Source organism: Paenarthrobacter sp. PAE-2 (genome assembly GCF_026013155.1).
GTDB classification, from domain to species: Bacteria; Actinomycetota; Actinomycetes; order Actinomycetales; family Micrococcaceae; genus Arthrobacter; species Arthrobacter ureafaciens.
In genome coordinates, this window is the sequence record NZ_JAPDNV010000002.1 from 1 (window position 1) to 83,860 (window position 83,860).

The window sequence follows — 83,860 nt, forward strand, 5'->3', positions numbered from 1 at the left end:
CACCAGCGGGCCGATTAACTGGCCGTCCGTGGGCAGAAACCAATGGCCATTGACATCCCGTCAAGGTGTCGACGTGCCCGCTAGCCCAGCTGGCACTGCTCCGCCTAGGCTTCTGTCAAGTGGGACATCTATGAGGTGAGAGGCCCTCAACAGGTACGCAGCTGCTGCCTTGACCAGTTCAAAATCCTCCTGAAACAGGCCGAGCCCCCGGTTACAGTTCGGGCAGAGGATCCCACGGATACACTTACCGCAGGAAATGGTCCCAGGGCAGCATCGATGGTCGTGGTCTATCGCAAGCCTACGGCCGTCCGCCACCACCTCAACGGGACAAATTGCGCACCGGCCCCCTTGTATCCGGAGCAACTCCTCAAATTCGTCTAGGCTTATGCCGTATCTAGCCTTCTTCTGCGCTGAACCTTGGCAGCGCCGACACCTATAATCCAGTCCGTCGCTCGACCGCGACGCCCGATTGAACTGATCCTCAGGCTTCCACTGCTCGCATGTGGGGCAAAACTTGTTCCCGCTTTCATCCCTAAGGCGAACCGCGTTACCGCGGTTGGGGTTACCCCTCAGGGCCTTAAGCTCGGAGCCATTCTGGTGCTGCCTCCAGTGGTGGCGGCAGTACCCGCCTGCGTCTGGGGCGTCGTTGTAGCGGCAGCCGGGGAACTTGCATCTCGTGACTTCACCGCTCTTCCTTGTTAGCTTCAACGGCGTGAGGGGCACGTCCCGATTGTGCTGTCCGTAGTGTCCGCCGCAAAGCGAGTGGGTTTTGTTGCTTATTGGCCGACCACACATGGAACCGTCAGGCCCGGGGCCGATACAGGGCCCGTCGGGCGTATTGATCCGTCTGATCGGCTTTAAGACCCCGTCATTCCTTTTGTGTTGCCGATCATGCGGGGAACAAAGCAGTGTTTCACGCCCCTCGGCAGGTCGGTCGCAGCGGTCGTTGCCATCCTGGCCAGGCCCCCAGCACGGTAATTCCGGAATGGGAGGTAGGCGTCGTTCGATGGGGCCCAGGAACCCTCTACGACTCATCTGGTCGTAATGGGTTTTGCATATCCCATCATCCTGCCCGACGGGGCGACTATATACCTGCCGCCCGCACAACTCACCGCCTGCTTGCCCGGGCCCAACGCACGTCGACTTGGATGTCCTCGTCCTGAGCGGCCGTAGCTCGTTGTGCTTCCTGTTCTGCTCATTGTGGGCACGGCACAGTTGGGATGTTTTGCTTTCCGTGGGGTTGCTGCAAAATTCATCCCCATTTCTGCCGGGGCCCGAACATCGCATCGGCAGCCTCCCGCCGACGTTCACGGAGGCGACATCAGGAGACCGTCGCATCAATCCCGTGGGGGCCTGGCCCTCACCGGCGGGGAGGGGCTCCTCCCCAATCACCAAGAGTTCCCCTTCTTCCGAATCACCCTCATCCAGCAACCACATGTCATTCCTCCGAAGTCGCAGCTTGCATGTCTCACTAGTAGAGCAGACAACTCTGACAATCTTCGTTGACATGGATGCATGCCCACACGCCCGTCCCAATCAACCGAAGAGCAGGCTCTTCGGTGGGAGGAGCGACGGCGGAGCGTCGGTGCGCGCATTCGGGAGCTGCGACTGGGCCAGGAGATCTCGCAAGAAGCGCTTGCCTTGGAGTCCGGACTGAGCCGAAACATGATCATTGGGCTGGAATGGGGCAAGAAGAGCGTTGCCTACGAAAGGCTGTGGGATATCGCAGACGCCCTGGAAGTACCTGTCAGCGCCCTGCTGAACGAGCCCACATCGCCTGCTAAGTACGAGGCCTACCGTGGCGGGCGGCGCCCGATGGGTGCCTAAGAACCGCCGATGAGGACGCCAGCTTTCAACCGGCGCTGGCGTGAAATGCCGGTAGCTGGATAGGTGATCTAATGGGTTGGCGGGTGGGATGAACACGGCACCGCCTTCGCCACGCCCAGGACCCCACGGCAATCGTCGGCACCACTTCTGCGAGCTTCTAACCCGTACGCGAAAAAACGAGTTAACCACCACCGGGCTGCAGTGCGGCTGCTTCTGGGTATACCCCCCCACAGGCGATCGCGAGCATTACGTGGAACATGGGCATTGGCTAGTACTGGGATGTAGATCCATCCTCGTCTATAACCTCGAACTTCGGATCGAATACCTGAAAGCTCGTAAGAGTCTCAACTAGGTTAGGTGATTCCAGGAAAGACCAAAGCTGCTCGCGGTTCCACCCTGCTGCTCCGGGGGTATTTGCCATGTACTCCTCGACCTCCTTTAGGAGAGCAAGACGATTGCGCACATTCTCTAACCGCAGCTTGTCGGCCTCCGCAGCCTTGATTCCAGCCTCCGTCCGAGCAACTAGCGCCTGCGCTTCAGCCAGCGTAATCTCTGCCCTAAGTTGCCTAACCTTGTCGGGGCTCTGAAGTTCGGCGAGCCGGGTCGCCTGCTCAAGCTGTGCAGCTTCCCCGAGCACCTTGCGCTTCTGCGCCCGGCCTCCCAAGAAATATGCCAGAAACGTGGCAGCGAAGCTGGGCACGGCCTGGACGGCCGCAATAACCAAGTCGACTTCTACGGGGGATCCGTACCCCATACGCCTGACCGAGATGAGCCACGATGCTGACTCGATCGCGTTAGCTGGTTTCTCGAAAAAAACTTGAACGCTATGCCCCGTAAAGGTGGCCCCATTCGGATACCCCAAAGGGCGGACCTTCTCTTCCGGTTCCAGTTCCCACCAAACATCGATCGGGTGAACAGGCCAGCCGGCCGCTTTTCGTAAGTTAGCCGGGGTCGGAGGAAAGGGCAGCCCATCAATGCCTGGCTTGTCAATGGTTGTACCGCGCCCCGGCAAGAATCCCCCCTCCGGAGAAAGAACTAACGCGAAGGCCAACGCTTCGGTGAGCCCCCTAACCAAGGCCAAAACAGAATTGGCTGGCAGATGCGTAGGCACAGCACGCAATTTTGAGTTGATTACGTGTGTGCCAACTTCGTACTCAACCACGGTTGCCGTCATGAGTGGATCTTACAGTTGTAGCGTATCGAGTCCCTCCAGATTTGGTCGCGCCTATCCAATAATGAGGGCGAAGCAATTGCACGCCGCAGGCGTCATGAGTCCCCAGGAAATCGCCGACGCGCTGGGCATCTCCGTGGCGACCCTGTACCGCTACTTGGCAAAGGCTAGGACCTAAGGGGGCAGCACTCACCGGAACGCAATCCCGGCAGCCTCGAGTCCAGCGCACTCCCGAAGACCCGACGGGCCCCTCAACGCGCAGTCGGGGACACGCTCCCTGCGCGTCCACCGATTTCGCGTCAGCGTCTGGTATATTTTCTGGTATGTTTTCATCGCGAAATGCTGATGACGTTCTCAGCCAGCTCGGGTCCCCCTTCGTCAACTGCTTCCGGCGTGCCGTAGCACTCACCCAAGTCGACTACCAGACACATCGTTCCCAACACCCTGACTGGATGTCCACGTCTTCGGAACGCTACCTCGCGAACTTCATTCACGAGCGCCTGTGGGCCAGGATGAATGAGCAAGTGCTCCACGAAGACCTCCTGGTACAGATCGTGGACAAAGAACCGAAACGGGAGATGGTGGTCCCCTTCGGTAACGCCAACTTCGTCGTACGTTACAAACGTCATCTCCCGGGCGATCGCATCTCCAGCTATCCCACTGACGGTGCCCGGTCGTTCTGGTCAACCGACGACGCCCTCCCGACTATGGAGTTGATCCCACTGGCCATGGGATATATGTGGCACGCCGACGAACGAAAGATGGGGGACGCCCTTATCTCTTACCGAGATCGCATGGATAAGCCAGTCTGGTGTATCCGACTAGGCGAAATCGAAGAGGGCACCACCGAGATCACTTGGACGCCGGTCGAGCCCAACCTACCGGCTCTGGATTTGAGCCAGGTTGTTGCCGCATCAGAACAGCAGCGAGGCTCCTAGTGGATGGCATCGGTGACGTCATACTCGCCGCCCGACAGGCTGCAGGGATCACGCAACAGGAGCTACGGGAGGCGCTTGGCGTAACTCAAGCTGCGCTCTCGCGCTATGAAAACAATCTGCGGACTCCCGACGAGGACACCCTGATGAAGCTGGGCGAGGCTTTGGGCCTCTCGGCAGATTTTCTTAAACACTCATTTCGGCTGCAGGGCGCCATCGCCGCAGATGCCCACATGAGACGTCAGAAATCCACCAAGGCCTCCGATTGGAAGCGAATGGAAGCACGCCTCAACCTCGTGCGGATGCAATCTTCATACCTCTTTGAGCGGTTGCCCATGCAGGCCGAGAACCACGTGCCCACCTTCGACCCGGACAGCGTGGAGCCCGCCCAGGCGGCAGCTCACGTTCGTGCGCAGTGGCGCCTCCCAATTGGGCCTGTGAGGAATTTGATCCGTTGGATCGAGTCTGCTGGCGTACTGGTTATCGAAGAAGATTTCGGCACCCGGCGGATGGACGGGCTCTCCCAATGGGCAAGTGAGTACCCAGTAATACTTCTAAATGCATCTCTGCCGACGGACAGAAAACGCCTCACCTTGGCCCATGAGCTGGGGCACTTGGTCCTGCATTCCAATTACGCTGACCTCGATATGGAAGAGCAAGCAAATCAGTTCGCTGCTGAGTTCCTAATGCCGGAGCGCGTGATCTCGCCCTCTCTGGGTGGTATCTCTCTGGGTAAACTCGTGGATCTCAAACGCGAGTGGGGAGTTTCGATGCAAGCGCTCTTCGAACGGGCGTACAGGCTCGGGAAGGTATCAGCAGAGGACCGGCTCAAATTCTATCGGGCGATGAATGCCCGAGGGTGGAAGACCTCTGAGCCTGGAAGCGACGAATTGGCCCCTGAGCAGGCCTTGCTCGCAACGTCCATTGGGGAAAATCTTCAGGCTAACGGCCTTACTCGGGATGAGATCGCTAAGCTAGTTGGTCAAAACTCCGGCCGGAGCCCGCACGCGTTCGCGCCGATCCAAAGAGGGCTCAGAAGCGTTTCATAGCTGGCTCGGGCAGACGCCTTCTCGCCCCATGACGTAGGAGCCCAACCCGCCAGACCAGAGACATGGCTGTGCTCGCTTGCGACTGAGGCCTCAGTATTGACGGCCACCAAACCTACGTACCCTATATGTAAGTCGCACACCAGAAAGGGCATTCATGTCTAAGCTTGAGTCCAACTTCGACGAGAGACTCTCGACCTTTGAATCGCCGACTTTTAAGGATTTGCGGCCCGGACAACGGCTGGTTCTCCAAAAGTACGCGAAACTGTATCTCGACGAATCGGACTTGGCAATCGAGATGCCCACTGGAGAGGGCAAAACTCTGGTGGCCTTGCTCATTGCTGATTATGCATTAGACCGCGGTTGGTCTGTGGCGTATCTAACTGGGACCAGACAGTTAGCGGAACACGTGGAACAGGAGGCTGCAAAGCTGGGGCTGGATACTGTGCGTTTTGCCTCCAAGAATTACGGCCCGACCGCCCTCGACGACTACCACCAGGCTCAGGCCGTTGGTGTGATGAACTACTGGGTTTACTTTAATAGCAGCCCGGTGCCCCAGCCCGCAGATCTAGTCATTTTCGATGACGCTCATCTGGCTGAACAACCACTCAGCGGACAAAATACACTTCGCATTCCCTACGCCGGCGAGACCTCCAATACCCTCTACAGGGCAATCTGCGACAAGATCCTAGCGCGGGCCGACAACTATCCAGGACTTAGGGCCATGAGGGAAGGAACGGCACTGCCAGGCGCTGCCCCCGAGTTGATCTCCTTTAGCGATTGGGCGGAAGTTTCAGCTTCTGTGGAGTCCCTAATCGCTCAGTCCACGTTCATCGCCAAGGGTGAGCCGAGGTATGTTTGGCGCGACATCCAGGGCCGCCTCAAACGTTGCGGCGTCCTGATAGGTCCTTCCGCCATAGAGATGCGTCCCTACCACCCGCCGACAGCGCTAAATCAGTGGCACAACAAGGCGCAACAACGCCTGTACATGTCAGCAACGCTGGGTTCTATGGACGACCTACAACGTCGTCTTGGGACGGGACCCATTCTGCGGTTGGTGCCGGAGCGTACGCTCCCTGACGGGGAGACCGGAACACGCCGTCTGGTGCTGAATCCGACAGTGGACCTGCCGAATTCCGACTCAGTCATTTCATGGACCTTGGCCCTGAGCCGTGCGGCAAATGACCGTGCCGCATGGTTGTGCGCAAGCAACAGCGAGGCTGACGAAATCGAACGCGCCCTCCTGGAGTCCAACGAGACTACCTACCGCCTACGCGCGGGGAATGACTCAGCACTCGATCATTGGGTTCAAGCGAAAAGTGGACATCTGATAACTGCTGGCCGGTACGACGGCCTCGACTTCCCCGGGGACGTATGCCGGTTGGTGTTCATAGTTGGCATCCCTCAGGCAAGTACAGAGTTCGAACGATTTGTGGCAGCCTATTTGGGGGACGCCACCCACATGCGTCATAGGGTCGGTCAGAGGGTGACCCAAGCCTTGGGCAGGGCCAACCGCACACCGTCCGATAAGTCGCTATACGTTGGGCTTGATCCTAGGTTTGGCCAGGTGCTGGCCGACCGTGCGGTTAGGGGCTCCATCCCAGACAGTGCGCAGACCTATATTCGGGACGCCCTGGAACTCTTCGAGACGGGCTGGGAGCCAACTGTCCAAGCTTCTCTCGCATACCTGAGCGACACGCCAGTCCCGTCCATCTCGACCTCGCAATCGGCCCCTCCCGAGCCAAAGAAGAAACGCCCTGGCCGTGCAAGTGCCGGCGTCGAAGGCTCGAGTGCCAACCACGAGATCACTGCATCAACGGACCTGTGGATAGGAAGCCATACGAGTGCCGCTTCCGCGGCGCAGCAAGCAGCAACGGACCTTGCGAAAGTAGGTGAAGCCGAACACTCTGCGTTCTGGCGATACGTAGAAGCTCACATCCACTTCGATGCCGGAAACGAGGCTGGTAGGTCCGAAGCGAAACGCATCTTGGATGACGTTGTGGAGAATGGGCCACGGACGGCCTGGTTTCGACGTCTTGCCGTGTCCGCGGCGGGATTGAGCGGTGGGCAGCAGGTTGTGGCCGACGAAACCGACCGCCTTTTCTTCGCTTGGGACGAATGGATAAGGGAGACGGGCCATAGGCTGGATTCAGTTCTAGCTAGCGGTCGCCTCCGCCTTGATGGAAGCCACAATGATCAGTGCGAGGGGCTGCGAATTCTAGCTCGACTCTGCGGAGCCTCTAGTGAGCTACCGCCGCAAAAAGAGCAGAGCGCCACCGACTGCAAATGGATGTGGACGACAGTTCGCCACAGTGAACGACGCTTATGGGAGGTCAAAACAGGGAAGTCTCGTGAAGTGCCGCGAGGGGATGTCAACCAACTTCTTGGCCAGCTCGAGGTTGAGGCACGCCGGGCCCCCAAAGCACGAGTCCTAGGCTGTCTATTGACGCCTACGCTGGAGGTTCCCGCCGAATCTGCGGAGGCAGCCCTTAGTAAGATTTCGCTCATACATCAACCGGCGGCCGTGCGGCTTTACGACCTTTTGGCCGACAGGCTACGCCTATACTCATCGCTGGGAAATGCCGGGTCAGCCTCAGCTCGCGGATCAGCACGATCTGAAGTAGAGAAATTGCTGCCCGCCCCAGGAGCGCTGGCTGGGCTTTTCACACCATCAAGCGGCAAAGTGCGCACGTCTGAAGACGTAGCGTCGCTGTTCCCGGGAGGGTGACAAGCGCAGGCCTATCATTCACGCCGGCGTCCAACGTGCTTGTCGCCATCGCGGAATAACCCTCAGAACCACTTTGCTGGACCAGTGGCTTGGCACGCGAGTTTCGTCCGTCTCGACCACGAAGGCACATGCATAGGAGAATATGATCCAAGGCCATCTCCTCAGGTTCACGACCTCTTGCCTTTTCTTCACGTCCGTCTTCGTCGGACCCGGCTGGAGGCCCGTTTGGCGCTTTTAGCAATCACTAAATCGCGCGGCGCGGCGCCGTATGTCGAGAGGCCACAAGGATGTATGACCGCAGACATTACAGCATCTGAAACTAGAGCGTGAATAGCCTTCCGGCCGCGGAATCTGCAGCCGCGAGGACGTTTTTCGGAACGCGGTCCCTGGCGGGGACGGGCAAGACTCCGGCAGCGGTCAGATCGTCAACAGAAATGGTGGGCGCGTCCAGCACACGTTTCAGCAGAGATGCCTGCTCGACTTCCAACTCCACCAGCATCCCAATGACGTTGAGGAGATCGATGAGCTGTGACGTGTATTCTGCGGTCCATCGGTCGCCGTGGATTTTCAGAAGAGGAGAGACAACTCGGTCTCCGATCACCACTTTCTCCCTGTTCTTCTGCCGGGAACTGAACCACTGCTTGATAACCTGATTGCCAGATATCTCGTATGCCCACATTTCCGACGTAACGTTCGAGATTCGGCCTGCACCTACAGTTAGCTCGCCTGCATCGGCATCATAACCAATCGTTTCTGGCATCGCGTCGGGAGTTGTGGGAATCGTCTTACCGGCGGGGACAGCGGGCCGTGTGCTTGCTTGCAGGCGGGGCGCTCCGCTGGGGCGCCCCTCAGACGCGTCGACAAATCGTGTTCCATACGAGTGCAGCCACACTACTTGTCTCCCTGCAGCCGAGACCGCTTTGAACAATTCCGCGGATGCTGTGAGCGGCACTCTGAGGCCGGGCGTCTCAAGGTCTTGCGCGAAAGTGGTCGTATAGGCGTCATGGGACGTCAGCCCGGCTACGTAAGCAAACAAATCTTCGTCCGAAACAGGGTCGCCAAACTTCGCTCCCAACATCGCTGCCAATCCAGGAACGACATTAGACACCGTAGCTTCTTTGTCCAGCCAAAGGGGGAATACGCGGCCCCCTCGGCCCCTGTAGTGGTCGAGGTCGGGGACGAGTCCACTGGCTGTTAATGCCGGACCGTTCAGGGGTGTCTCGCTCCCCGGGGCGGTCAACCAGGCCTGCTTATCGGACCGCGCTGACCACAAGGAAGGATTGGGTCGGTTGATAACGCGCTTGTCGGGGATCATTCTCTGGCGGTCCAGAGATCGGAATGCGATTTGAATGGGCTCCGGACAATCCGCAGTCTCATCATTAAGCGACCGGTTGATAGGCGGAAAGCCCGGCAGGTTGTCCTTAGGGACCGTGTCGATTCGCCTGTCGCTGGAGTGTTCCTGCATCAAGAGACGTTTGGTAGCCAAGTCCTTTTCAGTTATCAACGCCTTCCACCGCTTCTTGAGCGTCGCCGAGTCCGGGTCAATTACCCAGGTGCGGCCTGGCATAGTTCCTGAGCCGTTATACCGGAATATGTCGCTAAGACTTGGGTAGGCAAGCCATTCGTCGCCTCCGGCAGGAAGAAAGGGTGCCCGCCAGTCTGAAGAACAATCTGCCCATCCCCCGTCAGCCAGTCGGACACCTTCTAGCTCAAGGAATTTGTCCGTCCGATGCCCAGGGGCAAGTTCTCGATATCGAACCGTCGCGGGCTTCTCGGACGAAGTCCGGCCGTTCTTGACGGCAAGCACGATGCAGACTTCATGTTTCATGGCTTCAAACACACGGGTATTCACGGGCGGCGTAAAGCCTTCAGGAGAGCAGTTAATCACCCAAATATCGTCAGCCTTTTCCCGCATGCTTCTCCGCATGCCTTGGAAGCCGGGCCCGTGCAGCATCCCTGCCACAGTGATGAAGCAAATTACACCCTTGTCAGCAAGTTTGTGCCGGTCAAACACTTTCCACATGGCCCAGCGCCAGAAGTACACGTACAAGTTATAAAGATGCTTAGTGTGGGTACCTACGCCCCATTCTTTCGGGGGGAAGAAGTCTTCCAGAGGAGGCACGTCATATTGGTCCGAACCACTTTCGATCCATGCGCCTTTCCCTCTGGACTTGTCCTTGTACGGAGGATTACCAATGACAACGAGAATCTCCTCCTCAGCCTTGGCTTTGTTGGCAGCACGTCGTGCTTCCGTTATTGGCTGGTACCAGCTGCCTAGGGATTTCTCTTCAACGAAAGGATCCTCCAAGGTGTTCGTCACATATGTGCGCAGCAGCGAGGGGTCGACGGAGGCGGCCCCATACTCATGGAGCTCCGCCAAGAGCCTCAACTGAGCAACGGCAAAAGGGCCTAACTGTATTTCGAAACCGATGAGCCGTCGCAGTGCCTCTTCCAAAGCCGGTCCAACAGCTCCCACCCCTTGGTCCGCGGTGACAGTCTCGGCAATGCGTCTGAGTATTTCGAGTAAGAAAGTGCCTGTACCCATCGCGGGATCTACGATCGTCACAGTGTCGTCACCGACTCCTGCAGGCAGGCCTAAGTGCGAGACTAACGCTTCATCGACCAAACCTGCCATTGCACGAACGACTTCCACGGGAGTGTAGTATGACCCGGTCTTCTTCCTGAGCTTCTTGTCGTAGGTTTGCAGGAATCCTTCGTAGAAGTAGAGCCAGGCATCGGGATCGTTTTTTGAAATCCTTGCCCAGTCGACCACGGCCAGAACCCGCCCCATGGTGGCAACGGAAGTCTGCAACGCGTCGCGTGAAGCTGAGGTGTCAACGAGCGCCCGGAGTGCCGAACCGATCAGAGTTTGGGTGCTTGCTGACAACTCGCGGGCAGCAGCAGCTACGCCTTGAGTGAGATCAATACCACGGGCGCGTGCCAGTAGGAGCCCGAAGGTGACTGATTGCGCATACCAGTCAGCGAATTGGGCGGGGGTCGCTTCCGGGAAAAGCAGGCCTTTCCAATCATTCATGAGGCCCACCAATTCGGCGTTCTCAAGAGCCAGCTGTTCAGCTGCCTCATCCCTGAGCAGGCGGCACAACTGTGCAGACATCGTGGCAAGCGCGTGAGGCGTCCTTGGCGCTATCGGCCGCCAAGAGAAGAACGCTTCCCAGAGTTGAAGTAAGTTGGGCGGCGGCGCGAGCTTCTCGCCCGCTTCTACTATTCCGCCTCCGAACTTGGCGATCGAGCCGACCAACTGACCGCTTTGCCACAATGACATTTCCTGACCATCGAAGTAGATCAGGTTAGGGAGAGCTTGCAGTTTTGTCCACTGTGTTCGGTCGTGAGGGTCGCGGAAGAGACGGGGGTCAGCACCTTTCCCCGGGGCTTTCACCTCTATGAATCCTATGAGCGTCCCCGCATACTCGACCGCATAGTCGGGCCGGACGGACAACTCGGCAAGGGAAGTCTCCCCAACAAGAGTCAGGTGGTCAACTTTCCTGTCAGTTGCAGAGCACAATGCAGCCCAGAGCTGCTCAATGGGACCACGGAGTTGGTCCTCGGGCTGGCCCGACATAGATAGTGCCGTTAGTTTCGCCTTGGCTGCTTTGCCGAAGTCCGAAACAGCGGAAGCAACTGATTCATTTATCCCCATGCTGGTATTCAACCCCCTCGAAGTCGCACTCGCTAATCGGCGCGCCCCGAAGCTTTCCGGTTCGTTGTAGCCCGCTCGCGCTCCGGCGCTTCCAGGGCCGATCGATCAAGAAAAACTAAGGGGATCAGGGTGGCCTGTACTGCGGGGTACGGACCAGTGATCACGAGACGTCGTGAGCCGGGCCGACCTTCTGACTGATGCAGAGGCCAGCCGCCAGCAAGGAACGGCTACCAAGGCCATACCAGAGGGGCGTCACAGGTCGTGCCTGATTTCGGCTGATTCATGCTGAACCCTCAGTTCGCTCCAGATGCGAAAAAACCCTGTCGTTTCCCTTGTAAATACTGGGAACGGCGGGGTTCTAGCTGGTGGCTCCGACCGGCGTCGATCCGGTGACCCTTCGATTTTCAGTAGGAAGCGCACCACTCGAAGCGTCCTTCCGGAGATGTGTAATCACAAATCTCCAACACGAGTTCGTCGACGATACAGGGCGTACCCTTCCCCGCGACCTCTTCCGACAGCCCCTGAGGGCTGCTGGAGGCGCCAGAAAGCATCTGGAACAGGGTAACCGCCCCGTCGGCCCATCGACGTCGTGCCGGACCGCAGAGCGCCGTCGGCCCGCCGACAATACCGACCCTGTGGCCGACAACTGGACACGCAGCTCGGACGTAGCGCGAACTGACGCCGGCCGACGACACCAGCTCGGCGGCCAGCCCAGGACATCCACAAAACATCCACGACCGAGAGAAAGGTGAAGGTTTAGGGGGAATCGAGTGGAATCTCGCCAGAATCCGGGGCATGCCTTGGGACGGAGGAAACCCCCGGAATCTCGCGGATTCCGGGGGTTATATCTGGTAGCGGTGGGGAGGCTCGATCTCCCGACCTCACGATTATGAGTCGTGCGCTCTAACCAACTGAGCTACACCGCCACGGATGAGAAAAGCCTGCGTCAAGCCGGTCAAACCGCCTTGACGCAGGCCCTCATCCAGAGCCCCCCACCGGAATCGATCCGGTGACCTCGTTCTTACCAAGAACGCGCTCTACCACTGAGCTAGGGGGGCAACGAGTAAATACTCTACCGGAGGTTTTCCGAAGCTCCAAATCGGCGCAAAGACAGGGAAAAGCGGCGTCGACACAATTTGCGGACGCGCGATTTTCCTGCTCTCAATTCACCTTTTTCAGGGCAAGCGAAGGACCTGCCCGGGGTAGATTGCGTCCGGGTTGGGGACCGTATCACTGTTGGTCGCGATCAGTGCTCCGAGGTCCACGCCGAACTGCGCTGCGATCCCCCGCATGGTGTCCCCGGGCTCCACCACAACCTCAGTGACCTGCGGTGCCACCGGCCCTTGTTGTCCCGCCTCCGCTGCGGCCGTAGCAGCCGCTTCCCGGGCCTCCGGGCGGACTTCCGGATCCTGCGGTTCCACGCCCGCCTGATGCGCTTGCTCCGCCGCAGCCCGGTTCGCTGCCTCCTGCTGCTCTGTGGCCTGGGCTGCCGCAGCTTCGGCCGCCTCCCGGTCCGAGGCGGAAACCTCGACGGCGGCACTATCCTCTGCCGCCTGGCTCCGGGCCGATGCCTCCCCGCCGTGATCCTTCCCGCCATGATCTTTCCCGCCCAGGCCGAGGTTCTTTTTCACGTTATCCAGGAATCCCATGGCTCGATCGTAAGCGCGGGGCCTGCCGGCTGTGAACCCGTGTGCGGGCGTTGAAGGATCACGTTAAACGCCCAAGGGCCGGCTCTAAAGCCGACCCTTGGATCATTCAGTAGTGTTTACCACTTGCCCTTGCGGTTGAAGTCGCGGTGGCCGCCTTCGCCGCCGCCGCGGGGCTTGCGGGCGCCGTCACCATGGCCGCCGAAACGGGAGCCGCCGGACTGGCCGCGGTCACGGTCACCGTAGCTACCGGACGTACGCTCGCTGTAGGAGCGTCCGCCGCGGTCAGCGGAGGAACGCTCGCCGTCGTGCCGGCGGAACTCCTTCTTGAAGCCACCGTTGCCCTTGAAGTTGCCGCCACGACCGCCACGGTCTCCGTCACGGTTCGGCTTGCGTCCCGTGTCCAGCTCGAGGTGGATCAGTTCGCCGCCGATGCGGGTGCGGGACAGGGCGCGCAGCTGCTCCGGGCTGAGGTCTGCAGGCAGTTCAACCAGGGAGTGGTCCGAGCGGATGTCGATGCCACCGATCTGCGAGGACGAGATACCGCCCTCGTTGGCAATGGCGCCCACGATGGAACCGGGCATCACGCGCTGACGGCGTCCAACCGCGATCCGGTAGGTCGCGTTGCCCTCGGTGAGGGTGCGGGACGGGCCGCGGGAGTTGAAGCCGTCCTTGGAACGTTCGCGCTTCTGGAATTCCGGTGCAGCGGGAAGGTCCTTGACCAGGAGCGGCTGGCCGCCCTGTGCCATGACTGCGAGCGCTGCAGCGATCTCTGCGGCCGGGACCTTGTGCTCTTCTTCGTAGGAGGCAATCAGGTCGCGGAACAGCGCGACGTCCTCGGATTCGAGGGTCTCCGTGATGCGCTCTGCGAACTTGCCCAAGCGCAGCGAGTTGACCGTCTCGGCCGTGGGCAGGTGCATCTGCTCGACAGGCTGGCGGGTCGCCTTCTCGATGGCACGCAGCAGGTACTTCTCGCGCGGCGTCATGAAGAGGATGGCGTCACCGCTGCGTCCTGCACGACCCGTACGGCCGATGCGGTGGACGTAGGACTCGGTGTCGTGCGGGATGTCGTAGTTCACCACGTGGCTGATGCGCTCCACGTCGAGGCCACGGGCGGCGACGTCGGTAGCCACCAGGATGTCGATGCGGCCCTCACGCAGGGCGTCCACCGTGCGTTCACGCTGCTGCTGGGGAATGTCGCCGTTGATGGCGGCGGCCTGGAAACCGCGGGCCTTCAGTTTGTCGGCGAGGTCCTCGGTAGCCATCTTGGTCCGCACGAAGGCGATAACGCCGTCGAACTCTTCAACCTCGAGGATGCGGGTCATCGCGTCCAGCTTGTGCGGGCCCATGACCTGCAGGTAGCGCTGGCGGATGTTGGAACCCGTGGAGGTCTTGGACTTGACCGAAATTTCCGCCGGGTTGTTCAGGTACTGCTTGGACATGCGGCGGATCTGGCCGGGCATGGTGGCGGAGAACAGCGCCACCTGGCGGGTTTCCGGGGTCTCCTGGAAGATCTGCTCCACGTCATCGGCAAAGCCCATGCGCAGCATCTCGTCCGCTTCATCCAGCACCAGGTACTGGAGTTCGGAAAGGTCCAGGGAACCCTTGGAGATGTGGTCGATCACGCGGCCCGGCGTGCCCACAACAACCTGGGCACCGCGGCGAAGGCCTGCGAGCTGGGGACCGTAGGCCGAACCACCGTAGACGGGCAGCACGGTGAAGTCGTCCATGTGCTTGGCGTAGGAGGTGAAGGCTTCAGCAACCTGGAGGGCGAGTTCACGCGTCGGGGCCAGGACCAGGGCCTGGGTCTTGCGTGAGGGGCCGTTGAGGTCGTGCAGCTCAGCCAGGCGGGAAAGGGCGGGAACAGCGAACGCTGCGGTCTTGCCGGTACCGGTCTGGGCCAGTCCGACGACGTCGCGGCCTTCGAGGAGCAGCGGAATGGTGGCAGCCTGGATCGGCGACGGCTTCTCGTAGCCGACGTCCTGAAGGGCTGCGAGCACGCGACCGTCAAGGCCGAGGTCGGTGAAACGAACGCCCTCTTCCTCTTCTTCTGCTGCGGGAGCGGACTCTGCTGCGGGAGCGGAAGCGGGGGTCTCGACGGCCGGCTGCGTTTCGGCGGTTTCGGCAGCGTCAGCGGTGGTCACTGCTGCTTCGGCAGATTCAGTGGCGGCGTCGAGGTTCTCATTGAGAGTGTCTGGCATTAGGGGGAAATTCCTCATCCATAGGGGCAGTCGGCGCGGCCCGGTTGGGCTTGGCCGCAGTACACGCGAAAGCCAAGCAAGGGTGCCCTGCTCTCGCAGAAGTCCGGCGCTGTCGCAATCCCATGGCAGGACTTCGCGCTGCATCTCTTGGCTGCTATCCCAGCAGTCTGTACAGCGTTTTCTTTAGCCGGCGCTCCCTATGAAAATGCCCGCACACAGTTTGCGGGCCCCAACACTTACCAGTCCTGCCTCAAGAATTGGGCAGGAAAAAGGGAATTCCGGAGTGGGGGATATATCCAGTGTAGGGTACGCGGCAGCCACTCCGCGACCCGTGAAGGGCCTGGGGGCGTGAGAGCTTGCGCACACTCCCCCTCCGGCCTTGCCCGGAGTGGGCTGTCCAGGGGCCCCTAGAGTCCGTTGCGACGCAGGACTTTCGCGAACTCCTTGTGGTAATCGTCCTGCAACCGGATCTCCCCGTCAGCCTCGGCGTCGAGCAGGGCCTGGACCATCTCCGGGGTGGGCTCGCTGAACCACTGGCCCACGGTGATTCCGTGCCGGGGTACAAACGTGCGGTGGATGTAGTCGCCTGCGGACACGCTGCCGGTCTTGATGACCCTCAGGTAGGTGCCCACACGGCCGGCCTCGGTGAACCGCTTCACCCACCCGGGTTCCTTCAGCACGCGTTGGAAGGTGGCGCAAGGGACCCGGGGCGAGGTCACTTCCACTTCCAGGTCCAGGCCGATCTTCCATCGTTCCCCGATGACGGCTCCCGTGGTTTCGATGCCTGCCACGCGCAGGTTTTCGCCGAATGTCCCCGGGGCAATGTCCCGTCCGAGCTCCCCCGACCAGTAGTCGGCGTCGTCCTGGGAGTACGCGTAGAGGGCCTGGTCCTCTCCCCCATGGTGCTTCCGGCTGGCCTGCACGTCCCCGTGGACACCCAGCTTGTGTACTTTGACCGGTCCGGCTATAGGACGTTTGTCGATCGCCGTCACCCCAACGCCGCCTTCGAGGTCCGGCAACAACTGGTGCACGCGGCAAACAGCAAGAACGGAAGCAGTTTTCATGGGGAACAGTCTACGGAAGCCACGCCTTTGGACACCCTGTGCAGCGCCGTCGGGAGCGGGGACTCTTTATCCATGCGTTGTGTGCGCCCTGCCGACGTACCGCCGCGACCCACTTTGAGCGGCGAAACCCGGAGACACGCCGTCCCAGGGGGGCCCGGCAGCCCTCTTCCTCCCAAAGTGGGTCGTGGCGGCACAGCTCCGGGATTGAGCCAAGGCGGTGCGCAGTGAATGACGACGGCGGCTGGCTTGGTTTGGGCCGTTCAGCCACCACCGCGGGTGAAGGGACGGGTAGTTCTACCCACAACCGGATGTCAGGAATGCCAGTGGCGGACGCAGGGACTAGGCTTGCTTTCAGCATTCCGCTCCGGCCCTCGCCGGACACTCCGACGGTCTATCCAGGGGGATACACATGGACCCGCAAGACAGCCCTGACGGCACCGGTGCCAACGCCGGCGACGGGCGCGGTAACGGCGATCCCGGTACGGGCAGGAATCAGCCAAAGCCGCCGCCGTGGCAAGTACCCAAGCCGGAGCTGCATCCCGGCCTGGCGCAGCCCACGCAGGGCACCACCGGCCAAGGACAGCCCCGGCAGGGCAAGTCCCCACAGGGCAAGCCCGGTCAGGGCAAATCCCCACAGGGCAAACCCGGACAGGGCAAGGGCCAGGACCAGGACGCCCCGGCTGGTTTCCTGCCCGTCGTCAACCCGTTCGAGAAGGAACGCGAACGCGAAGCACACCGGGAAGCGGCGAGGAAGAAGCGCTCCCAGCGCCGCACCGTCGTCGTAGGTTTGGGCGTCACCGCGCTCCTTGCAGGCACCATCACGGCAATCGTCGCCAGCAACGAGGCTGAAGCCGATTACGCACAGGTTTGCTTCAACGAGGAAACCGGCGAGCGCGTCAACGACGATCAGTGCAACAACAGCAGCTCGGCAGGACGCAGCTCGGGTGTCTATGCCTGGTACTTCTACTCCCGGGGCGCTTCCGTGCCGGCTGTGGGGCAGAACCGGAGTTCGTACCCGAGCTACACCAAGACAGCCCCGCAGGGAGCCAAAACCTCCAAGGGATACAGCACCAAGGGCGGCACGGTCAGCCGCGGCGGCTTTGGCAGCAGCTCCAAAAGCGGAAGCTCGGGGGGCTAGGCGTGCGGCGGTTGCCCTCAACACCCCGGCCCGGCTGGAAGAACAAGATCGAAGAGCAGGGCCTGGTCTTTTCCACCACCACGATGCCCGATGGCCGGAAGATCGAATACTGGAACGAATCGGCCTACTACGAATTCACCATGGACGAGGTGGAAACCCTCGAGAAGACGGCCGAGGACATGCACGCCATGTGCCTGGAGGCCGCGAAGTACCTGGCCACGGGCGCGATGGGAGACATCGGAATCGGCATGCAGGCCTTGGAGCTTGCGGCCGAATCACTCCAGGCCGGAGACATGGACATCTACGGCCGCTTCGATTTCATCTATGACGGCCAGGGCGGCCCGGCCAAGATGCTGGAGTACAACGCAGACACTCCTACCGGCCTGATCGAAGCATCAGTGGCGCAGTGGTTCTGGTTGCAGGACGCCTTCCCGGACAAGGACCAGTGGAACGGCATCCATGAGGCACTCATCCGGCAGTGGCAGAAGCTGCAGTTCCGCACGGGAATGAGCACCTTGCACGTGGCCCATTCGGAGGCGGAGGAGTCCGGTGAGGACTGGATGACTGCGGCCTATATGCGGGACGTGGCGAGCCAGGGCGGGTGGACCACCATCGGCATCAATATGTCGGACATTGGCTGGGACCCGAACCTCAACCGCTTCGTGGACCTGGACAACTTCATGATCAGCACCATCTTCAAGTTGTATCCGTGGGAACTGATGATGAAGGAACCCTTCGGGCATCGCCTGCTGACCCGCGCCCACAACCCGCGGTGGATCGAGCCGGCCTGGAAGATGCTGCTCTCCAACAAGGCCCTTCTGGCTGCCCTGTGGCATCTCTACCCCGGTCACGAGAACCTCCTTCCGGCCTACCTGGGCGATCCCGGTCCACTCAAGGAGTGGGTGGCAAAGCCCCTGCACGGCCGCGAAGGCGACAACATCAAGATCCATGCGCCCGGCATCGACATTGCGCAGGACGGCGGCTACGGACGCGAGGGCTGGTGCTACCAGCAGTACCACCAACTCCCTGACTTCGACGGAAACCATCCAGTGCTGGGTCTCTGGGTAGTGGACGGCGAGTCAGTGGGCTGCGGTATCCGTGAATCGGACGGACCCATCACGGACTACTTCTGCCGTTTTGTCCCCAACACCATCGACGCACCCGCACCCCAGGGCGCCCCTCCGACTTCCCCTTATGGAGCCGTACTATGAGCACAGAAACCTCGACGCCGGGTGGCAGCACGGGCGGCAACGGCACCGCCGTCGTCCCGTCCAAAGGCCTGCGGGCAGGAATCCTGGACCTGGGCGACTCCGTCATGCTGGGCCTGGCATCCACAGCGCCCGTCTATTCGCTGGCCGCGACCCTGGGCCTGATCGTCGCCGTCAACGGTAACTACACCCCGCTGATCCTGGTCCTGGGATTCATCCCTGTCCTGTTCATCGCCTATGCCTTCCGCGAGCTGAACAGTGCGTTGCCCGACTGCGGCACCACCTTCATTTGGGCGCGAAAGGCATTTGGTCCGTGGGCCGGATGGCTGGGCGGCTGGGGCGTTGCCTTGGCCGGCGTCGTTGTCCTGGCCAACCTTGCCCAAGTAGCGGGGTCCTACCTTTGGATGTTGGTGGGCGACGGTTCCCTGGCCGGCAACAAATGGCTGGTAACCGCCACGGGGGTTCTTTTCATCGCCTTCATGACGTTCGTGAACCACCGCGGCATCCGCCTCGGCGAGCACGTGCAAAGGACCCTGACCTACATCCAGTACATTTCGCTGGGCATTTTCGCGGTGGCGATCATCGTCCGGGTGGCCGGCGGAGCGCCGGAAGGCCAGGCATTCACCTTCGAGTGGTTCAACCCGGTTGGCGCGTTCAATGATCCCGGTGCCGTGGTCCACGGCGTCCTGCTGGCCCTGTTCATCTACTGGGGCTGGGATACGTGCCTGGCTTTGAATGAGGAAACGGAGAATCCGACCAAGACTCCCGGGCGCGGTGCAGTGATCTCGGCCCTGGTCCTGATGGCCATCTACGTCTCCGTGGCGCTGCTGGTGATGATGTACGCGACCATCGGCACGGACGGCATCGGACTGGGCAACGAGGCCAACCAGGATGACGTTTTCCTGGCCATGAAGGACGTTGTGCTGGGGCCGTGGGGTTGGCTGATCGTGCTGGCCGTCCTTGCGTCGGTTCTTTCTTCAACGCAGACCACCATCCTTCCCACGGCCCGCGGAACGCTGTCCATGGGTGTCCACGGCGCCCTCCCCGCCCGGTTCGGCAAAGTGCATGAACGCTTCCAGACCCCCGGCTTCTCCACCTTGGTCATGGGAATCGCGGCCGCGGCCTACTACGTGGCCATGAGTTTCCTGAGCGAAGACCTGCTGGCCGACTCCATCAGTGCCATCAGCCTCTTCATCGCTTTCTACTACGCCCTGACCGGGTTCGCCTGCGTGTGGTTCTTCCGCGCCACCCTGCGGGACTCGGCCCGCAACCTCTGGTTCCGCGGGATCTTCCCGTTCCTTGGCGGCGTAACACTGACGGTTGCGTTCTTCGTCTCCGCCGTCCAGATGTGGGATCCGGCCTACGGGGACACGCAGATCTTCGGCATTGGCGGCGCGTTTGTGAGCGGGGTGCTGCTGTTGGCCCTCGGAGTGGTCCTGGCTGTGGTGTGCCGCTTCGCTCCCTCCACACGCGCCTACTTCACCAAGGAGCACGCCGATATGGGGATTGTCCGCGGGGAGTAAACCCGCGCACCCTCTGTTTCCTGAGTCCGGCGGGCGCTTCAGGCGCTCCTTAGGGCAGCGTCACCAGGTCGAAGAAGCCACGGAGGCTCCGGGCCACGTCAACCTCGTCCGGAGCCAGCAACCACTGCGTTTGCAGGCCGTCCCAGAGACCTACCAGTGACGTGGCTGCCTGCCGCGGATCGACGCCGGGCCGCAGCTTCCCTTCGGACTGGAGTTCCGTAAACCGCCTCGCATAGCTTTGCCGAAGCCGGGCAAAACGGTCAGCGAAGTATTCCCGGCCCGGGTGGCCTTCTGTCAGCGACTCCGCGCACAGCACCGTATAGAGCTCGATGACGCCCGGAATGTCCTCGTTGTACTTGGCGGTCCTGAAGACCACTTCGGCGAGGCCTTCGGCCATGTCCGCCGGGTTGGCTGTCTCCGTAATCTCGTCGCGGCGGGCCAACACGGCCATGAGCAGGTCGCTCTTAGATGGGAAATAGTGCAGCAGACTCGTCTGGCTCATCCCGGCTTGGTCCGCGACGTCCTGCAGTGAGCCTCCCCGGTAACCGCGGGAGGCAAAAACCGCGTGGGCAGCATCCAGAATTGCGCGCCGCCGCGCTTCCGATTTGGCATAGGGACCGCGTCGTCCCGCACGGTTGCCTTCCTTGGTGGTCATGGCTAGCCAGTGTACAGCGGCAAAGTCATACCTTTTGAATTTCGAGTAGATACTCGAAATTTGTGTTAGCGTGGTCACACTCGGCCGTCGGATGAGCTCTCTTGAACGCTCAACGGCCTCAGGAACCGACACAAAGAGGTGAAGGCACATGACCCTTCTCACGCGAAGACAACTGCTGGGCACCGGCCTCGGGGCTGCCGCCATGGGGCTGATGGCAGGCTGCGCTACCCCCGGCACCCAGTCCGTCAACTCAGCGGCCACCATCCCGCCCGCGAACGGACCAGTGAAGCTCACCTACTGGGCCTGGCTCAAGGACTTTCAGAAGGTCGCAGACATTTGGAATGCGCAGAACCCCGGGATACAGGTGGAGGTGGTCTGGATTCCCGGCGGAAACTCGGGTGGATACCAGAAGCTGTACTCAGCGCTTGCCGCAGGCGGCGGCCCCGACCTGGCGCAGGTGGAACTGCGGTCCATTCCTGAGTTCCTCCTGGTGAATGGACTCGTGGATCTGTCCCGCTATGGCGCGCAGGACCACGCGCATCTTTACGACAAGACCCTCTGGAACCAGGTCAGCTATGCCGGCGGCGTCTACGGCATTCCCCAGGACTCCGGCCCCATGGCCTTGTTCTACCAGCCTGCTGTGTTGGAAGCCGCCGGCGGGGCCCTGCCAAGAAGCTGGGACGACTGGGCAGGGATCGGCAAGGAGCTCCGGGCCAAGGATGTCTACATTGACTGCTTCCCGATCAGCGACGCCTCACCGTTCGCTTCCTATGCAGCACAGGCCGGGGCCGTCTGGCTGCGGCCGGAAACAGACGGCTGGGTCATCAACATGACCGATGAGGCCACCCTCAACACTGCCCGCTTTTTCGACAGGGCCATCGACGACGACATCGTCAACACGGCCTACGGCACCTTTTCGCCGGCATGGTTTGCCGCGGCAGCCAAAGGAAACATCGCCTCCACCGTCACCGGAAGCTGGGGAGACGCCCTCATTGAGGGGGTCAGCGGAGCCTCCGGAAAATGGCGGGTGGCCCCCATGCCCACATGGGGCGGCGACGGATACGGGTCGAGCTACCTCGGGGGTTCCACGGCGGCAGTCCTGGCCAACAGCAAGCACCCCAAGGAAGCCCTTGAATTCGCGGTATGGCTCACCACGTCCAAAGAAGGAATCGACGCTGAGATCAAGAACAGCGGCATTGGGTGGTCACCGAACCCGGAGTTCATCGGAACTGATCGACAAAAGCCTTCGGCCTTCTTCGGCGGCCAGCGGTACAACGAGGAAGTCTTCGTACCGGCCACCCGGCAGCAGAACACCGAATGGTCCTGGTGGCCGGTCACCCAGCAGTCCTTCAACATCCTCAGCGACGGATTCCGCAAGAAGGCATTCGGAACCAGCCTGGTGGATTCAGTAGTTGCCGCCGAACAGCAGATCATCACTGTCTTCAAGAACAAAGGCCTCACCATCCGGAAGGAAGCGGCATGACGACCACCCGTACTGCCCCCACAGCCGAACGCAGAGGGACAGACAGGTCCCGGAACGGCCGGAACGGCGCGGCGGCCAGGGCACCTTGGCTCCTGCTGGCTCCCTTCCTGGCTCTCTTTGCCCTGACTTTCGTACTGCCCATCCTGGCGGCCATCGGCTCAAGCTTTACCAAGGTCACCCGCAGCGGCCTCTTCGGCGAAGCCGGTGTCACCAGCGGGTTCGCAGGGTTCTCGAACTATGCCCTGGCATTGGGCGATGGCGCTTTCATAGCCTCAATTGGCCGCATGCTGCTCTTCGGCGTCATCCAGGTGCCGGTGATGATCGTCCTCTGCACCTTCCTGGCTTTGCTGCTCGAATCCGCGTCAGCCCGCTGGCCCGGTTTCTTCCGCGCTGCCTACTTCCTGCCCTATGGCGTTCCCGGCGTCATTGCAACCATCCTCTGGTCCTTCCTCTACGTCCCGGGACTCAGCCCCCTGTTCGATGCCGCAAAGCTCGTTGGCATAACCCCGGATTTCCTCGGTGCCAACAGCGTCCTGTGGTCCATCGCAAACATCGTCACCTGGAGCTACACCGGGTACAACATGCTGATCATCGTGGCCCAATTGAAGGCGATTCCCGGTGAGCTCTACGAGGCGGCAAAAGTGGACGGTGCTTCCAGTTGGCGGGTGGCGCGGAGCATCCAGCTTCCCCTGATCCGCCCCGCGCTGGTCCTGACCACCGTTTTCTCCATCATCGGTACCCTCCAGCTGTTCGCCGAGGCCCAGGTCCTGAAAACAGTCGCGCCGGTGATTGACAGCCAATACACACCCAACTTGAGCGCCTACACCACCGCGTTCGCTTACAACGACTACAACGTCGCCGCAGCGCAGTCCGTCATCATCGCCGTCGCGGCCTTTACCTTGTCCTTCGCCTTCCTCGCATTCACGAACAGGAAGTCCTCATGACCACAGCAACCACCAGCAAAACACCGTCGGCACCGCCACGGCAGGCGGCCAAGCGGCCGGCCACCGGCACGGACCGCACGGTAGGCCGCCGTCGTTCATCCACCATCATCGTCACGGCGATCCTGGTAGTGGCCGCCCTGTACTTCCTGATCCCCGTGTACTGGGTGTTCGTAGCGTCTACCAAGTCCACTGCAGACCTCTTCTCCACCAACGGATTCTGGTTCGCCCCCACCTTCGCGCTGACCGAAAACCTCTCCAAAGTCCTCAGCTATGACGGCGGAATCTTTGGCCGGTGGTTCCTGAACTCGGCCATCTACGCCGGAGTGGGCGCGCTCCTGGCCACCTACTTCGCCGCGGCGGGCGGCTACGCCCTGGCCAAGTACCAATTCCGCGGCCGGAACCTGGTGTTCGGCACCATCCTTGGCGGAGTCCTGGTCCCCGGAACGGCCACTGCCCTGCCGCTGTTCCTGCTCTTCAGCCAAATGGGCCTGGCCAACACGTACTGGAGTGTCCTGCTGCCCTCCCTGGTCTCACCCTTTGGCCTTTTCCTGTGCCGGATCTACGCCGAAGCCACCGTGGACACGGCACTGATCGAGGCGGCCAGGATCGATGGCGCAGGTGAGCTGCGGATCTTCCATACGATCGGCCTCAAAGTACTGACTCCGGCTTTGGTCACTGTCTTCCTGTTCCAGCTGGTAGGCATCTGGAACAACTACTTCCTGCCACTGGTCATGCTGTCCGATTCCGAGCTGTATCCCATCACGCTCGGCCTGAACAACTGGCTCAGCCAGGTGGACCGCCTGCCCGAATTCTACGAACTAACCACCGGCGGGGTGCTGCTGTCCATCATCCCGCTCAGCATCGCAATGGTTGTCCTGCAGCGCTTCTGGCGCGGCGGGCTGACAGAAGGAGCCGTCAAGTAATGACCCATTCCCCAGTAGCCGGCTACGTCACGGATACCGGCCCCGGATCCGGTCGACGATTGCCGGCCCGCTCGTGGCTGCATACGGACGCACCAACACTGTCACTGAACGGGCAGTGGCGTTTCCGCCTTCTGCCCGGGGCTCCGGGTACCCCGGGCGGCAGGGGTGTCCTTCCGCAGGGCGAGGACCAGGAAGGCGTAGCAGCCGAAGAGCTGGACGATTCAACGTGGGACAAGATCGCGGTTCCCGCGCACTGGGTCCTGGAAGGCGACGGCCGGTACGGACGGCCCATCTACACCAACGTGCAGTTCCCCTTCCCCATCGATCCGCCGTTCGTTCCTGATGCGAATCCCACAGGCGACTACCGGAGGTCCTTTGAGATCCCTGAGGACTGGAACGATGCCCAACGCATTGTCCTTCGCTTCGATGGCGTCGAGTCCCGCTACAAAGTGTGGATGAACGGGACGGAGATCGGTGTAGGCACCGGAAGCCGGCTTGCGCAGGAATTCGACGTCACCGATGCCGTGCGCGCGGGGACCAACCTGATCGCTGTCCGGGTCCACCAGTGGTCGGCAGCAAGCTACGTGGAGGACCAGGACCAGTGGTGGATGCCGGGCATTTTCCGGGACGTGACACTCCAGGCGAGGCCCCGCGGCGGCATCGACGACGTCTGGCTCCGCACCGGATACCGGGCGGACATCGGGGGAACAATCGACCCCGAAATCGTCGCTGCCAGTGAGGCTTTCCCGATCCGCCTGAGCGTGCCTGAGCTGGACGTCGATGTCCTGTGGGAGTCCCCGGCCGACGTCGCCCCGGTGGTGATCGCCGCCGTCGAACCCTGGTCGGCAGAAGTGCCGCGGCTCTATTCGGCCACCGTCAGCAGCGTGGCGGAGACGGTTTCCCTCCGTTTGGGTTTCCGTACGGTGGAGATCCGCGGCGACCGCTTCCTGGTCAACGGCCGCCGGGTGGTGTTCCACGGGGTGAACCGCCACGAGACCCACCCGGACAGGGGCCGGGTGTTCGATGAGGCGTTCGCCCGCGAGGACCTGGCCATGATGAAGCGGTTCAACGTCAACGCCATCCGTACCAGCCACTACCCGCCCCATCCGCGCCTCCTGGATCTTGCGGATGAGTTGGGTTTTTGGGTGATCCTGGAGTGCGATCTTGAAACGCACGGCTTTGAAGCGCAGGGCTGGGCAGGCAATCCCAGTGACGATCCCGCGTGGCGCGAAGCCCTTGTGGACAGGATGGAGCGCACGGTTGAGCGGGACAAGAACCACGCCTCGATCATCATGTGGTCCTTGGGGAACGAGTCCGGCACCGGCTCGAACCTCGCAGCCATGTCCGCCTGGACCCATGCCCGGGATACCAGCCGGCCGGTCCACTATGAGGGTGACTACACCGGCGCTTACACGGACGTCTACTCGCGGATGTACTCATCCGTTCCGGAGACCGAATCCATTGGCCGCGACGACGCCGGGTCCCTGTTGCTGGGATGTTCCGCCGCCGAGTCCGCCCGCCAGCGCACCAAGCCTTTCATCCTGTGCGAATACGTCCACGCCATGGGCAACGGCCCCGGCGCGATCGACCAGTACGAGGACCTGGTGGACCGGTATCCGCGTTTGCACGGCGGCTTCGTCTGGGAGTGGCGGGATCATGGAATCCGCACCCGGGCGTCCGACGGAACGGAGTTCTTCGCCTACGGCGGCGATTTCGGCGAGGTGGTCCACGACGGCAACTTCGTGATGGACGGAATGGTCCTGTCCGATTCCACGCCCAGCCCGGGGCTCTTCGAGTACAAGCAGATTGTGGCTCCCCTCCGCTTGGGCTTCTCCACGGAAAAGCACGACGGCGGCGCTGGCCGGGTCCTGACACTCACCAATGTGCGGCACTCGGCTGACGCGTCCGACGTCGTCATCCGGTGGCGGTGTGAGACGGACGGCAAGCTGACCTCCTCGGGCGAGTTCGACGTTGTTTCCGCCACGGGCACCCCGCTGGCACCGGGCGAATCAGCACGCTTTGATCTTCCGGAACCTACCGCCGGAGGAGACGGAGAACAGTGGTTCACGGCCGAGGTGGTACTGCGGAAGGACACCGAATGGGCCGAGGCCGGGCACGTCATCTCGGCTGCCCAGGTGGAACTCGGCGGCACGTTCAAACGTCCGTCCACGCCGCGGCCCCTCCCGGCTGTTTCCCTCTCCTCGGCCGCCGCGGCCGGCAGCTTCTCCGTGGGTCCTGCCCACTTTGACCATGGCAGCCTGGTTGAACTGGCCGGGCTGGCGGTCTCGGGACCCCGCCTCGAGCTGTGGCGCGCCCCGACGGACAACGACGCCGGAGCGGGCCGCGGAAGTTACGACCTCGCAAACCCATGGTCCAACACCGGCAACGGCGTCCCGGCCCCTTCGATGGAGGCCATGTGGCGTGCGGAAGGCCTGGACCGACTGGTAGGCAGGGTTGAGTCTGCAGCATCGGGCAAGGACTGCGTGCGGGTCCGGACCAAGTACGCCGCGGCCAACAGTGCCCATTGGGTTTCCGTTGCCGAAGAGTGGCAACTGGCGGACGACGGTCTCTGGTTGCGCCTCGACATCGAGCCAAGTTCAGGGTGGGATCTGGTGTGGCCCAGGGTGGGAGTCCGGTTCGATCTGCCCGGCACCGTTGACGGTGCCGCCTGGTTCGGGGCAGGACCACGGGAGTCCTACCCTGACAGCCTCCATTCGGCTTTGGTGGGAAGTTACCGTGCGGGCATCGAGGAGTTGTCCGTCGCCTACGCCAAGCCGCAGGAAACAGGCCACCGGTCTGCGGTCCGGCGCCTGGAGCTGCAGCAGTCCGGCTCCCCGTGGCTGGAGCTGGAAGCAGTAGCCGATTCACGCGACCGCCTGCCGGGCTTCACCTTGTCCCGGCACACGGCGCAGCAGGTCTCGGCAGCCGCCCACCCCCACGAGCTGCCGCCCGGCAATGAAAGCTACCTGTATCTGGACGCCGCCCAGCACGGGCTCGGCTCGCGGGCCTGCGGACCTGATGTGTGGCCCGATTTCATGCTGCGGCCGGAGGCGAGGACGCTGGTCTTCCGCATCTCGGAAGCGTCCCGCTAGGCGTTGCGTTGGCCGCCCTGCGTTCTTTGGAGAACGCAGGGCGGCCCCGCAGCCCGGTCAAACAGCCGCGGGTTCTTTCCGCGCAGCATCCTTCCGAATCGTGGCGCTGATCACCGCCGCCACCGTGCACATCGCGGCAGCTCCCAGCCAGGCGTAGTTGTAGTGCCCGGTGGCATCCCGGATGTAGCCGGCCAGCAGTGCCGCCACTGCTGCGCCCAGTTGGTGCGCCGCGAACACCCAACCGAACACCACGGAACCGTCTGCCCCGAACACCTGCCGGCAGATGGCCGCCGTCGGGGGCACGGTGGCCACCCAATCAAGGCCGTAGACCACCACGAAGATGATCATGCTCGGCTCCACCGTTGAGCCCAGCAGGAGCGGCAGCACCAGCAGCCCGATCCCCCGGAACTGGTAGTAGACGGCCAACAGGACCCGCGGGTTGAAACGGTCGGTCAGCCACCCCGACGCGATGGTTCCCACGATGTCGAAGATTCCGACGACGGCCAACAGGCCGGCCGCTGTGGTTTCGGGCATCCCGTGGTCGTGCGCTGACGGAATGAAGTGCGTTCCAATCAAGCCGTTGGTGGTTGCTCCGCAGATGGCGAAGCCGGCAGCCAACGCCCAGAATGTGCGGACTTTGCTGGCCCGCTTGAGGACCTGGAGCGCACGGACGGCAGCATTCGGCGAGTCCACCGGGACCGCAGCGCTCGCCGCGGGGGCGGGGACCGGCGTCGTACTTTCTGCGGACTCTTGCTCAGCCCCGTAAGGCAACACCCCGACGTCGGCGGGTGAGTTCCGCAACCACCGCAGTACCAGCGGCACCACCGCCAGCGCACCTGCGGCAATCAGCAGCGAGGCCCCGCGCCACCCGGGGTCCTGCGCCAGCAAGGCAATGAAGGGCAGGAAGACCAACTGCCCGGCGGCACTGCCCGCAGTCAGGATGCCGATCACCAGGCCCCGGCTCTTGGCAAACCACGTATTGGCGATGGTGGCGGCAAAGACGAGCGCCATGGATCCCGTGCCCAGGCCGATCAGCAGGCCCCAGGTGAGGAGGATCTGCCAGGACTGGTTCACGAAGACTGTCAGCGCGGAGCCCAATCCAATGAGGCACAGCGCGATCGCCGTGACTTTGCGGATTCCGAAGCGTTCCATGAGCGCGGCTGCGAAGGGCGCGGTCAGGCCAAAGAGCACCAGGTTGATGCTCACGGCCAGGGACAGGACCGTGGTGGACCAGCCGAACTCCTGCTGCAGCGGCACCATCAGCACCCCGGGCGCAGCCCGGAAGCCCGCCGCTCCCACCAAGGCAAGGAACGCAACCGCGGCGACGATCCACGCGGGGTGCAGGCGGCGGCGTCTGCCGGTGGGAACGGTCTTGGTGGTGTCGGGAGCGGTCATGCTTGGATCTCTTTCACGTCTTCAGGGGCCGCTTTCGCGTTGTCGGGGGCGACGGCGAGGGATACCGGGCCGTCGCTGCGCTTGAAGCTGTGCCAGCTGGTATTGGCGGCTGTGAGGCGGGCGCCGCACTGGGTGCACGTGTCGGCTGAGGAGGTCGGTTTGCCGCAGCCGGTGTGGATGACGCGCATGTGCGAGACCTCGTCCGGGGCATCCATATGCTTCTCGGCCCAGATGATGATCGCGTTCAGGACCGGGAGGGTGTCCTCGCCTTTGGGCGTGAGGACGTATTCCTGCCTGGTCCGGTTGCCGTCCTTGTAGGGGCGCTGGGCAAGGATGCCGGCCTCCACGAACGAGGCCAGCCGCTTGCTGAGGACGTTGTCCGCTACTTCGAGGCGTTTCTTGATGGCGTCGTACCGGCCGTTTCCGAAGAAGACCTCGCGCAGGACCAGGCTTCCCCAAGGATCGCCGAGCACATCGAGGCCGCGGGCAAGGCTACAGGACCGGGCTGACCAGTCAGAACGCAATGGCATGAGCAGAAATGTAGCTGACTTTTCTAAAGAAAGCTAGGCTACTGCTTTCCGACGGCGGGAGCAGCCGCGTTCTTCAGTCCCGCCCGGGCAGGATGGTAGGCGAAAGCCCAGTAGACCAGCATCGCGATCCCGCAGACCACGCCGAGGCTGGAGACCATCAGCTGCCATTGCGTTTGCGGATCCTTGCCCCATTCAGCAGCGCCGGCCCAGACCGCAAGGTTCTTGGGGGTCATGTAGAAGGCGATCGTGGAGAAGACCACAATGACCCAGCCGGCGATCCTCATGCGACCACTCCTTGACGGGACCCTGTGCATGGCGAAGGCCATGCTCGGCAGCGCCACGGCAACCCAAACCCAGTGGTGCGACCAGGAAACAGGGCTGATCAGGAGCATGAGGATGGCGGTGGTGGAGACGGCAATGAAGTTCTCCTCCACGTCCACTGCCCACTTGATGATCAAGGCGGCGAGGACGGTCAGTGCCAGGGAGAGCGCCAGCCACACCAGGCTGGTCATGGACGAGTCCGGCATGCCGAAGTGAAGGAGGAGGCCTTTCAAGGAGAGGTTGTCCACATAACCCGGTCCCCCGATCCGCCCGGTGTCAGGCAGGATCTTGGTCCAGAAGGCCACTGAAGCCTGCGGCAGGATGGCCCAAGCGAAGGCGATCGAGCCGAAGAACCCGGCCGCCATCCAGGCCAGTGCCTTGAAATCCCTCCGCACCAGGAAGTAGAGCCCGAACGCCAGGGGCGTGAGCTTCACGCCCGCAGCCATGCCGATCAACAAGCCGGCCGGCCACCGGATCAAACCTGCCCGGGCTTTTCCGTGCAAGGCGAAGTCGGTAAGGATGACTCCCATCAGGACGATGTTGATCTGTCCGAAGACGAAAGTGTCCCGCCATGGACCCAGCAGCAGGATAGCTCCCGTTCCCAGCAACGCAGTGGTCCGGAACCGGTAGTCCGCGAACGCCACCCGCCAGGAAGTGAGGCCGAAGAAGTAATGCCGGGCCAGCCATGCTGCCACAATCGCCGCCCCCAGCAATGCCGCGAGGATGAAGACGAGGCTGCCACCGAAGAAGCCCACAGCGGCCAAACCCGTGAATAACAGGGCGGCGAACGGCGGATAGGTGAACGGCAGGCCGTCGCGGACTGCGTAGAGATCGCCGCCCTCAAGGACCTTGCCGCCGCCGTAGTAATAGACCTCGAAGTCATTCAGGAACGGCTCGTAATCGGTGTAGAGGAACCATATGGCGACGGCCAGCGTGAAAGCGGCTGCGCTGGTGAGGATCCAGCCGCGCCGCGTTGAGGAGACCACGGGTTTTGTTGTTGCGGACACGACCCTAGCCGTTGCTGATCTTGGCGAAGGCTTGTTCAAGGTCGGCAATCAGGTCCTCGGCATCCTCGATGCCGCAGGACAGACGCAGGAGGTTCACCGGTACTGCCAGTTCCGTGCCCTTCACTGAGGCGTGGGTCATTTCCGACGGGTAGTTCATGAGGGATTCGATGCCGCCCAGGGATTCGGCCAGAGTGAAGACGGACGTTGATTCAGCCACCTTGCGCGCAGCTGCCTCACCGCCCTTGAACTGCACGGAAACCATGCCGCCGAACTTCTTCATCTGCTTGGCTGCGAGGTCATGGCCCGGGTGGTCCGGGAGCCCCGGGTACAGCACAGCCTCCACCTCGGGACGCTGCAGCAACCACTCGGCCACAGCCTGCCCGTTCTCGCTGTGGCGGTCCATGCGGACACCCAGGGTCTTGAGCCCGCGCGTCGTCAGGAAAGCATCCATCGGCCCGGAGACCGCACCCACAGCGAACTGGATGAAGCCGATCTTCTCCGCCAGGTCAGCATCCTTCACCACGATTGCACCGCCGACGACGTCGGAGTGGCCACCGATGTACTTGGTGGTGGAGTGGACCACGACGTCGGCCCCCAGGGCCAGCGGCGTCTGCAAGTAGGGAGACGCGAAGGTGTTGTCCACTACCAGGAGGGCCCCGGCGTCGTGGGCTACCTCGGCGAGCGCCGCGATGTCGGTGATCTTCATCATCGGGTTGGACGGCGTTTCCACCCACACGATGCGCGTCTTGTTCGCGGCCACGGCGCGGGCTACGGCGTCGAGGTCCGACATATCCACGGGGGTGTTGCCGATCCCCCAGTCGCCGAGCACCCGGTTGATGAGCCGGTACGTCCCGCCGTAGGCATCATTGCCCAGCACGATGTGGTCGCCCGGACGGGCGATGGCGCGGATCAGCGAATCTTCGGCGGCGAGTCCCGAGCCGAAGGAGAAGGCGGCAGTTCCGCCTTCAAGGGCGGCCAGCTGCTCCTGCAGCGCGTCGCGGGTGGGGTTGCCGCCGCGACCGTACTCGTAACCGGAGCGCAGGCCGCCGATGCCGTCCTGGGCGTAGGTGGTGCTGAAGTGCAGCGGCGGCACCACGGCGCCGGTGCGTGGCTCGAATTCCTGCCCGGCGTGGACGGCACGGGTATTGAAACCTGCAGTGTTGTTGGCAGACATGGAAGCTCCTTTGTCAGTGCTGGGATCGGCGTCAGTGCTGGGGATCGGCGTCAGTGCTGGGGATCGGCGCTAGTTGCTCAGGTAGGCCAGGAGGTCGTGGCGGGTGAGGATTCCCACCGGAGCCCCGACGAACGTCACCATCACGGTGTCGACGTCGGACAGCAGCTCGCGCGCGGCGGAAATGGTTTCGAGGGATCCGATGACGGGCAGCCGATCGCCCATGTGCTCGGAGATCTTGTCCGTGAGTTTGGCCTCGCCGCGGAACAGCTTGCTGGTGAGGCTGCGTTCATCCACGGCACCCAGCACTTCGCCCATCACAACGGGTGGTTCCTGTGACAGGACCGGGATATGGGAGACACCGAACTCGTTCATGATGTTGATGACGTCGCGGACGGTCTCGTTCGGGTGGATGTGGACCAGGTCCGGCATCTCCCCCGTCTTTGACTTAAGCACCTCGCCCACTGATGACTCTTCGCCGCCGGAAAGGAAGCCGTAGGAGCGCATCCACTGGTCGTTGAAGATCTTGGCAAGGTATCCGCGGCCGGAGTCAGGAAGGATGACCACTACGACGGCGGACTCATCAAGGTCCTTGGCGGCTTGGAGAGCCGCCACTACCGCCATGCCCGAGGAGCCGCCCACAAGGAGGCCCTCTTCACGGGCCAGGCGCCGGGTCATCGCGAACGAGTCCGCGTCGGAGACGGCAATGACGTGATCCGGAACGGAACGGTCGTAGTTATCCGGCCACATGTCCTCGCCAACACCTTCGACGAAGTACGGACGGCCGGTCCCGCCGGAGTAGACCGAGCCTTCCGGGTCCGCCCCGATGACCTTGACCGGGCCGCCGTCGGACTGCGGTCGGTCCCCCGAAACCTCCTTGAGGTACCGCCCGGTACCGGTGATGGTGCCGCCGGTTCCTGCACCGATGACCACGTGGGTCACGCGGCCGTCGGTGTCCCGCCAGATTTCCGGGCCGGTGGATTCAAAGTGGCTTCCGGGCGCGGCCGGGTTGGAGAACTGGTCCGGCTTGAAAGCGCCCGGGATCTCCCGCACCAGGCGATCGGACACACCGTAGTAGCTCTGCGGGCTGTCAGGGGCGACGGCGGTTGGCGTCACCACTACGTCGGCGCCATAGGCCTGGAGAACGGCACGCTTGTCCTCGCCCACCTTGTCCGGGACGACGAAGATGCATTTGTAGCCCTTCTGCTGGGCTACCAGCGCAAGGCCCACACCGGTGTTCCCGGACGTCGGTTCCACGATGGTGCCGCCCGGCTTCAACCGGCCGTCCTTCTCGGCATCCTCAATCATCTTCACGGCGATGCGGTCCTTGATGGAGCCGCCCGGGTTGATGTATTCAAGCTTCACCAGGACGGTGGCTTTGATGCCTTCCACCACGTGGTTGAGCTTGATGAGGGGCGTATTGCCGATGAGGTCCAACACGGACTGGGCGTACTTCATAGGTACAAAGTTACCGTCTGCCCGCTGCACCACCGGACCGGGCAACGCGCCCATGGAGCCTCCGCCGTCAGCTTCCGGCTGACGCGTCCGTCTGCCACACCCCCAGGATGTTGCCCTCGGTGTCTTTGAAGTATGCGTAGTACCCCATTCCGGGCACGGCGTCTTTGCCTTGGACCACGGAACCGCCGGACTGCTCCACGTGAGCCAGCGCGGCGTCGATGTCATCAACGTCGATGGTAAGAATGGGGTTCTTCAGGGTGTCGGTGCGCGAAAACAGCGCTCCGTTGATGACGCCGGACTCCTTGGGTGCCCCTGTCTGTTCGTCTGACTCGGCAGTAAGGGCGATGGTGTAGTCCATCCCCTGCATGGGGCTCAGGTTCCAGCCGAAAGCACTCGCATAGAACGAGTTCGCCCGTTCCCTGTCCTCCGTGGGAATCTCAAAATGCACAACTCCACCCATGGTCCGCGCTCCTTTGACTTTTCAGGATTTGGGGCGCGGCCCACCCGCGCCACATCACGGAGTCTAGCCTCGGAGGACAACGGCCGTAAGGCCCCGTGGAGCGAAATGTCAGCGGGGCGTGGGACCATGAAAACATGACCATTGCAGAAGCCCCGCCGCTCGTCGCGGCCGCGGCGGACGCATCGCTGAGGTGGCATCCGGGTGCCGCTTACCGCCTCGACCAGACCTTGTTTCCGCTCCAGCGCGGCAACGGAGACCCTTCTTTCGCTGCCCACCCCAGCGGCTTCTGGCTTGCCTTCACCACGGCGTCCGGGCCGGTAACTTTGCGGCTCTCGGCCGGGGGTTTGGGCGCGGATTCGTTCGTCGATGCGCAGGCCTGGGGCCCGGGCGCTGAAGCAGCGATCGCCGGCGTCCCCCGGTTGTTGGGTGGCGAGGACGACTGGTCCGCCTTCGACGAACCCGCTTTCCATTCCACCCTTCCGCGGCTGGTGACTGAATCACGACGCCGGAACCTGGCTGTGCGCCTGCCTTCCACCGGGCGGATGGTTGACTCGCTGGTGCCCACCATCCTCGAACAAAAGGTCACCACCTTGGAGGCCCGGCGCGGCTACAGGTATTTGATGTACCGCTACGGAACCAAGGCCCCCGGTTGCGTAGCACCGCAAGGCCTGCTTGTTCCACCCACCGCGCGGCAATGGTTGGCCGTGCCTTCGTGGGAATGGCACAAAGCGGGAGTCGGCCCGCAGCGCTCGGCAACCGTGATGCGGGCGCTGCAGTCCGCCGTCGCACTTGAACGCCTGGCCGGGCTGGACGCGACGGAAGCCGGAGCCAAACTGCAGACGATTCCCGGCATCGGGATCTGGACGGCAGCCGAAGTGGTGCAACGTACCCATGGCTGCCCGGATTCCATCTCCGTAGGGGACTACCACTTGGCCGCCTACGTCGGATATGCGCTGACCGGCCGCAAGACCGATGACGCCGGAATGCTCCAACTCCTCGAGCCGTGGCGGGGTCACAGGCAACGGCTGGTACGCATGCTGTACCTGAGCGGTTTCCGCAAGCCCACCTTCGGCCCGCGGATGACTGTCCAGGACCACCGCGCCCACTGATCCGTCGCTTCGACTGGTACAAAGCCTGATCCAAGCCCCCGCCGCAACAGAGCCGTAAACAGCGCAAGGTGAGCGCGTCCTCCCGGTAGGGTGGGACGCATGAGTGAACCCATCGACCTGAAAGCCACGTTCATCCCCAACGAAGGCGAATTTTTCCGCGTGAAGCTCGCCCTTGAGATCGCGATTGACGAGGTAGTCAACGAGCCCGGCTGCATCCGTTACGAACTGACCGAAGCAACTGAAGAAAAGCTCGTGCTGACTGAGCGCTGGGAGTCCGAGGACCTGCTGGACAAGCACTCCAAGGGAACTGCCGTCCAGGATTTGAACGAGTCACTGAGCGCGCTGTTGGCCGAGCCGATCCAGCTCGAACGCCTCTGACCCCACTTTCGCTGAAATGCATCGAGGTCGCCGGAAATTTCCGGCGACCTCGATGCATTTCCCGCTGTTCGTGAACGTGGGGCCTAGTTTTCCTCGGCCTGGGCGGCGCGCTGCTTGGCAACGTGGGCGTGGACTTCTTCCATGTCCAGGCCCTTCACGGCTTCGATGACCTGCTCCAGCTGCGGACCGTTGAGGGCGCCCGGCTGCGAGAACACCAGGACCTTTTCACGGAAAGCCATCAGTGTGGGGATGGACGTGATTCCGGCTTCGGCGGCGAGCTGCTGCTCAGCTTCGGTATCCACCTTTGCGAAGAAGACGTCGGAGTGCTTGTCCGACGACGCCTTGTAGACGGGCGCGAACTGGCGGCACGGGCCACACCATTCGGCCCAGAAATCCACCAGGACAATGTCATTGCCCTCAATGGTCGATGCGAACTGTTCTCCAGTGATGTCAACTGTAGCCATGCTTCCACGGTACGCGACCCCGCACGCGATGTCCCGTGGAGCCGGCCCCTGTTCGCTTCCCGCGTCACGGGGAATAAACGGGCCTACTTGCCCAGGACGAGCTTCAAGGCAGAGGCGTAAAGCGGTGCCACCTTGTTGTGGCCCGTTTGGTTCAGGTGCACGCCATCCAGGTAATTGGCGTCAGCGCCTGCGATGGTCGCTGTGCCTGCCATGGAGATGCGCGGCCAACCCCGCAGTGCGGCTTCGCGGGTCAGGAGGCCGTCCACCCATCGGCGCTGGAAGTGGCTGCCGTCGTAACGCGACAGCACCCCGTTGACCAGGATGGTGCTGCGCGGGTACTTGCGGCGGAGTTCGTCCCACAGACGGTTTGCCTGGGAGAGGATGGCGGCATCGGAGGCGAAAATCCTGGCGTCGTTACCGCCCAGCGTCACCACCACCAAGCCGGGATTGCCTTGCGGCAACAGGATCCGGTCCCCGATCAAAGCATCCGTCCCGGAGCCGCCCACCAGTGGGCTGCTGGAAACGTAACCCATTCCCCCGATGCTGCGGACCACCTGCCGGGTGTAGCCCCGGGCGCGCGCACCCTGTTCACCCCAGGAATCCAGGTCCAGTTGGGAGTCCCCCAGGAACACCACCGTGGACGCGTCCACGGCTTCGGCCGAATACAGCTCCCCGGTGGCGTCATTCCAGATGGTTTCCAGGTTCTGGAATGCAACGTGGGCACCACGCGCGTCCGTCCATGTGTCCTTTAACGGCCAGCCGAAATCCCCTGGGTTTACCGACCACACCTTGTAGGTTGGGTGGCCGACGATCCGGGCTCCGGTGGCCGGACCCCACACGAGCCAGCCGTTGACGAACTGCTGGACCAGGCCACCGGCGCGGGGAAGCTTGTCAGTCAAGGGCAGTCCGAGGGTCCCTGCCGCTCCGCCCAGGGAAACGTAGCGGTTATGGATGTCCCCATGGGTAGTGGAATGGGCGCCCGTAGCCGCAGACCAGTACACGGTTCCGCCTTGGAACTGTTGGTACACGAACGTGGACTGCCGGTGTTCCTCGCTGACGGGGTATCCCAGTGCCCCGTTCTGGCCTCCGGTGGCAGACCAGTAGTTCCTGATGGCACCGGTGAGGATCTTGGCGCCTGTGCCGGGCGACCACACGATGGTCCCGCGCTGGTACTGCTGCGCGGCGCCCCCGTTGCGGAGTCCGAGGGATTCATCGGAGGTGGGGTAGCCTAGTTCTCCGCGCTCCAGCCCGGACTGCCGCCAGCGCTCACGGATGGCACCCATGGAAGGATGTGCTCCCGTGCCCGGCGCCCACACGATGAAGCCGCGCTCGAACGCTTGGTACACGCCGCCGTCGGGCAGTCCCGTACGTTCTCCCGTGACGGGGTAGCCCAAGTATCCGTTTTCCGAGCCCGTCCTGAGCCAGGCCATGTGGATGGCGCCCGTAGTGTGCTGGGCACCGAGGCTCGGGGAGGATGTGATGGCACCGCGTTCGAACAGTTGCTTGGAACCACCGTTGCGCAACCCGCTGGCGGTGTCCGTGGTGGGGTATCCGTGGTAACCAGCCGGGCCTGCGCTATCCCACCACGCAGTCCTGACGGGTCCGTTGACCACCACGCGCGCACCCGTCCGGGCCGACCAGGCGATGTCTCCCCCGGCGAACCGCTGGATACATCCGGACGCCGTGCACTCCTCGGCGGATGTGGGGCGAAGGAGGACGCTGCGTGCCCAGGAACTGGTGTTGTAAAGGTGGCCGATCGCTCCGCCGACCGCAGGTGTGGCAAGGGGAACCCGGGCGGGCGCCGCCTGCGCCGCGGATGAAACACCGAACAGGCAGGCCAGCACGAAACACACCATTGCCGCGACGGAGGATGCAGCTCCAAATCCGCCTGGCTGAGACCCTGAAAAACGCATACCGCTACCCCATGAAAAACCCTTGCGGGATGTTTTGTCCCTGCTTCCCTGAACGGAAACAGTCAGGCAAGTATCTTCGACGGCGGATTCGACGCGCCACACGACGCGGCCGATGCTGCCACATCGTTATTTTCCGCATCTTGTTTGCCACTAAACAGCTGTTTAACATGTGGAACATGCGTTCAGTCGCAGATGACTTGACCACCCGGGCGCGTATCCGGGACGCAGCGATCGTCCTCTTCGGACGGGACGGATTTTCCCGCGCCACCATCCGCTCGGTGGCCGCCCAGGCAGGAGTCAGCCCGGGCCTGGTCATCCACCACTTCGGCAGCAAAGCCGCCCTCCGGGAAGCCTGCGACCAGCACGTGCTGCGCCAAACGGCGGGGCAGGGCAAGGAAAAAACAGACCCTGATGGCACCCGGCTCCTCATCCAGGACTATTTGGACCATCCGGACCACTACGCCAGCGAAATCACCTACATACGCCGGACGCTGAGCGACGAGTCCAGTGCCGGCGACGCCTTTTTCGATGCAGTCGTCAGCCAAACCGAGGACATCCTCCGTTCCGGAATCCAAGCCGGCACCATCCGCGACGTCGACGATCTCCGGGCTGTCGCCGTCGTCATCGCCTCCAACAGCCTGTCCCTCCTGATGCTGGGCCGCCACGCGTCCCGGGCCCTGGGCGCCCCCGTTAACGGACCGCACGGAATCGGGCCGGAAATGCTCAGGAAACTCACGCTTCCCGCGCTGGACATCTACACCCACGGCCTGTACGCCGATACCCGTTTCCTCGATGCCGCCCGCGAAGTCCTGCAAACCCGCAAACCTGAAGGGAGCATGCCCCGTGAACCACGCAATAGTCGTCCAGGGGTTGCGTAAGAAGTTCGGCCACCACGAAGTCCTCCACGGCCTGGACTTCACGATCGACGCCGGCACGGTGTTCGGAGTCATCGGGCCCAACGGTGCCGGGAAAACCACCACCATGCGCTGCCTGCTGGACATCATCCGCCCCAGCGCAGGCACCATCTCCGTGCTCGGCGAAGACCCGCGCTACGGCGGCCCTGCACTGCGCCGAAGGATCGGCTACCTGCCCGGAGAGCTGCACCTGGAAAACCGGACAACCGGACGCCGGGTGGTGGAACATTTCTCAGCGATCAGTGGCCCCGTGGATCCCCGGCACGTGGACGCACTCGCCGACCGGCTCAACCTGGACCTCGACCGGCAGACCCGCAAATTGTCCAAAGGCAACAAGCAGAAACTGGGCTTGCTCCAGGCGTTCATGCACCGGCCGGAGCTGCTCATCCTGGACTAGCCCACCAGTGGCCTCGACCCGCTGGTCCAGCAGGAGGTCCACGCGATGGTCCGCGAAGCCGTGGGCGAAGGAGCCACGGTCTTCCTGAGCTCCCATGTACTCAGCGAAGTCCAGCAGGCCGCGGACTCGGTGGCGATACTCCGGGACGGCGGCATCGTCACCACCTCCACGGTGGAAGCGTTGCGGGATGCCGCCCTCCGGAAGCTAAAGTTCCGGGTGGCCGGAGCCGAAACGCACGACGTCGGTGCGCTGCTGGCCAGGGTGCCGGGCGTTGCCAATGTGGCAATCCGCGACGTGCCCGGGGATTCGGCCGGAACCTTGGAAGCCACCGCCACCCTGTCCGGCACCGTCCAGCCGCTGGTGCGTGAACTGGCCCGGCTCAACCTGACGGACCTGGTCCTTGATGAGCCGGACCTGGAGGAAGCCGTGCTGACCCTCTACACCGAAGATTCGCCCGCGCCGGCACGGAAGGAAGTGCGCCATGTCTAAGCCGCTGCCGCTTTTCGCCAAGGCCTTGACGGACTCCTGGCGCTCCACCCTCGCGTGGGCCCTGGGACTCGCCGGCGCGATCATGCTGTATCTGCCGCTCTACCCGTCGATCGGCGGCAGCGAGCAGATGCAGCAGATGATCGACGCGCTCCCCGAAGGCATGACCAAAGCGCTCAATTACGACCAGATCGCCTCCGGCCCCGGATACACCCAGGCCACCTTGTTCGGGTTGATCGGATTCCTGCTCATGTCCATGGCGTCCGTAAGTTGGGGTGCGGGGGCCGTGGGCGGCGACGAAGAATCCGGCCTGCTGGAACTGACGCTTGCGCACAGCGTGACCCGCGTCCAAGTGGTGCTCGAACGCGCTGCCGCCCTGGTGGTCCGCGTTGCCGCTCTTTCCATGCTGGTTTTCGTCCTGGTGCTGGTTCTGAACGAACCCGCCAAACTAAATATCGACGTCGGGCACCTCACCGGGGCCGCGGTGCTGTTCGCCGGACTTGCGCTGCTGACCGGCACCACCGCCCTCTGCGTGGGGGCGATGACCGGGCGGAAGGTCTACGGGATTGCCGCGGGGGCGGCCGTTGCCGTCCTCGGGTATGTCTTCAACGCCGTGGGCCGGCAAAGTTCAAACGTCGAATGGCTGCTGAACTTCTCGCCCTACCACTGGGCCTACAGCAACTCGCCGGTGGCCAACGGGGCCGACTGGGGAGTTGCCGCATGGCTGCTGGCCATCTCCGCAGGATTGGTCGCCGTGGGCGCTGCGGCCTTGCAGCGCCGGGATGTGGGGGTCTAGCACCTGCACAAGGACGTCCGGGCACGTGGACGCCGGTTCTAGTGCCAGACGTGCGGAGCGGGCCGACGGGCACCCGGAAGCGCGTTGTTTTCCCGCCATTCGTGGATCCAGTCGGGCAGTTCAACACCTGCCGGTGGCTCTCCGAACTCGGCGATGATTTCTTCCTGGCTGACCGGCTTGCCTTTGGCCACGAAACGGGTGGCAATGTGGGCGCGGGCGTAGATTTCGCCGTTTGCCACCATGCGCTGCTCAAGGTAGATGGCCCGAGAGTCCAAACCGATGATGCGGGTTTCGATGGTGTAGCGCTGCCAGAGCTGCAGGGATTTCCGAAAGGAAATGGTCTCGCCTGACACCACCGGGCTCCATCCCTTCCTGCGCATCTTGCGCCACGTTCCGCTGCGGACCATGAGATCGAACCTGCCGAGGTCCATCAACGAGAAGTACATGCCGTTGTTGACATGCAAGGCGATGTCGATGTCGGTGGGCAGGACACGCATGGGCAGCGAGGACGTACCCCAAACAGAGAGCGGGGACCGTTTGGCGGACGTGAAGAGCAGCATGATGGTGCGGAGAAGCAGGTGCATGGGTCCATGTTACCCATGAGTAACTTGCCGTGTGGCGGTCGACCGCATGATGGACGCCCGCCCGCCGCCGGCTTTATGTCCATCGATTGCACATACGTTTACCGCCGGTTTACCGAAAGCATGCAGAATAACGACAAACCCTGTGACCATTCAGCAATTCGAGGAGACCCTATTGAACGACCAAACCAGAACCGCCGGCGAACTTTGGCCGCATCTGGACGCGCACCAGGAGGTTGCCCTCCGCGATGCCAGGGGAAACCGCATTGAAGGAACCATTGACGGCATGACCGATGATCGCAGCACTTTGTGGATCCAGCTTAAGGGCGGGCTGGGGCGGCAACTGATTCACCACTTGGACGGCTACTGGCTGGAGACCACCGCAGCCTGATGGAGTTCATTCCGGGCGGAACTGCCCATGCTGACTAGTATTCCCGTATGACACAAGCGCGATACCGGGACCTCGTCGAGTGGCCCCTCATGGCCACGGCACTGATCTTCCTCACCGCCTACGCCTGGCAGGTCATCGGTCGCGTCAATGGTGCTGCGGCCCTCCCCTTCGAGGTAATCCTGTGGATCACCTGGGGCATCTTCGCGCTTGACTACGTCGTGAACCTCTGGCTGGCCGAAGACCGAGTGCGATGGTTCCTGTGGAACCTCCACGAACTCCTGATCGTGGTGCTCCCCTTCTTCAGGCCCCTCCGGCTGCTGCGGCTGGTAACCCTCCTGTCCGTCCTGCAGCGCACCGTTGGTGAAACCCTCCGCGGCCGGGTGGCCACCTATGTTGCCGGCGCGGCGGCCATGCTCATCCTCGTCGGCGCGCTCGCCGTGCTGGACGTAGAGCAGAACGCCCCTGACGCCAAGATCCTGTCCTTCGGCGACGCCGCGTGGTGGGCTGTCACCACCATCACCACCGTTGGCTACGGAGACCTCTACCCGGTGACTCCCATCGGCAGGATCGTGGCCGCAGCTCTCATGATGAGTGGCATCGCCGTCCTCGGTATTGTGACGGCGTCCATCGCTTCGTGGCTCGTTCAGCGGATTGAGGAGAACGCCGAGGACGTCGCAGCCGCCGCCGGAGAGAAAGCAGCCGCTGCCGAGGAACCTGTCCGCGCTGAGGTGGCTGACCTGGTGACCGAAATCGCCGCCCTGCGGCTTGAGATCGCGGAACTCCGGAAGATCTCGGAGAGCCGCTGAGCGGGGTGGCCCGCGTAGTCGCCACTTAGGCCCCGACGGAACCCCTGGTGCAACGAAAAATCCCCGGAACCAGTGGTTCCGGGGATTTCCCGTTTGGGTGGCAGATGAGGGATTCGAACCCCCGTAGGCAGTGCCAGCTGATTTACAGTCAGCCCCCTTTGGCCGCTCGGGTAATCTGCCGAACTTCGAAAGAAGATCACTTCCGGAAGACCGTTTCTTTTCGATCCGGTAACCGAAGGCAGAGACAACCTTACAGAACTTCCGGCCAAGAATCTAATCGGGAACCAACAGGCCGGATTCCCTTGGTTTATCAGGCTTCCCCGAGGATCCGTCCGGCGAGTTTGGCTTCGAACCGGGCCGCCTGTTCGGCCGTAATCTGGTTCAGTTCCACCGCCTTCTGCAAGTCCGCGCGGACGCCGTCCATACGGGCCGTAGCATCCGGTACGGGGCTCAGGACGATCGAGGCTGCAACGGCCGCCGCTGCAACGGCACTGGCTGCTGCAACTGCTGCAGTTCCGATGGAACCGGCCGCAGCCGAAGCGGACTTGCTGACGTAGTGGACGGCCTTGCTGTTCATGCTTACCTCCGGGTGGCTTAACCAACAGGTACAACTCTTGGGCAGCTTGCTCGGTTCCCACCGGGCGTGTGCTGTGAGCGAACTGTGAAAGGGTTTCCCGGCTCCAACATCCCGCATACGTACTAGGCTTATTGGCAGGCAAACCGCCCTTACCGGGCCCCCAACCTAAGGAGAGTCATGGCAGGCGAATCAACATTCGACGTCGTCAGCAAGGTGGACAAGCAGGAGGTCGCCAACGCGCTCAACCAGTCCCAGAAGGAAATCGCGCAGCGGTACGACTTCAAGGGCGTCGGCGCGGAGATCGATTTCAGCGGCGAGAAGATCCTCATGAAGGCCAACTCCGAAGACCGCGTCATGGCCGTCCTGGACGTCTTCCAGTCCAAGCTCATCAAGCGCGGCATCTCACTCAAGTCCCTTGAGCAGGGCGAGCCTTACCCGTCGGGCAAGGAATTCCGCCTTGAATGCACCATCAAGGAAGGCATCGCGCAGGACATCGCCAAGAAGATCAACAAGATCATCCGCGACGAAGCGCCCAAGTCCGTCAAGTCCCAGATCCAGGGCGACGAACTCCGCGTGACCTCCAAGTCCCGTGATGACCTGCAGGCGACGATGGCGATCCTCAAGAACTTCGAGGAAGCCGACCTGCAGTTCGTGAACTTCCGCAGCTAGTACTTCTGCAGCTCACGCAGTAAACACGGAAAGCCGGGGCAAGGAACCCCGGTTTTCCCTGTTTAAAGCTGCCCAGTGGCCTTAAGGCTGCGCAGCGTCTACGGCCAACCCGGAAGGCAACTCAGCCCAGCGGCCGCCCGGCCATTCGCTCCAGCCGTGCAATCCGCTCAGCCATGGGCGGATGCGTGGAGAACATACGCCGCATTCCTCCGCCCCGGAAAGGGTTGGCGATCATGAGGTGCGAGGCGTTCACCAAGCGCTGGTCCTGGGGCAGCGGCAATTGCGTCACCCCGGATTCGATCTTGCGCAGCGCCGAAGCGAGCGCCAGGGGGTCTCCGGTCAGCTCGGCACCGTCCTCGTCGGCGTCGTATTCCCGGGTCCGCGAAATGGCCATCTGGATCAGGGATGCTGCGAAGGGCGCCAGCAACGCCATGGCGATCGTCGCAATCGGGTTCGCGTTGCGGCGGTCTCCACCGCCAAAGAACAGCAGCATCTGGCCCACGGACGTAATCACGCCCGCCACGGCGGCGGCCACCGAGGATGTGAGGATGTCCCGGTTGTAGACGTGCATGAGCTCATGGCCCAGGACGCCCCTCAGCTCCCGGGCATCCAGCATGCGGAGGATGCCCTCGGTGCAGCACACCGCGGCATTCTTGGGATTGCGGCCCGTTGCGAACGCGTTGGGTGTCATGGTCGGCGAAACAAAGATCCGTGGCATGGGCTGGTTGGCCCGCACGGAGAGTTCCCGCACGATCTGGTAAAGCTGCGGCGCCTGGGCTTCGGTGACGGGGTAGGCGGCCATGGACCTGATGGCGATCTTGTCGCTGTTCCAGTAGCCGTAGGCCGTGGTGGCCACGCCGACCAGTGCCATGATCCAGATGGGCGCCGAACTGCGGGTGCCAGCGCCGATGAGGGCGCCCAAAGCCAAGAGCACAGCCCACAGGACACCAAAGAGTGCTGCGGTTTTGAGTCCATTGTTGTGTTTGTGCACGGTTGTTCTTTCGCTTTCGTCGCCCGTTTGTTGATGTTCTGTAGTGATAAACGCCGACGCCGGTTGGCATGTTCCGTACGGCCCGCACCAACCGCCGTGCTGCTCGCGCTACGGTAGCGGGTGCTTGGCGTCGTAGGCCACAAAGCCGGGTTGCAGCCGGGCAGCACCCCACGCAAGGACCATGCACAGGACGCCGCCAATGAGCAGCACTCCCCCTTCGCCGAGGAACCGGGTGACGCCGCCGGCCAGCATGTCGCCCACGCGGGGACCGCCGGCAACCACCACAATGAAGACGCCCTGCAGCCTTCCGCGGAGGTGGTCCGGTGTGGCTGCTTGGAGGATGGTGGTCCGGAAGACGGCGCTGACGGAGTCCGAGATCCCTGCGAGCGCACAGCAGGCCGCAGCCGGGATCAGCCACAGCGTTACTCCATCGCGTCCGGAATCCCCGGCCAACAGGACCACTCCGCCGAATGCTGCAATGGAGGCGCCCCAACCCACCACGGACGCCACCACTGCGATGCCCTGGCGGCGGACCCTGCCAAGCGGCCCGGAAAACAGCCCTGCCAGGAACGCACCGACTGCCGTAGCTGCAAGCAGGACGCCCACGGTGGTTTCGCCGCCGCCGATCATGACCGCTCCGATGGCGGGCATCAACGCCCGCGGTTGGGCACAGATCATGGCGATGAGGTCGATGATGAACGTCATCCGGACGTTGGGCCGGGTACCCAGGAACCGGAAGCCTTCCACCACCGAGCGGAGCCCGGGGCGCAAGGCTTCCTTGGACGGCGGCAGGGGCGGAAGTTTGAAGAGCCCCCACAAAGCGAAGGTGAAACTGACAACGTCAATGGTGTACGTCCACCCGAAGCCGATGGTTGCCACCAGGACACCTGCCAACAGCGGGCCCGCGGTCATGGACAACCCGAAGGTGAGCATGTTCAAGGCGTTTGCGGCCGGGAGCAGGTCCTTCCGGACCAGGAGGGGAATAATGGCGCTGCGGGCCGGGCCGTTGATCCCCTGCGCACCGCTTTGCACGGCCACCAGGGCGTAGAGCAGCCAGATGTTGCCGATTTCCAACCATGCCTGCGCGGCCAGACCGGCGGTGGTCAACCACAACACCAGGGATGCCGCGAGGGCCACTTTGCGGCGGTCGTAGGCGTCGGACACCGAGCCTCCATACAGCCCGGCAATGACCAGCGGCACCAGTGCGAAGATTCCCAGCAGACCCACGTAGAAGCTTTCCTGGGTGAGGCGGTAGACCTCCAGACTGACGGCCACCAGCGTGAGTTGGGTGCCGATGGCAGCCACTGATGCTCCCAGCCACAGCCGCCGGAAAGCCGGGCTCTCTTTCAGGGGAGTGATGTCTGCCAGGAGTTTTGCCACGGTGTAACCCTAACCAGTCACGCAGACAGTACCGGAACACGGCATCTCGCATGGCGTCTCCCCTGGGGACGAGGCGCTTGGTAGGCTCACCCGGGGGAAGGAGTCCACCATGGTGCTATCACGGCAGTTGCTGTTCCGCTCCGGTATTTGGGAACTGGCCCGGCCACGGCACCCGTTGACTGCCGGACATATCCTGATCCGCTTGTCCGACCCCTCCACGGAATTCAACGAGTCCTCGGCGGCCGACTGGCTCCACTGCCATAACCTCGCCCGTGCTGCGCTGCAAGACGTCCTGGGCGCCGGCAGGTGTGCCGTGATGTTTGCCCACCGTTGGCATCCGCTCGGTTCCGCGGTGGGAGAACCGGTTGCGGAGTCCTCGACGCCGACGTTCCATCTGTTTGCGCGCTGGGAGGCTGAAACCACGACGCCGGGACGCCAGCTGTCGCTGCCCTCCCACCGACGCGTGGCCGAACCGGAGCACGCGTTGGAAGCCGTGGATATGGAATTGCGGCAATCCATCAGGTTCTTTGCGTCGGGTCCCTTGTCTGATGCCCATCAAGCATCCGGCGCCCGCCCTGCCCCGCGCCCAAGCGGCCCGTCTTCGCGGGAGCCGGGTTCCGGCGTCGTACGCGATCCAAAGGAGGGCCCGCGGCTGGTGTCCTTGGACGCAGCCCAACCGCACTGCGTGATCGAACCGCCCGGCAGCGCCCGGGAGATTGCCGAAATGCAACCCGCCGACATGGTGGCCATCGCCGCAACTTTGGGCGCCTTGCCGCTGCCCGGCGGAGTGAGCGGCTTCAGTTGCGTTGCGGTGGAAGCCGCCAGCGATGAAGGCTCCGTCCGGATTCATGCGGTTGGGCGTTCGGGCGCCGAAACGGAGAGCCCCCTCCCGGCTTTGTTCACGTTCCCGGAAGTTAACCTCGCCTTATTGTGAACTTCTCAAAATAAATGCTTCAATGGATGCATGATCGATCACACAGCCGACCAGGACGCATGGGCAGCCGCCCTGCGTTCCCATGGACGGCGCGTGACCAAACAGCGGCTGGCAGTATTGGCCGCGGTCCAGCATCATCCGCACTCCCCGGCAGAGGGTATTCTCGCTGCCGCCCGTGAGGAGCTACCGGAACTGACGGCGCAGTCGGTTTACGTGGTGCTCAGCGATCTCACGGACTTGCAGATGCTGCGGCGTTTCGAACCCCCGCACTCCCCGGCGCTGTACGAAACCAGGGTGGGCGACAATCACCATCACGCCGTCTGTATCAGCTGCGGCAAGGTGGAGGACGTGGATTGCGCCGTGGGACACGCACCGTGCCTCACTCCGCATTGGGACGAACACACCAAGCCCATGACCATCCAGATCGCAGATGTCCTGTACCAGGGGATCTGCCAGGACTGCCAAGCCAAACAACAGCTTCCCGTACTACCAGTAACCAAGAAATAGGAGAACGATGACTGCCATTTCCACAACACAGTCTGGTGCCCCCGTTACCTCTGACGCGCACTCCAAGTCCGTCGGCGCAGACGGTGCCATCATCCTGACCGACCACTACCTGGTGGAAAAGCTCGCACAGTTCAACCGCGAGCGCGTCCCGGAGCGTGTTGTCCACGCCAAGGGCGGCGGCGCATTCGGTACGTTCAAGACCACGTCGGACGTTTCCAAGTACACCAAGGCAACCTTCCTCCAGCCGGGCGCCGAGACGGACATGCTGATCCGTTTCTCCTCCGTTGCCGGCGAAAACGGTTCTCCTGACACCTGGCGCGATCCCCGCGGTTTCGCCGTGAAGTTCTACACCTCCGAGGGCAACTACGACCTCGTCGGCAACAACACCCCGGTGTTCTTCATCCGCGACGGCATCAAGTTCCCGGACTTCATCCACTCCCAGAAGCGCCTTCCGGGCAGCCACCTCCGTGACGCTGACATGCAGTGGGACTTCTGGACCCTCTCCCCCGAGTCCGCCCACCAGGTCACCTGGCTCATGGGTGACCGCGGTCTTCCGGCTTCCTGGCGTGAAATGCAGGGCTACGGCTCGCACACCTACCAGTGGATCAACGCTGCAGGCGAGCGCTTCTGGGTGAAGTACCACTTCAAGTCCAACCAGGGCGTCAACTCCATCACGGGCGAGCAGGCCGAGGCACTGGCCGGTTCGGATGCAGACTTCTACATCCGCGACCTCTACGAGAACATCGAAGCCGGCAACTTCCCGTCCTGGGAACTGCACGTCCAGGTCATGCCTTACGAGGACGCCAAGACCTACCGCTTCAACCCGTTCGACCTCACCAAGGTGTGGCCGCACGCAGACTACCCGCTGATCCACGTGGGCACCATGGAGCTGAACAAGAACCCGGAGAACTACTTCGCGCAGATCGAGCAGGCCACCTTCGCGCCGTCGAACTTCGTACCGGGCATTGCTGCCTCCCCGGACAAGATGCTGCAGGCCCGCATCTTCTCCTACGCTGACGCTCACCGCTACCGCGTTGGCACCAACCACGCACAGATCCCGGTAAACCAGCCCAAGAGCCCGGTTCACAACTACAGCCAGGACGGCCAGGGACGTTACCTCTTCAACGCCCCGACCACCCCGGTGTACGCACCGAACACCGTGGGCGGCCCGGCTGCCGTTGAGCCGGCTTCCCCCGCAGGTGGCTGGGAGAACGACGGCGAGCTCACCCTCTCCGCCCACTCCCTGCACGCTGAGGACGACGACTTCGGCCAGGCAGGCACCCTGTACCGCGAGGTGTACGACGAGGCTGCCAAGGCACGCTTCCTGGACACCATCACCGGTGCAGTCGGCGGCGTGAAGAGCGCCGACATCAAGGAACGCGCCATCCAGTACTGGACCAACGTTGACGCCGACCTCGGCGCCAAGCTGCGCGCCAACCTCGGCGCAGGCCAGGGCGCATCCGACGCAGAAGCAGCCAACAAGCTCTAAGCGTTTCCGGTTTTACCCGGATCACCCCGTCGCGGATCTTCCGCGGCGGGGTGATTTTCTTTTCCACATAGCATCTTCCGGTTGTGGCTGCCTGTGCAGCGCCGTCCATAGGATCCTTATATGAGCACATTCCAAGGGATCCCCACGGCCGCTTTCCGCTTCTACGAAGAACTTGAAGAGAACAACAACCGTGAGTGGTGGCTGGAGCACAAAAGCGCGTACGACGCCGGCGTGCGGGAGCCGCTGACAGCCCTCCTTGCGGAGTTGGAACCGGAGTTCGGGTCGGCGAAGGTCTTCCGGCCCAACCGCGACGTCCGTTTTTCGCAGGACAAGTCGCCCTACAAGACGGCTCAGGGCGGGTTTGCAGCTCGCCATGAACGCGTTGGCTATTACGTCCAGGTCAGCGCGGACGGGTTTCGCGTCAGCGGCGGGTTCTTTGCGCACAGTCCGGCGCAATTGGCCCGCTACCGTGCAGCGGTGGACGCGCCAGCCAGCGGCAGTGAACTGGAGCGGATCGTCGATGCCCTTGCCGCCGCGGGGTTCTCCATCGAGGGCGAAACACTCAAGACGGTTCCCCGGGGTTTCGATAAGAACCACCCGCGGGCGGAACTGCTGAAACACAAATCGTTGTCTGCAGCCCTCGATCTTGGCCAGCCGGTGTGGCTGTCCACACCGGCAGCCGTGCAGGAGATCACTGCCCGGTGGCGGGACTTGCAGCCGCTGGTGGAATGGATGGGCGAGCACGCGGCGCCGTAACGGTGGAGAAATGTGGATCGTTGTCGGGAAACAGGCATGCGCCCGGAACCATACAGATTCCGGGCGCATGTGTGAGCGCCATCGAGGTCGCGCTGGGCCGCGTGGGGGGCATTTGCCTCCCCACCGAGGGCTAAACCTTGGTGAAGGTGTCCTCATCGCCGGGCTTGTTAGCGATCGAGGCTTTGGCTGCGGCGAACTTCTCATTGAGGCGGGAGTGGCGCTGCCCGTAAGAGAAGTAGATGATGATGCCCACCACGAGCCAGATCGCGAAGAAGAGCCAGGTTTCCACGGCCAGGTTGGTCATCAGGTAGAGGCAGAGGATTGCCGAGACCCATGGCAGGACCTTGCCGAACGGCACCCGGAACGAGGGCTTCAGGTCCGGGCGCTTCTTGCGGAGCACCAGGATGCCAAGGCTCACCATGACGAACGCGGAGAGCGTTCCGATGTTGATCATCTCTTCGAGGAGGTCAACCTTGGTCACGCCGGCCACCACGGCCACTGCAGCACCGCAGATGATCTGCAAGCGGGCAGGGGTAGCGTGCTTGTCGCTGGTCTTCGACAGTGCCCGCGGAAGCAGGCCGTCGCGGCTCATGGCCAGCACAACACGGGCCAGGCCCATGAGCAGGACCATGATCACCGTGGTGAGGCCGATCAGCGAGCCGAAGGCGATCACCTTGGCGGCGTCCGTGTTGCCCACAGCTTCGAAGGCGGTGGTCAACGTCGGGTTCTTCACTTCCGCCAGCTGGGTGTAGGACACCATGCCGGTCAGTGCCAGCGACACCAGGATGTAAAGCAGCGTCACCAGCGCCAAGCCACCGAAGATACCACGGGGCAGGGTCTTCTGCGGGTTCCTGACCTCTTCGGCGGAGGTGGCCACCACATCGAAGCCGATGAAAGCGAAGAACACCAGGGCTGCGCCGGCGAACACGCCCAGCGTGCCGTACTGGGCCGGTGCAGCGCCGGTCAGGAAGCCGAAGAAGGACTGCTTCATGACGTCGGCCACGCCGGAACCGCCGGTCGGTTCGGAGGCCGGGACAAACGGGGTGTAGTTGGAGAACTTCACGTAGGTGAAGCCCACAACGATCACGAACAGAACCACGCCGATCTTGATGAGCGTGAAAATGTTGCCGACGCGTGCGGACAGCTTTGTCCCCAGCACCAGCAGCACGGTGAAGATCGCGACGATCAGGAAGGCGCCCCAGTAGAGTTCCACCCCACCCAGCGGGATGGAGGGCGGGAGTTCCACGCCCATGAGCCCGAACACGGTGCTGAGGTAGATGCCCCAATACTTGGCGATCACTGCCGCCGCCGTGAACAGTTCAAGGATGAGGTTCCAGCCGATAATCCAGGCAAGGACCTCGCCCATGGTGGCGTAGGTGAAGACGTAGGCGGAGCCGGCCACCGGGATTGCCGTGGCGAATTCCGCGTAGCACATGATGGCGAGGGCGCAGGTGATGGCTGCGACAACGAAGGAGATGGTGACGGCGGGTCCGGCGAAGTTCGCTGCGGCCTTCGCACCGACGGAGAAGATGCCGGCGCCAACAGCGACAGCAACACCCATGATCATCAGGTCCCAGGTGCTGAGGCTGCGCTTAAGCTTGCGACCGGGTTCGTCAGCGTCGGCAATCGACTGCTCGACGGGCTTGGTCCTGAAAATGTTCATAAAGATGCCACATTCTGGATGGGGGTGGTATAGGACCTATCAAGGATAGGGTCCGGCCAATGGACGGCCATATTTGTCCCAAATAATGAGACGCCGCCTACACCACTGGGGCAGGTGTTGCTGCAGTTACCCGGAACGTGGCCTCCACCACACCGTGCCTCGTTAGCTGTCAGACACCCGCACATCCCAGTCCATGATCGTGGATCGGATCAGAAACCTCTTTCCCTCCGGCGCTTCCACCGAGAAGCCGCTCCCCCGGCCGGTCACGACGTCCACCGTGAGGTGGGTGTGTGACCAATAGTTGAACTGCTCCTTGGACATCCAGAACTCAAGGGGCTGCTCATCGTCTCCCGGCCAGATGTGGAACCTGCCCAAGAGAATGTCCGAGTCACCGGTCAGGAAATCACCGGCCGGGTAGCACATGGGTGCCGAACCGTCGCAGCAACCGCCGGACTGGTGGAACATGAGGGGTCCGTGCTGCTCCCACAGTTTCCGCAAAAGCGCTACGGACTCTTCCGTGAGCGACACCCGCGAGAACTCCTCTCCCGGAATCGTGCTCGATGCTTCCACGCTGGCCATTGAACCTCCTGGTGATGCCACGTAGTCACGGCAGATGCCCCGAAGGAAACGTCCTTGGGGGCACCTGCCGCGCTTGGTTGTCTAGAAGAAGCCGAGCTTGTTCTCGTTGTAGCTGACCAGCAGGTTCTTGGTCTGCTGGTAGTGGTCGAGCATCATGGCATGGTTCTCACGGCCGATGCCGGATGACTTGTACCCGCCGAAGGCCGCGCCGGCCGGGTAGGCATGGTAGTTGTTCACCCACACTCGGCCGGCCTGGATTTCCCGCCCGGCCCGGTAGGCGACGTTGCCGTTGCGCGACCACACCCCGGCACCGAGGCCGTAGAGGGTGTCGTTGGCAATGCCGATCGCATCGTTGTAGTCGCTGAACTTGGTCACGGACACCACGGGACCGAAGATCTCCTCTTGGAAAATCCGCATCCGGTTGTGTCCTTCGAAGATGGTGGGCTGGACGTAGTAGCCGCCGGCCAGGTCCCCGGAGAGCTCGGCCCGGGCGCCGCCGGTGAGGACCTTGGCCCCTTCCTGCTTTCCAATGTCGATGTAGGAGAGGATCTTCTCCAACTGGTCGTTGGAAGCCTGCGCGCCGACTTGCGTGTCGGTGTCCAGCGGGTTGCCCTGGATGATCTTGTTGGTGCGGGCGATGACGTCGGCCAGGAAAGTGTCGTAGATGCCTTCCTGCACCAGGGCGCGGGAGGGGCAGGTGCACACTTCGCCCTGGTTGAAAGCGAAGAGCGTGAAGCCTTCCTGGGCCTTGTCATAGAACGCATCGTTCTGCGCAGCGACGTCGTCGAAGAAAATGTTCGGGCTCTTCCCGCCAAGTTCCAGCGTGACGGGGATGAGGTTGTTGGAGGCGTACTGGCTGATCAACCGGCCCGTAGTGGTCTCACCGGTAAACGCGATCTTCCGGATCCTGGAGCTGGACGCAAGCGGCTTGCCCGCCTCCACGCCGAAGCCGTTGACCACATTCACCACGCCCGCGGGCAGCAGGTCACCGATGAGTTCGATCAGGACCAGGATGGAACTCGGCGTCTGCTCGGCGGGCTTGAGCACCACGGCGTTGCCGGCAGCCAGCGCGGGAGCGAGCTTCCACACGGCCATGAGGATGGGGAAGTTCCAGGGGATGATCTGTCCCACGACACCCAGCGGCTCATGGAAGTGGTAGGCGGTGGTGTCGTCATCGAGCTGGGACAGGTGGCCTTCCTGGGCGCGGATGGCGGAGGCGAAGTAGCGGAAGTGGTCGGCCGCCAGGGGGATGTCCGCATTCAGGGTCTCGCGGATGGGCTTGCCGTTGTCCCAGGTTTCCGCGACGGCCAGAAGCTCGACGTTCTCGTCAATGCGGTCCGCGATCTTGTTCAGGATGGCTGCGCGCTCTGCGGCTGAGGTCTTGCCCCAGGACGGTGCCGCCTTATGCGCGGCATCCAATGCCAGCTCGATGTCCTCGGCCGTACCCCGCGCAACCTCGCAGAAAGCCTTGCCCGTCACCGGAGTGATGTTCTCGAAGTAGCCACCCTTGACCGGGGCAACCCATTCCCCGCCAATCCAGTTCTCGTACCGGTCCTTGAAGGTAACCTTCGAACCTTCGGCACCTGGCTGTGCATAAACAGTCATTGCTAGCTCCTTTGCTGCGAATCACGGTGGCTGTTGCCATTGGTCCGAGCCTAGGAGCGGGAAGGTTGCAGCAACGTTGCAACTATGTGGTCCAGGTCACGCGCCCAGTTCATCCTCAAGCCGCTCAAGGTCTGCCACGATCGCAGCCCGCTTGGGCGAGCGCGGCGGCAGGAGCCTCAGGATCGCAAGGCGGAGGTCGGCGTCGTACTTTGCCTCCGGCAACGCGGCGTACTTCAGGAGCGAATCCACACTGCCGTCGGTAAGCAGCGCCTCGCGCAGCAAGTGCGAAACGCGCTCACGCAACGGCACGACGCCGGGAGCCTCCGAACGCGGAAGAACGGCACCTTTGTAAATTTCCAGGGCGATGCGGTGTGCGCCGCGTTGCAGGCAGCTCAGGACCTGGTCCGAATCAGGCAGCAGCTCAACGGGAAGCCGGTACGGACGGGATTCGGGAACAGCTTCAGGGCTCAGTTCCTGCACCACCTTGCGCAACCGGACCATCTCCGCGCGCAGCGTCACGGCCGATCCCTGGCCCGGGTAGAGGCGTGCGCACAACTCGTCGGCGCTCAGCCCTTCCGGGTGGTTTCCGAGGATCGCCAGGATTTCGCTGTGCCGCGCCGACAGCGTGACGCTCCTGCCACCGAGACTCAATAACGCCTGGTCCCTGCCCAGCAGTTGCAGGCTGTTGCGGTACAGCGTGTTCCTGTCCTTGACCCCTCCGCCGGTGACCGCAGCACCCGGGGGTGAGCTCCGGCGTCGTGGTTTTTCGAAAGCCGCAGCGGCGAGTTGGAGACGTTCGATCCGCAACTGCGCCTGGGCTGCGGCAACGGTGGCCTCCACCAGCGAGAGCGTGTGGGGAGCAACAGCCGCCTCGGTGCCGGTGATGTCGACGACCCCCAGCAGGGCGCCGGAATCGGGATCGTGGAACGGGACAGCGGTGCAGCTCCACGGATGCACGGAACGCTTGAAGTGCTCAGCCCCGGAAATCTGGATGCTGCGGTCAAGGGCCAGTGCGGTCCCCGGGGCGCTGGTCCCCACCGAAGCCTCGGACCAGTCCGAACCGGCAACGAACATCATGCCCTCCGCGCGCCGCTGCATCACGGGGTCGCCGTCCACCCACAGGAGGCGGCCGACCTCGTCTCCCACCGCGACCAGCAAACCGCTCTCGTGGCTTGGCTGGATGAGGAGCTTGCGGATCACCGGCATGATGGTGGCGAGCGGGTGCTGGCGCCTATAATCCTCCAACTCGTCACTGTCCATGGCAAGCGGAGCCTCGGCCGCATCCGGGTTCGCTTTCAACTGGGCAGAACGCTGCCACGACTCCCGGACCAGCCTGCGAAGCCCCGGGACATGGTCGGCGCCGAGCGCCAACCCGTCCAAGTGCTCGTGACCGCTCAAGGCACGGCGCTGCAGCAGTTGGGCGGCATCCGAGCCCGGAAGCGGCGGCTGGATCGGGTTCCTCATTGAACTCCTGGCGGCAGGACAAACAGCACAAACAGCGGACGGTACGCGCCAGTCTAGTGTGGCGTCCCTGCTTTGGGTACCGCCGGGAAGCCCGGGCGGGGCATGAGCTCCGGCATGGGAGACCCGGCTTTGCCGCGGCAGGTACAGCTCAGCCGCGGGAAGTACAGCTCAGCCGCGGGAGATCCGAATCATTTCCTCGCGCGGAACAACCTTGATGCGCTCACGGACAATTCCGTCGCCCGCGCCTTCCCCGTCCTTGGCACCGTCCGCGGTCCAGGCGGCGCCAAGGGAGGCCTCATGGGCGTCGAGCCGGTTCCAGCCGTCCCATGTGGTGTACTCGATGCCGCGTTCTTCGAGGAGATCGATGATTGCCTGCGGATCGGGGTTCTCCGCCGGCGGGAGGTTGAGCCGGTCCTCCAGGAGGCAGCCGATGGTCTCCAGGGCGTCGCCCTTGGTGTGCCCGATCAGGCCTACCGGCCCGCGCTTGATCCAGCCCGTGGCGTAGATTCCCGGGACGGGCTTGCCGTCGGCATCAAGGACGCGGCCGCCGTCGTTCGGAATGACGCCGCGGCGGGCGTCGTACGGCAGCTCATCCAGCGGCGAACCGTGATACCCGATGGCCCGGTACACCGCCTGGACCGTGTACTCGAGGAACTCCCCGGTGCCCTTGGCATTGCCGGTACCGTCCAGTTCCATGCGTTCGAACTTGATGGCGGCTACCTTGCCGGGGGTCTCCGGGGAATCGAGGATCTCCACCGGGCTGTGCAGGAAGTGCAAGTGGAGGCGGCGGGAAGAGGGCTCCTCGGATTCCGCGTGCTCCTCCACCAACCAGTTGGTCAGCGTGTTGACCATGGTCTTGATCTGGTTGTTGGTCCGGATGGCCTGGTCGGAAGCTTCATCGAACTCGAAGTCCTCGGGATACAGGACGATGTCCACATCCTTGCAATGGGAGAGCTCACGCAACTCCAAGGGGGTGAACTTCACCTGCGCAGGACCACGACGACCGAACACGTGGACGTCCGTCACCGGCGAGGCCTTGAGGCCCTGGTACACGTTGTCCGGAATCTCCGTCACCAGCAGTTCCTCGGGATGCTTGGCCAGCATCCGCGCCACGTCCAAGGCCACGTTGCCGTTGCCGATCACGGCAATCTCCTTGGCCTCGAGCGGCCATTCGCGGGGTACGTCCGGGTGGCCGTCGTACCAGGACACAAAGTCCGCTCCCCCGAAGGAACCCTCCAGATCGATGCCCGGGATGTTCAGGTCCGCGTCCTTGATGGCTCCCGTGGAGAAGATCACCGCGTCGTAGAAAGCCCGGAAGTCGTGGAGGGTCAGGTCCTTGCCGTACGTCACGTTGCCCAGGAAGCGGATGTCGCCGCGGTCCAACACCTTGTGCAGGGCGTTCACGATCCCCTTGATGCGGGGGTGGTCAGGTGCAACGCCGTACCGGATCAATCCATAGGGAGCGGGGTAGGCCTCAAAAAGATCGATGCTGACCTCGACGTGGCCGTCTTTGACCTCGTTGGACTTGGTCAGGATGTCCGCGGCGTACACACCTGCCGGACCTGCGCCGACGATCGCAACGCGAAGCGGACGATTGGGGATGGTTGCGGCTGAGTCAGACACCGTTTGCCCTTCCGAAGCAGTAAGCCACGCCATTGTTGGGACGCAGGTTTCCAATTCTAGATACCGACCTTACCCGCGCCCGCCCATATGGCAGGAGTCACAGGATTTCCTCAATTCGCTGTCTATATTGCGGAATATTGCAGACGGCAGGGATGTTGGGCACATTGTGTCCACACCCGAGCAGATCTCCGCAGCCTCCACCGCTTCAACCCAGCCCACGACGACGGCACCCGGGGGCGGCACCGGCGGTTCCGGCGGTAGCAGCGGCGGCGGTTCTTTGGTTAAGCCGGTTCGGAGCGAAACCACCACGGGTGTGTTGTTCGGCATCGGCGCGTACGGCTTGTGGGGCCTGCTCCCCCTCTACTTCTTTGTGCTGCAGCCCGCGGGAGCCATCGAGATCGTGGCCAACCGGGTGGTATGGTCCCTGGTTTTCTGCGCGCTTCTGATCACCATCACCCGGGCCTGGCGGGTCTTCGGCTCGGCGATGAAGGACCGCACCATCATGGGACCCCTGGCCCTGGCAGCCGCCCTCATTGCCATCAACTGGCTCACCTACACTTTCGGCGTCACTACCGGCCACGCCGTGGAGACGTCGCTCGGATACTTCATCAACCCGCTGGTTTCCGTGCTGCTGGGCGTCTTCGTGTTGAAGGAAAAGCTGCGTCCGCTCCAGTGGGCCGCAGTGGGCATCGGCTTCGTTGCTGTGGGTGTGCTGACTTTCTCCTATGGCCAACTGCCGTGGATTGCGCTCCTGCTGGCTTTCAGCTTCGGCCTGTACGGCTTCGTAAAGAAGAGGGTCGGACCACGGGTGGACGCCCTGACCAGCCTTTCAGTCGAAACAGTGGTATTGGCACCGTTCGCGGCCATCACCATGGTGGTCCTTGGGGCCACGGGGATGGCAACGCTCACCACCGAAGGACCCGCACACTTCTGGCTCATTCTCGCTTCGGGCATCATCACTGCTGTACCGCTGCTGTTCTTTGGCGCCTCAGCACGCCGCCTGCCCATGACCACCATCGGCCTGCTGCAGTACTTTGCCCCGGTTCTGCAGTTCATCGTGGCACTGACGGTGTTCAACGAAGCCATGACCACGGCCCGGTGGATCGGCTTCTGCGTGGTCTGGCTGGCCCTGATCCTGCTGACCATCGACATGCTCCGGACCTCCCGGAAGAACTCGGCGCTGCGGAAAAAGGCCCGGCTCGCGGAGGTGTAGCGGAGGGTTGCGCCGGGTTCGCTGCAAACCTGCTGCGTCGCCGGAGCCTTCCATACGAACAAGCAGGCTTCCCACGACGTCGACGGACAGGTGCCCGTGTTCGCTGCAAACCTGCTGCGTCGCCGGAGCCTTCCATACGAACAAGCAGCGTTGCGGCGAACACGGCGAACACGGTGAACGCGGCAGACACGCAAAAAGCAGGGCCGGGGTGCATTCCAGCTCCCCGGCCCTGCTTTTTTGTACAAACAGACCTTATGCGTTGGCCTTGACGGCGTTCGCGAGTACTTCCAGACCATCCAGCAGCAGGTCATCGCTGATCACCAGCGGCGGGAGCAGGCGGATGACGTTGCCGTAGGTACCGCAGGTCAGGATGATGACGCCTTCCTTGAGGCAAGCGGCCGCAACAGCCTTGGTGAGCTCAGCGTTCGGTTCCTTGGAGCCGGGCTGAACAAGCTCGATGGCCAGCATTGCGCCGCGGCCACGGATGTCGCCCACCACGGACGTTTCGGAGGCCAGTTCGCGGAGCTTGCCCAAGGCCAGTTCCTCGATGTGGCGGGCACGGCCGTTGAGATCGTGCTCCTCCATGGTGGTGATTGCTGCCAGTGCTGCTGCACACGCAACCGGGTTGCCACCGTAGGTACCGCCGAGACCGCCCGGGTGGACGGCGTCGAGGAGGTCGGCGCGGCCGGTGATCGCGGACAGCGGCATGCCACCGGCGATACCCTTGGCCATGGTGATGATGTCCGGAACAACACCCTCGTGGTCGACGGCGAACCATTCACCGGTACGGCAGAAACCGGACTGGACCTCGTCGGCGATGAAGACGATGCCCTTTTCCTTGGCCCATGCGGACAGCGCCGGCAGGAAGCCTTCGGCCGGGACGATGAAGCCGCCCTCACCCTGGATGGGTTCGATGATGATCGCGGCAACCTGGTCGCCGCCGATCTGCTTCTCGATCGCGGTGATGGCGCGCTTGGCAGCCTCGGCACCCGTGATTTCCGGGTTCTCTTCACGGAACGGGTAGCTCATGGGCATGCGGTAGACCTCGGGCGCGAACGGTCCGAAGTTGGTCTTGTACGGCATTGCCTTGGCGGTCAGTGCCATGGTCAGGTTGGTGCGGCCGTGGTAGGCGTGGTCGAAAGCAACGACGGCGTCGCGGCCGGTAGCCAGGCGGGCAACCTTGATGGCGTTTTCCACGGCTTCCGCGCCGGAGTTGAAGAGCACGGTGCGCTTGGCGTGGTCGCCCGGGGTGAGGCGGTTCAGTTGCTCGGCGACTGCGACGTAGCCTTCGTAGGGCGTCACCATGAAGCAGGTGTGCGTGAAGTGCGCGGCGGCTTCCTGGACTGCGGCGACGACGGCAGGATCGGAAGCGCCGACGCTGGTGACGGCGATGCCCGAGCCGAGGTCGACGAAAGAGTTGCCGTCGACGTCGCGGATGATGCCGCCGTCGGCGTCTTCTACGTAGACGGGAACGCCGGAAGCCACGCCGGCAGCAACGACGGCGGAGCGGCGCTCAGCCAGTGCCTGCGACTTGGGGCCGGGGAACGTGCCGTTGATGTTGCGCTTCTGCTCGATGCGGTACGAGAGTTCGTTCGCAGTTGCGGTCATGGGAATGTCCTTCTTTGTTGATTGCGGCGCGCGCCGGCAAGGTTACAGGCCGGCGCGGAGCGAGGTTGGAGAGTGGGGGCCGGGCGGCTGACTTATGCGTCGAGTGCACTCATGACGTGCTTGATGCGTGTGTAGTCCTCCACGCCGTACATGGAGAGGTCCTTGCCGTAGCCGGACTGTTTGAAGCCACCGTGCGGCATCTCTGCGGTCAGGAGGATGTGGGTGTTGATCCACACGGCACCGAAGTCGAGGTCTCGGCTCATGCGCATGGCCGTGCCGTGGTCGGTGGTCCAGACGCTGGAAGCCAGGGCGTATTCGACGTCGTTGGCCAGTTCGAGGGCCTCGGCTTCGGAGCTGAACTTCTGGACGGTGATGACGGGCCCGAACGTTTCCTTCTGGACGATGTCATCGCTCTGCTTGGCCCCGGAAATGATGGTGGGCTCGAAGAAGAAGCCCTTCTCCCCTGCACGGTGTCCACCGGTTTCGATCCTGCAGTGCGCCGGGAGGTTCTCCACCACGGAGGTCACTGCGTTGAAGTGGTTGACGTTGTTGAGCGGGCCGAAGTAGTTGTCTTCGTCGTTCTGCGAGCCGGTCTGGAGGGTCTTGGTGTGCTCCACCAAGGCGGCAACCATGTCGTCGTGGATCTCGTCCTCGATGAGCACGCGGGTGATGGCCGTGCAGTCCTGGCCGGCGTTGAAGAAGGCGAATTCCGCGATGGCCGCGGCGCTCTTCTTGATGTCGGCGTCCTTGAAGACGATGGCCGGGGCCTTGCCACCCAGTTCCAGGTGCGCGCGCTTGAGGCCCTTCGCGGCGCCACTGGCCACGGCAATGCCTGCGCGTACGGAACCGGTGATGGACACCAGTCCGGGAACCTTGTGCTCCACCATCATCGCGCCGGTCTCACCGGTGCCCAGGACCACGTTGAGCACGCCGGCCGGGAAGATCTCCCCTGCCAGGCGTGCCAGGACCAAGGTGGATTCCGGGGTGGTGTCGGAGGGCTTCAGGACTACCGTGTTGCCTGCAGCCAGGGCGGGGCCGATCTTCCAGATGGCCATGAGGAACGGGTAATTCCACGGAGCAACCTGGGCTACGACGCCGATGGGCTCGCGGCGCACGTAGGAAGTGTGGCCCTCGAAGTACTCACCGGCGGACTTCCCTTCCAGGAGACGTGCCGCACCGGCAAAAAAGCGCAGCTGGTCGGCGCCGGCAGCAACTTCCTCGGACGCGATGAGGGAACGGACCTGACCGGTGTTGCGGTGCTGGGCTTCAACGAGTTCGTCGCTGTTGGCCTCGATGGCGTCAGCCAGCTTGAGCAGCATGAGCTGACGCTGTCCCGGCGTGACGTGCTTCCAGGTCTTGAAAGCCTCGCTGGCTGCGGACATGGCAGCGTCAACATCTGCCTGCACCGAAACGGGAGACTTGGCCACGACATCCCCGGTGGCAGGGTTGACGATGTCCAGGAGACCCGTACCTGACGGCGTGACGAACTCGCCGTTGATGAAGTTCTGCAAGGTTTGAACCACGGTGTGCAACCCTCTTTCGGTGTGTTGGCATGGCTTTTTAGCTGATCAGAGCCTATTCCAGAGGGGTGCACCAAGGAATAGCCAACTGCACACAGACGACGCTGGCGCTTAGTGCGCTTGACCAGCGCCGGGTTATCCTTTCAGCATGGCCATCACCCTCGCTTCACTCGTTGCTGTCCCCTCCCTGAAACTCCGCAAAACAGGGCTGGCGGAAACTACGTGGAACCAGGACATCAGCTGGGTTGCCGTGACGGAGCTTGAAGACCCGCAGCGTTTCCTCAGCGGCGGGGAACTGGTCCTCACCACGGGCCTCCGGCTCAAGAGTGCGTCCGACCAGCGCCGCTTTGTGCGCCAGGTCCAGCGGGCGGGCGCCGTAGGCATCGGTTTCGGCACGGGCCTCACGCACGAGTCCGTTCCCGAGCCTCTCATCGCGGAAGCCAACCGCTGGGGACTGCCCTTGGTGGAGGTCCCCTACGAGATCCCGTTCATCGCCATCGGCAAGCTGGTTGCCGAGTCCCATTCGGCGGACCACTACTCCAACCTCGAACGCCTGCTCGCCGGTCACCAGATCCTTGCCCGCGCGCTGCTCACCGGGGGCGGCCTCGCCGAGCTGTTGAAGCAACTGGGCAGCATGCTGCGCACGGATGTGGTCCTCACCCAGTTCAGCGCCCAGCTCTACAACAGCGTCCCCGGGAAGCCGGCGCCGACGGCCGAAGGGTGGGCGTCGTACCCGATCCCCACCGGCCGCCGGGATGCCTGCACGCTGTGGTTGCGTCAGCCCTTCATCGATTCCGGGATCGTCAGCTACGCCCAGAACCTCATCAGCGTTGAACTGAACAACATGGTCAAGCAACGCCAGGCCCAGCGTGCCATGGCCGGGCAGGTGCTGGACGACGTCATCCACGGAACCCTGGACACCATTGAGGCAGCACGGCGCCTGGCGGGGGTGGGCATCAACAGCACACGGAAGAACGTGGTGCTGGTTGCTGAATCCGCGGCCCATCACAAACAACTGGTCTCCATTTCCCTGCCCCAGTCCCTGGAAGGTGGCGTCAGCGCCGTCGTCGGTAAGGACCTGGTGACCGTGATCAGCGACGACGGCAGCTCGGCCACCGCACTCGCGAGGAGCCTCAGCGACCACTTGCAGGAGGCGGGGATCCACGCCGTGATCGGCATCGGCGGGGCATACACGAAGCCGAACGGCCTGCGCTGGAGCTACTTCGAAGCGCGCGACGCCGTGGCGCACGGCTTGCCGGTCAATGAGCCGGAGCGCCTGAGCCTCACCTCGCTCCTGCTGGCCAGCGAAGATGTTCCCTTGGCTGACATGGCGAGTGAGTCGCTCACTCCCCTGCGGAAGTTCGACGCCGCCCACGGCTCTGAACTCGTGGCCACCCTCGAGAGCTACCTGAACCACAACGGCTCAGTTGCAGCCGTTGCCGAGGCGCTGACCCTGCACCGCAATACCGTGCGCTACCGGCTTGCCCAGATCACGGAGCTCACGGGGTACGACCCCTCGCAGACGCAGGACCGCGTTCAGCTGTGGCTGGCCCTCGCGGTGCAGCGGCTGGGTGCCCGCAACCCCCGGTAGGAGGCACGACGGCGGTTCCGCAGCTTCGCTTTTCGTCGCAGGAGAGTTTCACCACAGAACTCTTTACGTTAGACGTCAAACGTCTAACCTTTAAACATGGCGACGACACCGATTACGACAACGACAGGAAACATCCCTACGATCTCCCCCGCCGCTGCCGCTTCCAAGCAGGGCAGCGCGCCGAAGTCCAGGGTCGTCGTCGTACTTGGGATCATCGCCGTCGTGCTCATCGGGCTCAACCTTCGGGCCGGCATCACCAGCGCCGCCGCGCTCTTCCATGACCTGCAACAGGTCCTCGGATACGGCGCCCTGGTGGCCTCCATCCTTCCCTCCATTCCGCTGCTCTGCTTTGCCGTGGCGGGTCTCGGAACGTCGTGGCTCACCCGGCGCGTTGGCGTGGAAAAGGCCATCTTCATTGCGCTGGCGCTCCTTGCCGCCGGCCTCCTGGTCCGTGCCGTGCCGTTCACGGGCGCGCTCCTTGGAGGCACAGTGCTCGCAATGTCCGGCCTGGCCGTCTGCAACGTGGCCATGCCGTCCCTGATCCGCGAACACTACTCGGACCGGACCTCCATTATGACGGGCCTCTATACGTTCACCATGTCCGGCGGTGCCACTTTTGCCGCCGTCATCAGCGTTCCCCTGGCCCAGCAGCTCGGGTCGCCGTCCATGGGCCTTGCCGCGTGGGGCCTCCTCGGCGTGGCTGCCCTGCTCGGATTCCTGCCCGTGGTCCTGCACAACCACCGCAACTCCACCGAGACCGATCAGCCGCGCGTGCCCATGCTTCCCCTGCTCCGCACCCGGCTCGGCATCCTCATCACCGCCATCTTCACGTTCCAGGCCTTCCTGGCCTACGCGGTCATGAGCTGGTTTGCGTACATGCTGACGTCCCAGGGCCTCAGCGCTTCGGAGAGCGGCGTGCAGTTCGGCGTCATGCAACTGGTTTCCGTGGCGTCGGGCATGATCCTCCTTGCCTTCGGCTCCCGGCCCGGAATGCTGCGGCCTGCCTTGTATACGGCCAGCAGCTCCACCCTGTTGGCCATCGCCGCCATGGTGTGGCTGCCGACGTCGTTGGCTGTGATTCCCGCGATCCTGTTCGGATTCGGGTTGGGCATCTTCCCGCTGGTTTTGGTGATTATCAGCCGGAGCGGTCGTTCGACGGCGGAAACCACCGCGCTCTCCACCATCGCCCAGTCTTTGGGATACTTGATAGCGGCAATCGGACCGTTCGGGATGGGGCTCCTCCACAGCGTGACCGGCGGTTGGGTATTGCCGATGAGCCTGCTGTCCCTGGTGGCGCTGGGGCTCATGGTCACCAGTCACATGTTGACGAGCAAGCGAACCACCAAGACCCAAGCGAGGACGGCATGACCCTCACCCCGTCGCACCGACCGGTCCTCGCCGACGAGGTTACTGCCAAGCTGCGGGACATGATCAAGTCCGGCGAATGGCCCTTGCAGGAGCGGATCCCCGCCGAACCTGAGCTGATGGCCACCCTCGGCGTCTCCCGCGGAACGCTGCGCGAAGCCATCAAGGCACTGGCCCACACCGGCATGCTGGAAGTCCGCCGCGGCGACGGCACCTATGTGCGGGCCAACAGCGAGATCCTCGGTGCTGCCCAGCGGATCTACCGCGAGCACACGCAGGAACACATCGTGGAAGTCCGGCTCGGCCTGGACACCCAAGCGGCCCGGCTGGCAACCAAGCACGCCACTGCCGGGGACATTGCCGAGATGCGTCGGCTCCTGTCCGTCCGGCATGATTCCTGGAATTCCGGGGATTACGCCGCGTGGGCCCGTGCCGACTGGGAATTTCACGAGTGCGTGGCCAAGGCTTCCGGCAATCCGTTGCTTCATCAGTTGTACGCGTCGTTCGGGGGCGTGTTCCACAACGATCTCCTCCGTCAGCAGCGCAACGACGGTTTCAACGGTTTGCCCACCGAAGGCCACGACCAACTGGTGGAGGCCATCGAAACCCGTGATCCGGAAGCCGCTGTAGCTACCGTCTACCGGAATCTGGACTTCTGCGCTGACAAGAGCCCGTCAGACTGACTCCTGCCGGCTGAGCGGGACTCCTGCCGCCGCAGCATCCCGGTACCTGGCATCAACCAGCACCACGTCGCGGTCTGCCCGGTCCAACAAGCTCGCGGCCACGCTTGCCCGGTACCCCGTGGCACAATGCACCCAGATCCTGGCCTGCGGCAATCCGTCCATCCGCCGCAGCAGCTCATACACCGGAACGTTGATGGCACCATCCACGTGCGACGCCTTGTATTCGTCCGGCCTGCGCACATCCAGGACCACGTCCCCCGGCTGCCTCTCCCTCAACAACACGGACCAGTCGCCGTGCGGATAGGAGGAGTGCGGGACGCCCGGGGCAAGCCTGCTGAGCCCGTTGCAGGCGACCCCCTCAAGCCCGACGGCGGCATCCGGGCTGTCGATGCCGATCCTCGCCAGATCGCGGATCGCCTTTTCGACGTCGGTACGTGATCCCAACAGCGTCAAAGGTTGGTTCCACGGAATAACCCAGCCGAGGTAGCTGGTGAAGTTGGAGCCGTTCCCGTATTCGAACCCCACACTGCCGTTCAAGTGGTCGTGCGCGAAGGCTATCCGGTGCCGGAGATCCACCACCCACTCCCCCGAGCCGAGCCGTCGGCCGAGTTCTTCCGGGTCCACCGAGTTCGGAACACTCAAATCCGCAGGACCCGGACCCGCAGCATTGAGCGGGCTCATGTGGGCGTAGTAGGCAGGGTAGGCGGTGATGTTCTCCAAGAGCTCGGCCACAAAATGTTCCTCGCTCGGGTCCGTCAGGGCGTGGTTGGACGCAGACTGCTCCGCGAGGGTGGAAGCATTCGCACGGCTCGCCGGTCCAATGGAGCAGAACGATCCAAAGCCATGGGTCGGATACAGCGCAGCCTCCGGAGCAGCTGATGACACCAGCTTCCGCACCGACGAGTACTGAGCGTGGGCCAAGGTCGCGGTGTCCTCGGGAGAGACGAGGTCCGTCCGCCCCACCGAGCCATAAAGTAAGCTGCCGCCGGAAAACACGGCCTCCGTGCCGCCGTCGTGCGTGTCCTCCCGCACCACGTACGCCAGGTGCGTGTGGGTGTGTCCCGGCGTGGCGACCACGCGCACGGTGAGCCTGCCCACCTGCAGCACGTGCCCGTCGGAGACCGGAGAACGGTTGAAGGAGACGTTGTCCGCATCGTTGACCAGGTACTCGGCCCCGAGCTTCCCGGCGAGGACCAGGCCCCCGGTGACGTAATCGTTGTGGAGATGGGTTTCGGCCACATGCGTGATACGGACACCCGCCACCCGTGCGGCTTCCTCCACGCGGTCGGTGTCGCGCTGGGGGTCGATCACCAACGCAACTGAGCCGTCGTGGACGAGGTAGGTGCGGTCACCCAATTGGGGCGTTTCGATGACGACGACGTCCATGATTCAGGGTACCGCCGCGGTGCGTTGGGAGAGCTTCAAGAGGGCTTTAAGGCCAACAGCGGGGCCACCCGACCAGAGTGGCCCCGCTGAATCAGCGAGCTTCAGACCTGTGCGTTAGACCTGTTCTTTAGACCTGCGCGGAAACTCCGTCGCGGGAAATGTCCACCATGTCCTCTCGCGGCACAACCTTGATGCGCTCACGAGTAACCTCCACACCGTGCGAGCCGCCGGCTTCGGTGGCTGCTGCGCCGAGGGCGAGCTCGTGGGCATCCAGTGCCAGCCAGCCTTCCCAGCTGGTGAACTTCACGTCGCGGGCCTCCAGGAGTTCCACCACTGCGTCGGCTTCGGGAACCTCGGCGAACGGCAGGTTTTCGCGGTCCTCGAGCAGGTAGGTGACCGTCTCCAAGGCGTCACCCTTGGTGTGGCCGATCAGGCCCACAGGACCACGCTTGATCCAACCCGTGGCGTAGAGGCCCGGAACGTGCTGGCCGTCAGCGTCCAGGACGCGGCCGCCGTCGTTGGTGATGACGCCCTTCTTGTGGTCGAACTCGACGTCCGGCAGGGCGGAACCGAAGTAGCCGATGGCGCGGTACACGGCCTGGACCGGGTAGTCGATGAACTCGCCGGTGCCGCGGGCGTTGCCCGTGCCGTCCAGCTCGGTGCGCTCGAACTTGATGCCGGCAACCTTGCCCGGAGTTTCCGGGGAATCGACAATCTCCACAGGGCTGTGCAGGAAGTGCAGGTGGAGGCGGCGGGAAGCCGTGAGCTCGGAGAGGTCCTCGGGCTGCTCGGCGATCCAGTTGGTGAGCGTTCCAACCATGGTCTTGGTCTGGTTGTTCGTCTGGATCTGGCGGTCGGACTCTTCGTCGAACTCGAAGTCTTCGGCGTAGAGGATGATGTCCACGTCCTTGGAGTGCGACAGTTCACGCAGTTCCAGCGGGGTGAACTTCACCTGTGCCGGGCCACGGCGGCCGAAGACGTGGACGTCCGTGACCGGGGAGTTCTTCAGGCCGGCGTAGACGTTGTCCGGGATTTCGGTGACCAGGAGGTCATCGGCGTGCTTGGAAAGGACACGGGCCACATCCAGGGCCACGTTGCCGTTTCCGAGGACGGCGATTTCCTTGGCGTCCAGCGGCCACTCGCGGGGAACGTCCGGGTGGCCGTCGTACCAGGAAACGAAGTCGGCGCCGCCGAACGAACCTTCCAGTTCGATGCCCGGGATGTTCAGGTCCGCGTCCTTGATGGCGCCCGTGGCGAAGATGACGGCGTCATAGTGCTTGCGCAGGTCCTCGATGGAGAGGTCCGTGCCGTAGTCAACGTTGCCGAAGAAGCGGATGTCGCCGCGGTCCAGCACCTTGTGGAGGGCGTTAACGATGCCCTTGATGCGGGGGTGGTCCGGTGCGACGCCGTAACGGATGAGGCCATACGGGGCGGGGTAACGGTCAAAGAGGTCGATGCTGACGTTGAGCTCGCCGCTCTTGACGGCCTCGCTCTTGGTCAGGATGTCAGCTGCGTACACGCCGGCCGGGCCGGAGCCGATGACGGCGACGCGAAGCGGACGGTCCGCAGAACCTACGGGGGTGCTAATTGACACGGCTGTGTTCCTTCTTCTCTGTCCACCCAACTGAGTCGCAATTGTGCGCGTTTTGAGGGCTCAAAACGTGCTTAAGTGCTACCTAGTTGGGCCGGGGGCTAGTTGGTGCGGACGCGGGGACGGTTGGGGGTAATGGTGCTGTAGTCAGCGGTCTTGAAATGTTCCGGGGCGAAGGGGCTGACGCGGACAACATCGCCGATGACAATGACCGCTGGATTAGCCACGCCAACGGCTTCCGCTTGGTCGGCGATGGTACCCAGCGTGCCGATCGTGACGCGCTGTTCCGGCAAATAGCCCTTTTCTACGATACCTACTGGAGTGTCCAAAGGCAGACCCGAGGCAGCCAGCGCCGCTGCAGAATCACGCAGTTGCGCCACTCCCATGAGCAACACCACAGTATGGTCCGGGCGCGCGGGGACCTCGGACAACTCTTCATGGCCGGTCACGACGCTGAAACCCTTGGCCAGTCCGCGGTGCGTGACCGGAATGCCGGCGGCAGCAGGCACGGAGATCGCGGAGGTTACGCCGGACACCACTTCAACCCCGACGCCGTTCTGCCGGCAGAATTCTGCTTCCTCACCGCCGCGCCCCAGGACATAGGGGTCACCGCCTTTGAGGCGGACCACCCGGTTGCCCTTCAAGGCCTCCTCGACGAGGATGCGGTTGATCTCCAACTGCGGAACCGGATGGTTGCCCGGTGTTTTGCCGACCTCAATGATGCGGACGTCGGGGGCAAGCTCCTTCAGCAGCTGGCGCGGTCCAAGACGATCAGCAACCACGACGTCGGCCTGGCCCAGGAGGCGCCGACCGCGGACTGTGATGAGTCCCGAGTCGCCAGGTCCGCCCCCGATCAGTGCCACGGAACCCTTGTCTTCGGGCTTGCGATGGCGACGCAGGGGAAGATCGCCCGTTTCCAAGGCGGTGGCAACGGCGTCGCGCAGGGCCATTGCACGGCGCGGGTCTCCCCCGGCGTTGATGGCGATCTTGACGTCGTCCACCTCGGCCACGGCCGGGGTCCATGCAGCGGAAGCTTCGTGGTCGGAGGCGTTGACGCACCAAATGCGCTGCGCCTCTGCGTCGGCGGCTACCCGGGTGTCCACAACGGCAGTCCCCGTTGCAGTCTGAACGAACCAGACGCCGTCGAGGTCTTCAGTGCGGTACTCGCGGGGCTCCCAAGCGAGCAGCCCGGAATCCACCAGGGCGCGGAGTTTTTCGGAGGCAACGGGAGCGACCACCGTAACTTTCGCACCGGCGTCGAGCAGTCCCTTGGCGCGGCGTGCCGCGACGGGCCCGCCGCCCACAACCAGCACCGGGCGGCCGAGAAGGCGCAGTGCGGTGGGATAGATGTCCTGTATTGCCATGAAAAAACTGTAGGGCGGCGCCGTAACACGCTTCAAAGGGCCGGACACACCCGGTAACGCTGGGTAATGCGGCGTCACAAACAGTTTCCTAGAACACTGACCAGCCGGTACGGGTAGTGAATTCGTCCAGTGCAGCCACACCTGCCACCGAGTTTCCGGACCTTCCCAGGCCCGGGCTCCACACAGTGATTGCACACTTGTTGGGAACCACGGCCACGATGCCGCCGCCGACGCCGCTCTTGCCCGGCAGACCGACGCGGTAGGCGAACTCACCCGCCGCGTCATAGGTACCGCACGTCAGCATGACCGCATTGACCCGTTTGGTCTGGGCCGGTGAAAGCACCAGCGTTCCGTCGGCGCCAAGTCCATTGGACGCCAGGAAGCGGGCAGCAAGGGCCAGGTCCTCACAGCTCATGGACAGCGCGCACTGCTGGGCGTACGACTCAAGGACGTCTTCCACGGGGTTTTCAAGGTTGCCGCAACTTGCCAGGAAGTGGGCCAAGGAAGCGTTCCTGTGTCCCCTGCCGAGCTCTGACGCCGCCACGCGGTGGTCGGTATCTACCGAGGCATTCCCGGATTCCCGCCGCATCAGCTCCCGCACTGCTCCTGCAGCGTTCCCGGTCAGGCTCAGCAGCCTGTCCGTGACGACGATGGCTCCGGCGTTGATGAACGGGTTGCGGGGTATGCCGTTCTCGCTCTCGAGCTGAACAAGTGAATTGAAGGGGTTGCCGGACGGCTCACGGAAAACGCGCTGCCAAATGCCATCGCCGTCGTTGGACAGCACCAAGGCCAGGGCAAAGACCTTGGAGATACTTTGAATGGAAAACTCCACGTGGGCATCCCCGGCTGAGAAGACGTCACCTTCCCTGGTGACCAGTGAGATCCCGAACTGGTTCGGTTCCACTGCGCCGAGCTGAGGGATGTAATCGGCGACGTGGCCCTGGCCGACGTGTGGTTGAACCGCGCCGACGATATCTTCGAGAAGATTCTGAATATCCATCTTTACCTTTGCTGCCTTCGTCAACCCCCTCCTCATTGAAGGGGCATACAGATGCGCCGGAGGTCTTCCCTCGGGAGCGCACAGCCAGCAACTCTACCGGGGTTCGGGGTTAGGCCCCCATGACCGCAGGCGTCCAGCCGACAGCAGGCGCAATGTGCTTGGCGACATTGCTCAGGAGCTTGGCGTTGTATTCCACACCCAGCTGGTTTGGAACCGTGAGCAGCAGGGTGTCGGCGGACTGCACCGCAGCGTCCTGGGCGAGCTCTTCCGCCAGTTGCTCCGGTTCGCCGATGTAGCTCTTGCCAAAGCGGGACAACGCACCGTCCAGAATGCCCACCTGATCTTCGCGGTCCGCCTGTGCACGGAGCCCAAAGTAGTGGTTGTCCTCGGCGTCAACGATGGGGATCACGCTGCGGCTCACAGAGACCCGCGGTTCAAAGTCGTGACCGGCTTCGGTCCATGCATTGCGGAACATCTGGATCTGCTCGGCCTGTAGCTGGTCGAAGGGAACGCCCGTGTCTTCGGTCAGGAGCGTTGAGCTCATCAGGTTCATGCCCTGTTCCGCCGCCCAGACCGCCGTCTTGCGCGTGCCGGCGCCCCACCATATCCGCTGCGGAAGACCGGGCGACTGTGGCTGGATGGGCAACAGCCCGGTGGCTCCCCCGGCGTAGTGCGGATCCGCTTGGGCTACCCCGTGTCCTGCGATGGCCTTGCGGAACAATGCCGTATGCCGCCGCGCCATGTCACCGCTGTCTTCGCCGTTTGCCGGGACATAGCCAAAATTGGCGGCACCGTTGAGGGCGGGCTCGGGTGAACCACGGCTCACTCCGAGCTGCAGGCGGCCGTCGCTGATGAGGTCCGCGGCGGCTGCCTCCTCGGCCATATAAAGAGGGTTCTCGTAGCGCATATCAATCACCCCGGTACCGATCTCGATCCGGCTGGTGCGTGCCGCAATGGCACTCAGGAGCGGGAAAGGCGAGGCCTGCTGCCGGGCGAAGTGGTGCACTCGGAAGAATGCGCCGTCGATGCCTGCCTCCTCGGCGGCGACCGCGAGTTCAATTCCCTGCTTCAGCGCCTCGCCTGCGGTGGGAACGCGGGAACCCGGTACGCGGGCCCAGTGGCCGAAGGAGAGGAACCCGATCCGTTTCTTGTGCATGTCGAACACAACGCCGGGCTGCGCCTGGTCATTCCACCCAGCCCCGCCCCCGTCCCTCTATCAGATAACACTCCCTTTATCGCGTCCCTCTCTCACATAACGCCCCCTTTTTCCCATCCCTCTATCAGGTAACGCCCCCTTTTTCGCATCCCTCTATCACCAGGTGATTGAGGAAAGCCGGGAAGGGGTTGGTATGTGATAGAGCGTGTGGCCCTTGTCGGGAGCGGCATTACTAAGCGACCGGCGGAGGATCCTCCCCGTTGGCGATGGCTTCGATCCAGTCCACCGCGCCGTCGGTGAGGCGGGGTCCGTCTGCTGAGTCGCCGGCCCACCACCCGGGTTCCGTGGCGCCTCCTGTGGCGGACATGATCTCGCTGGTCACCAGCGGGGTCAGGGGTTCCCCGTTGTGCGCGATCAGCCAGTTTCGGGTTTCGGGGCTGACCCGGGGCCACCACTCATGGAGTTTCACTCAATCAGTGTCCTGCCCGGGACGTACCCGGTAAAGAGCCGCGTAGTCACCGTTCGGCCTTGGGCTCCTCGCTGCCCCAGCGTCCCAGTGCGACGATTGCCTCGCGCAAGGCAAGTCCGCGATCGGTCAGCGCGTAGGCACGGGTGTTGTGCCGGAGCGGCAGGCGCTTTAATACTCCGGCCGCTTCGAGCTCGCGCAGGCGGGTAGCGAGAATGTTCGTCGGTATTCCAAGATCGCGCTGCAGGTCCCCGTAACGTTGCGGCCCGTCGAGCAGCCGCTCCACGATGAGCAGGGCCCACCGTGCTCCAACAAGTTCCAGCGCCCCGGCCAGATCGCTCACTCAGTCGTATCGGCGTCGGGCTTCATCCAAAACGGCGAGTAGTGGTATCCGTCAGGGTCATCAAACTGGCGCTGGTACATGAATGGGTAGTCGTCGGTGTCACCGATCCGCCCGCCGGCGGCACGGGCGCGCTCGACCAACTCGTCGACTGCTTCACGGCTGCCAAGGTCAAACGAGACCGTGACCTTCGAAGGCGTCCCGGGTCCGCCGATCAGTTCCTCGGAGCCGCCGACGCTGGCGTACATTTCGCGGCTGCCGAGCATGACGTATTGATCCGGCGCAATCGCGAAGCATGACACGCTGTGGTCCGACATCTCGGGGTTAAGGGTCCAGCCAAGGGCTGTGTAAAAGGCAGTTGCGCGCTCGACGTCTTCGACGGGGCAGGTGATGAAGAGGCTCATGCGCCCCATACTTGCAAAATGCAAGTAAGGCGTCAAGGGTGGAAGGGTCAATGCATGGGCGCAGCGGGGCTAGAATCAGCCAATGGGGCTCCTAACCTTCAGCATGAATGTCACTCTGGACGGTTGCATCGACCACCGGGAGGGCATCGCGGATGACGAAACTCATGCCTACTTCACCCGGCTTCTCGAGGAGAACGGCGCCATGCTATGGGGCCGAACCACCTACGAATTGATGGAGGCCTACTGGCCTGCGGTCGCCCGGGGCGAAGTGGAAGCTCCACCGGCCATCCGCGATTGGGCCGTCACGCTGGAAGGCAAACCGAAGTACGTCGTCTCGGCAACACGCACCGACTTCCCATGGACCAACAGCCACCAACTGACCGGCGAACTACAAGGGGCCGTGCAGGGACTTAAGGACCGGACTCCCGACGGCGTGCTGGTCGGCAGCGGCAAACTCGCCACCGAACTGGACCGGCTGGACCTGATAGATGAGTACAGATTCCTGCTTCAACCTATGATCACCGGCCACGGCCCAACCCTCTTCCAGGACGGATTGCCCGGAACCCGCCGCCTCGAATTGGTCTCGGCAGAGCCGCTCAGCAACGGAGTTGTCGCCCTGCACTACCGCCGGGCTGCTTAGGTTTACGCACGACGGCGGCGGAAGGGTCGGCGGGCAAGGGAAGGGGCGGCGTCGCAACCGTTTCCTCCGGTCGCACCCGTAACCTCGGGGGCGGCCGGCGCGAACTGGTGCGCTCCGGGCGAAGAAAGGGTGCGTCGAGCGGGAACGGGAGCATCCGGCGCACACGGACGCGGCAGAACGCAACGGGCGGGACGTGATAGAGGAATACCCCAAAACCCGCGGGAGGCGCGGTAGACCTACCGGGAGCTGCCGGCCAGGAGCCCCCGGCGCTGCAGGAGGCGCTTCTCGATGGGCCCGAAGACCAGGAGCTCGATCAGGATTCCCACGAACAGGATCAGCAGAATTGCGGACATCACCACGGTCATATCGGACAACACCCGGCCCTGGTCCAGCAAAGAGCCAAGCCCGAAGCCGATGGTGCCACCAACCGCGATGATCTCAGCGGCCATGAGGGAACGCCACGAGAACGCCCACCCCTGCTTCAAACCACCGATGTAGCCCGGGAGTGCCGCCGGAAGGACGATCTGCAATGCCATCTGCAGGCGGTTGGCACCCAGCACGGTTCCGACGCTGCGGTATTGCGGCGGGATCTGGTCCACACCGGAGATCAGCCCGTTGATGATGGACGGGATCGCGCCCATGAACACCACGAAGTACACCGTTGCGTCAGTGAGGCCGAACCAGATGATGGCTGCCGGAACCCACGCCACGGACGGCAGCACCTGCAGGCCGGAAATGAGGGGGCCGAAGGCACGGCGCAAAGGAGCTACCTGCGCAAGGATCAGTCCCACCGGAGTCGCAATGACAACCGAGATGAGGAATCCGACAACCCCGCGCTGCAACGACGTCCATACCGATTCCTGGAGCTTGCCGTCCCCCCACAGCGTGAGGAACTGGTTGAAGACGTCCACGGGACCGGGAACCAGGTCCCGCCGCTTGAGCTCCAGCGAAACGTAGAACTGCCAGGCGAGGATGAGGAACACGAGGGCAGCGACGGGAAGGAGGACGCGCTTCCAGTCGATTCCTGCCTTGCGGGAGGTGTCCGACTGGAGGTTGTCCAAGCCGGCTTCGAGATCCCGCAATTCCGAGGGGTTGCCCTTGAGGGACGGGGAGGTGATGTGGTTGGAATCGGTCACGGGGAGGGTCCGCTCTTCAGTGGTCTGGTTACTTGGCATGGCGGCGGATCTCCTCGCGAAGTCGTCGGGTGATGACGCCGGTCAGCTCCCCTGCCCGGCCGGCGTCGGTGCGGTGTTCTTCAGTGACAGCCCACTCGGCAACAACCCGCCCGGGCCGTGAGGACAGGAGCAGGACGCGCTGCCCCAGCCGTACGGCCTCGCGGACGTTGTGCGTGACGAAGATGATGGTGCGGCCGGTTTCCTTCCAGATGCGCTCCAGCTCGTCGTGGAGGAGGTCGCGGGTAATGGCATCGAGGGCGGCGAACGGCTCGTCCATCAGCAATACCTGCCGGTCCTGGGCCAGGGATCGTGCCAGCGCCACCCGCTGCCGCATGCCACCGGACAACTCGTGCGGACGCTTGTCCCCGGCACCACCCAGGTGCACCAGTTCAAGGAGTTCGGTGGCGCGGGCGCGACGGCTGGCCTTGCTGGAAGACTTGTCCGCCAGCTGCAGCGCCAGTTCGATGTTGCCGCGGGCTGTCAGCCACGGGAACAGCGCAGAGTCCTGGAACATGAAGGCCGCGCCGTCACTGGGGACCTCCAGAGCGCCCGACGTCGGATGCTCCAGTCCCGCGATGATGTTCAGCAGGGTGGACTTGCCACAGCCGGACGCGCCGAGGAGGGCCACGAACTCACCCTGGGCGATGGTGGCGTTGACGTCGTCCAGGACGGGAGCCCCGTCACCGAAGCGTTTGCCCAGGTTCTCCAGTACGACTGGCATGGTCCCGTCCTTCGTTGTTGCTGTGATGGATGTAGCTGAAGCCGGTCCGCTCCCTGCGTGCGGGAGCGGACCGGCCCGGTGGTGCTTAGTCTTGTCCGAGTCCGGCGGCGGAGGTTTTCTTGCCCTCCACCTCGTTCAGGGCGCGAAGATCAAAGATGCCCTTGATGTCGGCTTCCTTGGTGGTGCCGGCCTTGACGCCGTCATCGAGGAGCTTTTTGTACGTTCCGGCCAGCGGGTCGGTGGTGAACTTGATGTTCTGCAGGGCCCGGGTGATCACATTCGCCGGAAGCGGCTTGCCTGCAGTGTCCTTGAGCACGGCGTTGATGGTGGACGCCTTCTCCTCGGCCGAAGCGGAGTTCAGCCACTTCACGGACTCAACGTGGCCCTTCAACAAAGCCTTGACCGTTTCCGGGTGCTCAGCCGCGAATTTCTTGTTCACGATCAGGATGGTGGTGGTGAAGTCGCCCTTCTCCCACAGGTCCTTCTCGTCAACCAGGACCTTCGCCCCGGCTTCGAGCACCAGGCGGGAAGCCCACGGCTCAGGCAACCACGCGCCGTCGAGCTTTCCATCCTGGAAGAGCTTCAGCGACTGGGCGTTCTCGGTGGGGTTGATGTTGACGTCGCCGCTGCCGTCGGTGTTGGTCTTGAAGCCCTGTTCCAGCAACCAGGCGCGCAATGCGACGTCCTGGGTCCCGCCAAGCTGCGGAGATGCAAGGACCTTGCCCTTGAGGTCGGCGGCGGAGTTGATTTCCGGTTTGACCACCAGCTGCGCGCCACCGGAGGCGGCGCCCGCGATGATGCTGACGGATTCGCCGTTGCTCTTGACGAACGAGTTGATGGCGGGGTTCGGTCCGATGTAGGTGGCATCGATCGCACCCGCGTTGAGTGCCTCGATGGCTGCGGGGCCTGCGTTGAAGACTTGGGTGCTGAGCTTGGTCTCGCCGAGTTCCTTGGCGATGATGCCCTTGCTGGTACCTACCAGTGCCGGGGCGTGGGTGACGTTGCTGAAGTAGCCGAGCTTAAGTTCTGCGGCGGGCGTCGCGGAGGGAACGGGTGCGGCCTGGTTGTTGTTCGAAACAACGGATGCCACGGCAGCACCTGCGCCGATCAGCAGGACGAGGCCGGCAGCCAATCCGATTTCCAGCACACGGCGGCGCTTGGCTTTGGGCTGCTTCTGTCCCGCAACAATGCGTTTGGTGCCGGACGTCGGTTTCTGTGACTCAGGGATATTAGCCATTGGGTGGGGTCCTTGAAAGTTTTGGGGACGCGGTTCGGGGCGAAGATCGGGCCCCTAACATCGCCCGTCGAAGGCAAGGAAGGACCGTTCCGAAGTGGTCATGAGTTCACAGTAGGGACAGTGATATTTCCGCTTCAATCCCGTAGAAATCAAGGTTCATGAAGGTTCACGTGACGTCATATTGGCGGCAAGGCGTGCGATGTCGCGCGGGGTTGTGCGGCAGCACCCACCTATGAGACGCGCCCCCTGTTCCCGCCAATCAGATGCGTTCCCGGCCAGGGTCAGGGCCTGGGCACTCCCGGCAGCCGGTCCCCAGGTTTTGGTCACTGCGTCATAGACCTCGCCGGAATTCGGGTACGCCACCAGCGGGGAACCCGTTGCTTTCCGAAGGGTTCCGAGTGCGGCCGTCACCAGGTCCAGCGGTACGCAGTTAAGTCCGACGGCGGCAACGCGCGGTTCCGCGCGGAGCAGCGCAGCGACATCCGCAAGGGGCGTTCCGTCACTGATGCGGGCACTGTCCCGCAGCGTGAACGTAAACCAGGCTTCGACGTCGAACTCCACCACCAAGTCCAGCAGCGCCTCAGCCTCGGCGAACGACGGCAGCGTCTCGCACGCCAGGAAATCCACCCCGGCTTCAACCAGGGCAGCGATCCGTGCCCGGTGAAAATCCCGGAATTCCGCGGCGGAGAGCGCGTAATCGCCGCGGTACTCCGAACCATCGGCCAGATAGGCACCGTAAGGTCCCACCGAGCCGGCGACCAACAATGGGCGTGACCCGGGGTTGGCTGCGAAGTACTCCTGCCGGGCTTCATCGGCCAGTCGGACGCTCCGCGAAACGAGTTCGATTGATTCCTCCACCGACAAACCCCGCTGGGCAAACCCTTGTGGCGTCGCCTGGTAGCTGGCCGTGATTGCCACGGAGGCACCGGCGTCGAAGTAATCGCGGTGGACCTGCTTGATCAGGTGGGGCTGTTCGAACAGGACCTTCGCGGACCAGAGCGCGTCCTCCAGGTCGCAGCCGTGGGCCTCCAACTCGGTGGCCAGGGCACCGTCCAGGATCAGGTCCCCACCGGCTGCCAAAAGCGTGCTGAGGGTGGTGTTTTCCGGCATGCGTACTCCTGCAATAGAAAACCGCAGCTTGTCCGGGGACTCCCGCCGTGCGGCGTGGGGTTCCGCGAACAAGCTGCGGTTTTGTGACTGTGTGTGTCCCTAGATGACGTAACGTTCGTCTTCGTGGTCGCCCGGGTGGTCCTTGACCAGGCCGGCGGCAAGCGTGTTGCCGTCGATGGGGTCGATCACCAGGAACGCGCCCGTGCGCCTGTGGTGGAGGTAGTTCTCCAACGGCAGCGCAGCGGCGAGACGCAACTGGGCGTGGCCGATGTCGTTGAGTTCCAGGCTCGACGCCGGTTCCACCTTGAACGTGGCGAGGTCCAGCTTCCCGGACACCGTACGGACCAAGGCCTGCACCGTGCGGGTGCCGTGCTTGACGAGGACCTTCTGGCCTTCGCGCAGCGGCTTGGGCGAGAGCCAGCATAGGGACGAATAAAGATCTGCGGAGGCTTCGCGGACCGTGCCTGCCGCGGCGATGGTGTCACCGCGGGCGACGTCCAGTTCGTCGGCCAAGCGAAGGGCAACGGACTGCGGGGCGGCTGCTTCCTCCAAGGACCGGCCGGCAAAGTCGATCCCCACAACCGTGGTGGTCCGCGGTTCGTGGCCGGGGGTCAGTACGGTGACTTCGTCGCCCACCTTGACCGAACCTTCGGTGATCTGGCCGGCGTAGGCACGGTAGTCCCGGTATGCCTCGACGTCCAAGCCGGCAGCTACGGCGTCCGGTGCCAGCGCACCCTGCGGCCGGATGACCAGCTGCACGGGGAAGCGGAAGCTCTCCAGTTCGGCTTCGAGTTCATCGGCGGCAGGAAGGGTCTCGAGGACTTCCAGCAACGCAGGTCCGTTGTACCAGGGCGTGCGCTCCGAGCGGTCCACGACGTTGTCGCCGTCGAGGGCAGAGACGGGCACCACGAGCAGGTCGGAGACGCCATCGGAACCAAGGCCAAGTTCCTGGGCTACCTTGCGGACGTCGGCCTCTATGTCGCGGAACACCTGCTCGCTGAAGTCCACGAGGTCGATCTTGTTGACGGCGACGATCACGTGCGCCACGCGCAGCAACTGCAGCACGGACAGGTGCCGGCGGGTCTGCTCCAGGACACCCTTGCGGGCATCGATGAGTACGACGACGGCATCCGCAGTGGACGCGCCCGTCACCGTGTTCTTGGTGTACTGAACGTGGCCGGGGCAGTCCGCGAGGATGAAGCTGCGGCGGTCGGTGGCGAAGTAGCGGTAGGCAACGTCGATGGTGATGCCCTGCTCACGCTCGGCACGCAGGCCGTCCGTCAGGAGGGCCAGGTCGATGCCGCCCTTGTCGCCGCCGAAGCCGCGGTCCGCGGAGGTGCGGGCAACGGCGTCGAGCTGGTCGGCAAGGATCGCCTTGGAATCGTGGAGGAGGCGGCCCACCAAAGTGGACTTGCCGTCGTCGACCGATCCGGCAGTGGCGAAACGGAAGAGCGTTGACGGCAGTGGAGCGGACTCCAGGCCGTCTGTGGCGGCGATGAGGGATGCTGTTTCGGTGCTCATTTAGAAGTAGCCGTCCTTCTTGCGGTCTTCCATGGCTGCCTCGGAGATGCGGTCATCTGCGCGGGTGGCGCCACGTTCGGTCAGGGTGGAGGCAGCGACTTCAACAACGACGTCGGCCACGGTGAACGCGTCGGACTCGACGGCACCTGTGCAGGACATGTCGCCCACCGTGCGGTAACGGACCGTCTTGGTGATGACTTCCTCGTGCGGGAGCGGCTGGGAAACTTCACCGACTGCACGCCACATGCCATCGCGGGCGAAGACCTCGCGCTCGTGGGCGTAGTACAGGCCGGGGAGCTCGATGTTCTCGCGCTCGATGTAGCGCCAGATGTCCAGTTCAGTCCAGTTGCTGATGGGGAACGCGCGCACGTGCTGGCCCACGGTGTGGCGGCCGTTGTACAGGTTCCACAGCTCGGGACGCTGGTTGCGCGGATCCCACTGGCCGAACTCGTCGCGAAGGCTCAGGATGCGTTCCTTGGCCCGGGCCTTGTCCTCGTCGCGGCGTCCGCCACCGAAGACGGCGTCGAACTTGTTCTTCTGGATCGCGTCCAGCAACGGAACGGTCTGCAGCGGGTTGCGGGTTCCATCAGCACGCTCGGCCAATTCGCCGCGGTCAATGAACTCCTGCACGGAACCGACCACGAGCTTCAGGCCCAGGCGCTCCACGGTACGGTCGCGGAAGTCGAGGACCTCCGGGAAGTTGTGGCCCGTGTCCACGTGCAGCACGGGGAAAGGTACCTTGCCGGGCCAGAACGCCTTGGTAGCCAGGTGCAGCATCACCACGGAGTCCTTGCCACCGGAGAACAGCAGGGCAGGCTTCTCGAACTCGGCGACAACTTCACGGATGATGTGAATGGCCTCGGACTCGAGGGTGTCCAAAGACGAAAGGCGAGCCGACCGCTGAGCCGAAGCAGCAGATGCCGCCCCGGGAGTGGCATCGGGCCTGTCGAAGCTGGACGCAATGCTGCTTGCAGCATTGTCGTCCAGCGAAGGGGCGGGGGCGGCATCTGCTGCGTAGGCGTCCGTTGTGATTTGGGTGCTCATGTGTGTAGTCCGCATTCTGTCTTGTCGGATCCGGCCCAGCGGCCGGCGCGGGGGTCTTCGCCCGGGGCCACTTTGCGGGTGCAGGGCTGGCAGCCGATGGACGGGTAGCCCTGGCTCAGGAGGGGGTTGACGGGAAGGATGTTGTCCTCGGAGTACTCCACCAACTGATCGAAGCTCCAGTCGACCATCGGGTTCACCTTGACCAGGCCGAAGCCTTCGTCCCAGGTGACCACCGGGGTGTTGGTGCGGGTGGGTCCTTCGTCGCGGCGGACACCGGTGAACCACACTTCGTAGCCTGCCAACGAACGGCGGAGGGGCTGGACCTTGCGGAGCGAGCAGCACTGGCCGGGATCGCGGGCGAAGAGGTCCTTGCCAAGCAAAGTATCCTGCTCTTCCACGGTGTGTTCCGGGAGCACGTCCACCACGTTGACGCGGAGGTTGGCAGCAACCTCGGCACGGGTCTGGTATGTCTCCTTGAAGTGGTAGCCGGTCTCCAGGAACAAGACGTCGACGCCGGGCAGCTGGTCTGCGACCAAAGCCGGAAGTACGGCGTCGGCCATGGAGCAGGCAACCGTGATGGCCGGCAGCTCGAAGTTCCGCGCAACCCAGGCGATGACGTCGGCGGAAGAAGGGTTCCAACCAAGCTCTGCGGCGCCGGCCTCGGCCAGTGCCTTGAGCTCTTCGTTGGAGCGCTTGAGGGCCAAGGTCATTGCAGGTCTCCTTCGTCGGCGGAGTGGGCCCACTCGGCGAAGGTCTGGCCCTCGGCGCCGACGGCGACGAACTTACGGACCACACGCTCCACGTAGTCGGGCAGGTCATCGACCGTGACCTTGAGGCCGCGGACGGTACGGCCCAGGCCGGCTTCCTCACGCTCGTTGTTGGCCAGCCCGCCACCGAGGTGGACCTGGAAACCCGGGGTGGGGTCGCCGTCGGGCGTTGGCAGCATCATGCCCTTGAGACCGATGTCAGCGGTCTGGATGCGGGCGCACGAGTTCGGGCAGCCGTTGATGTGGAGGGACAGCGCCTGCGGCAGCTGCTTGGTCTCCACGAGGTCGGCCAGGCGGCGTTCCAGCTCGGCGATGGCGGTAGCGGCGGTGACCTTGGTTTCCACGATGGCCAGCTTGCAGAACTCGATGCCCGTGCAGGCGATGGTGCCGCGGCGGAACACGGAGGGACGCGCGGAGAGGCCCAGTGTGTCCAGTTCGGCGATCAGCGGCTCCACCTGCTCCTTGGTGACGTCCAGGATCACCAGCTTCTGGTGCGGGGTGGTGCGCAAGCGGTACGTGCCGTGCTGCTCCAGGGTGTCAGACAGCTTCACCAACGATTCACCGGACATGCGGCCAACCGTGGGCGTGACGCCGATGAAGAACTTTCCGTCCTTCTGCTCGTGTACGCCGATGTGGTCGCCGGGTGCGCTCGGCTTGGGCGCAGCCGGGCCGTCCGGGAGCTTGAAGCCGAGGTATTCGTCTTCGAGGATCTGGCGGAACTTGGCAGGGCCCCAGTCATTCAGGAGGAACTTCAGGCGGGCCTTGGTGCGCATGCGGCGGTAGCCGTAGTCACGGAAGATGCTGGTGACGCCCAGCCACACTTCGGCTGCAACGTCAGCAGAAACGAACACCCCCAAGCGCTCAGCCAGGCGCGGGTTGGTGGACAGGCCGCCGCCAACCCAGAGGTCGTAACCGGCGCCCAGCTCGGGGTGGACGACGCCAACCAGGGCGAAGTCGTTGATCTCGTGCACCACATCCTGGGACGGGTGCCCCGTGATGGCTGTCTTGTATTTGCGCGGCAGGTTGGCCAGTTCCGGGTCGCCGATGAAGCGCTCGGAGAGTTCGTGGATCAGCGGCGTGGGGTCGATGATCTCGTCCTTGGCAATTCCCGCGACGGGGGAACCCAGGATGACGCGGGGAACGTCGCCGCAAGCCTCGGTGGTGGAAAGGCCAACGGACTCCAGGCGGCGCCAGATTTCCGGGACGTCCTCCACGCGGATCCAGTGGAGCTGGATGTTCTGGCGGTCAGTGAGATCGGCCGAGCCGCGGGCAAAGTCCACGGAGATCTGGCCGATGATGCGCAGTTGCTCGGTTGTCAGGGCACCGCCGTCGATGCGCACGCGCAACATGAAGTACTTGTCTTCGAGCTCGTGCGGTTCCAGCGTTGCCGTCTTGCCGCCGTCGATCCCGGGCTTGCGCTGCGTGTAGAGGCCCCACCAACGGAAGCGGCCGTGGAGGTCCGTCCCGTCGATCGAGTCGAAGCCTTCTTTGGCGTAGACAGACTCAATGCGCTCACGGACGTTCAGCCCGTTGTCTTCCTGCTTCCAGGTTTCGTTGGCGTTGAGGGGCGTGGTGCCGTCAACCTTCCACTGGCCGTGGGGCTTTGCGGCAGGGCGGGAGCGTGCCGGGCGCTTGGCGGTGTCCGTGGGCGCACCGACTACAGCTGTATCTGTCATATTTCGAGGTTAGGGGTGGGCCGATTTCGCCAGCAAAGGTCGGGAAATGTTGAGTCACCTAAGGAAACACTTCGTCATGAACACCGCTGCGGCCTTGTCCAGGCGGTCTTCCTGTGCAGGTTCGTGCTGCCCGCCGCGGGAGGGCTTCAGCGGTCTGCCAGCACCGCGTCGTACCGTTCCAAAGCAATCTCGGCCAGAACCGGCGACGGCAGCAAAGGAGCAGTCACAACATCTGCGCCGGCCTTGAACAACTGGTCGTGGAAATACCCGGTTGCCAGCAAGTAGGACGCGATGAAGACCCGGCCACCGTCCTGCGCGAGTTCGGCACGCAAGGAGGCGACGCCGTCGGGCACGTTCGGTTCTGCGCTGGCGCCATAGGCCACCCGAACTTTGTTCGGCAGCAGTTCAGCCAGCAGGCGCGCCTGCTCTTCCGAGTCCACCGACCCGTCCGGAAGTGACGATCCAGCGGCAGCCAGCAGGACGCCGTCGTTGTCCTGCAGGCCCGCAGCGCGCAGGTGCTTGGCCAACAGTTCGGCGAGCCGGGGGTCCGGACCCAGCGGCCTGGCGGCCACTACTTCGGGACGGCTCTTGATCGCCTTGGGGACGTCCACCTTGATATGGAAACCGGTGGAAAGCAAAAGAGGCACGACGACGGCGGCGGTCCCCTCGGGCATGCCCTCCACCACCCCGGACAGCTCCGGTTCCTGGACGTCGACGTACGCCTCAAGGACCTGCAGCCCCGGACGGAGTTCCCCGATTTCAGCCATGACATTGCGGATGGCTGCCTGCCCTTCTGAGTTGCGGGTTCCATGGGCACAGGCGATCAAGACGGGGCTGTTCATGGGAGCTAGCGTAACGTTGAGCCAGCACCTGTTGAGAAGCCCGCTCAAGAAAGAACCCGTTCAGTTGATTCCCATTGACATTGTTCTTCTCTGGCTCGACCTCGTGGGCGTGTTCTTCTTCGCCGTCTCCGGTTCCTTGCTGGCGGCGCGGAAACAGTTCGACGTGCTCGGTTCGGTGTTGCTCGCGTCCATTGCGGCCCTGGGCGGCGGCGTGATCCGCGACGTCATCCTCAACACCGCTCCCCCTGTCGCTTTCACCAACCCCGCCTACCTGGCCCCGCCCCTCCTGGCGGCCGGGCTGGTCTATTTCCTGTTCTCCTCGGTCCAACGCTTCACATCACTGCTGATACTGTTCGACGCCGCCGGGCTGGGTTTGTTCTGCATCACCGGAACTTTGAAGGCCATCACTGCGGGCATGAACCCGGTGACCTGCATCCTCCTGGGCGTGACCACGGCCGTCGGCGGCGGGCTTCTGCGGGACATCACGGCCAACGAGATCCCCACACTGTTCGACAACCGCGATATCTACGCCTTGCCGGCGTTCGTCGGGGCTGGTTTGACCACCCTGGCTTGGCACCTCGGCGTCTTTAGCGGACTGATCGCCGGTGTAATCGCCGCCGTCGTTTTTGCCTTCCGCGTGACGGCCTGGCGACGCGGCTGGTACGTACCCTTGGCGGTCCGCGGATGGCACCGCGCGGGGGCTGGATCCGGCGGAAATTCCGTGCTCCGGGATTAGCTAGGATGGGAGCATGACTGACATGTTCCTCGAGAAGTTCCGCGCGCTGGTCCCAAAGTATCTCGAGGATGAATGGCAGGAAGAAGACGGCCTGACGCCTGAGGAACTGGACGACGCCCTGTCCGAGCACTCCTTCACCATCCCCCTGGTTCTCCGCGAGTTCTACCTTGCTTTGGGTGGCTGCGAGGACCTCATGGAGGCCTACCACTACTTCTGGGACCCGGAGGAGCTGGAAGTTGATGACGAGGGCTTCCTCATGTTCCTTGAGGACGAGGACGAACAATTCACCTGGGGCTTCCGCGTGGCGGACCTCGGCATCCCGGACCCCATCGTCTACCGCCGCAACAACGCCCGCGGCCAGTGGAAGAGCGAAGAAGGTACCTTCTCCGAGTTCGTCTTCGACATGTTCGATTGGGCCTTCAACGACGAAGACTAGGCCTCCCAGCTTCCTTTCTTCCCGGCCCCCGCGCAGCCTTTGTGGTTGGCGGGGGCCGTTTTGGTTTGGCTTTGCTTGGGGTTGCCGGTTTGCCGGGTGCGGGGGCGGCGTCGGCGTGCCGCCACGACCCACTTTGAGCCGCGATGCCCGGCGACACGCCGTCCTAGGCGGGTTTCGAGCAGCTTGCCGTTCCAAAGTTGGTGGTAGCGGCA

General features: G+C 63.4%; 73 protein-coding genes, 3 tRNA genes and 1 pseudogene. 31 read left to right on the forward strand and 46 right to left on the reverse strand.

What is annotated here, in order from left to right; translation table 11 throughout:
- Positions 1-60: 60 nt before the first annotated feature.
- The gene (locus OCL88_RS21230) at positions 61-1,509 is read right to left on the reverse strand and encodes an endonuclease VII domain-containing protein (protein ID WP_413775440.1); all 1,449 of its coding nucleotides are present in this window, start codon (positions 1,507-1,509) and stop codon (positions 61-63) included.
- Positions 1,510-1,515: 6 nt separating this feature from the next.
- Between OCL88_RS21230 and OCL88_RS01055 the strand changes: the two genes are divergently transcribed.
- On the forward strand, positions 1,516-1,827 hold the full coding sequence (locus OCL88_RS01055; protein ID WP_264961297.1) for a helix-turn-helix domain-containing protein: 312 nt from the start codon (positions 1,516-1,518) through the stop codon (positions 1,825-1,827).
- A gap of 268 nt (positions 1,828-2,095) precedes the next feature.
- On the opposite strand, the gene OCL88_RS01060 is transcribed toward OCL88_RS01055, so the two are convergent.
- The gene (locus OCL88_RS01060) at positions 2,096-3,001 is read right to left on the reverse strand and encodes a hypothetical protein (RefSeq protein ID WP_264961298.1); all 906 of its coding nucleotides are present in this window, start codon (positions 2,999-3,001) and stop codon (positions 2,096-2,098) included.
- 61 nt (positions 3,002-3,062) lie between these two features.
- On the opposite strand from OCL88_RS01060, the gene OCL88_RS01065 reads away from it, so the two are divergent.
- The 4 genes from OCL88_RS01065 (at position 3,063) to OCL88_RS01080 (ending at position 7,707) form a co-directional block, all read left to right on the forward strand.
- Positions 3,063-3,176, forward strand: coding sequence for a helix-turn-helix domain-containing protein (locus tag OCL88_RS01065; protein WP_264961299.1), 114 nt, complete (start codon positions 3,063-3,065; stop codon positions 3,174-3,176).
- Positions 3,177-3,450: 274 nt separating this feature from the next.
- Positions 3,451-3,936: a hypothetical protein gene (locus OCL88_RS01070; RefSeq protein ID WP_264961300.1), complete on the forward strand. Its 486-nt coding sequence runs from the start codon at positions 3,451-3,453 to the stop codon at positions 3,934-3,936.
- Positions 3,936-4,982 (forward strand): helix-turn-helix domain-containing protein, encoded by a 1,047-nt coding sequence (locus OCL88_RS01075; RefSeq protein WP_264961301.1) that lies wholly within the window; start codon positions 3,936-3,938, stop codon positions 4,980-4,982. Before OCL88_RS01070 ends, OCL88_RS01075 begins: the two co-directional genes overlap by 1 nt.
- Positions 4,983-5,136: 154 nt before the next feature.
- Positions 5,137-7,707 (forward strand): helicase C-terminal domain-containing protein, encoded by a 2,571-nt coding sequence (locus OCL88_RS01080; protein ID WP_264961302.1) that lies wholly within the window; start codon positions 5,137-5,139, stop codon positions 7,705-7,707.
- A 319-nt stretch (positions 7,708-8,026) separates the two neighbouring features.
- On the opposite strand, the gene OCL88_RS01085 is transcribed toward OCL88_RS01080, so the two are convergent.
- From OCL88_RS01085 to OCL88_RS01110, 6 genes are all read right to left on the reverse strand, one after another.
- Positions 8,027-11,365 carry a type ISP restriction/modification enzyme gene (locus OCL88_RS01085; protein ID WP_264961303.1) on the reverse strand — a complete coding sequence of 1,113 codons (3,339 nt, stop codon included), beginning with the start codon at positions 11,363-11,365 and terminating at the stop codon, positions 8,027-8,029.
- A gap of 849 nt (positions 11,366-12,214) precedes the next feature.
- Positions 12,215-12,291, reverse strand: a tRNA-Met gene (locus OCL88_RS01090).
- Between the two features lie 60 nt (positions 12,292-12,351).
- Positions 12,352-12,423, reverse strand: a tRNA-Thr gene (locus tag OCL88_RS01095).
- A gap of 117 nt (positions 12,424-12,540) precedes the next feature.
- A complete protein-coding gene (locus OCL88_RS01100) occupies positions 12,541-13,014 on the reverse strand; it encodes a LysM peptidoglycan-binding domain-containing protein (RefSeq protein WP_264961304.1) in 474 nt (157 codons plus the stop codon).
- A gap of 116 nt (positions 13,015-13,130) precedes the next feature.
- The gene (locus tag OCL88_RS01105) at positions 13,131-15,212 is read right to left on the reverse strand and encodes a DEAD/DEAH box helicase (RefSeq protein WP_264961305.1); all 2,082 of its coding nucleotides are present in this window, start codon (positions 15,210-15,212) and stop codon (positions 13,131-13,133) included.
- A 407-nt stretch (positions 15,213-15,619) separates the two neighbouring features.
- On the reverse strand, positions 15,620-16,276 hold the full coding sequence (locus tag OCL88_RS01110) for an MOSC domain-containing protein (protein ID WP_264961306.1): 657 nt from the start codon (positions 16,274-16,276) through the stop codon (positions 15,620-15,622).
- A gap of 409 nt (positions 16,277-16,685) precedes the next feature.
- Here OCL88_RS01110 and OCL88_RS01115 point away from each other — a divergent pair, with 409 nt between their 5' ends.
- Genes OCL88_RS01115 through OCL88_RS01125 form a run of 3 tightly spaced genes read left to right on the forward strand, consistent with a single transcriptional unit; the run spans position 16,686 to position 20,145 of the window.
- Entirely contained in the window at positions 16,686-17,414 is a 729-nt protein-coding gene (locus OCL88_RS01115) for a Tat pathway signal protein (protein ID WP_264961307.1), read from the forward strand.
- A gap of 2 nt (positions 17,415-17,416) precedes the next feature.
- Positions 17,417-18,625 (forward strand): glutathionylspermidine synthase family protein, encoded by a 1,209-nt coding sequence (locus OCL88_RS01120; RefSeq protein WP_201433528.1) that lies wholly within the window; start codon positions 17,417-17,419, stop codon positions 18,623-18,625.
- Positions 18,622-20,145 (forward strand): APC family permease, encoded by a 1,524-nt coding sequence (locus tag OCL88_RS01125; RefSeq protein ID WP_021472343.1) that lies wholly within the window; start codon positions 18,622-18,624, stop codon positions 20,143-20,145. Before OCL88_RS01120 ends, OCL88_RS01125 begins: the two co-directional genes overlap by 4 nt.
- A 49-nt stretch (positions 20,146-20,194) precedes the next feature.
- Here the strand turns inward: OCL88_RS01125 and OCL88_RS01130 are convergent, their stop codons facing one another.
- Positions 20,195-20,800, reverse strand: a complete 606-nt coding sequence (locus OCL88_RS01130; RefSeq protein ID WP_201433529.1) for a TetR/AcrR family transcriptional regulator — start codon at positions 20,798-20,800, stop codon at positions 20,195-20,197.
- A 148-nt stretch (positions 20,801-20,948) separates the two neighbouring features.
- On the opposite strand from OCL88_RS01130, the gene OCL88_RS01135 reads away from it, so the two are divergent.
- From OCL88_RS01135 to OCL88_RS01150, 4 genes are read left to right on the forward strand one after another with little or no spacing between them, the layout of a single operon-like run.
- Complete coding sequence (locus tag OCL88_RS01135) at positions 20,949-22,283, forward strand: extracellular solute-binding protein (protein WP_264961308.1); 1,335 nt, start codon at positions 20,949-20,951, stop codon at positions 22,281-22,283.
- Positions 22,280-23,227: a carbohydrate ABC transporter permease gene (locus OCL88_RS01140; RefSeq protein ID WP_264961309.1), complete on the forward strand. Its 948-nt coding sequence runs from the start codon at positions 22,280-22,282 to the stop codon at positions 23,225-23,227. Before OCL88_RS01135 ends, OCL88_RS01140 begins: the two co-directional genes overlap by 4 nt.
- Positions 23,224-24,150: a carbohydrate ABC transporter permease gene (locus OCL88_RS01145; protein WP_264961310.1), complete on the forward strand. Its 927-nt coding sequence runs from the start codon at positions 23,224-23,226 to the stop codon at positions 24,148-24,150. Before OCL88_RS01140 ends, OCL88_RS01145 begins: the two co-directional genes overlap by 4 nt.
- On the forward strand, positions 24,150-27,242 hold the full coding sequence (locus tag OCL88_RS01150; RefSeq protein ID WP_264961311.1) for a glycoside hydrolase family 2 TIM barrel-domain containing protein: 3,093 nt from the start codon (positions 24,150-24,152) through the stop codon (positions 27,240-27,242). Before OCL88_RS01145 ends, OCL88_RS01150 begins: the two co-directional genes overlap by 1 nt.
- Positions 27,243-27,299: 57 nt before the next feature.
- Here the strand turns inward: OCL88_RS01150 and OCL88_RS01155 are convergent, their stop codons facing one another.
- From OCL88_RS01155 to OCL88_RS01180, 6 genes are all read right to left on the reverse strand, one after another.
- Positions 27,300-28,637, reverse strand: coding sequence for an MFS transporter (locus OCL88_RS01155; protein ID WP_264961312.1), 1,338 nt, complete (start codon positions 28,635-28,637; stop codon positions 27,300-27,302).
- Positions 28,634-29,167, reverse strand: a complete 534-nt coding sequence (locus OCL88_RS01160; RefSeq protein ID WP_264961313.1) for a winged helix-turn-helix transcriptional regulator — start codon at positions 29,165-29,167, stop codon at positions 28,634-28,636. Before OCL88_RS01160 ends, OCL88_RS01155 begins: the two co-directional genes overlap by 4 nt.
- A gap of 38 nt (positions 29,168-29,205) precedes the next feature.
- Complete coding sequence (locus OCL88_RS01165) at positions 29,206-30,495, reverse strand: glycosyltransferase 87 family protein (protein ID WP_062097569.1); 1,290 nt, start codon at positions 30,493-30,495, stop codon at positions 29,206-29,208.
- Between the two features lie 4 nt (positions 30,496-30,499).
- The gene (locus OCL88_RS01170; RefSeq protein WP_021472334.1) at positions 30,500-31,669 is read right to left on the reverse strand and encodes a cystathionine gamma-synthase; all 1,170 of its coding nucleotides are present in this window, start codon (positions 31,667-31,669) and stop codon (positions 30,500-30,502) included.
- Between the two features lie 69 nt (positions 31,670-31,738).
- Positions 31,739-33,124, reverse strand: coding sequence for a cystathionine beta-synthase (locus OCL88_RS01175; RefSeq protein WP_264961314.1), 1,386 nt, complete (start codon positions 33,122-33,124; stop codon positions 31,739-31,741).
- A gap of 67 nt (positions 33,125-33,191) precedes the next feature.
- A complete protein-coding gene (locus tag OCL88_RS01180; RefSeq protein WP_062097571.1) occupies positions 33,192-33,584 on the reverse strand; it encodes a VOC family protein in 393 nt (130 codons plus the stop codon).
- 134 nt (positions 33,585-33,718) lie between these two features.
- Here OCL88_RS01180 and OCL88_RS01185 point away from each other — a divergent pair, with 134 nt between their 5' ends.
- On the forward strand, positions 33,719-34,693 hold the full coding sequence (locus tag OCL88_RS01185) for a DNA-3-methyladenine glycosylase family protein (protein WP_264961315.1): 975 nt from the start codon (positions 33,719-33,721) through the stop codon (positions 34,691-34,693).
- Positions 34,694-34,792: 99 nt separating this feature from the next.
- Entirely contained in the window at positions 34,793-35,071 is a 279-nt protein-coding gene (locus tag OCL88_RS01190) for a putative quinol monooxygenase (RefSeq protein ID WP_062097575.1), read from the forward strand.
- Positions 35,072-35,154: 83 nt separating this feature from the next.
- Here the strand turns inward: OCL88_RS01190 and OCL88_RS01195 are convergent, their stop codons facing one another.
- Both OCL88_RS01195 and OCL88_RS01200 read right to left on the reverse strand, forming a co-directional pair.
- Positions 35,155-35,535 (reverse strand): thioredoxin family protein, encoded by a 381-nt coding sequence (locus OCL88_RS01195; protein ID WP_021472329.1) that lies wholly within the window; start codon positions 35,533-35,535, stop codon positions 35,155-35,157.
- A gap of 83 nt (positions 35,536-35,618) precedes the next feature.
- Complete coding sequence (locus OCL88_RS01200) at positions 35,619-37,391, reverse strand: GDSL-type esterase/lipase family protein (protein ID WP_062097580.1); 1,773 nt, start codon at positions 37,389-37,391, stop codon at positions 35,619-35,621.
- 233 nt (positions 37,392-37,624) lie between these two features.
- On the opposite strand from OCL88_RS01200, the gene OCL88_RS01205 reads away from it, so the two are divergent.
- The 3 genes and pseudogenes from OCL88_RS01205 (at position 37,625) to OCL88_RS01215 (ending at position 40,041) form a co-directional block, all read left to right on the forward strand.
- Positions 37,625-38,326, forward strand: coding sequence for a TetR/AcrR family transcriptional regulator (locus OCL88_RS01205; RefSeq protein ID WP_128397061.1), 702 nt, complete (start codon positions 37,625-37,627; stop codon positions 38,324-38,326).
- A pseudogene (locus OCL88_RS01210) lies at positions 38,292-39,248 on the forward strand (ABC transporter ATP-binding protein). Before OCL88_RS01205 ends, OCL88_RS01210 begins: the two are co-directional and overlap by 35 nt.
- The gene (locus OCL88_RS01215; protein ID WP_062097583.1) at positions 39,241-40,041 is read left to right on the forward strand and encodes an ABC transporter permease subunit; all 801 of its coding nucleotides are present in this window, start codon (positions 39,241-39,243) and stop codon (positions 40,039-40,041) included. Before OCL88_RS01210 ends, OCL88_RS01215 begins: the two are co-directional and overlap by 8 nt.
- A gap of 38 nt (positions 40,042-40,079) precedes the next feature.
- Here OCL88_RS01215 and OCL88_RS01220 read toward each other — a convergent pair whose 3' ends face one another.
- Positions 40,080-40,625, reverse strand: coding sequence for an acyl-CoA thioesterase (locus OCL88_RS01220; protein ID WP_264961316.1), 546 nt, complete (start codon positions 40,623-40,625; stop codon positions 40,080-40,082).
- Between the two features lie 172 nt (positions 40,626-40,797).
- Between OCL88_RS01220 and OCL88_RS01225 the strand changes: the two genes are divergently transcribed.
- Complete coding sequence (locus OCL88_RS01225; RefSeq protein ID WP_021472323.1) at positions 40,798-41,013, forward strand: hypothetical protein; 216 nt, start codon at positions 40,798-40,800, stop codon at positions 41,011-41,013.
- A gap of 47 nt (positions 41,014-41,060) precedes the next feature.
- Entirely contained in the window at positions 41,061-41,819 is a 759-nt protein-coding gene (locus OCL88_RS01230) for a potassium channel family protein (protein WP_062097587.1), read from the forward strand.
- 98 nt (positions 41,820-41,917) lie between these two features.
- Here OCL88_RS01230 and OCL88_RS01235 read toward each other — a convergent pair.
- Positions 41,918-41,999: transfer RNA gene (locus OCL88_RS01235), tRNA-Tyr, on the reverse strand.
- A gap of 130 nt (positions 42,000-42,129) precedes the next feature.
- On the reverse strand, positions 42,130-42,396 hold the full coding sequence (locus OCL88_RS01240) for a hypothetical protein (protein WP_021472321.1): 267 nt from the start codon (positions 42,394-42,396) through the stop codon (positions 42,130-42,132).
- Positions 42,397-42,573: 177 nt separating this feature from the next.
- Between OCL88_RS01240 and OCL88_RS01245 the strand changes: the two genes are divergently transcribed.
- The gene (locus tag OCL88_RS01245; protein WP_021472320.1) at positions 42,574-43,065 is read left to right on the forward strand and encodes a YajQ family cyclic di-GMP-binding protein; all 492 of its coding nucleotides are present in this window, start codon (positions 42,574-42,576) and stop codon (positions 43,063-43,065) included.
- 121 nt (positions 43,066-43,186) lie between these two features.
- On the opposite strand, the gene htpX is transcribed toward OCL88_RS01245, so the two are convergent.
- Both htpX and OCL88_RS01255 read right to left on the reverse strand, forming a co-directional pair.
- The gene (gene htpX, locus OCL88_RS01250) at positions 43,187-44,056 is read right to left on the reverse strand and encodes a zinc metalloprotease HtpX (protein WP_021472319.1); all 870 of its coding nucleotides are present in this window, start codon (positions 44,054-44,056) and stop codon (positions 43,187-43,189) included.
- A 108-nt stretch (positions 44,057-44,164) separates the two neighbouring features.
- Positions 44,165-45,436 carry an MFS transporter gene (locus OCL88_RS01255; RefSeq protein ID WP_264961317.1) on the reverse strand — a complete coding sequence of 424 codons (1,272 nt, stop codon included), beginning with the start codon at positions 45,434-45,436 and terminating at the stop codon, positions 44,165-44,167.
- Positions 45,437-45,545: 109 nt separating this feature from the next.
- Here OCL88_RS01255 and OCL88_RS01260 point away from each other — a divergent pair, with 109 nt between their 5' ends.
- From OCL88_RS01260 to OCL88_RS01275, 4 genes are all read left to right on the forward strand, one after another.
- Positions 45,546-46,370 carry a hypothetical protein gene (locus OCL88_RS01260; protein ID WP_264961318.1) on the forward strand — a complete coding sequence of 275 codons (825 nt, stop codon included), beginning with the start codon at positions 45,546-45,548 and terminating at the stop codon, positions 46,368-46,370.
- A 30-nt stretch (positions 46,371-46,400) separates the two neighbouring features.
- On the forward strand, positions 46,401-46,877 hold the full coding sequence (locus OCL88_RS01265; RefSeq protein WP_021472316.1) for a Fur family transcriptional regulator: 477 nt from the start codon (positions 46,401-46,403) through the stop codon (positions 46,875-46,877).
- 7 nt (positions 46,878-46,884) lie between these two features.
- A complete protein-coding gene (locus OCL88_RS01270; RefSeq protein ID WP_264961319.1) occupies positions 46,885-48,366 on the forward strand; it encodes a catalase in 1,482 nt (493 codons plus the stop codon).
- A 120-nt stretch (positions 48,367-48,486) separates the two neighbouring features.
- Positions 48,487-49,122, forward strand: coding sequence for a DUF2461 domain-containing protein (locus OCL88_RS01275; protein WP_264961320.1), 636 nt, complete (start codon positions 48,487-48,489; stop codon positions 49,120-49,122).
- Between the two features lie 130 nt (positions 49,123-49,252).
- Here the strand turns inward: OCL88_RS01275 and OCL88_RS01280 are convergent, their stop codons facing one another.
- From OCL88_RS01280 to OCL88_RS01300, 5 genes are all read right to left on the reverse strand, one after another.
- Complete coding sequence (locus OCL88_RS01280) at positions 49,253-50,785, reverse strand: APC family permease (RefSeq protein WP_264961321.1); 1,533 nt, start codon at positions 50,783-50,785, stop codon at positions 49,253-49,255.
- A 162-nt stretch (positions 50,786-50,947) separates the two neighbouring features.
- Entirely contained in the window at positions 50,948-51,364 is a 417-nt protein-coding gene (locus tag OCL88_RS01285) for a DUF779 domain-containing protein (RefSeq protein ID WP_062097599.1), read from the reverse strand.
- A gap of 81 nt (positions 51,365-51,445) precedes the next feature.
- On the reverse strand, positions 51,446-52,969 hold the full coding sequence (locus tag OCL88_RS01290; RefSeq protein ID WP_264961322.1) for an aldehyde dehydrogenase family protein: 1,524 nt from the start codon (positions 52,967-52,969) through the stop codon (positions 51,446-51,448).
- A gap of 96 nt (positions 52,970-53,065) precedes the next feature.
- The gene (locus tag OCL88_RS01295) at positions 53,066-54,433 is read right to left on the reverse strand and encodes a GAF domain-containing protein (protein WP_264961323.1); all 1,368 of its coding nucleotides are present in this window, start codon (positions 54,431-54,433) and stop codon (positions 53,066-53,068) included.
- Positions 54,434-54,601: 168 nt separating this feature from the next.
- Positions 54,602-56,089, reverse strand: a complete 1,488-nt coding sequence (locus OCL88_RS01300) for an FAD-dependent oxidoreductase (protein WP_410868203.1) — start codon at positions 56,087-56,089, stop codon at positions 54,602-54,604.
- A gap of 94 nt (positions 56,090-56,183) precedes the next feature.
- On the opposite strand from OCL88_RS01300, the gene rarD reads away from it, so the two are divergent.
- Positions 56,184-57,269, forward strand: a complete 1,086-nt coding sequence (gene rarD, locus OCL88_RS01305) for an EamA family transporter RarD (RefSeq protein WP_264961325.1) — start codon at positions 56,184-56,186, stop codon at positions 57,267-57,269.
- Between the two features lie 252 nt (positions 57,270-57,521).
- Here the strand turns inward: rarD and gabT are convergent, their stop codons facing one another.
- Together gabT and OCL88_RS01315 are read right to left on the reverse strand one after the other, a co-directional pair.
- On the reverse strand, positions 57,522-58,877 hold the full coding sequence (gene gabT, locus OCL88_RS01310; RefSeq protein ID WP_243541265.1) for a 4-aminobutyrate--2-oxoglutarate transaminase: 1,356 nt from the start codon (positions 58,875-58,877) through the stop codon (positions 57,522-57,524).
- 92 nt (positions 58,878-58,969) lie between these two features.
- Positions 58,970-60,400 (reverse strand): gamma-aminobutyraldehyde dehydrogenase, encoded by a 1,431-nt coding sequence (locus OCL88_RS01315; RefSeq protein WP_043427485.1) that lies wholly within the window; start codon positions 60,398-60,400, stop codon positions 58,970-58,972.
- A gap of 145 nt (positions 60,401-60,545) precedes the next feature.
- Here OCL88_RS01315 and OCL88_RS01320 point away from each other — a divergent pair, with 145 nt between their 5' ends.
- The 3 genes from OCL88_RS01320 to OCL88_RS01330 all read left to right on the forward strand — a co-directional run bounded on the left by OCL88_RS01320 (position 60,546) and on the right by OCL88_RS01330 (position 64,036).
- Positions 60,546-61,988 carry a PucR family transcriptional regulator gene (locus OCL88_RS01320; protein ID WP_264961326.1) on the forward strand — a complete coding sequence of 481 codons (1,443 nt, stop codon included), beginning with the start codon at positions 60,546-60,548 and terminating at the stop codon, positions 61,986-61,988.
- Positions 61,989-62,084: 96 nt separating this feature from the next.
- On the forward strand, positions 62,085-63,356 hold the full coding sequence (locus OCL88_RS01325; RefSeq protein WP_264961327.1) for an MFS transporter: 1,272 nt from the start codon (positions 62,085-62,087) through the stop codon (positions 63,354-63,356).
- Entirely contained in the window at positions 63,353-64,036 is a 684-nt protein-coding gene (locus tag OCL88_RS01330; RefSeq protein ID WP_264961328.1) for a FadR/GntR family transcriptional regulator, read from the forward strand. Before OCL88_RS01325 ends, OCL88_RS01330 begins: the two co-directional genes overlap by 4 nt.
- On the opposite strand, the gene OCL88_RS01335 is transcribed toward OCL88_RS01330, so the two are convergent.
- The 8 genes from OCL88_RS01335 to OCL88_RS01370 form a co-directional block, all read right to left on the reverse strand.
- Entirely contained in the window at positions 64,028-65,422 is a 1,395-nt protein-coding gene (locus tag OCL88_RS01335) for an MBL fold metallo-hydrolase (RefSeq protein ID WP_264961329.1), read from the reverse strand. The two genes, OCL88_RS01330 and OCL88_RS01335, sit on opposite strands and share 9 nt — an antisense overlap.
- Positions 65,423-65,549: 127 nt before the next feature.
- Entirely contained in the window at positions 65,550-67,016 is a 1,467-nt protein-coding gene (locus OCL88_RS01340) for an FAD-dependent oxidoreductase (protein ID WP_166183740.1), read from the reverse strand.
- 98 nt (positions 67,017-67,114) lie between these two features.
- Positions 67,115-68,377, reverse strand: a complete 1,263-nt coding sequence (cobA, locus tag OCL88_RS01345) for a uroporphyrinogen-III C-methyltransferase (protein ID WP_264961330.1) — start codon at positions 68,375-68,377, stop codon at positions 67,115-67,117.
- Positions 68,378-68,465: 88 nt separating this feature from the next.
- Positions 68,466-69,377, reverse strand: a complete 912-nt coding sequence (locus tag OCL88_RS01350) for a glutaminase (protein ID WP_264961331.1) — start codon at positions 69,375-69,377, stop codon at positions 68,466-68,468.
- A 109-nt stretch (positions 69,378-69,486) separates the two neighbouring features.
- Positions 69,487-70,533, reverse strand: a complete 1,047-nt coding sequence (locus tag OCL88_RS01355) for an LLM class flavin-dependent oxidoreductase (RefSeq protein ID WP_264961332.1) — start codon at positions 70,531-70,533, stop codon at positions 69,487-69,489.
- A 232-nt stretch (positions 70,534-70,765) separates the two neighbouring features.
- Positions 70,766-71,002: a hypothetical protein gene (locus OCL88_RS01360; RefSeq protein WP_264961333.1), complete on the reverse strand. Its 237-nt coding sequence runs from the start codon at positions 71,000-71,002 to the stop codon at positions 70,766-70,768.
- Between the two features lie 46 nt (positions 71,003-71,048).
- Positions 71,049-71,342 (reverse strand): winged helix-turn-helix transcriptional regulator, encoded by a 294-nt coding sequence (locus tag OCL88_RS01365; protein WP_264961334.1) that lies wholly within the window; start codon positions 71,340-71,342, stop codon positions 71,049-71,051.
- Complete coding sequence (locus OCL88_RS01370) at positions 71,339-71,743, reverse strand: VOC family protein (protein WP_062097622.1); 405 nt, start codon at positions 71,741-71,743, stop codon at positions 71,339-71,341. Before OCL88_RS01370 ends, OCL88_RS01365 begins: the two co-directional genes overlap by 4 nt.
- Before the next feature lie 82 nt (positions 71,744-71,825).
- Here OCL88_RS01370 and OCL88_RS01375 point away from each other — a divergent pair, with 82 nt between their 5' ends.
- Entirely contained in the window at positions 71,826-72,383 is a 558-nt protein-coding gene (locus OCL88_RS01375; RefSeq protein WP_264961335.1) for a dihydrofolate reductase family protein, read from the forward strand.
- A gap of 236 nt (positions 72,384-72,619) precedes the next feature.
- Here the strand turns inward: OCL88_RS01375 and OCL88_RS01380 are convergent, their stop codons facing one another.
- From OCL88_RS01380 to OCL88_RS01420, 9 genes are all read right to left on the reverse strand, one after another.
- Positions 72,620-73,558 (reverse strand): ABC transporter permease, encoded by a 939-nt coding sequence (locus OCL88_RS01380; protein WP_062097626.1) that lies wholly within the window; start codon positions 73,556-73,558, stop codon positions 72,620-72,622.
- Entirely contained in the window at positions 73,548-74,279 is a 732-nt protein-coding gene (locus tag OCL88_RS01385) for an ABC transporter ATP-binding protein (RefSeq protein ID WP_021472292.1), read from the reverse strand. The genes OCL88_RS01380 and OCL88_RS01385 overlap by 11 nt, the downstream gene beginning before the upstream one ends.
- Before the next feature lie 85 nt (positions 74,280-74,364).
- Positions 74,365-75,516, reverse strand: coding sequence for an ABC transporter substrate-binding protein (locus tag OCL88_RS01390; protein ID WP_264961336.1), 1,152 nt, complete (start codon positions 75,514-75,516; stop codon positions 74,365-74,367).
- Positions 75,517-75,672: 156 nt separating this feature from the next.
- Positions 75,673-76,626 (reverse strand): homocysteine S-methyltransferase, encoded by a 954-nt coding sequence (mmuM, locus tag OCL88_RS01395; RefSeq protein WP_264961337.1) that lies wholly within the window; start codon positions 76,624-76,626, stop codon positions 75,673-75,675.
- Between the two features lie 99 nt (positions 76,627-76,725).
- Positions 76,726-78,147 carry a sulfate adenylyltransferase subunit 1 gene (locus tag OCL88_RS01400; protein ID WP_062097632.1) on the reverse strand — a complete coding sequence of 474 codons (1,422 nt, stop codon included), beginning with the start codon at positions 78,145-78,147 and terminating at the stop codon, positions 76,726-76,728.
- A complete protein-coding gene (cysD, locus tag OCL88_RS01405; RefSeq protein WP_375338537.1) occupies positions 78,148-79,191 on the reverse strand; it encodes a sulfate adenylyltransferase subunit CysD in 1,044 nt (347 codons plus the stop codon). It abuts the gene before it with no gap.
- Positions 79,188-79,901, reverse strand: a complete 714-nt coding sequence (locus OCL88_RS01410; RefSeq protein WP_062097634.1) for a phosphoadenylyl-sulfate reductase — start codon at positions 79,899-79,901, stop codon at positions 79,188-79,190. Before OCL88_RS01410 ends, cysD begins: the two co-directional genes overlap by 4 nt.
- Positions 79,898-81,634, reverse strand: coding sequence for a nitrite/sulfite reductase (locus OCL88_RS01415; RefSeq protein ID WP_264961338.1), 1,737 nt, complete (start codon positions 81,632-81,634; stop codon positions 79,898-79,900). Before OCL88_RS01415 ends, OCL88_RS01410 begins: the two co-directional genes overlap by 4 nt.
- Positions 81,635-81,780: 146 nt before the next feature.
- Positions 81,781-82,476 carry a sirohydrochlorin chelatase gene (locus OCL88_RS01420; RefSeq protein WP_264961339.1) on the reverse strand — a complete coding sequence of 232 codons (696 nt, stop codon included), beginning with the start codon at positions 82,474-82,476 and terminating at the stop codon, positions 81,781-81,783.
- Positions 82,477-82,540: 64 nt separating this feature from the next.
- Between OCL88_RS01420 and OCL88_RS01425 the strand changes: the two genes are divergently transcribed.
- The gene (locus OCL88_RS01425) at positions 82,541-83,212 is read left to right on the forward strand and encodes a trimeric intracellular cation channel family protein (protein WP_062097640.1); all 672 of its coding nucleotides are present in this window, start codon (positions 82,541-82,543) and stop codon (positions 83,210-83,212) included.
- Positions 83,213-83,225: 13 nt separating this feature from the next.
- Complete coding sequence (locus OCL88_RS01430) at positions 83,226-83,648, forward strand: hypothetical protein (protein ID WP_021472283.1); 423 nt, start codon at positions 83,226-83,228, stop codon at positions 83,646-83,648.
- Positions 83,649-83,860: the final 212 nt, after the last annotated feature.

Excerpts from the sequence above, each read along its gene's own strand:
- OCL88_RS21230 (WP_413775440.1), bottom strand. The coding sequence starts at position 1,509 with ATGTCAACGAAGATTGTCAGAGTTGTCTGCTCTACTAGTGAGACATGC.
- OCL88_RS01055 (WP_264961297.1), top strand. The coding sequence starts at position 1,516 with ATGCCCACACGCCCGTCCCAATCAACCGAAGAGCAGGCTCTTCGGTGG.
- OCL88_RS01060 (WP_264961298.1), bottom strand. The coding sequence starts at position 3,001 with ATGACGGCAACCGTGGTTGAGTACGAAGTTGGCACACACGTAATCAAC.
- OCL88_RS01065 (WP_264961299.1), top strand. The coding sequence starts at position 3,063 with ATGAGGGCGAAGCAATTGCACGCCGCAGGCGTCATGAGTCCCCAGGAA.
- OCL88_RS01070 (WP_264961300.1), top strand. The coding sequence starts at position 3,451 with ATGTCCACGTCTTCGGAACGCTACCTCGCGAACTTCATTCACGAGCGC.
- OCL88_RS01080 (WP_264961302.1), top strand. The coding sequence starts at position 5,137 with ATGTCTAAGCTTGAGTCCAACTTCGACGAGAGACTCTCGACCTTTGAA.
- OCL88_RS01085 (WP_264961303.1), bottom strand. The coding sequence starts at position 11,365 with ATGGGGATAAATGAATCAGTTGCTTCCGCTGTTTCGGACTTCGGCAAA.
- OCL88_RS01100 (WP_264961304.1), bottom strand. The coding sequence starts at position 13,014 with ATGGGATTCCTGGATAACGTGAAAAAGAACCTCGGCCTGGGCGGGAAA.
- OCL88_RS01105 (WP_264961305.1), bottom strand. The coding sequence starts at position 15,212 with ATGCCAGACACTCTCAATGAGAACCTCGACGCCGCCACTGAATCTGCC.
- OCL88_RS01110 (WP_264961306.1), bottom strand. The coding sequence starts at position 16,276 with ATGAAAACTGCTTCCGTTCTTGCTGTTTGCCGCGTGCACCAGTTGTTG.
- OCL88_RS01115 (WP_264961307.1), top strand. The coding sequence starts at position 16,686 with ATGGACCCGCAAGACAGCCCTGACGGCACCGGTGCCAACGCCGGCGAC.
- OCL88_RS01125 (WP_021472343.1), top strand. The coding sequence starts at position 18,622 with ATGAGCACAGAAACCTCGACGCCGGGTGGCAGCACGGGCGGCAACGGC.
- OCL88_RS01130 (WP_201433529.1), bottom strand. The coding sequence starts at position 20,800 with ATGACCACCAAGGAAGGCAACCGTGCGGGACGACGCGGTCCCTATGCC.
- OCL88_RS01135 (WP_264961308.1), top strand. The coding sequence starts at position 20,949 with ATGACCCTTCTCACGCGAAGACAACTGCTGGGCACCGGCCTCGGGGCT.
- OCL88_RS01140 (WP_264961309.1), top strand. The coding sequence starts at position 22,280 with ATGACGACCACCCGTACTGCCCCCACAGCCGAACGCAGAGGGACAGAC.
- OCL88_RS01145 (WP_264961310.1), top strand. The coding sequence starts at position 23,224 with ATGACCACAGCAACCACCAGCAAAACACCGTCGGCACCGCCACGGCAG.
- OCL88_RS01150 (WP_264961311.1), top strand. The coding sequence starts at position 24,150 with ATGACCCATTCCCCAGTAGCCGGCTACGTCACGGATACCGGCCCCGGA.
- OCL88_RS01155 (WP_264961312.1), bottom strand. The coding sequence starts at position 28,637 with ATGACCGCTCCCGACACCACCAAGACCGTTCCCACCGGCAGACGCCGC.
- OCL88_RS01160 (WP_264961313.1), bottom strand. The coding sequence starts at position 29,167 with ATGCCATTGCGTTCTGACTGGTCAGCCCGGTCCTGTAGCCTTGCCCGC.
- OCL88_RS01170 (WP_021472334.1), bottom strand. The coding sequence starts at position 31,669 with ATGTCTGCCAACAACACTGCAGGTTTCAATACCCGTGCCGTCCACGCC.
- OCL88_RS01175 (WP_264961314.1), bottom strand. The coding sequence starts at position 33,124 with ATGAAGTACGCCCAGTCCGTGTTGGACCTCATCGGCAATACGCCCCTC.
- OCL88_RS01180 (WP_062097571.1), bottom strand. The coding sequence starts at position 33,584 with ATGGGTGGAGTTGTGCATTTTGAGATTCCCACGGAGGACAGGGAACGG.
- OCL88_RS01185 (WP_264961315.1), top strand. The coding sequence starts at position 33,719 with ATGACCATTGCAGAAGCCCCGCCGCTCGTCGCGGCCGCGGCGGACGCA.
- OCL88_RS01190 (WP_062097575.1), top strand. The coding sequence starts at position 34,793 with ATGAGTGAACCCATCGACCTGAAAGCCACGTTCATCCCCAACGAAGGC.
- OCL88_RS01195 (WP_021472329.1), bottom strand. The coding sequence starts at position 35,535 with ATGGCTACAGTTGACATCACTGGAGAACAGTTCGCATCGACCATTGAG.
- OCL88_RS01200 (WP_062097580.1), bottom strand. The coding sequence starts at position 37,391 with ATGGTGTGTTTCGTGCTGGCCTGCCTGTTCGGTGTTTCATCCGCGGCG.
- OCL88_RS01205 (WP_128397061.1), top strand. The coding sequence starts at position 37,625 with ATGCGTTCAGTCGCAGATGACTTGACCACCCGGGCGCGTATCCGGGAC.
- OCL88_RS01215 (WP_062097583.1), top strand. The coding sequence starts at position 39,241 with ATGTCTAAGCCGCTGCCGCTTTTCGCCAAGGCCTTGACGGACTCCTGG.
- OCL88_RS01220 (WP_264961316.1), bottom strand. The coding sequence starts at position 40,625 with ATGCACCTGCTTCTCCGCACCATCATGCTGCTCTTCACGTCCGCCAAA.
- OCL88_RS01230 (WP_062097587.1), top strand. The coding sequence starts at position 41,061 with ATGACACAAGCGCGATACCGGGACCTCGTCGAGTGGCCCCTCATGGCC.
- OCL88_RS01240 (WP_021472321.1), bottom strand. The coding sequence starts at position 42,396 with ATGAACAGCAAGGCCGTCCACTACGTCAGCAAGTCCGCTTCGGCTGCG.
- OCL88_RS01245 (WP_021472320.1), top strand. The coding sequence starts at position 42,574 with ATGGCAGGCGAATCAACATTCGACGTCGTCAGCAAGGTGGACAAGCAG.
- OCL88_RS01260 (WP_264961318.1), top strand. The coding sequence starts at position 45,546 with ATGGTGCTATCACGGCAGTTGCTGTTCCGCTCCGGTATTTGGGAACTG.
- OCL88_RS01265 (WP_021472316.1), top strand. The coding sequence starts at position 46,401 with ATGATCGATCACACAGCCGACCAGGACGCATGGGCAGCCGCCCTGCGT.
- OCL88_RS01270 (WP_264961319.1), top strand. The coding sequence starts at position 46,885 with ATGACTGCCATTTCCACAACACAGTCTGGTGCCCCCGTTACCTCTGAC.
- OCL88_RS01275 (WP_264961320.1), top strand. The coding sequence starts at position 48,487 with ATGAGCACATTCCAAGGGATCCCCACGGCCGCTTTCCGCTTCTACGAA.
- OCL88_RS01280 (WP_264961321.1), bottom strand. The coding sequence starts at position 50,785 with ATGAACATTTTCAGGACCAAGCCCGTCGAGCAGTCGATTGCCGACGCT.
- OCL88_RS01285 (WP_062097599.1), bottom strand. The coding sequence starts at position 51,364 with ATGGCCAGCGTGGAAGCATCGAGCACGATTCCGGGAGAGGAGTTCTCG.
- OCL88_RS01290 (WP_264961322.1), bottom strand. The coding sequence starts at position 52,969 with ATGACTGTTTATGCACAGCCAGGTGCCGAAGGTTCGAAGGTTACCTTC.
- OCL88_RS01295 (WP_264961323.1), bottom strand. The coding sequence starts at position 54,433 with ATGAGGAACCCGATCCAGCCGCCGCTTCCGGGCTCGGATGCCGCCCAA.
- OCL88_RS01300 (WP_410868203.1), bottom strand. The coding sequence starts at position 56,089 with ATGGCGTGGCTTACTGCTTCGGAAGGGCAAACGGTGTCTGACTCAGCC.
- gabT (WP_243541265.1), bottom strand. The coding sequence starts at position 58,877 with ATGACCGCAACTGCGAACGAACTCTCGTACCGCATCGAGCAGAAGCGC.
- OCL88_RS01320 (WP_264961326.1), top strand. The coding sequence starts at position 60,546 with ATGGCCATCACCCTCGCTTCACTCGTTGCTGTCCCCTCCCTGAAACTC.
- OCL88_RS01325 (WP_264961327.1), top strand. The coding sequence starts at position 62,085 with ATGGCGACGACACCGATTACGACAACGACAGGAAACATCCCTACGATC.
- OCL88_RS01330 (WP_264961328.1), top strand. The coding sequence starts at position 63,353 with ATGACCCTCACCCCGTCGCACCGACCGGTCCTCGCCGACGAGGTTACT.
- OCL88_RS01335 (WP_264961329.1), bottom strand. The coding sequence starts at position 65,422 with ATGGACGTCGTCGTCATCGAAACGCCCCAATTGGGTGACCGCACCTAC.
- cobA (WP_264961330.1), bottom strand. The coding sequence starts at position 68,377 with ATGGCAATACAGGACATCTATCCCACCGCACTGCGCCTTCTCGGCCGC.
- OCL88_RS01350 (WP_264961331.1), bottom strand. The coding sequence starts at position 69,377 with ATGGATATTCAGAATCTTCTCGAAGATATCGTCGGCGCGGTTCAACCA.
- OCL88_RS01355 (WP_264961332.1), bottom strand. The coding sequence starts at position 70,533 with ATGCACAAGAAACGGATCGGGTTCCTCTCCTTCGGCCACTGGGCCCGC.
- OCL88_RS01370 (WP_062097622.1), bottom strand. The coding sequence starts at position 71,743 with ATGAGCCTCTTCATCACCTGCCCCGTCGAAGACGTCGAGCGCGCAACT.
- OCL88_RS01375 (WP_264961335.1), top strand. The coding sequence starts at position 71,826 with ATGGGGCTCCTAACCTTCAGCATGAATGTCACTCTGGACGGTTGCATC.
- OCL88_RS01380 (WP_062097626.1), bottom strand. The coding sequence starts at position 73,558 with ATGCCAAGTAACCAGACCACTGAAGAGCGGACCCTCCCCGTGACCGAT.
- OCL88_RS01385 (WP_021472292.1), bottom strand. The coding sequence starts at position 74,279 with ATGCCAGTCGTACTGGAGAACCTGGGCAAACGCTTCGGTGACGGGGCT.
- OCL88_RS01390 (WP_264961336.1), bottom strand. The coding sequence starts at position 75,516 with ATGGCTAATATCCCTGAGTCACAGAAACCGACGTCCGGCACCAAACGC.
- mmuM (WP_264961337.1), bottom strand. The coding sequence starts at position 76,626 with ATGCCGGAAAACACCACCCTCAGCACGCTTTTGGCAGCCGGTGGGGAC.
- OCL88_RS01400 (WP_062097632.1), bottom strand. The coding sequence starts at position 78,147 with ATGAGCACCGAAACAGCATCCCTCATCGCCGCCACAGACGGCCTGGAG.
- cysD (WP_375338537.1), bottom strand. The coding sequence starts at position 79,191 with ATGAGCACCCAAATCACAACGGACGCCTACGCAGCAGATGCCGCCCCC.
- OCL88_RS01410 (WP_062097634.1), bottom strand. The coding sequence starts at position 79,901 with ATGACCTTGGCCCTCAAGCGCTCCAACGAAGAGCTCAAGGCACTGGCC.
- OCL88_RS01415 (WP_264961338.1), bottom strand. The coding sequence starts at position 81,634 with ATGACAGATACAGCTGTAGTCGGTGCGCCCACGGACACCGCCAAGCGC.
- OCL88_RS01420 (WP_264961339.1), bottom strand. The coding sequence starts at position 82,476 with ATGAACAGCCCCGTCTTGATCGCCTGTGCCCATGGAACCCGCAACTCA.
- OCL88_RS01430 (WP_021472283.1), top strand. The coding sequence starts at position 83,226 with ATGACTGACATGTTCCTCGAGAAGTTCCGCGCGCTGGTCCCAAAGTAT.